Annotated in this window: 110 protein-coding genes, 2 tRNA genes and 1 pseudogene (1 of these 113 running past the window's edge); 74 read left to right on the top strand and 39 right to left on the bottom strand. The window is 64.8% G+C overall.

Features of this window, described 5'->3' with window-relative positions; translation table 11 throughout:
• Positions 1-143, top strand: the 3' portion of a protein-coding gene (locus AB4Z32_RS21595) for a LysR family transcriptional regulator (protein WP_442123922.1). Its footprint begins 838 nt before the window's first position; only the last 143 of its 981 coding nucleotides appear in the window; the start codon falls outside the window, past its left edge; the stop codon is at positions 141-143.
• A gap of 165 nt (positions 144-308) precedes the next feature.
• On the opposite strand, the gene AB4Z32_RS21590 is transcribed toward AB4Z32_RS21595, so the two are convergent.
• Positions 309-764, bottom strand: coding sequence for an Lrp/AsnC ligand binding domain-containing protein (locus AB4Z32_RS21590; RefSeq protein WP_435570377.1), 456 nt, complete (start codon positions 762-764; stop codon positions 309-311).
• A 217-nt stretch (positions 765-981) separates the two neighbouring features.
• Here AB4Z32_RS21590 and putA point away from each other — a divergent pair, with 217 nt between their 5' ends.
• Together putA and ald are read left to right on the top strand one after the other, a co-directional pair.
• Positions 982-4,629 (top strand): trifunctional transcriptional regulator/proline dehydrogenase/L-glutamate gamma-semialdehyde dehydrogenase, encoded by a 3,648-nt coding sequence (gene putA, locus AB4Z32_RS21585; RefSeq protein WP_442123921.1) that lies wholly within the window; start codon positions 982-984, stop codon positions 4,627-4,629.
• 79 nt (positions 4,630-4,708) lie between these two features.
• Positions 4,709-5,824 carry an alanine dehydrogenase gene (ald, locus tag AB4Z32_RS21580; protein WP_442123920.1) on the top strand — a complete coding sequence of 372 codons (1,116 nt, stop codon included), beginning with the start codon at positions 4,709-4,711 and terminating at the stop codon, positions 5,822-5,824.
• Here ald and AB4Z32_RS21575 read toward each other — a convergent pair.
• Positions 5,794-6,576 (bottom strand): 5'-methylthioadenosine/adenosylhomocysteine nucleosidase, encoded by a 783-nt coding sequence (locus AB4Z32_RS21575; RefSeq protein WP_442123919.1) that lies wholly within the window; start codon positions 6,574-6,576, stop codon positions 5,794-5,796. The two genes, ald and AB4Z32_RS21575, sit on opposite strands and share 31 nt — an antisense overlap.
• A gap of 145 nt (positions 6,577-6,721) precedes the next feature.
• Positions 6,722-7,153 carry a hypothetical protein gene (locus tag AB4Z32_RS21570; RefSeq protein ID WP_442123918.1) on the bottom strand — a complete coding sequence of 144 codons (432 nt, stop codon included), beginning with the start codon at positions 7,151-7,153 and terminating at the stop codon, positions 6,722-6,724.
• 761 nt (positions 7,154-7,914) lie between these two features.
• On the opposite strand from AB4Z32_RS21570, the gene AB4Z32_RS21565 reads away from it, so the two are divergent.
• From AB4Z32_RS21565 to AB4Z32_RS21535, 7 genes are all read left to right on the top strand, one after another.
• Complete coding sequence (locus AB4Z32_RS21565) at positions 7,915-9,576, top strand: GMC family oxidoreductase (protein WP_442123917.1); 1,662 nt, start codon at positions 7,915-7,917, stop codon at positions 9,574-9,576.
• Between the two features lie 75 nt (positions 9,577-9,651).
• On the top strand, positions 9,652-10,419 hold the full coding sequence (locus AB4Z32_RS21560) for an ABC transporter ATP-binding protein (protein WP_442123916.1): 768 nt from the start codon (positions 9,652-9,654) through the stop codon (positions 10,417-10,419).
• A complete protein-coding gene (locus AB4Z32_RS21555) occupies positions 10,419-11,135 on the top strand; it encodes an ABC transporter ATP-binding protein (RefSeq protein WP_442123915.1) in 717 nt (238 codons plus the stop codon). Before AB4Z32_RS21560 ends, AB4Z32_RS21555 begins: the two co-directional genes overlap by 1 nt.
• A 29-nt stretch (positions 11,136-11,164) precedes the next feature.
• Complete coding sequence (locus AB4Z32_RS21550) at positions 11,165-12,376, top strand: ABC transporter substrate-binding protein (protein ID WP_442123914.1); 1,212 nt, start codon at positions 11,165-11,167, stop codon at positions 12,374-12,376.
• A 157-nt stretch (positions 12,377-12,533) separates the two neighbouring features.
• Positions 12,534-13,418: a branched-chain amino acid ABC transporter permease gene (locus AB4Z32_RS21545; protein WP_442123913.1), complete on the top strand. Its 885-nt coding sequence runs from the start codon at positions 12,534-12,536 to the stop codon at positions 13,416-13,418.
• 1 nt (position 13,419) lies between these two features.
• The gene (locus AB4Z32_RS21540) at positions 13,420-14,403 is read left to right on the top strand and encodes a branched-chain amino acid ABC transporter permease (RefSeq protein ID WP_442123912.1); all 984 of its coding nucleotides are present in this window, start codon (positions 13,420-13,422) and stop codon (positions 14,401-14,403) included.
• 15 nt (positions 14,404-14,418) lie between these two features.
• Positions 14,419-15,252: an alpha/beta fold hydrolase gene (locus tag AB4Z32_RS21535; protein WP_442123911.1), complete on the top strand. Its 834-nt coding sequence runs from the start codon at positions 14,419-14,421 to the stop codon at positions 15,250-15,252.
• A gap of 32 nt (positions 15,253-15,284) precedes the next feature.
• Here AB4Z32_RS21535 and AB4Z32_RS21530 read toward each other — a convergent pair whose 3' ends face one another.
• Positions 15,285-16,442 (bottom strand): iron-containing alcohol dehydrogenase, encoded by a 1,158-nt coding sequence (locus AB4Z32_RS21530; protein WP_442123928.1) that lies wholly within the window; start codon positions 16,440-16,442, stop codon positions 15,285-15,287.
• 112 nt (positions 16,443-16,554) lie between these two features.
• On the opposite strand from AB4Z32_RS21530, the gene AB4Z32_RS21525 reads away from it, so the two are divergent.
• The 19 genes from AB4Z32_RS21525 (at position 16,555) to AB4Z32_RS21435 (ending at position 35,534) form a co-directional block, all read left to right on the top strand.
• Entirely contained in the window at positions 16,555-17,325 is a 771-nt protein-coding gene (locus tag AB4Z32_RS21525; RefSeq protein ID WP_442123910.1) for a sulfite exporter TauE/SafE family protein, read from the top strand.
• A gap of 555 nt (positions 17,326-17,880) precedes the next feature.
• Complete coding sequence (gene mnmG / locus AB4Z32_RS21520) at positions 17,881-19,839, top strand: tRNA uridine-5-carboxymethylaminomethyl(34) synthesis enzyme MnmG (protein WP_442123909.1); 1,959 nt, start codon at positions 17,881-17,883, stop codon at positions 19,837-19,839.
• The gene (rsmG, locus tag AB4Z32_RS21515; RefSeq protein WP_442123908.1) at positions 19,836-20,486 is read left to right on the top strand and encodes a 16S rRNA (guanine(527)-N(7))-methyltransferase RsmG; all 651 of its coding nucleotides are present in this window, start codon (positions 19,836-19,838) and stop codon (positions 20,484-20,486) included. Before mnmG ends, rsmG begins: the two co-directional genes overlap by 4 nt.
• 87 nt (positions 20,487-20,573) lie before the next feature.
• Entirely contained in the window at positions 20,574-21,344 is a 771-nt protein-coding gene (locus tag AB4Z32_RS21510; RefSeq protein WP_442123907.1) for a ParA family protein, read from the top strand.
• A gap of 29 nt (positions 21,345-21,373) precedes the next feature.
• Positions 21,374-22,255, top strand: coding sequence for a ParB/RepB/Spo0J family partition protein (locus AB4Z32_RS21505; RefSeq protein ID WP_442123906.1), 882 nt, complete (start codon positions 21,374-21,376; stop codon positions 22,253-22,255).
• A gap of 308 nt (positions 22,256-22,563) precedes the next feature.
• Complete coding sequence (locus tag AB4Z32_RS21500; protein ID WP_442123905.1) at positions 22,564-22,905, top strand: ATP synthase subunit I; 342 nt, start codon at positions 22,564-22,566, stop codon at positions 22,903-22,905.
• Positions 22,905-23,738 carry a F0F1 ATP synthase subunit A gene (atpB, locus tag AB4Z32_RS21495; protein WP_442123904.1) on the top strand — a complete coding sequence of 278 codons (834 nt, stop codon included), beginning with the start codon at positions 22,905-22,907 and terminating at the stop codon, positions 23,736-23,738. The genes AB4Z32_RS21500 and atpB overlap by 1 nt, the downstream gene beginning before the upstream one ends.
• Positions 23,739-23,826: 88 nt before the next feature.
• Positions 23,827-24,069, top strand: a complete 243-nt coding sequence (gene atpE / locus AB4Z32_RS21490; RefSeq protein ID WP_052234347.1) for a F0F1 ATP synthase subunit C — start codon at positions 23,827-23,829, stop codon at positions 24,067-24,069.
• A gap of 73 nt (positions 24,070-24,142) precedes the next feature.
• Positions 24,143-24,613 (top strand): F0F1 ATP synthase subunit B, encoded by a 471-nt coding sequence (locus AB4Z32_RS21485; RefSeq protein ID WP_442123903.1) that lies wholly within the window; start codon positions 24,143-24,145, stop codon positions 24,611-24,613.
• Between the two features lie 2 nt (positions 24,614-24,615).
• Positions 24,616-25,149: a F0F1 ATP synthase subunit delta gene (locus tag AB4Z32_RS21480; protein ID WP_442123902.1), complete on the top strand. Its 534-nt coding sequence runs from the start codon at positions 24,616-24,618 to the stop codon at positions 25,147-25,149.
• A gap of 71 nt (positions 25,150-25,220) precedes the next feature.
• Positions 25,221-26,756 (top strand): F0F1 ATP synthase subunit alpha, encoded by a 1,536-nt coding sequence (atpA, locus tag AB4Z32_RS21475; RefSeq protein WP_442123901.1) that lies wholly within the window; start codon positions 25,221-25,223, stop codon positions 26,754-26,756.
• A 62-nt stretch (positions 26,757-26,818) separates the two neighbouring features.
• The gene (atpG, locus tag AB4Z32_RS21470) at positions 26,819-27,700 is read left to right on the top strand and encodes a F0F1 ATP synthase subunit gamma (protein WP_442123900.1); all 882 of its coding nucleotides are present in this window, start codon (positions 26,819-26,821) and stop codon (positions 27,698-27,700) included.
• A gap of 67 nt (positions 27,701-27,767) precedes the next feature.
• Positions 27,768-29,171: a F0F1 ATP synthase subunit beta gene (gene atpD, locus AB4Z32_RS21465; RefSeq protein ID WP_442123899.1), complete on the top strand. Its 1,404-nt coding sequence runs from the start codon at positions 27,768-27,770 to the stop codon at positions 29,169-29,171.
• 23 nt (positions 29,172-29,194) lie between these two features.
• Positions 29,195-29,620, top strand: coding sequence for a F0F1 ATP synthase subunit epsilon (locus tag AB4Z32_RS21460; protein ID WP_442123898.1), 426 nt, complete (start codon positions 29,195-29,197; stop codon positions 29,618-29,620).
• A gap of 131 nt (positions 29,621-29,751) precedes the next feature.
• Entirely contained in the window at positions 29,752-30,264 is a 513-nt protein-coding gene (msrA, locus tag AB4Z32_RS21455; protein ID WP_442123897.1) for a peptide-methionine (S)-S-oxide reductase MsrA, read from the top strand.
• A 193-nt stretch (positions 30,265-30,457) separates the two neighbouring features.
• A complete protein-coding gene (locus AB4Z32_RS21450; protein WP_442123896.1) occupies positions 30,458-32,116 on the top strand; it encodes a serine hydrolase in 1,659 nt (552 codons plus the stop codon).
• Positions 32,117-32,216: 100 nt separating this feature from the next.
• A complete protein-coding gene (locus AB4Z32_RS21445) occupies positions 32,217-33,725 on the top strand; it encodes a sensor histidine kinase (RefSeq protein WP_442123895.1) in 1,509 nt (502 codons plus the stop codon).
• Between the two features lie 3 nt (positions 33,726-33,728).
• On the top strand, positions 33,729-34,469 hold the full coding sequence (locus AB4Z32_RS21440; RefSeq protein ID WP_442123894.1) for a LytR/AlgR family response regulator transcription factor: 741 nt from the start codon (positions 33,729-33,731) through the stop codon (positions 34,467-34,469).
• A 129-nt stretch (positions 34,470-34,598) separates the two neighbouring features.
• A complete protein-coding gene (locus AB4Z32_RS21435; RefSeq protein WP_442123893.1) occupies positions 34,599-35,534 on the top strand; it encodes a DUF4189 domain-containing protein in 936 nt (311 codons plus the stop codon).
• A 14-nt stretch (positions 35,535-35,548) separates the two neighbouring features.
• Here the strand turns inward: AB4Z32_RS21435 and AB4Z32_RS21430 are convergent, their stop codons facing one another.
• A complete protein-coding gene (locus tag AB4Z32_RS21430) occupies positions 35,549-36,163 on the bottom strand; it encodes a peptidoglycan recognition protein family protein (RefSeq protein ID WP_442123892.1) in 615 nt (204 codons plus the stop codon).
• Positions 36,164-36,233: 70 nt separating this feature from the next.
• Here AB4Z32_RS21430 and AB4Z32_RS21425 point away from each other — a divergent pair, with 70 nt between their 5' ends.
• From AB4Z32_RS21425 to AB4Z32_RS21415, 3 genes are read left to right on the top strand one after another with little or no spacing between them, the layout of a single operon-like run.
• Positions 36,234-36,662 (top strand): CoA-binding protein, encoded by a 429-nt coding sequence (locus AB4Z32_RS21425; RefSeq protein WP_442123891.1) that lies wholly within the window; start codon positions 36,234-36,236, stop codon positions 36,660-36,662.
• Positions 36,659-37,480, top strand: coding sequence for a PPK2 family polyphosphate kinase (locus AB4Z32_RS21420; RefSeq protein ID WP_442123890.1), 822 nt, complete (start codon positions 36,659-36,661; stop codon positions 37,478-37,480). The genes AB4Z32_RS21425 and AB4Z32_RS21420 overlap by 4 nt, the downstream gene beginning before the upstream one ends.
• A gap of 32 nt (positions 37,481-37,512) precedes the next feature.
• A complete protein-coding gene (locus AB4Z32_RS21415) occupies positions 37,513-38,103 on the top strand; it encodes a glutathione peroxidase (RefSeq protein ID WP_442123889.1) in 591 nt (196 codons plus the stop codon).
• Positions 38,104-38,110: 7 nt separating this feature from the next.
• Here the strand turns inward: AB4Z32_RS21415 and AB4Z32_RS21410 are convergent, their stop codons facing one another.
• The 4 genes from AB4Z32_RS21410 to AB4Z32_RS21395 are packed head-to-tail and all read right to left on the bottom strand — an operon-like array spanning position 38,111 to position 42,038.
• Positions 38,111-38,743, bottom strand: coding sequence for a DUF6058 family natural product biosynthesis protein (locus AB4Z32_RS21410; protein WP_442123888.1), 633 nt, complete (start codon positions 38,741-38,743; stop codon positions 38,111-38,113).
• A 40-nt stretch (positions 38,744-38,783) separates the two neighbouring features.
• Positions 38,784-40,634, bottom strand: coding sequence for a chorismate-binding protein (locus tag AB4Z32_RS21405; protein WP_442123887.1), 1,851 nt, complete (start codon positions 40,632-40,634; stop codon positions 38,784-38,786).
• Between the two features lie 13 nt (positions 40,635-40,647).
• A complete protein-coding gene (gene slmA / locus AB4Z32_RS21400; protein ID WP_442123886.1) occupies positions 40,648-41,226 on the bottom strand; it encodes a nucleoid occlusion factor SlmA in 579 nt (192 codons plus the stop codon).
• A 32-nt stretch (positions 41,227-41,258) separates the two neighbouring features.
• A complete protein-coding gene (locus AB4Z32_RS21395; protein WP_442123885.1) occupies positions 41,259-42,038 on the bottom strand; it encodes a pyrimidine 5'-nucleotidase in 780 nt (259 codons plus the stop codon).
• 82 nt (positions 42,039-42,120) lie between these two features.
• Between AB4Z32_RS21395 and AB4Z32_RS21390 the strand changes: the two genes are divergently transcribed.
• Positions 42,121-43,044, top strand: coding sequence for a TraB/GumN family protein (locus AB4Z32_RS21390; RefSeq protein WP_442123884.1), 924 nt, complete (start codon positions 42,121-42,123; stop codon positions 43,042-43,044).
• A 32-nt stretch (positions 43,045-43,076) separates the two neighbouring features.
• Here AB4Z32_RS21390 and AB4Z32_RS21385 read toward each other — a convergent pair.
• The 4 genes from AB4Z32_RS21385 to argB form a co-directional block, all read right to left on the bottom strand.
• A protein-coding gene (locus AB4Z32_RS21385) for an IS3 family transposase (RefSeq protein ID WP_442123883.1) occupies positions 43,077-44,338 on the bottom strand; the annotation gives its coding sequence in 2 pieces (ribosomal slippage) (positions 43,077-43,991 and positions 43,994-44,338; 1,260 coding nt in all).
• Between the two features lie 244 nt (positions 44,339-44,582).
• Positions 44,583-44,659: transfer RNA gene (locus AB4Z32_RS21380), tRNA-Asp, on the bottom strand.
• A gap of 3 nt (positions 44,660-44,662) precedes the next feature.
• Positions 44,663-44,737: transfer RNA gene (locus AB4Z32_RS21375), tRNA-Thr, on the bottom strand.
• Positions 44,738-44,779: 42 nt separating this feature from the next.
• On the bottom strand, positions 44,780-45,709 hold the full coding sequence (gene argB / locus AB4Z32_RS21370; RefSeq protein ID WP_197416498.1) for an acetylglutamate kinase: 930 nt from the start codon (positions 45,707-45,709) through the stop codon (positions 44,780-44,782).
• 108 nt (positions 45,710-45,817) lie between these two features.
• On the opposite strand from argB, the gene AB4Z32_RS21365 reads away from it, so the two are divergent.
• Positions 45,818-46,027, top strand: coding sequence for a cysteine-rich CWC family protein (locus AB4Z32_RS21365; protein ID WP_442123882.1), 210 nt, complete (start codon positions 45,818-45,820; stop codon positions 46,025-46,027).
• A gap of 11 nt (positions 46,028-46,038) precedes the next feature.
• Here AB4Z32_RS21365 and AB4Z32_RS21360 read toward each other — a convergent pair whose 3' ends face one another.
• Entirely contained in the window at positions 46,039-47,142 is a 1,104-nt protein-coding gene (locus AB4Z32_RS21360) for an extracellular catalytic domain type 1 short-chain-length polyhydroxyalkanoate depolymerase (protein ID WP_442123881.1), read from the bottom strand.
• Between the two features lie 149 nt (positions 47,143-47,291).
• Here AB4Z32_RS21360 and AB4Z32_RS21355 point away from each other — a divergent pair, with 149 nt between their 5' ends.
• The 4 genes from AB4Z32_RS21355 to AB4Z32_RS21340 all read left to right on the top strand — a co-directional run bounded on the left by AB4Z32_RS21355 (position 47,292) and on the right by AB4Z32_RS21340 (position 49,871).
• Positions 47,292-47,720 (top strand): thioesterase family protein, encoded by a 429-nt coding sequence (locus AB4Z32_RS21355; protein ID WP_442123880.1) that lies wholly within the window; start codon positions 47,292-47,294, stop codon positions 47,718-47,720.
• Between the two features lie 2 nt (positions 47,721-47,722).
• The gene (locus tag AB4Z32_RS21350; protein WP_442123927.1) at positions 47,723-47,914 is read left to right on the top strand and encodes a DUF1289 domain-containing protein; all 192 of its coding nucleotides are present in this window, start codon (positions 47,723-47,725) and stop codon (positions 47,912-47,914) included.
• Positions 47,914-48,819: an MBL fold metallo-hydrolase gene (locus AB4Z32_RS21345; RefSeq protein WP_442123926.1), complete on the top strand. Its 906-nt coding sequence runs from the start codon at positions 47,914-47,916 to the stop codon at positions 48,817-48,819. The genes AB4Z32_RS21350 and AB4Z32_RS21345 overlap by 1 nt, the downstream gene beginning before the upstream one ends.
• Positions 48,820-48,914: 95 nt before the next feature.
• Positions 48,915-49,871, top strand: coding sequence for an NAD(P)H-dependent flavin oxidoreductase (locus AB4Z32_RS21340; RefSeq protein WP_442123879.1), 957 nt, complete (start codon positions 48,915-48,917; stop codon positions 49,869-49,871).
• A 33-nt stretch (positions 49,872-49,904) separates the two neighbouring features.
• Here AB4Z32_RS21340 and AB4Z32_RS21335 read toward each other — a convergent pair whose 3' ends face one another.
• Positions 49,905-50,510: a hypoxanthine-guanine phosphoribosyltransferase gene (locus tag AB4Z32_RS21335; protein WP_442123878.1), complete on the bottom strand. Its 606-nt coding sequence runs from the start codon at positions 50,508-50,510 to the stop codon at positions 49,905-49,907.
• Between the two features lie 170 nt (positions 50,511-50,680).
• On the opposite strand from AB4Z32_RS21335, the gene AB4Z32_RS21330 reads away from it, so the two are divergent.
• From AB4Z32_RS21330 to AB4Z32_RS21300, 7 genes are all read left to right on the top strand, one after another.
• Entirely contained in the window at positions 50,681-52,510 is a 1,830-nt protein-coding gene (locus AB4Z32_RS21330) for an aminopeptidase P family protein (protein WP_442123877.1), read from the top strand.
• 1 nt (position 52,511) lies between these two features.
• Entirely contained in the window at positions 52,512-52,778 is a 267-nt protein-coding gene (locus AB4Z32_RS21325; protein WP_442123876.1) for a hypothetical protein, read from the top strand.
• A 26-nt stretch (positions 52,779-52,804) separates the two neighbouring features.
• Positions 52,805-53,548, top strand: a complete 744-nt coding sequence (locus tag AB4Z32_RS21320) for an MgtC/SapB family protein (protein WP_442123925.1) — start codon at positions 52,805-52,807, stop codon at positions 53,546-53,548.
• 13 nt (positions 53,549-53,561) lie between these two features.
• A complete protein-coding gene (locus tag AB4Z32_RS21315; RefSeq protein WP_442123875.1) occupies positions 53,562-54,140 on the top strand; it encodes a DUF924 family protein in 579 nt (192 codons plus the stop codon).
• Entirely contained in the window at positions 54,140-54,973 is an 834-nt protein-coding gene (locus AB4Z32_RS21310) for a Rossmann-like and DUF2520 domain-containing protein (protein ID WP_442123874.1), read from the top strand. Before AB4Z32_RS21315 ends, AB4Z32_RS21310 begins: the two co-directional genes overlap by 1 nt.
• A gap of 39 nt (positions 54,974-55,012) precedes the next feature.
• Positions 55,013-55,390 carry an MAPEG family protein gene (locus AB4Z32_RS21305; RefSeq protein WP_442123873.1) on the top strand — a complete coding sequence of 126 codons (378 nt, stop codon included), beginning with the start codon at positions 55,013-55,015 and terminating at the stop codon, positions 55,388-55,390.
• Positions 55,391-55,469: 79 nt separating this feature from the next.
• Positions 55,470-55,832, top strand: a complete 363-nt coding sequence (locus AB4Z32_RS21300; protein ID WP_442123872.1) for a hypothetical protein — start codon at positions 55,470-55,472, stop codon at positions 55,830-55,832.
• Positions 55,833-55,863: 31 nt separating this feature from the next.
• On the opposite strand, the gene AB4Z32_RS21295 is transcribed toward AB4Z32_RS21300, so the two are convergent.
• Positions 55,864-56,451, bottom strand: a complete 588-nt coding sequence (locus AB4Z32_RS21295) for a molybdopterin-dependent oxidoreductase (RefSeq protein WP_442123871.1) — start codon at positions 56,449-56,451, stop codon at positions 55,864-55,866.
• A 61-nt stretch (positions 56,452-56,512) separates the two neighbouring features.
• Here AB4Z32_RS21295 and AB4Z32_RS21290 point away from each other — a divergent pair, with 61 nt between their 5' ends.
• Positions 56,513-57,109: an alpha-ketoglutarate-dependent dioxygenase AlkB family protein gene (locus AB4Z32_RS21290; protein WP_442123870.1), complete on the top strand. Its 597-nt coding sequence runs from the start codon at positions 56,513-56,515 to the stop codon at positions 57,107-57,109.
• A 180-nt stretch (positions 57,110-57,289) separates the two neighbouring features.
• The gene (locus AB4Z32_RS21285) at positions 57,290-57,811 is read left to right on the top strand and encodes a porin family protein (protein WP_442123869.1); all 522 of its coding nucleotides are present in this window, start codon (positions 57,290-57,292) and stop codon (positions 57,809-57,811) included.
• 66 nt (positions 57,812-57,877) lie between these two features.
• Here AB4Z32_RS21285 and AB4Z32_RS21280 read toward each other — a convergent pair whose 3' ends face one another.
• From AB4Z32_RS21280 to rarD, 3 genes are all read right to left on the bottom strand, one after another.
• Entirely contained in the window at positions 57,878-58,417 is a 540-nt protein-coding gene (locus AB4Z32_RS21280) for an REP-associated tyrosine transposase (RefSeq protein WP_442123868.1), read from the bottom strand.
• A gap of 217 nt (positions 58,418-58,634) precedes the next feature.
• Positions 58,635-60,302 (bottom strand): energy-dependent translational throttle protein EttA, encoded by a 1,668-nt coding sequence (gene ettA, locus AB4Z32_RS21275; protein ID WP_442123867.1) that lies wholly within the window; start codon positions 60,300-60,302, stop codon positions 58,635-58,637.
• Between the two features lie 159 nt (positions 60,303-60,461).
• Positions 60,462-61,343, bottom strand: a complete 882-nt coding sequence (gene rarD / locus AB4Z32_RS21270; RefSeq protein ID WP_442123866.1) for an EamA family transporter RarD — start codon at positions 61,341-61,343, stop codon at positions 60,462-60,464.
• 177 nt (positions 61,344-61,520) lie between these two features.
• Here rarD and AB4Z32_RS21265 point away from each other — a divergent pair, with 177 nt between their 5' ends.
• Positions 61,521-63,398: a potassium transporter Kup gene (locus AB4Z32_RS21265; RefSeq protein ID WP_442123865.1), complete on the top strand. Its 1,878-nt coding sequence runs from the start codon at positions 61,521-61,523 to the stop codon at positions 63,396-63,398.
• Between the two features lie 110 nt (positions 63,399-63,508).
• Positions 63,509-63,967, top strand: a complete 459-nt coding sequence (locus AB4Z32_RS21260; RefSeq protein WP_442123864.1) for an FKBP-type peptidyl-prolyl cis-trans isomerase — start codon at positions 63,509-63,511, stop codon at positions 63,965-63,967.
• A 15-nt stretch (positions 63,968-63,982) separates the two neighbouring features.
• On the opposite strand, the gene AB4Z32_RS21255 is transcribed toward AB4Z32_RS21260, so the two are convergent.
• From AB4Z32_RS21255 to AB4Z32_RS21240, 4 genes are read right to left on the bottom strand one after another with little or no spacing between them, the layout of a single operon-like run.
• A complete protein-coding gene (locus tag AB4Z32_RS21255; RefSeq protein WP_442123863.1) occupies positions 63,983-66,397 on the bottom strand; it encodes an ABC transporter permease in 2,415 nt (804 codons plus the stop codon).
• A 7-nt stretch (positions 66,398-66,404) separates the two neighbouring features.
• Positions 66,405-68,816 (bottom strand): ABC transporter permease, encoded by a 2,412-nt coding sequence (locus AB4Z32_RS21250; RefSeq protein WP_442123862.1) that lies wholly within the window; start codon positions 68,814-68,816, stop codon positions 66,405-66,407.
• Between the two features lie 10 nt (positions 68,817-68,826).
• Positions 68,827-69,507 (bottom strand): ABC transporter ATP-binding protein, encoded by a 681-nt coding sequence (locus AB4Z32_RS21245; protein ID WP_442123861.1) that lies wholly within the window; start codon positions 69,505-69,507, stop codon positions 68,827-68,829.
• Positions 69,508-69,544: 37 nt separating this feature from the next.
• Positions 69,545-70,828: an efflux RND transporter periplasmic adaptor subunit gene (locus AB4Z32_RS21240; RefSeq protein ID WP_442123860.1), complete on the bottom strand. Its 1,284-nt coding sequence runs from the start codon at positions 70,826-70,828 to the stop codon at positions 69,545-69,547.
• Positions 70,829-71,134: 306 nt separating this feature from the next.
• Between AB4Z32_RS21240 and AB4Z32_RS21235 the strand changes: the two genes are divergently transcribed.
• The 3 genes from AB4Z32_RS21235 to AB4Z32_RS21225 all read left to right on the top strand — a co-directional run bounded on the left by AB4Z32_RS21235 (position 71,135) and on the right by AB4Z32_RS21225 (position 75,176).
• A complete protein-coding gene (locus tag AB4Z32_RS21235; protein ID WP_442123859.1) occupies positions 71,135-72,505 on the top strand; it encodes a sigma-54-dependent transcriptional regulator in 1,371 nt (456 codons plus the stop codon).
• The gene (locus AB4Z32_RS21230) at positions 72,495-73,730 is read left to right on the top strand and encodes a sensor histidine kinase (protein WP_442123858.1); all 1,236 of its coding nucleotides are present in this window, start codon (positions 72,495-72,497) and stop codon (positions 73,728-73,730) included. Before AB4Z32_RS21235 ends, AB4Z32_RS21230 begins: the two co-directional genes overlap by 11 nt.
• Positions 73,731-73,871: 141 nt before the next feature.
• Positions 73,872-75,176: an MFS family transporter gene (locus AB4Z32_RS21225; protein ID WP_442123857.1), complete on the top strand. Its 1,305-nt coding sequence runs from the start codon at positions 73,872-73,874 to the stop codon at positions 75,174-75,176.
• Positions 75,177-75,192: 16 nt separating this feature from the next.
• On the opposite strand, the gene AB4Z32_RS21220 is transcribed toward AB4Z32_RS21225, so the two are convergent.
• The 9 genes and pseudogenes from AB4Z32_RS21220 to AB4Z32_RS21180 form a co-directional block, all read right to left on the bottom strand.
• Positions 75,193-75,654, bottom strand: a complete 462-nt coding sequence (locus tag AB4Z32_RS21220; RefSeq protein ID WP_442123856.1) for a GNAT family N-acetyltransferase — start codon at positions 75,652-75,654, stop codon at positions 75,193-75,195.
• Between the two features lie 31 nt (positions 75,655-75,685).
• Positions 75,686-76,648: pseudogene (locus AB4Z32_RS21215) on the bottom strand (histone deacetylase family protein); the annotation flags it as partial.
• Between the two features lie 48 nt (positions 76,649-76,696).
• Positions 76,697-78,292: a glutamate--cysteine ligase gene (gene gshA / locus AB4Z32_RS21210; protein WP_442123855.1), complete on the bottom strand. Its 1,596-nt coding sequence runs from the start codon at positions 78,290-78,292 to the stop codon at positions 76,697-76,699.
• 99 nt (positions 78,293-78,391) lie between these two features.
• Positions 78,392-80,335 carry a DUF885 domain-containing protein gene (locus tag AB4Z32_RS21205; protein WP_442123854.1) on the bottom strand — a complete coding sequence of 648 codons (1,944 nt, stop codon included), beginning with the start codon at positions 80,333-80,335 and terminating at the stop codon, positions 78,392-78,394.
• A 74-nt stretch (positions 80,336-80,409) separates the two neighbouring features.
• On the bottom strand, positions 80,410-81,261 hold the full coding sequence (gene prmC, locus AB4Z32_RS21200) for a peptide chain release factor N(5)-glutamine methyltransferase (RefSeq protein ID WP_442123853.1): 852 nt from the start codon (positions 81,259-81,261) through the stop codon (positions 80,410-80,412).
• 13 nt (positions 81,262-81,274) lie between these two features.
• A complete protein-coding gene (locus tag AB4Z32_RS21195) occupies positions 81,275-81,745 on the bottom strand; it encodes a disulfide bond formation protein B (protein WP_442123852.1) in 471 nt (156 codons plus the stop codon).
• A gap of 145 nt (positions 81,746-81,890) precedes the next feature.
• Complete coding sequence (gene prfA, locus AB4Z32_RS21190; RefSeq protein WP_442123851.1) at positions 81,891-82,967, bottom strand: peptide chain release factor 1; 1,077 nt, start codon at positions 82,965-82,967, stop codon at positions 81,891-81,893.
• Between the two features lie 96 nt (positions 82,968-83,063).
• The gene (gene hemA / locus AB4Z32_RS21185) at positions 83,064-84,350 is read right to left on the bottom strand and encodes a glutamyl-tRNA reductase (protein WP_442123850.1); all 1,287 of its coding nucleotides are present in this window, start codon (positions 84,348-84,350) and stop codon (positions 83,064-83,066) included.
• Positions 84,351-84,416: 66 nt separating this feature from the next.
• A complete protein-coding gene (locus tag AB4Z32_RS21180; RefSeq protein WP_442123849.1) occupies positions 84,417-85,106 on the bottom strand; it encodes a response regulator transcription factor in 690 nt (229 codons plus the stop codon).
• A gap of 214 nt (positions 85,107-85,320) precedes the next feature.
• Between AB4Z32_RS21180 and AB4Z32_RS21175 the strand changes: the two genes are divergently transcribed.
• Complete coding sequence (locus AB4Z32_RS21175) at positions 85,321-85,866, top strand: hypothetical protein (RefSeq protein WP_442123848.1); 546 nt, start codon at positions 85,321-85,323, stop codon at positions 85,864-85,866.
• A gap of 28 nt (positions 85,867-85,894) precedes the next feature.
• Here the strand turns inward: AB4Z32_RS21175 and minE are convergent, their stop codons facing one another.
• Genes minE through minC form a run of 3 tightly spaced genes read right to left on the bottom strand, consistent with a single transcriptional unit; the run spans position 85,895 to position 87,780 of the window.
• Entirely contained in the window at positions 85,895-86,146 is a 252-nt protein-coding gene (minE, locus tag AB4Z32_RS21170) for a cell division topological specificity factor MinE (RefSeq protein ID WP_230025312.1), read from the bottom strand.
• Position 86,147: 1 nt separating this feature from the next.
• Complete coding sequence (gene minD / locus AB4Z32_RS21165; RefSeq protein WP_442123847.1) at positions 86,148-86,963, bottom strand: septum site-determining protein MinD; 816 nt, start codon at positions 86,961-86,963, stop codon at positions 86,148-86,150.
• Between the two features lie 43 nt (positions 86,964-87,006).
• Positions 87,007-87,780, bottom strand: a complete 774-nt coding sequence (gene minC / locus AB4Z32_RS21160; protein ID WP_442123846.1) for a septum site-determining protein MinC — start codon at positions 87,778-87,780, stop codon at positions 87,007-87,009.
• 270 nt (positions 87,781-88,050) lie between these two features.
• On the opposite strand from minC, the gene AB4Z32_RS21155 reads away from it, so the two are divergent.
• From AB4Z32_RS21155 to AB4Z32_RS21115, 9 genes are all read left to right on the top strand, one after another.
• On the top strand, positions 88,051-89,226 hold the full coding sequence (locus tag AB4Z32_RS21155; RefSeq protein ID WP_442123845.1) for an acetyl-CoA C-acetyltransferase: 1,176 nt from the start codon (positions 88,051-88,053) through the stop codon (positions 89,224-89,226).
• A gap of 63 nt (positions 89,227-89,289) precedes the next feature.
• A complete protein-coding gene (gene phbB / locus AB4Z32_RS21150; RefSeq protein ID WP_442123844.1) occupies positions 89,290-90,030 on the top strand; it encodes an acetoacetyl-CoA reductase in 741 nt (246 codons plus the stop codon).
• Between the two features lie 71 nt (positions 90,031-90,101).
• Positions 90,102-90,833: an AAA family ATPase gene (locus AB4Z32_RS21145; RefSeq protein WP_442123843.1), complete on the top strand. Its 732-nt coding sequence runs from the start codon at positions 90,102-90,104 to the stop codon at positions 90,831-90,833.
• 77 nt (positions 90,834-90,910) lie between these two features.
• The gene (locus AB4Z32_RS21140; protein ID WP_442123842.1) at positions 90,911-91,303 is read left to right on the top strand and encodes a DUF2750 domain-containing protein; all 393 of its coding nucleotides are present in this window, start codon (positions 90,911-90,913) and stop codon (positions 91,301-91,303) included.
• Positions 91,300-92,604 (top strand): amino acid deaminase, encoded by a 1,305-nt coding sequence (locus AB4Z32_RS21135; RefSeq protein ID WP_442123841.1) that lies wholly within the window; start codon positions 91,300-91,302, stop codon positions 92,602-92,604. Before AB4Z32_RS21140 ends, AB4Z32_RS21135 begins: the two co-directional genes overlap by 4 nt.
• A 60-nt stretch (positions 92,605-92,664) precedes the next feature.
• Complete coding sequence (pip, locus tag AB4Z32_RS21130) at positions 92,665-93,633, top strand: prolyl aminopeptidase (RefSeq protein WP_442123840.1); 969 nt, start codon at positions 92,665-92,667, stop codon at positions 93,631-93,633.
• Positions 93,634-93,645: 12 nt separating this feature from the next.
• Positions 93,646-94,095, top strand: coding sequence for a DUF2721 domain-containing protein (locus tag AB4Z32_RS21125; protein ID WP_442123839.1), 450 nt, complete (start codon positions 93,646-93,648; stop codon positions 94,093-94,095).
• Between the two features lie 12 nt (positions 94,096-94,107).
• Complete coding sequence (locus AB4Z32_RS21120; RefSeq protein ID WP_442123838.1) at positions 94,108-94,563, top strand: hypothetical protein; 456 nt, start codon at positions 94,108-94,110, stop codon at positions 94,561-94,563.
• Positions 94,564-94,673: 110 nt separating this feature from the next.
• Entirely contained in the window at positions 94,674-96,719 is a 2,046-nt protein-coding gene (locus AB4Z32_RS21115) for an oxidoreductase (RefSeq protein WP_442123837.1), read from the top strand.
• A 71-nt stretch (positions 96,720-96,790) separates the two neighbouring features.
• On the opposite strand, the gene AB4Z32_RS21110 is transcribed toward AB4Z32_RS21115, so the two are convergent.
• Positions 96,791-97,240, bottom strand: coding sequence for a hypothetical protein (locus AB4Z32_RS21110; protein ID WP_442123836.1), 450 nt, complete (start codon positions 97,238-97,240; stop codon positions 96,791-96,793).
• Here AB4Z32_RS21110 and AB4Z32_RS21105 point away from each other — a divergent pair.
• From AB4Z32_RS21105 to AB4Z32_RS21055, 11 genes are read left to right on the top strand one after another with little or no spacing between them, the layout of a single operon-like run.
• Positions 97,233-98,231: a GHMP family kinase ATP-binding protein gene (locus AB4Z32_RS21105; protein ID WP_442123835.1), complete on the top strand. Its 999-nt coding sequence runs from the start codon at positions 97,233-97,235 to the stop codon at positions 98,229-98,231. The genes AB4Z32_RS21110 and AB4Z32_RS21105 overlap by 8 nt on opposite strands.
• Positions 98,231-99,235, top strand: coding sequence for a GDP-L-fucose synthase family protein (locus AB4Z32_RS21100; RefSeq protein WP_442123834.1), 1,005 nt, complete (start codon positions 98,231-98,233; stop codon positions 99,233-99,235). The genes AB4Z32_RS21105 and AB4Z32_RS21100 overlap by 1 nt, the downstream gene beginning before the upstream one ends.
• A 33-nt stretch (positions 99,236-99,268) precedes the next feature.
• A complete protein-coding gene (locus AB4Z32_RS21095; protein WP_442123833.1) occupies positions 99,269-99,871 on the top strand; it encodes a thiamine pyrophosphate-dependent enzyme in 603 nt (200 codons plus the stop codon).
• A 9-nt stretch (positions 99,872-99,880) separates the two neighbouring features.
• Positions 99,881-100,417, top strand: a complete 537-nt coding sequence (locus AB4Z32_RS21090; RefSeq protein WP_442123832.1) for a hypothetical protein — start codon at positions 99,881-99,883, stop codon at positions 100,415-100,417.
• A gap of 34 nt (positions 100,418-100,451) precedes the next feature.
• The gene (locus AB4Z32_RS21085) at positions 100,452-101,621 is read left to right on the top strand and encodes a DegT/DnrJ/EryC1/StrS family aminotransferase (protein WP_442123831.1); all 1,170 of its coding nucleotides are present in this window, start codon (positions 100,452-100,454) and stop codon (positions 101,619-101,621) included.
• A 2-nt stretch (positions 101,622-101,623) separates the two neighbouring features.
• On the top strand, positions 101,624-102,364 hold the full coding sequence (locus AB4Z32_RS21080; protein WP_442123830.1) for a nucleotidyltransferase family protein: 741 nt from the start codon (positions 101,624-101,626) through the stop codon (positions 102,362-102,364).
• Entirely contained in the window at positions 102,361-102,948 is a 588-nt protein-coding gene (locus tag AB4Z32_RS21075) for a D-sedoheptulose-7-phosphate isomerase (protein ID WP_442123829.1), read from the top strand. Before AB4Z32_RS21080 ends, AB4Z32_RS21075 begins: the two co-directional genes overlap by 4 nt.
• Before the next feature lie 22 nt (positions 102,949-102,970).
• Positions 102,971-103,909 (top strand): NAD-dependent epimerase/dehydratase family protein, encoded by a 939-nt coding sequence (locus AB4Z32_RS21070; protein ID WP_442123828.1) that lies wholly within the window; start codon positions 102,971-102,973, stop codon positions 103,907-103,909.
• Complete coding sequence (gene gmhB, locus AB4Z32_RS21065; RefSeq protein ID WP_442123827.1) at positions 103,902-104,504, top strand: D-glycero-beta-D-manno-heptose 1,7-bisphosphate 7-phosphatase; 603 nt, start codon at positions 103,902-103,904, stop codon at positions 104,502-104,504. The genes AB4Z32_RS21070 and gmhB overlap by 8 nt, the downstream gene beginning before the upstream one ends.
• Positions 104,501-105,658, top strand: a complete 1,158-nt coding sequence (locus tag AB4Z32_RS21060; RefSeq protein ID WP_442123826.1) for a glycosyltransferase — start codon at positions 104,501-104,503, stop codon at positions 105,656-105,658. Before gmhB ends, AB4Z32_RS21060 begins: the two co-directional genes overlap by 4 nt.
• A 46-nt stretch (positions 105,659-105,704) precedes the next feature.
• A complete protein-coding gene (locus AB4Z32_RS21055) occupies positions 105,705-106,781 on the top strand; it encodes a methyltransferase domain-containing protein (RefSeq protein ID WP_442123825.1) in 1,077 nt (358 codons plus the stop codon).
• A gap of 73 nt (positions 106,782-106,854) precedes the next feature.
• Here the strand turns inward: AB4Z32_RS21055 and AB4Z32_RS21050 are convergent, their stop codons facing one another.
• From AB4Z32_RS21050 to AB4Z32_RS21040, 3 genes are all read right to left on the bottom strand, one after another.
• A complete protein-coding gene (locus tag AB4Z32_RS21050; protein WP_442123824.1) occupies positions 106,855-107,301 on the bottom strand; it encodes a hypothetical protein in 447 nt (148 codons plus the stop codon).
• A 164-nt stretch (positions 107,302-107,465) separates the two neighbouring features.
• Positions 107,466-108,587, bottom strand: coding sequence for a beta-ketoacyl-ACP synthase III (locus AB4Z32_RS21045; RefSeq protein WP_442123823.1), 1,122 nt, complete (start codon positions 108,585-108,587; stop codon positions 107,466-107,468).
• Positions 108,588-108,693: 106 nt separating this feature from the next.
• Positions 108,694-110,127 carry a S41 family peptidase gene (locus tag AB4Z32_RS21040; RefSeq protein WP_442123822.1) on the bottom strand — a complete coding sequence of 478 codons (1,434 nt, stop codon included), beginning with the start codon at positions 110,125-110,127 and terminating at the stop codon, positions 108,694-108,696.
• A gap of 144 nt (positions 110,128-110,271) precedes the next feature.
• Between AB4Z32_RS21040 and AB4Z32_RS21035 the strand changes: the two genes are divergently transcribed.
• The coding region (locus tag AB4Z32_RS21035; RefSeq protein ID WP_442123821.1) for an NAD-dependent epimerase/dehydratase family protein at positions 110,272-110,624 on the top strand (353 nt) is incomplete at its 3' end.

Raw genomic sequence — 110,624 nt, 5'->3', positions numbered from 1 at the left:
TGGACATGCTGTGGCACGAACGCGACGGCCGCAGCCCGGCCCACCGCTGGCTGCGCAAGAACCTCGAACAGATGTCGGCTGCGGCGCAGAAGACGCTGCCGCAGGCTTCGGAGGCGAATGTGAAGATGGAGAAGATTGCTTAAGCGGCGTTCCCGCTAAACCCCGTCATCCCCGCGTAGGCGGGGACCCAAGTTCTGCGTGAGTTATCGAAACACTGACAAACTTGGACCCCCGCCTTCGCGGGGGCGACGTTATTCAAGTAAGCGGGGATGACGTTTAGAAGCCGCAGGTACTAACAAGCGATTTGCTTATTTGATAGGCAGCTTGGTCGTATTCTTCACTTCCTCCATCACCGCATAGGTGTGCGTCTCGCGCACCCCCTTCTGCAGTAGGGTCTTGCCCAGGAACTCCCGGTACGCCGCCATGTCCTTCACGCGCGCCTTGACCAGGTAGTCGAAGCCGCCGGCGACCATATGGCATTCCAGCACCTCGGGAATCAGCTGGACGCTCTGTTTGAAGGCGTCGAAGACTTCCGGCGTGGTGCGGTCCAGCACCACTTCGATGAAAACCAGCAGCGATACGTCCAGCAGCACGGGATTCAGCTGGGCCGTGTAACCCATGATGTAGCCGGACTCGTGCAGCTTGCGCACGCGTTCCAGGCAGGCCGCGGGCGACAGGTTGACGCGGGCGGCCAGTTCGACGTTGCTGATACGCCCGTCGTTCTGCAGCTCGGCAAGGATTTTCTTGCTGATCTTGTCCAGCATGTTCTTCTCTCTCCACTATAAATATTATTTGGTGAAATTCTCTCACCAAAAACTATCTATTGCTAGTCTTCTGTAAAAACAGAATTAATCCAGAAGATTTCCCTCTACAATCGAATCATGTATTCACATTTGCGCTTGCGCCGGCCATCGCCCGATGGACCGGCGCTTTGCACATGTGAGCCCGGTCCCGATTTTTATTCTTTTTCCCAGAACTTCCATGAACATTGCCGCCACCCCGGCCATCACCTTCGTTCCCTTCGACGCCCTGCAGGCCGAGACCAAACGCGAACAGACCCCGCTGCGCGCCGCGATCACCGCCGCCTACCGCCGCGACGAGGCCCAGGCCGTCGAATGGCTGCTGTCCCAGGGCGCAGCCGCTTCCGCCGACGCCTATATGCTGGCGCACCGCCTGGTCTCGGCCGTGCGCGAAAAGCGCACCCGCTCCTCCGGCGTGGACGCGCTGATGCACGAATTCTCGCTGTCGTCGGAAGAGGGCGTGGCCCTGATGTGCCTGGCGGAAGCCCTGCTGCGCATTCCGGACAGCGACACCGCCGACCGTCTGATCGCCGACAAGATCAGCAAGGGCGACTGGAAGAAGCACTTAGGCGAATCACCGTCGCTGTTCGTGAACGCCGCCACCTGGGGCCTGCTCATCACCGGCAAGCTGGTCTCGAGCAGCAGCGAAAAGGGTCTCGGTTCGGCGCTGACCCGCCTGATCGCCAAGGGCGGCGAACCGCTGATCCGCAAGGGCGTCGACATGGCCATGCGCATGCTGGGCAACCAGTTCGTGACCGGCCAGACCATCGCCGAAGCGCTGAAGAACAGCCGGGAGAATGAAACCCGCGGCTACCGCTACTCCTACGACATGCTGGGCGAAGCGGCGCTGACGGAACTCGACGCCGAGAACTACTACGCTTCCTACGAAGCCGCGATCCACGCGATCGGCAAGGCCTCGAACGGCCGCGGCATCAAGGACGGTCCGGGCATCTCGATCAAGCTGTCGGCCCTGCACGCGAGATACAGCCGCGCACAATACGCCCGCGTGATGGGTGAGCTGCTGCCGCGCGTGAAAAAACTGGTGCTGCTGGCCAAGCAGTACAACATCGGCATCAATATCGACGCCGAGGAAGCCGACCGCCTCGAGATTTCGCTGGACATGCTGGAAGCGCTGGCCTTCGACGCCGAACTGGCTGGATTCGAAGGCATCGGCCTGGTGATCCAGGCTTACCAGAAACGCTGCCCCTTCGTGATCGACTACGTGGTCGACCTCGCGCGCCGCAGCGGCCGCAAGTTCATGGTGCGCCTGGTGAAAGGCGCCTACTGGGACGCCGAGATCAAGCGCGCCCAGGTCGACGGCCTGCCCGGCTATCCGGTCTACACGCGCAAGGTGTACACCGACGTTTCGTACCTGACCTGCGCGAAAAAGCTGCTGGCCGCGACCGACGTCATCTACGCCCAGTTCGCGACCCACAACGCGCACACCTTATCCGTGATCTACACCTGGGCCAAGGCCGACGGTGTGTCGAACTACGAGTTCCAGTGCCTGCACGGCATGGGCGAAACCCTGTACGACCAGGTCGTGGGCGCCGATAAGCTCGGTAAGGCCTGCCGCATCTACGCGCCGGTCGGTTCGCACGAAACCCTGCTGGCCTACCTGGTGCGCCGCCTGCTGGAAAACGGCGCCAACTCGTCCTTCGTGAACCAGATCGTCGACGAGAGCGTGCCGATCGACACCCTGCTGGCCGATCCCTTCGAGCAGGCGCGCGCCGCCAAATGCCTGCCGCATCCGCGCATTCCGCTGCCGCTCGACCTGTACGGCGCCGAGCGCAAGAACTCCGCCGGCCTGGACCTGGCCAACGAAGACGTGCTGCGCGCCCTGGCGGCCGAGCTTGCCACGCGGCGCCAGTACCTGGCAGCGCCGCTGGTCGACGGTCCGCTGAATGCCGTGGGCGCCGTCAACGTGATCAACCCGGCGCAATCGGCCGATATCGTCGGCCAGGTGACCGAAGCGACGGTCGCCGACGTCGACACCGCGCTGCAGGCGGCCGCGCAAGCCTTCCCTGCCTGGGAGGGCCTGGGCGCCGGCGCCCGCGCCGACATCATCGCCAGGGTCGGCAGCCTGTTCGAACGCGATATGGGCGAGCTGATGGCCCTGGCCGTGCGCGAAGCCGGCAAATCGCTGCCGAACGCGATCGCCGAGATCCGCGAGGCGGTCGACTTCCTTCGCTACTACGCGAACGAGATCCGCGAAAACGGCGACGCACCGGCACTGGGTTCGGTGACCTGCATCAGCCCGTGGAACTTCCCGCTGGCGATCTTCACGGGCCAGGTGGCGGCTGCGCTGGCCGCCGGCAACGTGGTGCTGGCCAAGCCGGCCGAGCAGACCCCGCTGATCGCCTGGCGCGCCGTGCAGCTGTTCCACGAAGCCGGCGTGCCGGCGGGCGCGCTGCAGCTGCTGCCGGGCCGCGGCGAAACCGTGGGTGCCGCCCTGACCTCCGATGCGCGTGTGAAGGCCGTGATCTTCACCGGTTCGACCGAAGTCGCCCAGCTGATCAACCGCACCCTGGCCGAACGCGCCCAGCGCGAAGGCTATGACATTCCCTTGATTGCCGAAACCGGCGGCCAGAACGCGCTGATCGTGGATTCCTCGGCGCTGCCGGAGCAGGTGGTGCAGGACGTGCTGAGCTCGGCGTTCGACAGCGCCGGCCAGCGCTGCTCGGCCCTGCGCGTGCTGTTCCTGCAGGAAGACATTGCGGATAAAACCATCAAGATGCTGAAGGGCGCGATGCAGGAACTGCGCGTCGGCGTACCGGACCGCCTGGCCACCGACATCGGCCCGGTGATCGACCGCGAAGCCCAGCAAAACCTGCTGGCCCACATCGAACGTACCAAGGCCAGCGCCAAGGCCCATTTTGCGCTGGAGCTGCCGGCGGCGCTCGAGGCCCAGGGCACCTTCGTGCCGCCGACCGTGCTGGAAATCGGCTCGATGGCGGAACTGCAGCGCGAAGTCTTCGGTCCGGTGCTGCACATCGTGCGCTACCGCCGCGCGGACCTGGGCAAGGTGGTCGACACCATCAACGGCACCGGCTACGGCCTGACCTTGGGCGTGCATTCGCGCATCGACGAGACCATCGATTTCATCGTCTCGCGCGCCCACGTCGGCAATATCTACGTGAACCGTAACATCGTCGGCGCCGTGGTCGGCGTGCAGCCTTTCGGCGGCGAGGGCAAATCGGGCACCGGTCCGAAGGCCGGCGGTCCGCTCTACCTGAAGCGCCTGCAGAAGGAAGCCGCATCGCTGCTGCAGCGTGCGCGCCACAGCAACCCGGCGCTGGACGCCCTGATGGGCTGGGCGCAGGCGAACGGCCATGGCGATATCGCCGTGCTGGCCGAGCAATACGCCACCACGACCCTGGACGGCATCAGCCTCACTTTGCCGGGCCCGACCGGCGAGCGCAATGTGCTCGGCTTCGTGCCGCGCGGCGCCATCCTGTGCGCGGCCAGCGAGACGAAAGGCCTGCTGAACCAGCTGGCGGCGGTGCTGGTCACCGGCAACCGCGCCATGGTGCTGGCGGATGCGCGCGACCCGGTGCTGGCGACCCTGCCGGCGGAAGTGAGGGAGCGCCTGCGCTTCATCGGTGAAGCCGAGCTGGACAGCGTCGAGATCCAGATGGCGATGGTCGAACGCGGTTTGAAAGGAAATCTGCAGGCGACACTGGCGGCCCGTCCCGGCGCCATCGTCGGCATCGTCGATACCCAGCCGGACCGGCCGGCCGCCCTGTGGCGGCTGGTGGCCGAACGGGCCCTGTGCGTCAACACGACGGCGGCTGGCGGTAACGCAAGCCTGATGACGCTGAGCTTGTAATCATAAGAAGAAATGACCGGGGCGCACGCCCCGGTTTTCACATGCGCAGTCGTTTGAGTTGTTCAACTTGGAGGTAGACATGCTAGTTGGCGTTCCAAAGGAAATCAAAAACCATGAATATCGCGTCGGCCTGACCCCGCCCAGCGTCCACGAACTGGTGGCGCGTGGACATCAGGTCCTGGTCCAGGCCGGCGCTGGGGCCGAGATCGGCCTGACAGACGAGCAATACGTGGCGGCGGGCGCAAGCATCGTCGCCGGCGCGCAGGAGATTTTTGCGCGCGCGGACATGATCGTGAAGGTCAAGGAGCCGCAGCCACAGGAATGCGCGATGCTGCGCGAAGGCCAGATCCTGTACACCTATCTGCACCTGGCGCCGGATCCGGAGCAGACCGCGGCCCTGGTGAAGTCGGGCGCCGTCTGCATCGCCTACGAAACCATCACCGGCCCCGGGGGCGGCCTGCCGCTGCTGGCGCCGATGAGCGAGGTGGCGGGACGGATGTCGATCCAGGCCGGCGCCAGCCACCTGGAAAAATCGAAGGGCGGCATGGGCCTGCTGCTGGGCGGCGTGCCGGGCGTGGCGCCGGGTCATGTGGTGATCATCGGCGCCGGCGTGGTCGGTACGAATGCGCTGCAGATGGCGGTCGGCACCGGCGCCCGGGTCACCGTTCTCGATAAAAACGTCGATCGCCTGCGCCAGCTCGACCTGGTCTACGGCAACCGCATCGCCACCCTGTACTCGAACGCCCACGCGATCGAAGAAGCAGTGCTGACGGCCGACCTGGTGATCGGCGGCGTGCTGGTGCCCGGTGCGGCGGCGCCGAAGCTGGTGACGCGCAGCATGGTTTCGCGCATGAAGAAGGGCGCAGTGGTGGTCGACGTCGCGATCGACCAGGGCGGCTGCTTCGAGACCTCGCATCCGACCACGCACGCGGATCCGACCTTCGTGGTCGACGGCGTGGTGCACTACTGCGTGGCGAACATGCCGGGCGCGGTGGCGCGCACCTCGACCTTCGCCTTGAACAACGCCACCATCGGCCATGCGGTCGCGCTGGCCACCAAGGGCTGGCGGCAGGCGCTGCGCGACGATCCGCACCTGAAAAACGGCCTGAACGTCTGCCAGGGCAAGGTGAGCTATGCGGCGGTGGCGAAAGACCTCGGCTACGACTACGTGCCGGCCGACACCCTGTTGGCCTGATTGCTCGCCTGACAGAACTGCCTGACGATGTAAAAGGCATACTGCGCGGCCACCGACTTCACGAAACGCATGAAGTCGGTGGCCGCGTTTTCATTGGCATTGTCGGAAATCGTGCGAATCACGCCGAAGGGGATGCCCAGCTCGAAACACACCTGCGCGACCGCGGCGCCTTCCATTTCCACCGCCAGCAGACCCGGTAGAGCCTCGCCAAGGGCCCGGATACGCTCCCTGTGGCTGACGAACTGGTCGCCGCTACCGATGAGACCACGGTGCACCCGCGGCGCCTGTAGCCCGAATACGGCCCTTTCCTGGGCATCGATTGCCTGAACGAGATCGCGCTCGAGGAAGTACTGGGCGGCATGACCGAGTTCCAGCGCCATCTGGCGGTCGCTGGAAAAATGGCTCAGGCCCGTCAACGGTACCTCGTGACGCGGAAACAGCGGACTCGCATCCATGTCGTGCTGGACCAGAGATTCGGCCACCACGATGTCGCCGACACGCACCGAAGCATCGCCGGAACCGGCCACACCGGTAAAGAGGATGTGCGTAACTCCGAACTTCTCCACAAGCGTGGTGGCTGTCATGGCAGCCGCAACCTTGCCTATACGCGATAGAACGGCCACAGCGTCGATTTCCCAGAGTTTTCCTACCCAGTACTCGCGCATACCGTGGATGAGCTTGTAGGGCCCTTCCATGGCTTCTACGAGCCCCTGCTGTTCTTCGTGCAAGGCACTGATGATCCCTAATCGCATGTTTTTTCTGTCCTGGATGGCCTGGATGGCGGGTTGACGGCGGTTTTGCTGCCCAGTGTTTTAATAAAACAAGATGTATATAAAAACTGGTAGTAGATAGTAAACGCCGCTTCTGCTGTGGATAAGAGGAGATTTGTCTACAGCGTCAACGGTTTACGTGCTGCCGGATGAGCTGGAAAAACATTGTATCCAGCTTGAACCGATCTTGGACAAAAACGCTTTGGCCAGCAAAAAACTGGCTTCTGCACATTTGCCGCTGTGGATATGCAGGCGTTTTTCCACAGACGATGTGGTTTTGCAGCTGATTGGGCAGCTGAACTTGCCGGTTTTGCATGTGGTTCAGCAAAAGCTTCAGCAGAAACGGCTGTGCAGCGGCCGCGTTTGCCTGGTCCGCTGGCGTTCGCGTCGTCTCGTCATCTTTCCTGCTCGCTCTTCCTTGTCTGCAGTCCAGATTCGCCATTCCCTGCGATGGACGTCGCATCTCGTTCTTCCTGTAGACCAATCGGGCGTTTGCCGAGTAGTGGCCTTGCCATCTGTCGCCAGCGACAGCGAAGCGCGATTTTTCCGTCTTGTCCACGCAGAGTCGCTTCTTTGTTTTAGTTAACTTGGATAGATATATAAATTGGTAGTGATAGTAAACGCTGCCGGATCTGTGGATAAGGCCGATTTTCTCCACATGCTCAAGGGTTTACCTGTGATCGAAGCTGCTGAACAAGGCTTGTTTCCGGCGGGGACCAAAACTGGACAAAAAACCGGTTGTGGCCAAGTCGGGTGGTTTCGCACATTCGCTCCTGTGGATATTCATGGGTTTGTCCACAGAGCGGATGGTTTCGGTGTTTGCGGGCATGGTCGAAGCCGGTTTTTTCGGACGCTGAGGCGGCGTTGCCGGAGTCGGAAATTTTTTTAGCCAGGAAATGGTCGGCAAGACTGGATCATTTACCAGTCGTTGCGGTCGAAGCCGGGTGAGTCGTCGGGCTGTGGCCTGGCCGAAGTCGAAAATTTTTTTTTCGGCCAGGGCCGGCTTTTGGAAAGGGTCCTCAGGTTTACCCCCAAAAGTATGTATACAGAATAGTGGTAATAGTTAACGGGGGGTCTCATCTGTGGATAAACCCGGTTTTGTCCACAAGATCAGGCGTTTACGCGCCGCATAAGGCGGTGGACCTGCCTTGTATGTGCCTGGTGGAAAATATGGATAAAAAATCCCGCTGTGCGGAAAGTGCGGTTTTCGCACATTCCGTACCTGTGGATATACAAAAGCTTATCCACAGTTGCCGCAGCTTGACGATCTGGTAAGCTTGATGAAGCGAAGCATCAACCGTGTGACATGGAGGGGGCAGCGTGGAATCGGCAGGGGAATACGACTACATCATCGTGGGCGCCGGCACCGCCGGTTGCGTGCTCGCCAACCGCCTGACCCGCAAGCCGGATGTCGAGGTCTTGCTGATCGAGGCCGGCGGCAAGGACGACTACCTGTGGATCCACATTCCGGTCGGCTATCTCTACTGCATCGACAATCCGCGCACCGACTGGCTGTTCCGCACCGAATCCGATCCCGGACTGGCCGGGCGCTCGCTGATCTACCCGCGCGGCAAGGTGCTGGGCGGGTCGTCTTCGATCAACGGCATGATCTATATGCGCGGCCAGGCCGGCGATTACGACCGCTGGGCCGAGGTCAGCGGCGATCCGTCCTGGCGCTGGGAAAACGTGCTTCCCCTGTTCCGGCAGAGCGAAGACCATCACGGCGGCGCCAGCGAGATCCACGGCAGCGGCGGCGAATGGCGGGTCGAGCGCCAGCGCCTGTCCTGGGAAATCCTGGATGCCTTCCGCGAGGCGGCCGCCCAGAACGGCATTCCGAAAGTTGCGGATTTCAACGGCGGCGATAACGCCGGCTGTGCCTATTTCGAAGTCAACCAGCGCCGCGGCATCCGCCTGAACACGGCCAAGGCCTTCCTGAAACCCGCTTCGCAGCGCCCGAACCTGACCATCATGACCGGCTGCCACGTGGAAAAGCTGCTCATCGAAGCGACCGAGCAGGGCAAGGTCTGCCGCGGCGTGCAATTTACCGGCGGCGGACGGGCCTTCAGCGCCAGCGCGCGCCGCGAAACCTTGCTTGCCGCCGGCGCGATCGGCTCGCCGCACATCCTGCAGCTGTCCGGCATCGGCCCGGCCGTCAGCCTGGCCAGGCAGGGCATCGAACCGCTGGTCGATTCCCCGGGCGTCGGCGAAAACCTGCAGGACCATCTGCAGCTGCGCATGGTCTACCGCATCACCGGCGCGCCCTCGCTGAACACGACGGCCTCGAGCTGGTTCGGCAAGGCGAAGATCGGCCTGGAATACATGCTGTTCCAGAGCGGGCCGATGTCGATGGCGCCGTCCCAGCTGGGCGCATTCGCCCGTTCCGACGCGAGCCAGATGTCGCCGAATCTGCAATACCACGTGCAGCCGCTGTCGCTGGACAAGTTCGGCGACCCGCTGCACGGCTTTCCCGCCTTCACCGCCAGCGTCTGCAACCTGCGCCCGACTTCGCGCGGCCACGTACGCGCCGCCTCGAACGACAGCTACGCGCCGCCGAAAATCACGCCGAACTACCTGAGTACGCCGGAAGACCGGCAAGTGGCGGCGCAGGCGCTGGCGCTGACCCGGCGCATCGTGGCCTCGCCGGCGCTGGCCAAGTACCGGCCGGAAGAATTCAAGCCGGGTCCGCACTACCGCACGGAAGAGGAACTCGCCGAGGCTGCCAGCCTGATCGGCACCACGATCTTCCACCCGGTCGGCACCTGCAAGATGGGCAGGCGCGAGGATCCGATGGCGGTGGTCGACAGCGAATTGCGGGTCAAGGGCGTGCACGGCCTGCGCGTGGTCGACGCTTCCGTCATGCCCTTCATCACTTCCGGCAACACGAATTCGCCCACCCTGATGATCGCCGAGAAGACGGCCCAGCTGATCGCCGCGCAGGGTGCGCAAAAATGCACAACGGGTTTGCGTTTGTACAGTACGTGACACGGACGCAGCGGCAAACGATGTGTTGTATCTTGGGGAATCCTGAAAATATGTAAGTTTGGCAATGGAGGAGTGATGGCGGACGTCATTCTGGAGACGCGCGAGCTGACCAAGGAATTCAAGGGTTTTACGGCGGTCAGCAGCGTCGACCTGCAGGTGCAGCGCGGCCATATTCATGCGCTGATCGGCCCCAACGGCGCCGGCAAGACCACCTGTTTCAACCTGCTGACCAAGTTCCTGGTGCCATCCTCGGGCCGGATCCTGTTCAACGGGCGCGACATAACGGGTGTGAAACCGGCCCAGATCGCCCGCATGGGCATCATCCGTTCCTTCCAGATCTCGGCCGTCTTTCCCCACCTGACGGTGCTGGAAAACGTCCGCATCGGCCTGCAGCGCGCGCTGGGCACGAGTTTCCATTTCTGGCGCAGCGAACGCTCCCTCGACCAGCTGAACCAGCGCGCGATGGCGCTGCTCGAGGAAGTCGACCTCGGCAGCTTTGCCGATACGCTGACCGCCGATCTGCCCTACGGCCGCAAGCGCGCGCTCGAGATCGCCACTACCCTGGGCATGGAGCCGGAACTGATGCTGCTCGACGAACCGACCCAGGGCATGGGCCACGAAGACGTGCACCGGGTGACGGAACTGATCAAAAAAGTGTCGGCCGGCCGCACGATCCTGATGGTCGAGCACAATATGAACGTGGTGTCCGGCATCTGCGACCGCATCTCGGTGCTGCAGCGCGGCGCCATTTTGGCCGAGGGAAACTATGCCGAAGTCTCGCGTAATCCACAGGTGATGGAAGCCTACATGGGCACCGAAGCGCCACTCGAAGGAGCGCACTGATGGCGGCGGCACTGGAAATCCAGGGCTTGCAGGCCTGGTACGGCGAATCGCACATCCTGCACGACGTCTCCCTGTCCGTCGACGAGGGCGAGGTCGTGACCCTGCTCGGCCGCAACGGCGCGGGACGCACGACGACCCTGCGCGCCATCATGGGCCTGACCGGCACGCGGCGCGGCTCGATCCGCATCCACGGCACCGAGGCAATCCACCTTCCCACCTACAAGATCGCCCACCTCGGCATCGGCTATTGTCCGGAAGAGCGCGGCATCTTTTCCTCGCTGTCGACCGAGGAAAACCTGCTGCTGCCGCCCGTGCTGGCGGCCTCGAAGGGCAGGGCGGCCGGCATGTCGCTGGACGAGATCTACGAGATGTTCCCCAACCTGTACGAGCGCCGAAACAGCCAGGGCACGCGGCTGTCCGGCGGCGAGCAGCAGATGCTGGCGGTGGCGCGCATCCTGCGCACCGGCGCGCGGCTGCTGCTGCTGGACGAGATCTCGGAAGGCCTGGCGCCCGTCATCGTGCAGGCCCTGGCCCGCATGATCACGACCCTGAAAGCCAAGGGCTACACGATCGTGATGGTGGAACAGAACTTCCGCTTCGCGGCGCCGCTGGCCGACCGCTTCTACGTGATGGAGCACGGCCAGATCGTCAAGACCATCCACGCGGCCGAGCTTCAGGCCAGCATGCCCGAACTCACCGAATTGCTAGGCGTTTGAATAACAACTTTCATTAACGGAGACGACCCATGAAACGCACCGCCATTGCCACCGCCATCGCCGCCACCGCCGCGGCCGCCTTTTTGTCCATTCCCGCCCAGGCCCAGGTCTCGGGCGACACCATCAAGATCGGCATGATCACCGACCTGTCCGGTGTCTACTCGGACATCGACGGCAACGGCGGCGCCGAAGCGGTGCGCATGGCGATCGCCGACATGGGCGGCGCCATCAACGGCAAGAAGATCCAGTTCATCGTCGCCGACCACCAGAACAAGGCGGACATCGCCGCCAGCAAGGCGAGGGAATGGTTCGACCAGCAGGGCGTCGACATGCTGATCGGCGGCACCAACTCGGGCGCCAGCCTGGCGATGGCCAAGGTTGCCGCGGAAAAGAAAAAAGTCTTCATCGCCATCGGCGCCGGCTCCGCCAGGCTCACCAACGAGGAATGCTCGCCCTACACCGTGCACTACGCCTACGACACCGTGGCGCTGGCGCGCGGCACCGGCGCCACCATGGTCAAGCAGGGCGGCAAGTCCTGGTATTTCCTGACCGCCGACTACGCCTTCGGCCAGTCGCTGGAGAAGGACACCACCGAGGTCATCAAGGCCAACGGCGGCACCGTGCTCGGCAGCGTGAAGCACCCGCTGGGCGCCTCCGACTTCTCGTCCTTCCTGCTGCAGGCCCAGTCCTCCAAAGCCCAGGTGCTGGGCCTGGCGAACGCTGGCGGCGATTTTATCAACTCCGTAAAAGCCGCCAACGAATTCGGCCTGACCAAGAAGATGAAGGTGGCCGGCCTGCTGGTGTTCATCAACGATATCCACACCCTCGGCCTGAACACGACCCAGGGCCTGTACCTGACCGACGGCTGGTACTGGGACCAGAACGACGCCACCCGCGCCTGGTCGAAGCGCTACTTCGCCAAGATGAAGAAGCAGCCCTCGATGCTGCAGGCGGCCGACTACTCGGCCACGACGAACTACCTGAACGCGGTGAAGGCGGTCGGCAGCGACGACGCCGACAAGGTCATGGCCCACCTGAAAAAGACCAAGATTAACGACATGTTCGCCAAGAACGGCGAAATCCGCCCGGACGGCCGCATGGTCTACGACATGTACCTGATGCAGGTCAAAACCCCGAAGGAATCGAAGGGGGCCTGGGATTACTACAAGGTTGTGGCGACCATTCCGGGTTCGCAGGCTTACACGACCAAGGCCGAATCGAAGTGCGCGGCGTGGAAGTAATTCGTTAACTCTGGCGCCGTCGTCCCCGCGCAGGCGGGGACCCAAGTTTGTTGCGACCCACAAAAACTTGGATCCCCGCCTGCGCGGGGATGACGGGCATATGTTCGCGGGAATGACGTGCTTGTGTACGTTGCCGCAATTTTTAGCCTGAACTCATATGGAAATCTTCGGCGTCCCCCTGCAAGCCATGCTGAGCCAGCTCCTGCTGGGCCTGGTCAACGGCTCTTTCTATGCGATGCTGTCGCTGGGCCTGGCCGTCATCTTCGGCCTGCTCAACGTCATCAATTTCTCGCATGGCGCGCTATACATGATGGGCGCCTTTGCCGCCTTCATCGGCGTCACTTCCTTCGGCCTGAACTACTGGGTGATGCTGGTGCTGGCGCCGCTGCTGGTCGGGGTGTTCGGCATCCTGGTCGAGAAGTCGATGCTGCGCTGGCTGTACAAGCTGGACCATCTGTACGGCCTGCTGCTGACCTTCGGCATCACCCTGCTGCTGGAAGGCGTGTTCCGCTCCTTCTACGGCGTTTCCGGCCAGACCCTCGACGTGCCGGAGGCCCTGTCCGGCGCCACCGACCTCGGCTTCATGATCCTGCCGAACTACCGCGCCTGGGTGGTCGCGGCCTCGCTGACGGTCTGCCTGGCGACCTGGTTCGTGATCGAAAAGACGAGATTGGGCGCCTACCTGCGCGCCGGTACCGAGAACCCGAAACTGGTCGAAGCCTTCGGCGTCAACGTGCCGCTGATGGTGACCCTCACCTATGGCTTCGGCGTCGCCCTGGCGGGCTTTGCCGGGGTGCTGGCGGCGCCCGTCATCAACGTCACGCCGCTGATGGGCTCCAACCTCATCATCGTCGTGTTCGCCGTGGTCGTGATCGGCGGCATGGGCTCGATCCTCGGTTCCATCGTCACCGGCCTGGGCCTGGGCGTGATCGAGGGCCTGACCCGCGTCTATTACCCGGAAGCGTCGGAAGTGGTGGTGTTCGTCGTGATGGTGATCGTGCTGCTGCTGCGTCCGGCAGGTTTGTTCGGCAAGGAAAAGTGATATGAATCGAAAACTCGGCTACACCCTTGCCCTGCTGGTCGCCCTGGCCGCGCCCTTCGTCGGCTATCCGGTGTTCCTGATGAAGCTGCTGTGCTTCGGCCTGTTCGCCTGCGCCTTCAACCTGCTGATCGGCTATACGGGCCTGCTGTCCTTCGGCCATGCCGCCTTCTTCGGCGCCGGCGGCTACGTGACCGGCTACGCGCTGACGGCGCTGGGCCTGCCCTTCGAGGCCGGTCTCGTGCTGGGCGTGCTGGCGGCCGGCGCCATCGGCCTCGTGATGGGTCTGCTGGCGATCCGGCGCCAGGGCATCTATTTTGCGATGATCACCCTGGCGCTGGCCCAGATGGTGTACTTCGGCGCCTTGCGCGCGCCCTTCACGCACGGCGAGGATGGCCTGCAGGGCGTGCCACGCGGCAAGCTGCTGGGCCTGCTCGACCTCGGCAACGATTTGACCATGTACTACGTGGTGCTGGCGCTGTTCGTGGCCGGCTTCGCGCTGATCGTGCGCATCATCCATTCGCCTTTCGGCCAGGTGCTGAAGGCGGTCAAGGAAAACGAGCCACGCGCCATTTCCCTGGGCTACGACGTGGACAAGGTCAAGCTGCTGGCCTTCGTGCTCTCGAGCGCCCTGGCGGGCCTCGCAGGGGCCACCAAGACCGTGGTGCTGGGCTTCGAGACCCTCACCGACGTGCACTGGACCATGTCCGGCCTCGTCATCCTGATGACCCTGGTAGGCGGCATGGGCACGCTGGCCGGGCCGGTGCTGGGCGCCTTCCTGGTGGTCGCCCTCGAAAACAAGCTCGGCGACGTAGGGAACTTCCTCGCCGAAGCGACCCATGTAGAATGGTTTGCGTCACTCGGCGAATCGGTCGGCATCGTTACCGGGCTGATCTTTGTTGCCTGCGTGCTGCTGTTCCGGCGCGGCATCGTCGGCGAGATCGCGGCGGCTTTCAATGCCGCCAAGCGCGGGAGCAGGGCGGCCTAACACACAGGAGGGGCTGTGATCGACGAATCCCTGATGCTGGATGCGAACGGCATCCACATGCACGCCACCACGACCGGGCAGGGGCCGGTGGTCCTCCTCCTGCACGGTTTTCCCGATACCCACATCGTCTGGCGCAAGCAGATACCGGTGCTGGCCCAAGCCGGTTTCCGCGTGCTGGCGCCCGACCTGCGCGGCTACGGCCGCACGGATGCGCCGCCCCACGTGCTCGACTACACCCTCGACAAGATCCGGGCCGACATACTGGGGCTGCTGGATGCGCTGAAGATCGACAAGGTGAGCATCGTCGGCCACGACTGGGGCGGCATCCTCGGCTGGCAGCTGGCGTCCATGGTGCCGCAGCGCGTCGAGCGCCTGGTGGTCCTGTCGACCGGCCATCCGAAGGCGATCGCCCACGCCGGCATCCTGCAGCAGTTGCGGATGGCCTATATCCCGCTGTTCTGCATGCCGGGCATTGCCGAAGCCACGCTGCGCGCGGCCGACTGGTTCGCGCTGCGCCAGTTCACCAGCGAGCCGGGCCAGGCCGATTTCTGGAAGCGCGATCTCGGTCCGCCGGGACGGCTGACTGCGGCGCTGAACTATTACCGCGCCAACCTCAAGCTGGCGCTGCCGCAGTCCTATCCACGCGTCAAAGTGCCGGTGATGGGCATCTGGAGCGACCGCGACCCGGCGCTGGGCGAAAAGCAGATGCGCGATTCGGCGCATTACGTGGATGGCGAATTCCGCTTCGAACGGATCCGCGATGCCGACCACTGGCTGCAGCTGACGGCGCATGAGCGGGTGAATGCCTTGCTGCTGGATTTTCTTGGGGCGAAAAGGAGTACCGTTTAGCTCGTCGTTCCCGGCAATGCCGGAAACGACAGTTAGAGCGCCGCCGCGTAAATCGCCCGCGCATCCTCGCGCGTCAGCTCCCGCGGATTGTTCCCCAGCAACCTGGTCTGCAGCATCGCATCGTCAGCCAAACGATCCAGGTCGCGTTCCGTAATGCCGACCTGCTGCAGCGTCGTCTCGACCCCCGTGATCTTGGCGATCTGCTGCATCGCAACAATCAAGGCCTGGGCGCGCGCCTCTTCGCTGCCGCTGGCGTGGGGCACGACGATGCCGGCCAGTTCCGCATAGTGCCCGCTGGCCGCCGACAGATTGAAACGCAGCACGTGCGGCAGCACGAGCGAGTTCGACAGTCCGTGGGCAACGTGGAAGATGCCGCCGATCGGGTAAGCCAGCGCATGGACGGCGGCCACTGGGGCGTTGGAAAAGGCCTGGCCGGCCAGGCAGGCGCCCAGCAGCATGGCCTGGCGGGCGTCGAGGTCGTGGCCGTTCTCGCAGGCTTTGACGATGTTTGCCGACAGCAGGGACAGCGCCTGGCGCGCCAGCATATCCGACAGCGGATTCTTCTTGTGGCGGCTGGTATAGGCTTCGATCGCGTGCACCATGGCGTCGATGCCGGTGGCGGCGGTGACCACCGGCGGCAGGCCGACCGTCAGGCTCGCATCCAGCAGCGCCAGGTCGGCGTAGAGCTGGGGAGCGACCACGCCCATCTTGGTGGTCTCGCCGGTGGTGACGATGGCGATGTTGGTGACTTCCGAACCGGTGCCGGCGGTGGTCGGCACCTGCACCAGCGGCAGGCGCTTCCCGGCGACCTTGCCGATGCCGTACATCTCGGCCAGCGGCTGTTCGCTGCCGGCCAGCACCGCGACCAGCTTGGCGACGTCCATCGAGCTGCCGCCGCCCAGGCCGATCACCAGTTCCGTTCCCTGCCTGCGCGCGAAGCGGGCCGCGGCCTCGACCACGGCTTCCGGCGGATCGGCGAGCACGTCCGAATAAACCATCACTTGCATGCCCTGGCGTTCCAGGCTGGCGCGCGGCGGCTCGACCAGGCCGGTGCGCAGGAAGCCGGGATCGGTGACGATCAGCACCCGACGCAGGCCCGGGAAACGTTCGGCGACGAGCTGTCCGAGCCTGAGCGAGGCGCCGGCTTCGGACACGATGCTGGACACGGTGCTGAAGCTGAATGCGGGGATGGCGGTACTCATCGACGGCGTCTCCTTGTTGGTTTTGCGTTTGCTCAAGCTTACACCAGCTGGCCTCTTTCATTACCGTACAATGGCGATTTCCCTCTATGCATTTGTTCCCATGTTTGATCTCGCCACCCTGGCCTGCGCGGCCTTTCTTGCCGGTCTAGTCGATGCTGTGGTGGGAGGGGGAGGATTGATCCAGATCCCGGCGATCTTCGCCGTGTTTCCGAAGGAAGTGCCGGCGACCCTGCTGGGAACGAACAAGCTGGCATCGATGTGCGGCACCACGGTCGCGGCGGTGAAGTATGCGCGCCGGGTGCAGGTGGCCTGGAGCACGGCGGCGCCGGCAGCCGTCGCCGCCTTCGCCCTGGCCTTCGTCGGCGCCTGGACCGTGACCCGCGTGCCGGGCGACTTCGTGCGCAGCCTGCTGCCGCTGATCCTGCTGGCGGTGGCCGTCTACACCTTCAAGAAAAAGGACTTCGGTTCGGTCCATGCGCCGGTCCACAGCGGCATGACGGAGCGCCTGCTGGCGGTCGGGGTCGGCGCCGCGATCGGCTTTTATGACGGCTTCTTCGGTCCAGGGACCGGCAGCTTCCTGATCTTCCTGTTCGTGCGGTTCTTCGGCTTCGATTTCCTCGGCGCCTCGGCGGCGGCGAAGATCGTCAACGTGGCCTGCAATGTTTCGGCCCTGATCTGGTTCGGCTACAGCGGCCACCTGATCTGGAAACTGGCGGCGGTGATGGCGGTGTGCCAGATCGGCGGCTCGCTGGTCGGTACCCGGCTGGCGCTGAAGCACGGCAGCGGTTTCGTGCGCAAGCTCTTCCTGGTCGTCGTGTCCTTGCTGATTGTAAAGACAGCCTTCGATACCTTCCGCCACCTCGGCTGGTAATGTTTCACGTGAAACAGTGCGGCCTCATCATATCGGTGTGACGGTTGTAAGGAGAGTGGGCAACAGCCCGGTGCCACCGGGCGCGATCAGCCGGCACCTGCCGGTATCCCAGGCGGCGCTCTAGGCGAAGGCCTTGCCATCCCAGGTCCACCCGGCCATGCTCCAGCAATCGCCGGGTCCATGGCCTTTTTGTTCGGACACCAGCTTGCCTTCTCGCAGGCGTTGGCATCGGTGGCGACGAGCAGCGGCGCATATGGCGGGTGGCTGTTGACGATCCAGTAGGTAGCGCCGCTAGTGCAGGCCGCGAGCCGGCAGCGTGTACCGACCAGCGTGCGCACCTGGACCGGCAGGGCCCTGGCCTGGGCACCTTACCGGCCGCGATGGCGGGGAGGGCGGCGAACATTCCGTGAGCGGCGAGCAACTGTGGCCTCATCCGCCTTCCTCCAAAAAGGTTTCACGTGAAACAAAATTCTGTGGTTTTCGGGACCGACTTGAAGCTGCACGGAAAAAAGAATCTATAATCCCAGCTTAACTCTCCTCGCAGCACATTCCATCATGTTATTTCCGACAGAATTCGACGTGATCGTCGTTGGCGGCGGCCATGCCGGCACCGAAGCGGCGCTCGCGTCTGCACGCATGGGGCAAAAGACCCTATTGCTTACTCACAACATCGAGACCCTCGGTGCGATGTCCTGCAACCCGTCGATCGGCGGTATCGGCAAGGGCCACCTGGTCAAGGAAGTGGACGCCATGGGCGGCGCGATGGCAATCGCCACCGACGAGGCCGGCATCCAGTTCCGCATCCTGAACTCGTCCAAGGGCCCGGCCGTGCGCGCCACCCGCGCCCAGGCCGACCGTGTGCTCTACAAGGCCGCGATCCGCTCGCGCCTGGAAAACCAGCCGAACCTGTGGCTGTTCCAGCAGTCCGTGGACGACCTGATGGTCGAATGCGACCGTGTGGTCGGCGCCGTCACCCAGATCGGCCTGCAGTTCCGCGCCCGCGCCGTGGTGCTCACGGCCGGTACTTTCCTCGACGGGAAGATCCACGTCGGCCTGCAGAATTACACGGCCGGCCGCGCCGGCGATCCGGCGGCGGTGTCCCTTTCGAGCAGGCTGAAAGAGCTGAAGCTGCCGCAGGGCCGCCTGAAGACCGGCACGCCGCCGCGCATCGACGGTCGCAGCATCGACTTTTCCGCCATGAGCGAGCAGCCGGGCGACCTCGATCCGGTGCCGGTGTTCTCGTACATGGGCAATGTCGCCATGCACCCGAAGCAGGTGCCGTGCTGGGTCACGCACACGAATGCACAAACCCACGAGATCATCCGTAACGGTCTGGACCGCAGCCCGATGTACACCGGGGTGATCGAAGGCGTCGGCCCGCGCTACTGCCCGTCGATCGAAGACAAGATCCACCGCTTCGCCTCGAAAGAATCGCACCAGATCTTCCTCGAACCGGAAGGGCTGACGACCAACGAGTTCTATCCGAACGGGATCTCGACCAGCCTGCCTTTCGACGTGCAGCTTGCCCTGGTGCGCTCGATGCGCGGCCTGGAAAACGCCTTCATCCTGCGTCCCGGCTATGCGATCGAGTACGATTACTTCGACCCGCGCGGCCTGAAGGCGTCGCTGGAAACCAAGGCGATCAACGGCCTGTTCTTCGCCGGCCAGATCAACGGCACCACCGGCTACGAAGAAGCGGCGGCGCAAGGCATGCTTGCCGGTATCAATGCGGCACGCCAGACCCAGGGCAAGGAAGCCTGGACCCCGGGCCGCTCGGAAGCCTATCTCGGCGTGCTGGTCGACGACCTCACCACCCAGGGCGTGGCCGAGCCTTACCGCATGTTCACCAGCCGTGCCGAGTACCGCCTGTCGCTGCGCGAAGACAATGCCGACATGCGCCTGACGGAAATCGGCCGCAAGCTGGGCGTGGTCGGCGATGCGCAATGGGAAGCTTTCGAGCGCAAGCGCGAAGCAGTGGCCCTGGAACTGGAACGCCTGCGCTCGACCTGGGTCAACCCGCGCATCCTGGCGGCCGCCGAATCCGAACGCGTGATCGGCCAAGCCATCGAACGCGAGTACAACCTGGCCGACCTGCTGCGCCGTCCCGGCGTCGAGTACGACAAGCTGATGAGCCTGCAGGGCAACGAGGGCCAGGCCCTGGCCGGCCCCGGCGTCGAGGATCCGGCGGTGAAGGAACAGATCGAGATCCAGCTGAAGTATTCGGGCTACATCAACCGCCAGGCGCGGGAAGTGGAGCGCCACGACTACTACGAGAACCTGAAACTGCCGGAAAACCTGAACTACCTGGAGATCACGGCACTGTCGATCGAGGTGCGCCAGAAGCTCGATAAACAGCGTCCGGAAACCCTGGGCCAGGCGTCGCGCATCTCCGGCGTGACCCCGGCGGCGATTTCCCTGCTGCTGGTGCACCTGAAAAAACGGGGCGCCAAGGGCTTTACCAATGCGCCAGCGGAAGGCAGCGGCGAGGCGCCGCAGCAGGAGCTTGCCGAATGAAGAATTTCGACCGCAATGCCCTTGCTCAGGTACTGCGCGACGGCATCGCCGAGATGCAGCTCGAGGTCAGCCCGTCCCAGCAGGAACAGCTGCTGGACTACCTGGCCCTGATGTTCAAGTGGAATTCCGTCTATAACCTGACTTCACTGCGCGATCCGATGCAGATGGTGACTCACCACCTGCTCGATTCCCTGGCCGCAGTACCTGCCTTCGCCGGTGCGAACAACGTGCTGGACGTCGGCGCGGGCGGCGGCTTGCCCGGGATCGTGCTGGCGGTGGTCCGTCCGGACATGAAAGTGTCGATGATCGACACCGTGCACAAGAAAACCGCCTTCCTCACCCAGGTGAAGGCGCAGCTGGGCCTGGCCAACGTCAGCGTGTACACCATGAAGGTGCAGGAGCTGGAGGTGAGCGACAAATTCGACGTCATCACCTCGCGTGCTTTTGCCGACCTCTCGGATTTCGTCGAGTGGTCTGCGCATCTGCTGGCGGAGCAGGGCAGATACATTGCCCTGAAAGGGGTGGCGCCGGAGGACGAGCGGCAGAGGCTGCCGGCCGAATGGAAGGTGACGAAAGTGGAACCCCTGCAGGTGCCCAGGCTGGGGGCGGAACGTCATCTGGTTTTCATCCAAAGGGTAACCAGCTAAACGATATAAACCGTTTATACCGTATTACCAAGTAAATCGTATAAATCGTTTTAATGGTATTAACGGTATGGCTTTTTGAAGGCATACATGGCGAAAATTTTTTGCGTAGCAAACCAGAAGGGCGGCGTCGGCAAGACCACCACCAGCGTCAACCTGTCCGCCGGACTGGCCAAGCTGGACCAGCGCGTGCTGCTGGTCGACCTCGACCCGCAGGGCAACGCCACCATGGGCGCGGGCATCAACAAGGCCGGCCTGAGCTCCTCGATCTATGAGGTGCTGCTCGGCGAGGCCGACGTCGAAAGCAGCAAGCTGCGCAGCGAAGCGGGGCGCTTCGACGTACTGCCGGCGAACCGCGAGCTGGCCGGCGCCGAAGTCGAGATGGTGGAACTGGAAAACCGCGAACGCCGACTGAAGGACGCTCTCGCCAAGGTCGACGCCGACTACGACTTCATCCTGATCGACTGCCCGCCGGCGCTGTCGATGCTGACCCTGAACGGCCTGGTGTGCGCGCACGGCGTGATCATCCCGATGCAGTGCGAGTACTACGCGCTGGAAGGCCTGTCGGACCTGGTCAACACGATCAAGAAGGTGCACGCCAACCTGAACCACGACCTGCGCATCATCGGCCTGCTGCGGGTGATGTTCGATCCGCGCATGACCTTGTCGCAGCAGGTGTCAAGCCAGCTCGAGCAGCACTTCGGCGACAAGGTCTTCAAGACCATCATCCCGCGCAACGTTCGACTGGCCGAGGCGCCCTCGTACGGCATCCCCGGCGTGGTGTTCGATCCTTCGTCGAAAGGGGCGCAGGCGTACATCGCCTTCGGCGCCGAGATGGTCGAGCGCATCAAGACCATGTAATCCACATATAAACAGAACAGTCCAACATCATGGCAACCAAAAAACTGAAGGGACTCGGCCGCGGCCTCGACGCCCTGCTCGGCGGCGACGCCCACGAGACCCCGGCCGCACCAAGCGGCAGCCCGTCCGCCCTGCCTGTCACCCGCATCCAGGCCGGCAAGTACCAGCCGCGCACCCGCATGGACGACGGCTCGCTGTCCGAGCTGGCCGCCTCCATCAAGAGCCAGGGCATCATGCAGCCGGTGCTGGTGCGTCCGATCACGGGGGCAGGGGAGATCGGCTACGAGATCATCGCCGGCGAACGGCGCTTCCGCGCGGCGCAACTGGCCGGCCTGGAAGAGATCCCGGTGCTGGTGCGCGAGGTCGACGACCAGAACGCGGCCGCGATGGCCCTGATCGAGAACATCCAGCGCGAAGACCTGAACCCCCTCGAAGAAGCGCAAGGCATCGCGCGCCTCATCTCGGAATTCGACTTCACCCATGAACAGGCCGCCAACGCGGTCGGCCGCTCGCGCAGTGCGGTGTCGAACCTGCTGCGCCTGGTGAACCTGGCCCAGCCGGTGCAGACCATGCTGATGGCAGGGGATATCGACATGGGCCATGCGCGCGCCTTGCTGGCGGTCGACGCCGCCAGCCAGATCGCGCTGGCCACCCAGGTGATCGCGAAACGCCTGTCGGTACGCGAAACCGAAAAACTGGTCGCCCGTACCCTGGAAGAGCAGAACGCGCCGGCGGCCACCGCGCGCCAGAAGGAAAAGTCGGGCGACATCGTCCGCCTCGAGGAAGAACTGTCCGACCGTCTCGCCACCCCGGTCGCCTTCAAGATGGGACCGAAGGGCAAGGGGCAGATGATCATCGATTTTGCCGACCTCGACGTGCTCGAAAGCGTGCTGACCCGCCTGCGCGACTGATCCCGCATCCGCATCGAAGCTGTGGGCAAGTGTCGAATTGCCCACAGTACACCCCCTCATCGATCGCCGGTATATGCATCTACAGGACTTTTGGTAGATCGCACTATGTTCCCTGTAATAGGCTGAATTTCGTAGGATTTTTCCGGGATTGACGTTAAATTTCTTTGTCGTTTTTACATCGTTGTAGACGCGATATAAGGACGGAAGAGTTTGACTCTGCACTTCATAAGCCCTTATAATCCCGCTGATYCATGTAATTACCATACCGTAACTCGGTTCCACACGGCTGGCGCGAAAGAACAAGAAAAATGCTGCGCTTGGTCTCCCTGCAAATGATGGCAACAATCGTGGCCGGCTTGATCGCCGGACTGATTGGGGGGTGGGCTGCGATGTTTTCGGCGGTACTAGGCGGCTTTTGTTGTGTCGTTCCCAACGGTGTCATGGCGATGCGCCTGTTTGCCGGTACGCAGAAGCCGGGCGGCGCGAATCCTGCCACGTTCTTCATCTGGGAATTTGTAAAGATTGCTTTAACGCTGGCGCTGCTGTACGTGACGGCGCGGCTTTACCACGATCTGAACTGGTTCGCCCTGTTGGGCGGCTTCATCGTGGCGCTGAAAAGTTACATCATCTTAATATTTAGGCAGAAATAATGACGAGTCCAACGGTAGAAACCGCCGCGGAGCATGCGCCCACCGCCGGCGAATACATTCAGCACCACCTGGGTCACCTGACCAATATCCATCAGGATTTCATCGTAAACTTCAAGGTCATCAACTACGATACCGTGTTCTGGTCGATCGTGATGGGCGTGATCGGCGTGTTCGTCATGTGGCTGGGCGCGCGCAAGGCGACTTCCGGCGTGCCGGGCCGCTTCCAGGGCCTGCTCGAAAGCGTCGTCGAGATGGTCGAAGACCAGTCGAAGTCGATCATCCACGGCGACCGCCGCTTCATCGCGCCGCTGGCCCTGACCGTCTTCATCTGGGTCTTCCTGATGAACTGCCTGGACTTCCTGCCGGTCGACCTGTTCGCCGCCATCCTGCGCACCATGGGCCTGGGTGAAATGCACTTCCGTATCGTGCCGACCGCCGACCTGAACGGTCCGATGGGTATGTCGCTGGGCGTGCTGGCCGTGGTCCTGTACTACAACGTCAAGGTCAAGGGCGTCGGCGGCTGGATCCACGAACTGTTCGCCGCACCGTTTGGCATTTACCTGGCTCCGTTCAACTTCCTGTTGAACATGATCGAATACGCAGCACGCACCGTGTCGCTCGGTATGCGACTGTTCGGCAACATGTACGCCGGCGAGCTGCTGTTCCTGTTGATTGCCCTGCTCGGCGCCTTGGCCGGCCCGTTCGGTATCGTCGGCCAAATCGTCGCAGGTTCGGCTTGGGCAATCTTCCACATCCTGATCGTGCTCCTCCAGGCTTTCATCTTCATGATGCTGACGCTGGTGTACATCGGTCAGGCCCACGAGAGCCACTGACCGACGCGATCGCAAGAACGAACAAGATAGTGGTAGTAAAGAAGTTGTAATTTTCTAGCTTTTTAAATTAACTTTTGGAGTAATTCTAATGACTGACTATTCTTACATTGCGCTGGCTTGCGGTCTGATCATCGGCCTGGGTGCAATTGGTGCCTGTATCGGTATCGCTCTGATGGGCGGCAAATACCTGGAAGCTTCGGCACGTCAGCCTGAACTGATGAACACCCTGCAGACCAAGATGTTCCTGCTGGCCGGCCTGATCGACGCGGCATTCCTGATCGGTGTTGGTATCGCCATGCTGTTCGCCTTCGCAAATCCGTTCCACGCCTAATCGACACGTCATTCGATTCTGAGCAGCCGAACCTACCCGGTTCGGCATCCGTTTTTGTGAGAAGGAATTTACCGTGAATCTGAACGCAACTCTGTTTGTTCAGTTCGTGGTCTTCTTCATCCTGGTGTTCGTCACGATGAAATTCGTGTGGCCGCCGGTGATGAAAGCGCTCGACGAGCGCGCCCAGAGGATCGCGAACGGCCTGGCCGCAGCTGACCGCGGCAAGGCAGAAATGGCTGCCGCCGAAAAACGCATCGCCGCCGAACTGGCGTCGACCCGCGAAGAAAGCGCCAAGCGCATCGCCGACGCCGAAAAGCGTGCCCACGCAATCATCGAAGAAGCCAAGCAGACCGCTGCCGTCGAAGCCGCCCGCATCGTCGAAGCTGCCAAGGCCGACGCCGAGCAGCAAGTGACCCGCGCGCGCGAAGAACTGCGCGGCCAGGTGGCAAGCCTGGCGGTGGCCGGCGCCGAGCAGATCCTCAAGCGCGAAGTGAACGCAGCGGCCCACGCCGACCTGCTGAACCGCCTGTCGACCGAGCTCTGATCATGGCTGAATTCGCAACCGTCGCCCGCCCCTACGCCGAAGCGCTGTTCCGTGTCGCCCAGAACGGCGACATGGCGGCCTGGTCCGGCATCGTCTCGGAACTGGCGCAAATCGGCGCCAATCCGGACGTGCAGGCTTTTGCCGGCAATCCGAACGTCACGGCGGCACAACTGGCCGAGACGATTGCGTCGCTGGTCAAGTCGCCGCTGAACGCCGAAGCGAAAAACTTCATCGTGATGCTGGCCGAAAACGGCCGTATCGCGTTGTTGCCGGAAATCGCCGCCCAGTTCACTGTGCTGAAGAATGCGCAAGAAGGTGCTGCCGACGCGACTGTCTACAGCGCCTTCGAGATGTCGGCCGACCAGGTGAATGCGCTGGCCGCCACGCTCGAAAAGAAATTTGGCCGCAAGCTGAACCCCACGGTCGAAGTCGACCCGTCGCTGATCGGTGGTGTGCGCGTGGTCGTCGGTGACGAAGTGCTGGATACCTCGGTCCGCGCGAAGCTGCAGCAGATGCACAACGCGCTGGTGGCCTGAGGATCTTTGCACCGTCTACCGCGTCCAAGCCCTTGCCCTACGCATCAAGAAACTATTAGGAGTTAGCACTCATGCAACTTAATTCGTCTGAAATCAGCGAACTGATCAAGAGCCGCATCCAGGGCCTCGAAGGTTCGGCTGATGTTCGTAACCAAGGCACGGTGATCTCCGTCGCCGACGGTATCTGCCGCATCCATGGTCTGTCGGACGTGATGCAGGGCGAGATGCTGGAATTCCCGGGTAACACCTTCGGTCTGGCGATGAACCTCGAGCGTGACTCGGTCGGCGCCGTGATTCTGGGTGCTTACGAGCACATCTCCGAAGGCGACACTGTCAAGACCACCGGCCGCATCCTGGAAGTCCCGGTCGGCCCGGAACTGCGTGGCCGCGTCGTCAACGCACTGGGCCAGCCGATCGACGGCAAAGGTCCGATCGACGCCAAGCTGACCGCTCCGATCGAAAAGATCGCCCCGGGCGTGATCGCGCGTGAATCCGTCTCGCAGCCGATGCAGACCGGTATCAAGTCGATCGACGCGATGGTGCCGATCGGCCGTGGCCAGCGCGAGCTGATCATCGGCGACCGCCAGACCGGCAAGTCGGCCGTGGCAGTTGATGCGATCATCAACCAGAAGGGTCAGAACATGACCTGCGTGTACGTGGCGATCGGCCAGAAGGCCTCGACCATCAAGAACATCGTGCGCTCGCTGGAAGAGCATGGCGCGATGGAGTACACCATCGTCGTCGCCGCTTCCGCTTCGGAATCGGCAGCCATGCAGTACATCTCGGCCTACTCGGGCTGCGCGATGGGCGAATACTTCCGCGACCGCGGCGAAGACGCGCTGATCGTGTACGACGACCTGTCGAAGCAGGCCGTCGCCTACCGCCAGATCTCGCTGCTGCTGCGCCGTCCGCCGGGCCGCGAAGCTTACCCGGGCGACGTGTTCTACCTGCACAGCCGTCTGCTGGAGCGTGCCGCTCGCGTGAACGCCGACTACGTGTCCGCCTTCACCAACGGCGCCGTGACCGGCAAGACCGGTTCGCTGACCGCACTGCCGATCATCGAAACCCAGGCTGGCGACGTCTCGGCCTTCGTGCCGACCAACGTGATCTCGATTACCGACGGCCAGATCTTCCTGGAAACCTCGCTGTTCAACGCCGGTATCCGTCCGGCGATCAACGCAGGTATCTCGGTGTCGCGCGTCGGTGGCGCTGCCCAGACCAAGGTCATCAAGGGCCTGTCCGGCGGTATCCGTACCGACCTGGCGCAGTACCGTGAGCTGGCTGCGTTCGCGCAGTTCGCATCGGACCTGGACGAGTCGACCCGCAAACAGCTGGACCGCGGTGCACGCGTGACCGAACTGCTGAAGCAGAAGCAGTACTCGCCGCTGCCGATCTCGCTGATGGCCGCATCGCTGTTCGCCGTCAACAAAGGTTATTTCGACGATATCGAAGTCAAGCGCGTGCTGGATTTCGAAGCCGGTCTGCACAACTTCCTGAAGTCCAGCCACGGTGCCCTGCTGTCGAAGATTGACGAGACCAAGGCCCTGGACAAGGACGGCGAAGCAGCGCTGGCCGCCGCCATCGCCGACTTCAAGAAGTCGTTCTAAGCGCGGCTATCTGATGGAATGCGGGACCGGGGCGACCCGGTCCCTATAAGGAGTAAGGGCTCATGGCAGCAGGCAAAGAGATACGTGGCAAGATCAAAAGCGTAGAAAATACGAAGAAGATCACCAAGGCGATGGAAATGGTCGCCGCGTCCAAGATGCGCAAGGCGCAGGACCGGATGCGCGCCGCCCGTCCCTACAGCGAGAAGGTCCGCAACATCACGGCCAACCTCGCCACTGCGAACCCGGAGTACACCCACGCGTTCATGGCGAATGCCAAGGACACGAAAGCGAAAGCCGTCGGCTTCATCGTCGTCACGACCGACAAGGGTCTGTGCGGCGGCATGAACACCAACGTGCTGCGCCAGGTGACGCAGAAGACCCGCGAGCTGGAAGCCGCGGGCAATCGCATTGAAGTCGTTGCAATCGGCAACAAAGGTCTGGGCTTCCTGAACCGCATCGGCGTGAAGGTCGTTTCGAGTGTCACGCAAATCGGCGACACCCCGCACCTGGAAAAGCTGATCGGCCCGATCAAGGTCATGCTCGACGCTTACCAGGATGGTCAGCTGGACGCGGTGTACCTGTGCTACACCAAGTTCATCAACACCATGCGCCAGGAACCGGTGGTCGAGCAGCTGCTCCCGCTGCCGGCCGGGCACCTGAAGGCGGACGAAGGCGGCCACTCGTGGGACTACATCTACGAGCCGGACGCGCAAGTCGTCATCGACGAGCTGCTGATGCGCTACGTCGAAGCGCTGATCTACCAGTCGGTGGCCGAGAACCTGGCGTCCGAGCAGTCGGCGCGCATGGTGGCGATGAAGGCCGCAACCGACAACGCGGGCAACGTCATCGGCGAGCTGAAGCTGGTCTACAACAAGACCCGCCAGGCAGCGATCACGAAAGAACTCTCCGAGATCGTGTCGGGCGCAGCTGCAATCAGCGCTTAAAAGCGGCAGCTAAGCTGAATCAACGACCTCTCGAAACGAAATTAAAACTATATCTGAAGGAACGAACATGGCTGATGGCAAAATCGTTCAGTGTATCGGCGCCGTGGTTGACGTGGAATTCCCGCGCAACGCAATGCCGAAAGTGTACGACGCACTGAAAATGGAAGGCTCCGAACTGACCCTGGAAGTCCAGCAGCAGCTGGGCGACGGCATCGTCCGTACCATTGCGCTGGGCAGCTCGGAAGGCCTGCGTCGCGGCATGATTATCCAGAACACCGGCAACCCGATCATGGTGCCGGTTGGCAACGCGACCCTGGGCCGCATCATGGACGTGCTGGGCAACCCGATCGACGAGCGCGGCCCGGTCAACGCCGAGCGCACCGCATCGATCCACCGCACCGCACCGGCCTACGACGAGCTGTCGCCGTCGCAGGACCTGCTGGAAACCGGCATCAAGGTGATCGACCTGGTCTGCCCGTTCGCCAAAGGCGGTAAGGTCGGCCTGTTCGGCGGCGCCGGCGTCGGCAAGACCGTCAACATGATGGAACTGATCAACAACATCGCTAAAGCGCACTCGGGTCTGTCCGTGTTCGCCGGCGTGGGTGAGCGTACCCGTGAAGGTAACGACTTCTACCACGAAATGGCCGATGCCAAGGTCGTCGATCTGGACAACCTGGGCAACTCGAAGGTCGCGATGGTCTACGGCCAGATGAACGAACCGCCGGGCAACCGTCTGCGCGTCGCGCTGACCGGCCTGACCATGGCCGAAGCCTTCCGTGACGAGGGTAAAGACGTTCTGTTCTTCGTCGACAACATCTACCGCTACACCCTGGCCGGTACCGAAGTCTCGGCACTGCTGGGCCGTATGCCGTCGGCAGTGGGCTACCAGCCGACCCTGGCCGAAGAGATGGGCCGCCTGCAAGAGCGCATCACCTCGACCAAGACCGGTTCGATCACCTCGATCCAGGCCGTGTACGTCCCTGCGGACGACTTGACCGACCCGTCGCCGGCAACCACCTTCGCCCACCTGGACTCGACCGTCGTTCTGTCGCGTGACATCGCTTCGCTGGGTATCTACCCGGCAGTGGACCCGCTGGACTCGACCTCGCGCCAGCTGGACCCGCTGGTCGTCGGTGAAGAGCACTACGCCACCGCGCGCGCCGTGCAGGGCACCCTGCAGCGCTACAAGGAACTGCGTGACATCATCGCGATTCTGGGCATGGACGAACTGGCACCGGAAGACAAGCTGGTCGTCGCACGCGCCCGCAAGATGCAGCGTTTCCTGTCGCAGCCGTTCCACGTCGCTGAAGTGTTCACCGGCGCACCGGGCAAGTACGTTTCGCTGAAAGACACGATCAAGGGCTTCAAGATGATCGCGTCGGGCGAACTGGACCACCTGCCGGAGCAGGCGTTCTACATGGTCGGCACCATCGAAGAAGCGATCGAGAAGGCCAAGAAGCTGGCTGCCTAAGCGGCCTCCTTTAAGGGACACACATGGCAAATACCATTCACGTTGACGTCGTCTCGGCCGAAGAGCAGATCTTTTCGGGCGAAGCCGAGTTCGTCGCGTTGCCGGGTGAATCGGGTGAGCTGGGTATCTACCCGATGCACACCCCCTTGATCACGCGCATCCGTCCGGGCGCCGTGCGCATCAAAGTGCCGGGCCGTACCGAAGAAGAATTCGTCTTCGTCGCCGGCGGCATCCTGGAAGTCCAGCCGAAAGGCGTGACCGTCCTGGCCGACACCGCCATCCGCGGCGCCGACCTGGACGAAGCGAAAGCCCAGGAAGCCAAGCGCCAGGCGGAAGAGCTGATGCTGAACAAGGAATCCGCGATCGACTACGCCAAGGCGCAAGCCGAACTGGCGGCCGCGATCGCCCAGCTGGCGGCCATCGCCAAGCTGCGTCACAAGGGCCGCTGATTTTTAGCGGTTTCGTGTGATGAACAAGAAGGCAGCCCGCGGGCTGCCTTTTTTATTGCTGGCGGTTCTGGAAATACGGCCCCTCGTCCTCATCTAGCGTGGATCACAACGATCGCTTGAAAGGACGGACCATGAAACAAGAAACTGCGATCCTCGCAGGGGGCTGCTTCTGGGGCATGCAAGACCTGATCCGCAAGATGCCGGGCGTGCTGTCGACCCGGGTCGGCTATTCCGGCGGCGACGTGCCGAACGCCACCTACCGCAATCACGGCACCCACGCCGAGGCGATCGAGATCGTGTTCGACCCGGAGAGAATCAGCTACCGGCGCCTGCTCGAATTCTTCTTCCAGATCCACGACCCCAGCACGGCCAATCGCCAGGGCAACGATATCGGCGCCAGCTACCGTTCCGCGATCTTTTATACCAACGACGCGCAGAAGGAGGTCGCGCTGGACACGATCCAGGACGTCGATGCCTCCGGCCTCTGGCCCGGCAAGGTCATGACCGAAGTGAAAGCTGCCGGCTCGTTCTGGGAAGCGGAACCGGAACACCAGGATTACCTGGTCAAGCATCCGAATGGCTATACCTGCCACTTCATCCGCAAGGACTGGCGCCTGCCTCACCGCGACGAGCGCGCCGCCTGAACCGTGGAGCGCCGGCCTGGCGACGCTGAAAAGGAAGGCAGCCTGCGGGTTGCCTTTTTATTTTCAGTCCCATTCGCCCCGCCGATCCGACCGCTCATCTCCGGCGATCACCGCTCGTCGGAAAATCATTGCTTGACGTAATGACATCCCCTATCTTGTCTCGACCACAACCATCGAGAGAGAAGGAGCCGCCATGTTCAAGCCGACCCCCGTCTGCGCCGCCATCGCCATCCTGCTGGCGGCGCCCCTCGTCCACGCTGCGCCGGATGGCGGCCAGGATGTGGCGGCGCGCATCGACCAGGTACTGGCCGCCACCTATAAAGCCGATGCGCCGGGGGCCACCGTCATCGTGGTCAAGGACGGCAAGACCATCCTGCGCAAGGCCTACGGGCTGGCCGACGTCGAGCACAAGCAGCCGCTGGCCCCGGATACGCCGATGCGCCTGGGCTCGATCACCAAACAGTTCACCTCGACCGCGATCCTGATGCTGGTCGACGAGGGCAAGATCAAGCTGGACGACGACATCACCGTCTACCTGCCCGACTATCCGAGCCAGGGCAAGAAGGTCACCATCGAGCACCTGCTGACCCATACCTCGGGCATCGTCAGCTATACCGGCAAGCCGGACTACATGGCGAACATGCAGAAGGACCTCACGGTGCGGCAGATGGTCGACTCTTTCAAGAACGATCCGCTGGAATTCGCGCCGGGTTCGCGCTACCGGTACAACAACTCCGGCTACTTCCTGCTGGGCGCCATCATCGAGAAGGTGTCCGGCCAGACCTACGACAAGTTCGTCGAGCAGCGCATCTTCGTGCCGCTGGGGATGAAGCGCACTGCCTACGAAGGCCACGAGCGCGACAAGGCGGCGCGCGCGCTCGGCTATTCGAAGGCGTCGGATGGTTTCAAGCCGGCGGCGCCGCTCAGCATGACGCAGCCCTATGCGGCCGGCTCCCTGGTCTCCACCGTCGACGACCTGGCGCGCTGGGACGCCGCCGTCAGCAGCGGCAAGCTGCTGAAGTCCGCCAGCTGGCAGCGCGCCTTCACGTCTTATACCCTGAGCGGCGGCGCCAGCACCGGCTACGGCTACGGCTGGGAGACCGGCAAGCTGCGCGGCGCCCCGATGATCGGCCATGGCGGCGGCATCAACGGCTTCAACACTTATGCGCTGCGCCTGCCGGCCGAGAAGCTGTATGTGGCGGTACTGAGCAATGTCGATTCCGGCCTGCCGCCGGCAGGGGAGGCGGCGTACAAGGCGGCCGCGATCGCGATCGGCAATCCCTTCCCGGAGTACAAGGAAGTCAAACTGGATGCGAAGACCCTGGATGCCTATGCCGGCGTCTATCGCGTCGAGGGGAACGACACCCGCACCGTGCGCCGCGACGGCGAGCGCCTGGTGCTGCAGCGCGCCGGCCGGCCGCCGGTGACCCTGCAAGCCTATTCCGAGACCGGCTTCTTCATCCCCGGCTCGCTGCAGTCAATCGAGTTCACTCGCGACGCCCAGGGCCGGGCGACCCAGCTGGTGGTGCACAACCCGACCTCCGACCAGGTCAGCCCGCGCACCGGCGACGCGCCGCCGCCGCGGGTGGCCGTCAAGATCGATCACACGAAATTCGATGCCTACGCCGGCCGCTACCAGCTGGCGCCGAACTTCGCGATCGAACTCAGCCGCGACGGCGACCGCTACTGGACCCAGGCCACCGGCCAGCCGAAGGTCGAGGTGTTCGCCTTGAACGAGCGGACTTTCTTTTCGAACCAGGTGGATGCCGAGCTGCGCTTCGACGATGCGACGCCCGGGCAGCTGGTGCTGGCCCAGGGCGGACGCGAGATCAAGGGGATGAAGCTGCCTTGACGCCGGCCGAATTCCCTGAAATCGGGCATCCGTCGGCATACGGGTGCCCTACGTCGCATCGAAGTGGAAGATAATGTTGCTGCATGCAAATATAGCTTCCATGTCCTCTTCCAAATCCCTTCCGCTCTTCCGGCTCCGCGGCAATACCGCAGTCACCCTTCGCAACGTCGGCCTTCTCACCGCATGGTCGCTGATCGTGGTGGTGGTATGGGGCATGATCATTCTCAGCCTGCGCAGCCTGTCTCCCATCGTCGCCGTACTCGGCTTCGTGCTGGTGCAGGCCGCGTATTTCGCATTCGCCGTGCGTCTGGGGCGGCCGGCGCCCGCACGGACGGTCTGCCGTTATGCGGCTGCCCTGCAGCTGCAGGCCTTCATCGAGCACACGGCCTTCTGGCTGGTGGCGATCCTGACGCTGCTTGCGATCATCTTCATGAACAGCGATGTCGAAACAGAGGCCCGGATACGCCAGGCCGTCACCGCGCCCGACGCCCTGCAAGGCATGCTGGGCTATCTCGTGACCCTGCCGGCGCTGGCGCTGCTGACCGGCGTATGGCGCCTGCATCATCTCGGCTACACCACCGGCGCGCTGGCCGGTGTCGCCGACGGCAGCCTGCTGCGCAAGTCGGTCCGCCTGTCCGGCGACGCCGGCGAAGTCCACGACGTGCTGGTACGCCGGCTGGAGCGCCTGATGGACAGCAGCACGCCCGGCCTCGACCGCCCGCTGACCGGAGGACTGCCGCGCCTGGTCGCGGTGCGCGAAGCGAACGCACTGCACTATGAGCTCATCTGGCCGAACTGCAGCCCGAACAAGCTGATGGTCTCGCTCCGCACCGGCAGCGACGCGGTGCCGGAAGTGGAGGTGGAGTGCCGGCTGCGCGACGGCATCTATCGCTGCTATCTGTTCGCGCCGCCGGCCGACGCCGTGGCCCAGATGCAGTACATCGAAGCCCACCTGCTGCAGCCCCTGCGCGCCGAGCTCTCGATGCTGTCCGCCGAACGCCAGCGCGACGCCCTGCGCGAGCAGGCGGTGGAGGCCCAGCTGCGCATCCTGCAGGCCCAGATCGAACCCCATTTCCTGTTCAATTCCCTGGCCAACGTGCGCCACCTGTACCGCGAGGATGTCGGCGCGGGCGAGCACATGCTCGATCACCTGATCGCCTACCTGCGCTGCGCGATGGACGACCTGCGGGCCGAGCATTCCAGCGTGCGCAAGGAGATGGACCTGGCGCGCCACTACCTGACGATCATGCAGATCCGGATGGGCGAGCGCCTCGGCTACACCTTCACCGCCACCGACGCGCTGCTCGAGCACCCATTCCCGCCGGCGATGCTGATCTCGCTGGTGGAGAACGCGATCAAGCACGGCCTGGCCGATGCCGAGCGCGGCACGATCTCGCTGGCGGCCGCCGCGGACGACGCCTGCCTGCGCCTGACGGTGGCCGACGACGGCCGCGGCTTCTCGAGCGTCGGCGGCACCGGCGTCGGCCTGTCGAACATCCGCCGCCGCCTGGAAGCCATGTATGGCAACCGCGCCTGGCTGGAAGTCGGCGCGCCGCCATCCGGCGGCTTTGCCGCCACCATCGTCATTCCCCTCGAACCACCTCCGTAATCCATGCCCACAGCCCTGATCGCCGAAGACGAACCTTTATTGCGCGCCGAACTGAAACAGGCGCTGGCCGAACTCTGGCCGGAACTGCAGATCGTCGCCGAGACCGCGGACGGCGCCGCGGCCCTGGCGGCGCTGCGCACCCACGCGCCCGACATCGCCTTCCTCGACATCAATATGCCCAAGGCCAGCGGCCTGGACGTGGCGCGCGTGCGGCCGCCCGGCACCGTCATCGTGTTCCTGACCGCCTACCACCAGCATGCCCTGGACGCCTTCGACGTCGGCGCGGTCGACTACCTGGTCAAGCCGCTCAACCGGGGCCGCCTGCTGGAGACGATCTCGCGGCTGCAGCTGCGCCGGCAGCCGGCCATCGCACCCGCGCCCGCCGCCGTGGCGCCCGCGGCGGCGGCGGCGCCGCGCTACCTGTCCTGGATCCAGGCCTCGGTCGGCAGCATCCTGCGTGTGATCACCACCGATGAAGTGATCTTCTTCCAGTCCGAAGCCAAGTACACCAAGGTCGTCACGCCGCAGACCGAGGCGCTGATCCGCATTCCCGTAAAAGACCTCGTGGAGCAGCTCGACCCGCAGGAATTCATCCAGGTCAGCCGCGGCGCCATCGTCAACCGGCGCCGGATCGATGCCGTCCACCGCCGCGAGGGCCAGATGCAGGTGCATTTGCGGGGCCGTGCCGAGGTGCTGAGCGTGAGCTCCGGCTACCAGGGCCAGGACGCCTTCCGCCAGATGTAGCGCCGCCGAATTCCCGGGAAAGCCGTATCCATTCCCGGGAATGCCGTGTTCGTCGCAAGCCTACTGGTGCCGGAAGTTGTCGGTTGGCAATATGCGGATGTCATCAAAACCAACCGACGAGAGCACACAATGAACTTCCCGCAGCTTATCCGTTCCTCCCTGTTTGCCGCCCTGCTGGGTGGCGCCGCCTCCACGGCCTTCGGCGCCGCCGCCGTGGCCGTCGGCGACGACAACTACACATATACCGTGACCAACGCCGCCAGCCTCGACGAAGCCAAGGCGGAAGCCCTCGAGGAATGCGGCAAACGCGTCAACAACTGCAAGATCCTGACCAGCCGGACCGTCCCCGGCGCGATCGCCCTGGCCAAGGGCGACGACGGCATGTTCTCGGCCACCGACGATACGCCCGAAAAAGCCCGCGCCCGGGCGATGGCGGATTGCCGCAAGAACTACAAGAACTGCAGGTTCACGGCCCTGTACTGGGAGTCGGGCGGCAGCTGGGGCGCCTGGGCTCATGCCATGGACGAGAAAGGACTGCTGGTCGCGACCCAGTTCAGCTACAACTTCGGCAACGAAGCCGACGCCAGGGCCGATGCCCTCGACGAGTGCGCCAAACAGCAGAAAGGCAAGCCGGTCAGGTGCGAAGTAAAGACCCACTTCGGTGAGTGGGGCTATGCGGTGGCCGAATCCGCAAGCTATGCGTCGGTGCGCATGGAAGCCAGCATGGAAGCCGCGGTTGCCGCTGCCATGGCGAATTGCAAGGAGGGTGCGAAACCCGGCGAATCCTGCAAGCTGACCGTCAAGGCCTTCAACAGGGGCACGAGCAATGCCCCCGCTTCCTTCGACAAGCTGGCCAGCCAGACCGAGGCCGCACGCAAGGCCAAGGCGCCCGCGCGCCAGGTCGCGACCCGCGCCGTCCAGGCCCTGAGCTGCACCAACCGCTGCGTGAACGGCAGCTGCGTACGCACCTTCGCCAATGGCCGCACCGAGAAATGGCAGGCGCCGCGCGTGTTCGACCCCTTCACCAACGACTGGAAGTGGGACACCAGCAGCTGCGGAGGCTGAGGCGCGGTGCGGTCCTAGCGCGTGCGGGACTGCTCCTGCGCCAGCCGCAGCGCCACCTTGTGCCTGAAGTAGCCGTCCTGCACATAGCGGTACAGGTTGGCGCCGGGGCACACGGTCTGTGTTGAAAAATCCCGGTGGCTGGCGATGTTGTCCAGCGGCACATCGTATTTATGCGCCAGCATCGCCATCAGCCGCACCACGGCATCGAGCTGCTGCCGGTTCGGCTCCACTTCCTCGAAGTTGCCGACCACCTCGATCAGCGCATGCCCTGTCGGATCGTATTCCGTGTTGGTGTCGCCGGCGTAGTCGATCTTGCGGCCCTCGTAGATATTGCCGTCGAGGTCGATGATGTAGTGGTAGGGGATGTCCAGCCAGTGCTTGGTGTTGCGCGACCAGGTCTGCAGCTTGCGCAGGTACTGGCGCGGATCGGTGCCCGGCCTGAACGGCTCGCCCTGGTGGTGCAGGGTGATGTGGGTGATGGTCTGGCGATGCGCCAGCGCCGGGTCGGCCGGGGTGCCGCCCCAGGCGGCGACGGGGACGATGCTGCGCTCGACCTCGGGCAAGGTCTGGGCGAAGGCGGCGGTGGCGGCGAGCAGCAGGGAGAGGGCGAGGGCAGGGCGGATCGTCATTGCGGGTCATGCGCCGGAGCGCGATATAAAGCTGATAAGCTAGGCGCGACAATAACATAGCGAGCCCAGCATGCGAACCATCGAACAGATCCTGAAATCCGCCAAGACCGTTGCCGTGATCGGCATGTCGAACAAACCCGAACGCGCCAGCCACGAAGTGGCCGACTACCTGCAATCCCGGGGCTACGAGATCCTGCCCGTGAATCCGGCCTACGCCGGCCAGCAAATCCTCGGCCGCCCGGTCTACGCCACGCTGCAGGAAGCCGCCGATGCACTGGCGAAGGAGGGCCGCCGCATCGACGTGGTCGACGTCTTCCGCAAGTCCGAGGACGTGCCGCCGGTCGCCAAGGACGCCATCGACGTGCGCGCCGGCGTGCTGTGGATGCAGCTTGGGATCGAGAACCAGGCCGCGGCCGACCTGGCGCGCGCCGCCGGCCTGGAGGTCGTCATGAACCACTGCATGCTGATCGAGCACCGCAAGCTCGACGCCCAGGCATGAACGCCCGCGAGCGCTTCCGCGCGCCGAAGAAGGTCGAGCTGCGCGACGAGGACGCCGGCCTGACGCCGCTGCGCGAGAAGAACGGCAACGGCGGCGCCAAGCAACGCGAGCGAGCGCTGACTGATGAGCTGATCGGCCAGGTGGCCCGCTTCCAGGAGATGCTGTACGCCAGCCGCAAGCAGAAACTGCTGCTGGTCCTGCAGGGCATGGACACCGCCGGCAAGGACGGCACCACGCGCGCGCTGTTTTCTCAGATCAGCCCCATGGGCATCCAGGCAACCGGTTTCAACGCACCGACCGAGCGCGAGCGGGCCCACGATTTCCTGTGGCGCATCCACGCCCATGTGCCCGGCAACGGTCTGATCGCGGTCTTCAACCGTAGCCACTACGAGGATGTGCTGGTGCCGCGCGTGCTGGGCGACATCGATGGCAAGGAGACCAAGCGCCGCTACGCCCACATACGCGACTTCGAGCGCATGCTGGCGGAATCCGGCACCACCGTGATCAAGATCTTCCTGCATCTGTCGAAGGAGGAGCAGAAGAAGCGGCTGCAGGAACGCCTGGATGACCCGGAAAAGCACTGGAAGTTCGACCCGACCGACTTGGCCGTGCGCTCGCAATGGGACGCTTACCAGCGCGCCTACGAGGATGCGATCGCCGCGACCGACCTCGGCCATGCGCCCTGGTACATCGTGCCGGCCGATTCCAAGACCCACCGCAACCTGATCGTCGCGCATTTGTTGTTGGAGACCATGCAGGCCATGAATCTGTCGTGGCCGGCGCCGAAGGCCGACCTCGCGAAGGTCAAGGTGGAATAGAATGGGATTTTATTAATCCTTTTCTCGCCGCCATGTCCAAGACCATCGCACTGCTGCTCTCCCTCGGCGCCGCCGCCGCCGCCACCGCACCTGTCCAGGCCCAGAACGCCGCCCCCGCGGCGGCGCCCGCGGCGGCCGCGGCATCCTGCCCGGCCGTGCTGAAGCACACCTTCAAGCGCCTGCAGGACGAGGCGCCGCAGGACCTGTGCCAGTACGCCGGCAAGGTGGTGCTGGTGGTGAACACGGCCAGCTACTGTGGTTTCACCCCGCAATACCAGGGCCTGGAAGCCCTGTACGCCAAGTACGCGGCGCGCGGCCTGGTGGTGCTGGGCTTCCCGTCGAACGACTTCAAGCAGGAATCGGAAGACGCCAAGAAGATCGCCGACCTCTGCTACAACACCTATGGCGTGAAATTCCCGATGTTCGCCAGCACCCAGGTGACCGGCGCGAACGCGAATCCGCTGTACGCCGAGCTCATCAAGGCAACCGGCAACCAGCCGAAATGGAACTTCAACAAGTACCTGATCGACCGTAACGGCAAGGTGCTCGAGTACTTCCCGAGCAAGGTKACGCCGCAGGATGCGGCGCTGGTGTCGAAGATCGAGCAGGCGCTGGGCGGCTGAGCCCGCGCTAGCGCAGCCAGGCGGCGCGTACCTCGTCGACGCAGCGCCGGCGCGAACTGCGCGCCACCTCGTGCGGGGCGAAGGGCGCGCTGACGCGGTCGAGCAGGTCGACCGCGGCCGCCAGCTGCCGGCGCTGTTCCTCATCCAGCCCCTGCTGCGCGCCCAACGCCGTCAGTTCGCGGATCAGGACGATGGCCGCCTCCTTGGCCGCGATCTCTTCCGGCAGCCCGGCGCGGGTGCACAGGCCATAAGTACCGTCCAGGAAGTGCCGCCACTCCGACGCGATGTGGGCATCGCCGTTCAATTGGTCAGCGGCCGCGGGCAGGCCGTCGTCGCCGAGCCGCGCCAGCCGGCGTCGGTAGCGCGAGGCGAAGATCGCGTAGGCCTCGCGCGGACCGTCCAGCGCTGCCAGCAGGCCGGCCCAGGCGGGCGCACCTTGCGGGTACCAGTCGATCACGTGCTGCTCGCCGTGCGGGCCGAAGAAGGAATCGCAGGAGAGCTCGACACGCAGGCGGTAGGCGGGCCGCGGCATCATGCCGCGTTCCTGCAGCTCGCCCAGGTGGACGTCGTCGATGCCGCAGCGCGCCAGCAGCTGCCCGCGGGTCAGGAAATGGGTGTTCAGGTAATCGATCAGTTTCATGCCCGCCATGCTAGGGCAGGCGGGCAGGACCATGCTTCGGTCAGCGCCGAATCGTTGCCCGCAACGGTCCGCGCAAGGCATTGCAGACCACGATCTCCTGGGCGCGCTCCAGGGTCTCGCGCGAGATCGGGCATTCGATCGCATTCCAGGCAGGATCGTCCAGCAGCACGGCCCGCATCACGCCAGGCAGCACGCCGGACGACAGCGGCGGCGTGTACCAGCGCTCGCCGACCCGCACGAACACGCTGCTGCGGCCGCCCTCGGCCAGTTCGCCGCGCTCGTTGAAGAACAGGGTGTCGAAGGCGCCTTCGTTTTCGGCCTGCTTCCAGGCGGCGTCGTAGCGGCTGCGGATGGTGGTCTTGTGGCGCGCGAACAGGGCATTGGAGTCTACCGGTTCGCTTGATAACAGCACCTCGACCGGGCCTTCCAGCGGCGTCAGCGGCGCCGTCTGCACGACGACCTCGCCGTCCGGCTGCAGCGCCAGGCGCAGGCGGTGCGGGGTGTGCTCGGGCAGCACGGCGCAGGCGGCGATTGCGCCGGCGCGCGCCAGTTCCTCGGCGAAGGGATAGCCGAAGTAGGCGCTGGAAGCCCGCAGCCGCGCCAGGTGGCGTTCCAGGTGGCGGCAGCCTTCCTCGCGGGTGGCGTACATGGTCTCGAAGATCTGGAAGCCGTTCGGCAGCCCGGTCAGGAAGCCCGCCTTCAGCCGGCACTCGGCATATTCGGCGGCGGGATCGCTGTCGTAGACGATGCCGGCGCCGACCCCGAGTTCGCCGTGGCGAACGCCGTTGTGCTCGGGCTGCAGCACCAGGGTGCGGATCGGCACGGACAGGCAGAAGTCGCCGAAGCGCGCGCCGGCCAGGGCAGCCGAGTGGGCGCCGAAGGCCGGCGGATCGATCCAGCCGAGCGCGCCCGTATAGATGCCGCGCGGGGCCGGCTCCAGCTCGTGGATGATCTCCATGGTGCGGCGCTTCGGTGCGCCGGTGATCGAGCCGCAGGGGTAGAGCGCGTCGAAGATGGCGTCCAGCCCGGTGCCGTCGGCCAGCTGGGCCTGGACGGTCGAGGTCATCTGCAGCACGCTGCTGTAGCGGCGCACCTCGAACAGGGCCGGCACGCCGACGCTGCCGGTACGCGCGATCCGTCCGAGGTCGTTGCGCAGCAGGTCGACGATCATCAGGTTCTCGGCGCGGTTCTTCGGATCGGCCGCCAGCGCCGAGGAACGCACGGCGTCGATGTCCTGGTCGCCGCTGGCCGGTGCGGTACCTTTCATCGGCCGCGCCAGCAGGCGGCCGGCGTCGTGGCGCACGAACAGTTCCGGCGACAGCGACAGCACCGCACGGCCGTCCGGCAGGGCGATCAGGGCGCCGTAGGGCACCGGCTGGCGCTCGCGCAGGCGCGCGTACAGGGCGAAGATCGAACCGAAGGCGTCGAAGCGGATCCGGTAGGTGTAGTTGACCTGGTAGGTGTCGCCGGCGGCGATGTAGTCGCGGATGCGTCCGATGGCGCGGGTGAAGGCCGCCTCGTCGACGTTGCTGCGCACGTCGGCGATCCCGGCCGGGCCGCCGGCGCCGGCGCGTTCGTCCAGCCAGTTCTTCACTTCGCCCGCCGACAGCAGCTCGACGCCGCGGAACAGCAGTACCTGGGCCAGCGGCGCATCCTGGACCGCGGCCGGCGGCACGATGCCGAGCAGCTGTTCGCCGAGCTCATAGCTCAGCACCGGCACCGCGTACAGGCCGGTCGCCAGCGCTTCCTGCAGGCGCGCCAGCAGCGCCGGCCATTCCTGCACCGTGTGGCAGGCCAGCATACCGGCGTAGTCGCGGTACAGGCGCGAGCGGGAAGGCGGATTACCGTCTGCGCTCGCGTCGTCGAGCAGGGCAAAGATGCCGTCGTCCATTCGGGCTCCCGGGTCAGGCGGCCAGCAGCAGCGACAGTTGCAGGGCGCTGTTTTCCGCCGGGTGCTGGCGGAAGCCGCTCTTGGCAAAGCGGTGCCAGCGTCCGGTCACATAGGACACCAGCAGGCTGGCGCGCGCACCCACGTCTTCCTCGCGGCCGTGGCCCTGGGTGACGGCCACCCGCAGCGCGCCCTTGAACGCCAGTTCGACTTTGTCGTAGAACTGGTTCATGCGCAGTTGCAGGCGTTCGTCCTCGCCCACCAGGGCGTCGCCGATCAGTACCCGGGTCATGCCGGGATTATTCGCCGAGAACAAGAGCAGCATCTGCAGCATCGCATGCGCCTGGGCCACGCCGTCGTCTTCGCGTTCCGTGATCTGGTTGCACACGCCGAAGACGCTGGACTCGATGAACTCGATCAGCCCTTCGAACATTTGCGCCTTGCTGGCGAAGTGACGGTACAGCGCCGCCTCCGATACCGCCAGTTTCGCGGCCAGTGCCGCGGTCGTGATCTTCTCCCCCTTCGGGTGCTCCAGCATGGCCGCCAAGGCCTGGAGGATCTGCAGTTTTCGTTGTCCCGGCTTGGTGCTTGCCATGTTCTCGTGGTGCTCCGTATTCAGGTCGAAATTCAGGTCGATGAGCGCAGCCGGCGCAGGTGCGCCGGCAACTGAACTACGGATTTTACTTTGACATCGACATAGGCGGGTCGTTTTAGCATTTTCGGCAGGGGGGCTTTACCGCTCGGATCGGCGTAGCGCAGGTATTGCGTGACCCAGGCGGTGCGCATGCCGACGCGTTTGGCGTGCTTCAGGTTGACCAGGGTGTCCTCGACCAGCACGCAGCGCTGCGGTGCCAGCCGGTGCTTGCGCAGCAGGCGCCGCAGCATCAAGGTCGACGGCTTCGGCCGCAGCTGGCGGTGCACGTGCATGTCCTCGATCGCGATATGGTGGGCAAAGTGGCGCTGCAGGCCGATATGGCGCAGCACCTCGGTCGAATACGCGGTGGGCGCATTCGTCAGCAGGATCTTGCGGCCGGGCAGGCGCTTCAGCACGCGCGACAGGCCGCGTTCCCAGCGCATCATGTCCTGCAGGGCTTTCAGGTCGTGGGTCTCGCGCAGGAAGTCGGCGGCGTCGACCTGGTGGTGGCGGATCATGCCGAGCAGGGTCGCGCCGTAGCGCTTCCAGTAGCCGAGCCGGGCCGCATTCACCGCTTCCTGGCTGGCCGGCGTGGTGCCGTCGCCGAGCACGCGCGCGATATAGGTGTTCATGTTGGCGCTGATTGCCGGAAAGATCGCGTGGGAAGCGTCGTGCAGGGTGTTGTCGAGGTCAAACAGCCAGACGAGGGAGGAGGGAGTAGGCACGGCAAGCTTTGTAAGAGGAGGCAGCCTTGCATTATATCGACACCGCATGTGCGCATGCGCAGAGGGTCACTGTCGGGCAGTTCGATAATCAAATGACAAGTCCGATTATCCATGCCGACGAGGAGAGCGTATGCCTCCGCTCATGTCCCGCGTTGTCCCCGCCATTGTTTCGCGATCCTTCGCCTTGCTGTTCGGCCTGCTCTGGCTGGCCAGTCCCACGGCGACGGCGGCCGAGCGCGGCGCCCTGTTCCGGATCACGCTGGACGGCCACGAAATGCACCTGTTCGGCACCCTGCACGTCGGCCTGCCCGAGTTCTATCCGCTCGAGCCGCGCATCGCCGAGGCCCTGGACCAGTCGTCCACCCTGGCGCTCGAGATCGATCCCGCGCAGCCGCAGCGCGAACTGCTGCGCGCCCTGCACGAGCACGGCATGCTGGAAGCCGGCAGCGCCGGCTACGAGGGCATGGATCCCGAGCGCCGCGCCCTGCTCGAACGCCTGGTCGCGGAAGGCGGACTCGATCCCGCCAACGCCAGGACTTTCAAGCCGGTGCTGCTGGCAACCCTGCTGGCGATGGCCGAGTACACCAGGCAGGGCTACCGCAGCCAGCTGTCGAGCGAGGCCTGGCTGGCGCGGCAGGCGCGCGCGAAGGGCACCCGCATCCTCGAACTCGAATCCCTGGACCGCCAGCTGTCGCTGCTCGACCGCCTGAGCGAGCCCGAGCGCTGGCGCTTCCTCGACGAGACGATGGGCACGATCGTCTCCGGCGCCCAGCGCCGCGAAGCGCGCGCCATGGTGCAGGCCTGGCGCAGCGCCGACCGCGCCGCCCTCGACGCGATCGCCGCGCGCGGCGATGCGGACGCCAGCGTGTCCGGGAAATTCGTGAACCAGGTGCTGCTCAAGGAACGCAATGCCGGCCTGGCCGGGGGCCTGCTGCACTTGCTGCGTCAGGAAAGGAAGACCTTTGCCGCGGTCGGCGTGCTGCACCTGCTGGGAAAAGGGAGCGTGACGGCGCTGTTGCAGGAGCAGGGCGCGCAGGTGGAGCGGGTTTATTGAAGTGAATGACTAGTCCTGAAATAGGTTGACAGTCAAATGTAGCAAGATTCGCTAGATTCTTGCGCTCTTAAAGACGCCCGATGTACTTCATCGGGCGTTTTGTATTTCAAGGCCAGGTGTGGTCGTTCCTTGTTGTAGATATCGACTGACTGTTCCACCATGCGCCTTGCCTGGTCCAGGTCTCGAGGACGGGCTAGCAGATACTCTGTCTTGAGGATGCCGTTGATCCTTTCAGCCAAGGCGTTCTGGTAGCAGTCGTATCCGTCGGTCATCGAGCACGTCAGGCCATGTTTTTGATGCAGGGCCTGATAGCTGCTTGCACAATGCTGGAGCCCGCGATCGGAGTGATGAATCAACGGTAGACGGCCGTGTCGTGAGCCCAGTGCCATCTTCAAGGCCTTGGCTACCTCCTCGGTTTGCAAGGTGGCGTGGACGTGGTGGCCGACGATCTTGCGGGAGAATGCATCCGTAATCAGGCTCAGGTACACGCATTGCTGCTGTGTGGGGATGTAAGTGATATCGGCGACCCAGAGTTGCTCGGAACGCTGTGCCACCTTGATGGCTGTTGCAGGCTTGAGCAGATTAGGATGCTTGTGAAACCGATGAAAACTGTCAGTCGTCTTGTGGTACGCCTTGGCCCGCGCTACCAGCAGGTGAACGCGCTTCAACGTCGCAAACAAAGCGTCGCGTCCCAGTTTGATGCCAGCAGCTGAAAAGCGATCGTGCAAGAGATAATGCAGCTTTCGCCCACCTATCCGCGGCTGGCGCCGACGCACTTCCCGCACCAACTTCTCGACCTTGCCATCACGCTCCTGCAAGGCCGCTTCGGCACGGATCTGCTGGTAGTACGCCTGTCGGCTTATACCAATGAATTTGCATGCCTTGGCGAGACTCAAGCTCGCTACCTGCCCTTGCTCGATGACTCGCCTGAAGGCTTTTTTGGCAGCTTGACCCCGTACTCTTTCCGGATCACCTCCAGCATCGCCTCAAACAACTGCGCCTTCTGATTGGCATCCTTGAGCTGCGTTTCCAGTTCCTTGATGCGCTGCTCTGGCGTCTGCGGTTTAGCTTGCTTGCTCACGGGATCGCTCCTGCGCTGGTTCGGTCCCTTGAGGCTACCCCAATCCTGGCGCCCATGCTTGCGCAGCCACTTCAGCACTGTCGAACAGCCCTGAATCCCATATCGCTGCTGCGCTTGCTTGTACGTCAGTTCGCCCCTTTCCACCTCATCAACTACAGCAAGTTTAAAGGCCAGGGTGTAGTCGCGTTGTGTACGTTTTACCCTCTCGTCCATGTCGACACTCCTTGAAAGTGTCAATCTATTCCAGGACGGGTCATAAAAAGAAAAAAGGCCCGACAAGTCGGACCTTTTCTCTTCGATTCTGGCGGAGCGGACGGGGCTCGCCCACGTCCCGCGGGCCGCGGAATCGCTTGCAAGCGATTCCCTTCGAGCCCGAAACCGGGTCTCCCGCAGGGGAGACCCTCCTGTAGCTAAAAAGAAAAAAGGCCCGACAAGTCGGACCTTTTCTCTTCGATTCTGGCGGAGCGGACGGGGCTCGAACCCGCGACCCCCGGCGTGACAGGCCGGTATTCTAACCAACTGAACTACCGCTCCAGATGGTGCCCTTGACGTGGATTGAACACGTGGCCTCTCCCTTACCAAGGGAGTGCTCTACCACTGAGCTACAAGGGCATCGTTCTTGCATTTTGCAGCGACTTGAACCGCTGCAAAATTTCAGTGAGACCGGATCATAGTGCCAAAGGCCTGTTCGGTCAAGACTTCCAGCAACAAACTGTGTTCGATGCGCCCGTCGATGATGTGCACGGTATTGACGCCGGACTTGGCGGCGTCCAGTGCCGACGAGATTTTCGGCAGCATGCCGCCGGAAATCGTACCGTCCGCGAACATCTCGTCGATCTCGCGCGCCGACAGGTCGGTGACCAGATTGCCCTGCTTGTCCTGCACACCGGCGATGTTGGTCATCATGATCAGCTTTTCGGCCTTCAGGATTTCCGCGATCTTGCCGGCGACGACGTCGGCATTGATGTTGTAGGCCTGGCCATCCTGGCCGAAGCCGATCGGCGAGATGATCGGAATGAAGGCGTCGTCCTGCAGGGCCTTGACCACGGCTGGATTGATCGCCTCGATTTCGCCGACGAAGCCGATGTCGAGGAATTCGCCCGGCTTTTCCTTGTCCGGCATCGCCATGCGGCGTGCGCGGATCAGGCCGCCGTCCTTGCCGGTCAGGCCGACCGCCTGGCCGCCGTAGTGGTTGATCAGCATGACGATGTCCTGCTGGACTTCGCCGCCCAGCACCCACTCGACCACTTCCATGGTCTCTTCGTCGGTGATGCGCATGCCTTGCACGAAGGTGCCCTGCTTGCCGATCTTTTTCAGGGCGTTGTCGATCTGCGGACCGCCGCCATGCACCACCACCGGGTTCATGCCGACCAGCTTCAGCAGGATGACGTCGCGCGCGAACCCGTGTTTCAGGCGTTCGTCGGTCATCGCGTTGCCACCGTATTTGATGACGATGGTTTTTCCGTGGAAGTTGCGGATATAGGGAAGTGCTTCGGCCAGGATCTGCGCCTTGATCTGCGGCGAGACCGCAGTCAGGTCGTTCTTCTGGTCGTCGCCCGTCATTGTGCTCAGCGTAGCGTTCATTGGGGGTCCAAAAAGAATTTGCGAGATTTTACAGGCAATGGCCCGTCGCAGTGCGCATTATAAAGGCAGCTTGTTGTATTTTCCGGCCCATGCGGCTAAGGTGGGCCCATGAGCATTTGTACACGTTGCGGCGCCGCCTTCGGCTGCGCCATGGTGGACGGCGGCGACGGCCCGTGCTGGTGCACCGCCTTGCCGCCGGTCGTACCGGTTCCCGTCGCGCAATCCGGCGCGGAACAGCCCGTGCCCGGCTGCTGGTGTCCGGCCTGCCTGGGCCAGCATATCGCGCAACAGCAACAGGCGTCGTCCGGGAAGGTTTAAGGCCTGCATCGTCAGCGCCGGGTGCGGAAGAAGCGCATCATTTCGCGGCTCGCGTCCGGGCCCTTGCCGTCGGTATAGCTGCCGCGCGCATCGCCGCCCGACCAGGCATGGCCGAAGCCGTGCACCAGCCAGTGTTCCGCATGAATCGTCCCGTCCGGATGACGGTGCACCGTGCGCGTGTAGGCGTGGCCGTCGGGCACCTGGCCCGGCTCGACCGCGACCTGTTCGGCCGCATGGCGCCGCCGGCGCCGGATCAATTCTTCGCCATTCGCCGGGTGCACGGTCGTGTCCTGGTCGCCGTGGAACACGATGATCGGCAGCTCGCGCACCTTGCCGCTTTTCGGACGGCGGAAATCGCCCTTCATGGCGGCCATCGCCGTCGGCAGGTCGTGCGCGGCCGCGAAAGGCAGGCCGGAATGCACGCCCACCGCCGCATACAGCTCCGGATACAGGGTGCCCATGATGGCCGACATCGCGCCGCCGGCCGACAGCCCCGCCACGTACACCTGCTGCGGATCGACGACGTAGCGCGCCATGATGTCGCGCGTCATTCCGGCGATGATGGACGGCTCGCCCTGGTCGCGCTTCTGGTCGATCGCATTGAACCAGTTCCAGCAGCGGTGGGCATTGGCCTGCTGCGACTGGGCCGGATACAGGACCAGGCAATTCCACTCCTCGGCCAGCACGTTCATGCCGGTACCGAGCGCGAAGTCGTCCGGATTCTGGGTGCAGCCGTGCAGCATCACCAGCAGCGGAGACGGCTGGCCGGCATAGGTGCTCGGCACGTAGAGCTTGTAGTCGCGCGTGCCGGCGTCGGCGGTGAACGATCCGTCGATGAAGTGGCCGGGCAGGCCGATCGCGGCCGCGCCGGTGGACAGCGGCGGCACATTGAAGGGATTGACCGACTGGCCGATCCGGCTCAGGTCGGCCAACATGTCGGAGACGGGATCAAAGCTCATCTGGTTCGAGGCCGCTTTCTGTTTTGCCGCCGGGTGCATGCTGGAGGCGGTCTTGATCGATTCGCGCATCACGGTGCGCGCCACGGACGGGCCGCGGCGCATCAGGGAACGGGTCGCGGCGCGCATTTGCGCCAGCAATTTATTACTTAGGGACATCAGCCCTCCTTTGTCGGCGCCATGGCCGGGTTCTCAGTCTTGGTCGGCAAACTTGCATCAACCTTACTGTGCGGGCCAAAGGGTCGAACTCTACGCCCATGAGCTTTCTGGTCAAGCGCGATTCGTCCGGATACGTTAATCTGCCCACCATGCGTCCCGAATTTCAGCCCGGCATCCGCTTCGAGTGGTACTACACGGTACCTGCACGCGCCACGGTGCCTCAGCTCTACCACGATACTCCATTCTGCCTCGACATGCCGGACGTGCTCGCTACCGGCTATATGGTCGGGATGATGGAACTTGCCTGTTTGCATGGCATGATGCCCTATATGGACTGGCCGAACGAACAGAGCCTGGGCACCATGGTCAGCTTCCAGCACGTGGCGCCGACCCCGCCCGGCATGACCCTGCACGTGAAGGGCGAGGTCCTCGAGGTCGACGGCCGCCGCGTGCGCTTCAGGGTCGAAGCCTGGGATGACGTCGAACGCATCTGCGAAGGCATCCACGAGCGCGTCGTGATCGATCCGGCGCGCTTCAATGCCAAACTGGCAGGCAAGATCGAGAAAGCTTCAGCATGACCATGAATCCGGAACAGCAAACCCCCGTCCCATCCCCCTGCATCAACATCTGCCGCATGGTCCCCTCGACCGGCCTGTGCGAAGGCTGCATGCGCACCATCGACGAGATCGTCGCCTGGGGCCGCGCCGACGACGATTACAAGCGCGCCGTATGGGCCGAAATCCGGCGCCGCGAAGCGCAGCTCTTCGAGTGATGCGGCTGCCGGCCTCGATGCGGGTGTTCGAGCGCGGCTGGCTGTCCGCCAACAACATCCTGTTCAGCGGTCGCTCCGGGACGACCCTGGTCGACAGCGGCTACGTCACGCATGCCGATCAAACCCTGGCGCTGGTGCGGCACGCATTGGACGGCCGCCCGCTGGACCGCGTCGTCAACACCCACCTGCATTCGGATCACTGCGGCGGCAACGCGGCCTTGAAGGACGCCTTCGCTTGCCGCATCGCGATTCCGGTCGCCGAAGCCGACAAGGTCCGGGCCTGGGACGAGGAGGCGCTGAGCTATCGCGCCACCGGCCAGCAATGCACGCGCTTCAGCGTCGACGAGACCATCGCGCCCGGCGATGCGCTGATCATGGGAGACTTGCAGTGGCAGGCACTGGCCGCGCCCGGCCACGATCCGCACGCGCTGCTGTTCTGGTGCGAAGAAGAGGGCATCCTGATCGCCGGCGACGCCCTGTGGCAGAACGGCTTCGGGGTGATCTTTCCTGAACTGGCGGGCGAGCCTGGCTTCGACGAGGTGAGGGCCACGCTCGACCTGATCGTCTCGTTGCGGCCAGGTCTCGTCATTCCCGGCCATGGTGCGCCGTTTGCCGATGTCGACGCCGCTTTGCAGCGGGCTTACGGCCGCCTTGCTTATTTGGCTGCCGATCCGGTGCGCAACGCCGAGAATGCCGTCAAGGTGCTGCTGAAATTCCTGCTGCTGGAGCGCCGCAGCATGCCGCTGGCCGAGGTGGAAGCCCTGTTCGGGACCGTGCCGCTGCTGGTGCTGGCGCGTGGCCGCTTCCTGCCGCGTCCGGCCGCCGAACTGGCGCGCTGGGCGGTGCAGGCGCTGGAAAAGGCCGGTGCGGCGCGGCTGCAGGGCGACCAGCTGCTGGACAGTTGAGTGCCGGAATTAGAGCCGAAGATCTAGCACGGTCGTGCTTTTTTGGCCCTATAATCGGAAAACTGGTCCGATCAACCCCATCCGCGAGAATATCCATGGCGCTGCCTACCGTCCTGCAAGACCTTTCCTTACCCGTCATCGCGTCGCCGATGTTCATCGCCAGCGGCCCCGCGCTGGTCGCCGCGCAATGCAAGGCCGGCATCGTCGGCTCCTTCCCGGCGCTGAACGCACGCCCGGCCGAGCAGCTGGACGTCTGGCTGACCGACCTGCAGCGCGAGCTGGGCGATTACCAGGAAGCGCATCCGGATAAGAAGGTCGGGCCGATCGCCGTCAACCAGATCGTCCACCAGTCGAACGACCGCCTGGCGCATGACGTCGAGGTCTGCGTGAAGCACCAGGTGCCGATCATCATCTCCTCGCTGCGCGCGCCGCCGCAGGAGATGATGGACGCGGTGCACGCCTACGGCGGCATCGTGATGCACGACGTGATCTCGATCCGCCACGCCGAGAAGGCGCTGGAGGCGGGCGTCGACGGCCTGATCCTGGTCGCGGCCGGTGCCGGCGGCCATGCGGGCGCATTGTCGCCGTTCGCGCTGGTGGGCGAGGTGCGCAAATTCTTCGATGGCCCGATCGCGCTGTCCGGCTCGATCGCCACCGGCGACGCCATCCTGGCGGCCCAGGCGATGGGCGCCGACTTCGCCTACATCGGTTCGCGCTGGCTGGCGACGAAGGAATCGAACGTCAGCGATGCCTACCGCGAGGCGATCGTGGGCTCCGCCGCGGCGGACGTCGTGTACACCAACCTGTTCACCGGCGTGCACGGCAACTACCTGAAAAAATCGATCGTGGCGGCCGGGCTGGATCCGGAGAACCTGCCGGTGTCGGACAAGAGCAAGATGAGTTTTGGTTCCGGCAGCGCCAAGGCCTGGCGCGACATCTGGGGCGCGGGCCAGGGTGTCGGGCTGATGGATGACGTGCCGACGGTGGCGGAGATGGTGGAGCGGCTGAAGGCGCAGTATCAGGCGGCTCGGGAGCGCTTGTGCATCAAATGAACGTCGTTCCCGCTTTCGCGGGAATGACCTTGATTACGCCGCAGGTGGTTCTTCCTCCACCTGCTTGTCCTCTTCCTTGATTACCCACAAGCCCGGCAGGTTACGCCAGTAACCATGCGCATCCATCCCGAAGCCCACCACGAACTTGTTCGGGATGGTCAGCCCGACGATATCGGCCTGCACCGGCTTGGCGCGGCCCAGTTCCTTGTCGGCGAATACGGCCAGGATCACTTCGGCCGCGCCCATGTCGAGCAGGCGCTGCTTCACATGGGCCAGGGTCTCGCCTTCGTCGAGGATGTCGTCGACCACGATGATGGTGCGGCCGGCCACGTTCTGGCGCGGGATCACCTTCCACACGACTTCGCCGCCGCGGTCCAGGTCGCCGTAGCGGGTCACGTGGATGTAGTCGAATTCGAGCGGGAAGCTCAGCTGGGGCAGCAGGTGGCCGGTGAAGACCACCGCGCCGCCCATCACGCCCAGCACCAGCGGGAATTCGCCGGTGGCGTCGGTGTCGAAGCGCTGGTTCAGCACCTCGGCGACGTTTCGCACGGCGGCTTGCACCGTATCGGCGCTGACGAGTTCCTCGGCGCGGGCGAGGAGTTCGCGGGCGCGGGTGTAATGAAAGTCCTGTTCTTGCATGGTTTATTGTGAGAAAAAGAATGCAGCTTCGATTATCCGTCAGAATGCCGCGGACGGTGTTCCTCTTGGCTTGGCGCAGTTGCCGACTGCGCCACATCCTGACAGAGGGGCGTATCATACGCAGCTTGGAGAATCCACAACACACCCGCATCCCCAACATGCCAGCAAATATGCCAGCCAATCAGCCAGCAATCGACACCACCGGCCAGCGCGCCGAACGCCTTGCCCAACTGCGCGCCGCAATGGCGCGCCACCAGGTCGACGCCTTCATCGTTCCTTCCGCCGATCCCCACCTGTCCGAGTATCTGCCAGGCCGCTGGAAGGGCCGTGAATGGCTGTCGGGCTTCACCGGCTCGGTCGGCACCTTCATCGCCACCGGCGATTTCGCCGGCGTCTGGACCGACGGCCGCTACTACACCCAGGCCGAGCAGGAACTGGCGGGCACCGAGGTCCGCCTGATGAAGATCCCTTCGGGCGCCAGCCTCCTGCACATCGACTGGCTGGCCGAGACCATGCAGCCGGGCCAGACCGTCGCCGTCGACGCCCGCGTGCTGGGCCTGGCCGTGGCGCGCCTGCTGGAAGACGCGCTGAAGGCGCGCGGCATCCATCTGCGCACGGACCTCGACCTGCTGGACGAGATCTGGAGCGTCCGTCCGGGCCTGCCGCCCGAACCGGTCTACGAACACGAGGCGCCGTACGCCACCATGGCGCGCGCCGACAAGCTGCACGCCGTCCGCAACGCGATGGCGAAACTCGGCGCCGAGCGCCATTTCATCTCGACCCTGGACGACATCGGCTACCTGTTCAACCTGCGCGGCGCCGATGTCAGCTACAACCCGGTATTCGTCGCGCATGCGCTGGTCGAACCGTCCGGCGCCACCATCTTCGTCGCCGAGGGCAAGGTCCCGGCCGCGCTGCGCGAGCGTCTCGAGCGGGACGGCGTGCGCGTCGCCCCCTACGAGCAGGCGGTCCAGGCCCTGCAGGCGCTGCCGGCCGGCTCCAGCCTGCTGCTCGATCCGCGCCGCGTCACCGCCGGCATGCGCGCCGCCGTGCCCGCGAACGTGCGCGTGGTGGAAGCGATCAATCCGACCACCTTCGCCAAATCGCGCAAGCTGCCGGCCGAAGCCGATCACGTGCGCGACACCATGGAGCAGGACGGTGCCGCCCTGTGCGATTTCTTCGCTCAGCTCGAAGCGCAACTTTCGGATCCGAAGCGCGCGCCGCTCACCGAAGTCATGATCGACGAGCAGATCACGGCCGCGCGTGCGCGCCGTCCGGGCTTCGTCAGCCCCAGCTTCGGCACCATCGCCGGCTTCAACGCCAACGGCGCCATCATGCACTACCGCGCCACCCCGGAGAATTGCGCGACCATCGAAGGCGACGGCCTGCTGCTGATCGACTCCGGCGGCCAGTACCTGGGCGGCACCACCGACATCACCCGCGTGGTCCCGGTCGGCACGCCCTCCGCCGCGCAGAAGCGCGACTTCACCCTGGTGCTGAAGGGGATGATCAACCTGTCGGTGGCGCGCTTCCCGCGCGGTACCAAGGGACCGATGCTGGACGCCCTGGCGCGCGCCCCGATCTGGGCCGCCGGCATCGACTACGGCCACGGCACCGGCCACGGCGTCGGCTACTTCATGAACGTGCACGAAGGCCCGCAGGTGATCTCGCCGACCGCCATGCCGGAGCCGCACACGGCGATGGAGCCGGGCATGATCACCTCGAACGAACCGGGCATCTACCGCCCGGGCCGCTGGGGCATCCGCATCGAGAACCTGGTGCTGGCCCAGGTGGTCGAGAACACCGAGTTCGGCGAATTCCTCGGCTTCGAGACGCTGACCCTGTGCCCGATCGACACCCGCTGCATCGACATGACCCTGATGCGCGGCGACGAGGTCGCGTGGCTGAACGACTACCACCGCAGCGTGCGTGCGCGCCTGCTGCCGCTGGTCGACGGCGCCGCGCGCGACTGGCTCGAACTGCGTACGAAGGAGATCTGAGATGGCGGCCGGCGTCCGTTCCACCCGCGCCAGCGCCGCCGTCGAGCGCCTGAAAAGGCGCACCGGCACCACCACCTATTCGATGGCGCGTACCGGTGACGGCCACTTCTTCCTGTCCGAGAAGGCCGGCGCGCCGCCGCTGTGCCCACCGATGGAGCTGGACGACTTCGTGAAATTCGTCGATGGCCTCGGACCGCAGCCCGAAAAGCGCATCACCAAGAACGATGCCGCTTTCGAAAAGCAGCTGGTGAGGAAGAAGCAGCCTTGAATCCAACCGTCGTGCACGACCCGGTGATGACCGTGTCCGAGGTGATCCGGGCCTACTGGTCGCATGCCGAGCTGCTGACCAACGCCCTGGTGCTGCTGCACCTGCTGGGCGCGCTGCTGCTGGGCCTGATGGTCGGCTACGAGCGCTCCTATCACGGGCGCGCGGCCGGCATGCGCACCTATGGCCTGGTGTGCATGGCCTCGTGCGCGCTGACCGTCATCGCCGGTTATCCGAACTCCTGGTATGGCGGACATGGCGCCGCGGTGGCGCTGGTCGATCCGACCCGCGTGATCCAGGGCGTGGTCACCGGCATCGGCTTCCTCGGCGCCGGCGTGATCATGCGCTCGGGCTTCAACATCAGCGGCCTTACGACGGCCGCTTCGATCTGGGCCTCGTCGGTGATCGGCATCATGGTCGGCGTCGGCTTCTACATGGCGGCGATGGGCCTGGCCTTTTTCTCGGCCATGATCATGATCTACCTGAACCGCGCGGTGAGTACGCTGCCGTCGCGCCAGGCGGTGGCCGTGACCTTGCGTTTCAAGCCCGGCGTGCGTCCGCAGGAAAACGAGCTGCGCAAACAGGCCCTGGACCGCGGCTACGAGATCGCCGGCGGCTCGCTCACCATCGGCAGCGACAAGGGCTGCCAGGAGTGGCGCTTCGTGGCGCTGGCGCTGGCCAACCACGCCGGCGCGCCGCTGTCGTCGCTGGCCACGGAACTGTCGAACTTCGAAGGCGTGGACGGCTTCCTGCTCTCGCACGCCCGCAACTGATATGGAAAACAAGATGAAAGCCCAGGAAGTACTCGATTTCTGGTTCGGTCCCCCCGGCAGCGAGATTGCTTGCGGACCGCGCCGCGAATGGTTCGTCAAGAGCGACGCTTTCGACGACCGGATCAGGCAGCGCTTCGGCACGGCCATCGACCAGGCCATCGCCGGCGGCCTGCGCGAGTGGGATGCAGAAGGACCGCAAGGCGTGCTCGCGCGCCTGCTGGTGCTCGACCAGTTCACGCGCAATGCCTGGCGCAATACGCCGCAATCCTTCGCCGGCGATACGCTGGCCCTGGCTTGCGCGCGCCAGCTGGTCGACAGCGGCGCGCACAAGGAGTTGCCGCCCCTGCAGCGCGCCTTCGTCTACATGCCCTTCGAGCATGCCGAGGATGCGTACATGCAGGAGCGCGCGGTCGAGCTGTTCACCAACCTGGCCGCCGAACACCCGGGCTTCGACGAGATGCTCGACTATGCGCACCGTCACCGTGGCGTGATCGCGCGCTTCGGCCGCTTCCCGCACCGTAACGAGATCCTCGGCCGCGCATCGACGCCGGAGGAGATCGAATTCCTGCGCCAGCCCGGCTCGCGCTTCTGATGACAGCCACCCTGAACATCGTCGGCGGCGGCCACGTCGGCCGCGCGCTGGGCCGCCTGTTTTATCAACGCGGCGTATTCGAGGTGCAGGATGTGCTGGCCCGCTCGCAGGCCAGCGCGCAGGCGGCGGTGGATTTCATCGGCGCCGGTCGCGCCGTCGCGTCGTCCGAGGCGCTGCGTCCGGCTTCCGCGTGGATGCTGGCCGTATCCGACGACAGCATCGGCGAGGTCGCGCGCCTGCTGGCTTCACGTGGCGGGTGGCAGGGCGCGGTGGTGTTCCACTGCAGCGGCGCCAAGGCCTCCACTGAACTGGAGCCGCTGCGCGCCGCCGGCGCCGTGGCCGCCAGCATGCACCCGGTGCGCAGCTTCGCCGATCCGCGCCAGGTGGCCGAGGCTTTCGACGGCACCTTCTGCGGCGTCGAAGGAGACGCCGATGCGCTGGCAGTACTGAACCCGGCCTTTGCGAGCATCGGCGCGCGCATGGTGGCGATCGATGCCAGCGCCAAGACCGTGTATCACGCGGCTTCGGTGTTCGCCTCGAACTACCTCACCACGGTGCTCGACGCCGCCCTGCGCGCCTGGCAGGCGGCCGGGATTCCGGAGGACGTGGCGCGCGAACTGGCGCGGCCGCTGGCCACCGAGACCCTGGCCAATGTGTTCCGGCTGGGAGCGGAGACCGCGCTGTCCGGACCGATCGCGCGCGGCGACGCCGCCACCGTGGCGCGCCAGCAGGCCGCCGTCGAGGACTGGGACCCGGCCACCGGCGTGCTCTACGAAGCTCTGGCCGGCGCTACCTGGGACCTCGCGCGGCGCAAGCACGCTGGCCGGGCCTGATATTAAGCATAAGTTTTTCTTATTCATGGAGAAGGTGACATGCATCTGACCGCGTGGGCCACGCTGGCCGTGCTCGGCGTCTATTTCTGGACCGGCGTGATGGCCGGTGTGGCAAGGGCAAAATACAAAGTGCCGGCGCCCGGCATGGACGGCCCCTTGCCCTTCCAGAGCGCGCAACGGGTACAGGCCAATACCCTCGAGCAGCTGCCGCTGGTGCTGGCGCCGCTGTGGCTGTGCGGGACGTATCTGGGCGATACCTGGGCGGCGGCCGGCGGCCTGCTGTGGTGCCTGGGACGCGTCCTGTACGCGCTGGGCTATTACCGCGATCCGAGCAAGCGCGAAGCCGGTTTCGTCATCGGCATGCTGGCCTGCGGCGCCCTGGTCGCGGGCAGCGCGGTCGGTCTGCTGTTGCACTAGAGCAAAAATTCAACATCGTTCCGTCGACAAAGTTCCCATAGTGCAATAAGCTGGGCAACCTACGACCATGGAGGATCGCATGCTGTTTTTGAAGAGTACCAGCGTCACCAAAGCGCCGGGCATTTACGAAGTCGATGTCGCCGCCAAACCGCCGGGCAAGACCTTCGGCGTCTTCCTGGCCACCGACCCCGACAATCCGCCGAATGCCGTGCTGGCTGCGCTGCAGGAACTTGGTTTCCAGAATACCTTCCAGCAGAGCTATATCCATAAAGACAAAGGCAAGGTGCTCGACCTGCACTTCCAGAAAGACGGCACCGATCTGTTCAAGGGCTGGAAGATGGAGGAATGCACCGGCAACCTGGCGGCGCTGGATACTTTGTTTGGTAACTTCGGCATTACCGTCACGCCGCGTGTGATGAGCCTGGCGGAAGCCTACGCCTGACCGACCTTCCCGCGAAAGCGGGAATGACGCGTCAGCGCACTTCAACGTGATACAAAGCCCAAGGGCAAGCCGCAAAGCGCTGCGGCAGCGGCAGCGCGGCCATCTCCGGCACCCGGTCGGCGTCATACACCGCCCATAGCGGTCCCAATCCCCCCAGCGGCATCGGTTTGCCATCCACGTGCGTGGCGAGGATGAAGCGCCGTGCGCGCGCCTGCGCCAGCGGCAGCTCGACGTTGTAGCCGTCCACCGCGCGCAGCACCAGCACCGTCTTGTCCTCCAGCCTGGCGCCGGCGCGCGCCAGCACGTCCGTCAGCAGCGGACCGCGCAGCGCATGCGTCTTGCCGTCGTATTCCAGGGTCGGGCGGATCGTGAGCGCGGGCAGGGCGCGCAGGGCGGCCTCGTCGAACACCCAGGCCTTGCGGAAGCCGACGCCGTGCTTGTGCATCATCTGGTCGAGCACCGGATCGAAGGGGCCGCGGTTGCTGTGGGCCAGCGCGCCGGTGACCGTCAGCAGGGCCGGTCCGTCCGGCAGGGCCGGCAGGGAAGCGGCGGCGGCCCGGCCGGCGAGCGGGAAGGCGCCGGCCGCTGCCGCCGCGCCGAGGAACTGGCGTTTGTTCATGCGAAAATGTCCTGTCGATGGGATCCCGCCATCATAGCTTTCACATTGTCGTATTGTCTCGATGGACCTGTTTTCTCCTGATACCGGCCTGCAGCCGATTCCGATCGAGGATGGCGAGCTGGCGCTGCTGTCCCGGCTGCCCCTGCCGATCCCGAATGCCGAGGTCTTCGCGCGCCTGTTGCGCGAGACCGCCTGGCGCCACGAAACCATCGTCGTGTACGGCAAGCGCCACCTGCAGCCGCGCCTGACGGCCTGGTATGGCGAGGCCAGCTATACCTATTCCGGCCTGCGCCTCGAGGCACTGCCGATGACGCCGCTGCTCGAGCAATTGCGCAGCGCAGTCGAAGCCGCCACCGGCCACCGCTACAACAGCGTGCTGCTGAACCATTACCGCGACGGCGACGACAGCATGGGCATGCACAGCGACGACGAACCGGAACTGGGCCCGCGACCCGTCATCGCCTCGCTCAGCTACGGTGCCACCCGGACCTTCATCCTGCGCCACAAGCGCAGCAAACGCACCGTCAAATTCGATCTCGCGGACGGCAACCTGCTGCTGATGGCCGGTGCTCTCCAGCAGCACTGGCTGCACGGCATCAACAAGACTGCAAAACCGATAGGACCCAGGCTCAACCTCACTTTTCGTTACATCGCCTAATTTATATACAACCGCTGTCAATATCGCCCATTTTATTACTGAATAACGGGTCATTTAGTAACATCTGATTACAGTTCTTACGAAATGGGCACTGACTTGAGGATTTGGCACTGTTATCTTGGCTACATCGCGATGCACTTTACATCGCGAATCAGACGAACCAGATAAAGGATGCCGAATATGAAAAAGCTCATCGTTGCACTGATCGCAGGCGCTGCCGCCATGTCCGCAGCACAAGCCCAGAACTTCACCGACAACCCGCACGCCTACGTCGGCGTCGGTGTCAGCTCCGCCAAGAACAAGCAGCTGGACGACTACAAGGCCAACGGCAAGATCTACGGCGGCTACGAATTCAACCGCACCTGGGCTGCTGAAGCCGGCTACACCGATTTCGGTACCAACACCTTCGCCAACGGCAACACCAAGGGCGACAGCTACTACGTGGCCGCCAAGGCAACGATGCCGATCAACGAGCAGTTCTCGGCATACGGCAAAGTCGGTGTCGAACACAGCGAGCGCAAGCTGAACACCGCCGGCCTGAACCTGTCGAGCAACGATACCGGCGCCTACGGTGCCCTGGGCGTGCAGTACAAGCTGAACCAGCAAGTTGCCCTGACCGCCGAATACGAGCGTTATGGCAAGGAGAAGGATATCGGCGCCAAGTCGAACGTGTGGACTGTTGGCGCGCACTACAACTTCTAAACTTGTAGTTGCAGTTCCTAGGGTAAGAACGGGGCCTTCGGGCTCCGTTTTTTTATTGTGCGCCGCTCAGAGCGGCACCCGTGCCGGCGCATGCAGCGGCGGCATCCAGGGCGGCGGCGCCAGCGGCGGCTGCGGCGCATCGAAGCCGGCGGCGACGAAGCGGTGCAGCGAAGACCATGGCCACTCGGCCGCCTGCTGGCAGAAGCCGTGCCGCATCGGGTTGCTGTGCACGTAGTCGACCAGGGCCGCGTACTCGTCGTCGTCGCCGACGCGGTAGTCGCGGTAGTGGCGTTCCCAGATCGTGGCGTCGGCCGCGCCGGCCAGTGCCAGTCCGGTCTTGTGCAGGGCCTTCGAAAAGGCGATCTTGACCGCGCGCCAGCGGGTGGCGCAATCGTGGTCGCCGGGAGGCAGGGTCCAGATCGCGTGGGCGTGATCGGGCAATACTACCCAGGCATCGACGTGGAAGGGCTTGCGGATCCGTGCCTGGCGCATGGCTTCGCCAAACGCCGAGAAATGGTCTGTCAGCAAAGTGCTATTCCGGTCCAGCAGCCGTACCGTAAAAAAGTAGGTCATGCCGGGAACGCGGTTATCGCGGTAACGTGTCATGAATGATCGTGGCGTGAGCCGATCTCAAGGACGCCCGATTCTACACATGAGATGTGCATAGGGCCGATCCATTTCCGCGCGAAAATTGCGGCGCGCGCACTGCGACAATCAAGCGCCAGCATGGCCCAAAACGTCGTCCGCACCTGTTTGCGGACGAAAAAAAGCTCCCCGTAGGGAGCTTTTGTGGCGCAAATACTACTGATTCGACGCAGTTAGCTTAAGCGCTGAGCGGCTTGTAGCGGATACGCTTCGGCTTCGCGCCTTCCTCGCCCAGACGCTTCTTCTTGTCGGCTTCGTATTCCTGATAGTTACCGTTGAAGAAGGTGACTTGCGAGTTGCCCTCGAAGGCCAGGATGTGGGTTGCGATACGGTCCAGGAACCAGCGGTCGTGCGAGATCACCATCACGCTGCCGGCGAATTCCAGCAGAGCATCTTCGAGCGCGCGCAGGGTTTCGACGTCGAGGTCGTTCGACGGTTCGTCCAGCAGCAGGACGTTGCCGCCTTGCAGCAGGGTCTTGGCCAGGTGCAGGCGGCCGCGTTCGCCGCCCGACAGGTTGCCGACCACCTTCTGCTGGTCCGCGCCCTTGAAGTTGAAGCGGCCGAGGTAGGCGCGCGACGGCATTTCGAAGCGGCCGACGCTCAGCATGTCGGCGCCGCCGGTGACGTCTTCGAACACGGTCTTGTTGTTCGCCAGCTCGTCGCGGTGCTGGTCGACCAGCGACACCTTCGCGGTCTGGCCGATCACGACTTCGCCGCTGTCCGGCTGCTCCTTACCAGCGATCATCTTGAACAGGGTCGACTTACCGGCGCCGTTCGGGCCGATGATGCCGACGATCGCGCCCGGCGGAACGGTGAAGGACAGGTTGTCGATCAGCAGGCGGTCGCCGAAGGCTTTGCTGACGTTCTTGAACTCGATGACTTCGTTGCCCAGGCGTTCCGCGACCGGGATGAAGATCTCCTGGGTCTCGTTGCGCTTCTGGTATTCGTATTCGCTCAGCTCGTTGAAGCGGGCCAGGCGAGCCTTCGACTTGGCCTGGCGGGCCTTCGGGTTCTGGCGCGACCATTCGAGTTCCTTCTGCAGCGCCTTCTGGCGCGCCGATTCGGTCGCTTCTTCCTGCTTCAGGCGCGCCTGCTTCTGGTCCAGCCAGGACGAGTAATTGCCCTTCCATGGGATGCCCGAACCGCGGTCCAGTTCCAGGATCCATTCGGCGGCATTGTCGAGGAAGTAGCGGTCGTGGGTGATGCCGACCACGGTGCCGGGGAAGCGCAGCAGGAACTGCTCCAGCCACTCGACCGATTCGGCGTCCAGGTGGTTGGTCGGCTCGTCCAGCAGCAGCATGTCCGGCTTCGAGAGCAGCAGCTTGCACAGCGCCACGCGGCGCTTTTCACCGCCCGACAGCACGCCGATCTTCTGGTCCCACGGCGGCAGGCGCAGCGCGTCGGCGGCCATTTCCATCTGCAGGTTCAGGTTGCCGCCGTCGGCCGCGGCGATGATCGACTCCAGGCGCTCCTGCTCCTTGGCGAGGGCGTCGAAATCGGCGTCTTCTTCCGCATAGGCGGCGTACACGGCTTCCAGCTTGGCCTGCGCTTCGAAGGCTTCGCCCAGGCCGCTTTCCACTTCCTGGCGCACGGTCTTTTCCGGATCCAGCTGCGGTTCCTGCGGCAGGTAGCCGATGTTCAGACCCGGCATCGGGCGCGCTTCGCCCTGGATATCGGTGTCGATGCCGGCCATGATCTTCAGCAGCGTCGATTTACCGGAGCCGTTCAGGCCCAGCACGCCGATCTTCGCGCCTGGGAAGAAGGACAGCGAGATGTCCTTCAGAATCTGGCGTTTCGGTGGGACGATCTTGCCCACGCGGTTCATGGTGTAGACGTAATTGGCCATGTAGTAATTGAGTAATGCGTTGAGAGGACGACAGGATACTGTAAAAAATCGGGGTCAGAGCACATTTTCGGCTGGGCGTCACTCGGAAGCCGGCCTGATAATGTGCTCTGACCCCGAATTCAGGAAATTGCTCGAAAAAGTGCTCTGACCCCGAATTATTCAGGCTTTTGCCGCGGTGGCCGGGCGGCGCAGCAGGCCTTCGGCTGCGAACAGGGCCAGCGCCAGCCAGATCAGCGCGAAGCCGACCAGGCGGTCGGCCGTGAAGGCTTCGTGGAAGATCCACACGCCGAGCAGGAATTGCAGCGTCGGCGACAGGTATTGCAGCAGGCCCAGCACGGACAAGGGGATCTGGCGAGCGCCCGAGGCGAACAGCAGCAGCGGGATCGCGGTGATCGGCCCGGCCGCCATCAGCAGCACACGGGTGGTGTTCGAGTCCGTGTTGATGAAGGCGTTCTGGCCGTGCAGGGTCAGCCAGGCGACGTAGGCGCCCGCCAGCGGGAACAGGACCATGGTCTCGAAGGACAGGCCTTCCAGTGCGCCCAGCGCCGCCGTCTTGCGCATCAGGCCGTAGCCGCCGAAGGACAGCGCCAGCGCCAGCGCGATCCAGGGTACGGTGCCGGCCTGCCAGGTCAGCCAGGCCACGCCCAGCGCGGCGACACCGATGGCCATCCACTGCGTGCGCCGCAGGCGTTCCTTCAGCAGCAGGTAGCCCAGCGAGATATTGACCAGCGGATTGATGAAATAGCCCAGGCTGGCTTCGATCACGTGGCCGTTGTTGACCGCCCAGATATAGATCAGCCAGTTCACGCTCAGCAGCAGGGCCGAGGCGACGAAGCTGCCGAACACGCGCGGCTTGCGCACCAGGTCGAGCCAGGCCCATTGCCGGCGCACGGCCAGCACGATGACCAGGAACAGCAGCGACCACAGCATGCGGTGCGCCAGGATCTGCACGGGCGGGACGTCGCCGATGGCGTGGAAATACAAGGGAAACAGACCCCAGCAAAGGAAGGCAAGGGCGGCGGACAGGATGCCGGTACTCATGGATCGTGCGGACAGGTTACGGGGAAGTCATTATCCTTGAACTCGTCCGAGCCTGCTGATGGCTTGCCATTTTCCTATTCGCTGAGACAATAGCGTCCTCGAAAGACGCAATTTCGCTTGTCTTTCCATGTTCATTATTCTATTGTGCAACGCACCAAAACAAGTCATGGTGAAATCTTGAGTGAGCAACACAAGAAAAGCAGCCTCGCGGCGCTGACCCTGTCCGCAGTCGGCATCGTCTACGGCGACATCGGCACCAGCCCGCTGTACACGCTGAAGACCATCTTCGACCCCACCCACGGCCTGGTCCTGACGACCCCGAACCTGCTGGGCATCGTGTCCCTGATCTTCTGGGGCCTGACGATGATCGTCTCGCTCAAGTACGTGACCCTGATCCTGCGCGCCGACAACCGCGGCGAGGGCGGCATCATGGCCCTGATGGCGCTGGCCCTGAACTCGGTGACACGCACGTCGCGATTGCATTACGCGCTGATGCTGCTCGGCGTGTTCGGCGCCACCATGTTCTACGGCGACAGCGTGATCACGCCGGCGATTTCCGTGCTGAGTGCGATCGAGGGCCTGGAAGTGGCCACGCCGGGCCTCGAGCAATGGGTGGTGCCGCTGACCATCGTGGTGCTGGTGATCCTGTACAGCGTGCAGCGCCACGGCACTGCCGGCATCGGCCGCTTCTTCGGTCCGGTGATGGTCGTCTGGTTCGCCGCGCTGGCGATCATGGGCATCATCAACATTGCGGCGGCACCAATGATCCTGCAGGCGCTGAACCCGCTGCACGCCTTCGAATTCATGCTGCGCGAGCGGATGATCGCCTTCATCGCGCTGGGCGCGGTGGTGCTGGCCTTTACCGGCGCCGAAGCCCTGTACGCCGACATGGGCCACTTCGGCAAGAAGCCGATCCGCTTCGCCTGGTTCATGATCGTGTTCCCGGCGCTGGCCCTGAACTACCTCGGCCAGGGCGGCCTCTTGATCACCCATCCGGAAGCGATCGAAAACCCGTTCTTCCGCCAGCTCGGCAGCTGGAGCGTGCTGCCGCTGGTACTGCTGTCGACCGTGGCGACCGTGATCGCCTCCCAGGCCACCATCTCCGGCACCTTCTCGATGACCAAGCAGGCCATCGCGCTTGGGCTGCTGCCGCGCATGCGCGTGATGCACACCTCGGAAAGCGAGATCGGCCAGATCTACATCCCGGCCGTCAACTGGCTGCAGCTGGCGGCGGTGCTGGCCGCGGTGGTCGGCTTCGGCTCGTCCGATAAACTGGCCGGCGCCTACGGCATCGCGGTGACGGCCACCATGTTCATCACCACCTTCCTGACCTTCTTCGTGGTCCGCTACCGCTGGCACCTGCCGCTGTGGGTCTGCCTGGGCTCCACCGGCTTGTTCATGGTCATGGACGTGATGCTGTTCTCGGCCAGCACCCTGAAGCTGCTGCACGGCGGCTGGTTCCCGCTGGTGATCGGCGTGGTCCTGCTGACCATCATGCTGACCTGGAAGCGCGGCCGCGAACTGGTGTTCGAGAACCTGGAAAAGCATGCGATCCCGCTCGACGACTTCCTGCAGTCGCTGTTCGTCGGCCCGCCCACGCGCGTGGCCGGCACCGCGATCTTCCTGCGCGGCGAAACCGACGGCGTGCCGCACGCACTGCTGCACAACCTGCTGCACAACAAGGTGCTGCACGAGCGCGTGGTGTTCCTGACGGTGCACATCCGCGAAGAGCCCTACGTGCCGGAAGCCGAACAGGTCGAGGTGATCGCGCTGGGCCACAACTGCTTCCAGCTGAACGTCAGCTACGGCTTCAAGGACGAAGCCGACATCCCGGACATCCTGCGCCTGTGCGCCGTCCAGCACCTCGAATTCGAGATGATGGAAACCTCCTTCTTCATCGCGCGCCAGACCGTGATCTCGGTGCCGGGATCGGGCATGATGCCGTGGCGCGAGCACCTGTTCGTGCTCATGCAGCGCAACGCGCGCACGGCGGCCGACTACTACCAGATCCCGGCCAACCGTGTGATCGAGCTGGGTACGCAAGTCGAAATCTGAGGACGGCGCGACGACAAAGCCGTACAAATTTCGCATAGACAGCCATGGCGACTCCTTGGTATGGTCGAAGTTTCCTTAGTTAAACTTCAACCGATTCTGCAAGGAGCACCATGAAACTGTCCTTCCCGCTGGCCGCCGCCTTCGCCGCCATGTTGAGCCTGACCGCCTGCGGCGGCGGCGGTGGCGATTCCGGCAGCGGCAACACGACCAACCCGGCCGCCACCATCAAGATCGTCGCCGAGACTGCCGGTACCGGCGCCGAAGCGGCCAAGGGCAGCCACGTGCTGGTCAATTACACGGGCTGGCTGTACAGCGCCACCGCCGCCGGCAACAAGGGCACCCAGTTCGACAGCAGCGTCGGCAAGGGGTCCTTCGAATTCATCGTCGGCGCCAACGTGATCGAAGGCTTCAGCCAGGGCGTGCAGGGCATGAAGGTGGGCGGCAAGCGCACCATCGTGATCCCGGCCGTCATCGGCTACGGTTCCTCCGGCTTCGGCGCGAGCATCCCGCCGAACGCCGACCTGGTATTCGATCTCGAGCTGGTCAAGGTCTGCGGCGTCACCTGCTGACGCCACGTTCCCGTCTCACTCGCGCAGCGCCCGCGCCGGCCGGATCCGTACCGCGGCCAGCGTGTGGCGCAGGGTCGAGCCCAGCGTCACCAGCAAGGCCAGCAGCAGCGCCGCGAGGATGGTCCAGGCGCCGACCGGGGCCCGCTCCGTGAAACCGGCCAGGTAGCGCTGCAGGGCGATCCAGGCCGGCGGCAAGCCCACCAGGGCACCGGCGCCGACCAGCAGCGCGAACTCGCGCAGCACCAGGCCGCCGACCTCCGCGCCGTTCGCCCCGTACAGCTTGCGCAGCACGATCTCGCGTTCGCGCCGCTGCACGCTGTAGGCCGCCAGCACATAGATGCCGAAGGCGGCGATCGCGGTCGCGATCACGCTCGATGCGGCCAAGAGCTTGGCCAGGCGCAGGTCGTCGGCATAGAACTGGTCGACGATGAAGCGGTCCATGTGCACGACGTCGACCGGCTCGTTCGGGAAGTGGCGCGGCCAGAGGTCCTGGACCGCGTGCCGCACCGCCACCGGATCGCCGCTGCAGCGGATGGTCAGGATCCGCACCCGGTCGCGCAGGTAGAACACGCTCGGCTGCTCGCCTTCGCGCGCCGAACGGTGCCGGATGTCCGGCGCCACGCCCACGATCTGCATCTGCTGGTCGTCCTTGTCGCTCCCTCCCAGCATCTTGCCGACCGCTTCCTGCGGGCTGGCGAAGCCGAACTTGCGCGCCGCCGAGGCGTTGATCACCACCCTGTCCGTTTCGTTGATCCGGTCCAGCGCAGGGCTGTACAGCCGGCCGGCCAGCGGCTTCAGTCCATACACATCGAAGAACTCCGGGCTGACCGCGTAGAGGTTGAGATCGATGGCCTGGCCGCCCTCGCGGCGCAGCGAAGTGATGTTGTTGCTGGAGGTGACCGGGATGTTCGCTTCCGCCACCCCTGCCACGCCGGGCAGGCGCAGGACTTCGTCGCGGAAGGCGCGCATGCGCGGGTCGCGCATGTCGTTCCCGGCGGGTAGCGTCAGCAGCGGGCGCGGATCGAAGCCGGGGCTGAGGGTGCTGGCGTAATGCGTCTGCCAGGCCACCGCCAGCGTGGTGCCGGTCAGGCCCATCGCAGCGGCGAACTGCAGCGCGGTGAGCGAGCGCCGCATCCACAGGCCGCCCACGGTTTCGCTGCCGCCGCGGCCGGCCAGCGCGGCGCTGGCGCGCACCCGCAGCGCCGACCAGGTCGGCCAGGCGCCGGCCGCGACGCCCAGCAGCACCCCGAACAGCAGCGCCGCCGCCAGTGCGCCGGGGCTGAACATCGTGTCGAAGCGGCGCTGTACCAGGTCGGAAAACAGCGGCAGCACCAGCCAGGCCAGCAGCAGCCCGAGCAGGGTGGCGATCAGGCATACCAGCACGGATTCGGCCAGGAACTGGCGCGCCACCGCCTGCGCCGACGCGCCCAGCACCTTGCGCATCGCGATTTCGCGCTGGCGCGCCAGGGTGCGGATGGTGGCCAGGTTGACGTAATTGACCGCCGCCAGCAGCAGGATCAGCAGCGCCACCGCGGCCAGCCCCAGCATCGCCCGGCGGTCGCCGTGGATCTGCGAGCTTTCCTTCAGGTCGGGATCGAGATAGGCGTCGGCGATCGGCCCGAGCTTGTACTCGATCAGGTCGCGCCCACCGAGCGCCGCCACCTGGTCGGCGTAGTCGCGCCTGACCAGCGGCGACTGGTTCAGGCCGCGCCGCACGGCGTCGAGCACGGCCTGCGGATCGGCGCCCGGCAGCAGCTTCAGGTAGGCGCGGCCAGCCACGCCGCCCCAGGCATTCCTGAAATTCTTCAGAGACGGCCAGATCGTGCCGGACGTCGAAGCCAGCCCATCGTAGGGCAGGGTGGTGGCGGCCGGCTGGTCGGCCAGCACCGCCGCCACAACATAGGTCCGGCGGTCGTTCTGCACGGTCTTGCCGACCACGTCGGCGCGTCCGAACAGTTTGATGGCGGCCTCCCTGGTCAGCGCCAGTGCGTCGGGCCGGGTGAGGGCGGCGTGCAGGTCGCCGGCGAGCACCCTGGGCGCGAAAATCTTCGGGAAGTCGGGGTCGACCAGGGCCACCATGACCGTGCCGACGACATCGCCGGCGCGCACATCGAGGTTGTAGTCGATGAAAGCGCTGGCCAGCAGCGGCTGGCCGCTCGCGAGCGCCGCGTCGCGCGCCGGCAGGCTGATGGAATCGGACCAGTCGTTGCCGACTGCGGCCACGTTCCAGCGCTGCATCAGCCGCATCACGCGCTCCCGTTCCGGCACGTTCTCGTCATAGGAGAACGAATGGGCTACGTACCCGAGCAGCAGGAAGCACACGGCGATGCCGACCGCGAGGCCGAGGACCACCACCGCCGAATATGCCGGCTCCTTGACCAGCTGCCGCCAGCCGATGCGGAAATCGCGCAGGTTCATTTTCATGTGCATGCCGCCCTTATCCTTCGCGCAGCGCCAGCGCCGGCCGGATCCGCACCGCCGCCAGCGTATGCCGCAGGGTCGAGCCGAGCGCCACCGCGCCGGCCACCAGCAGGGCGCCGACGATGGTCCAGGCGCCGATCGGCGCGCGCTCGGTGAAGGCGGCCAGGTAGTGCTGCATCGCCAGCCAGGCCGGCGGCAGGCCGAGCAGGGCGCCGGCGCCGATCAGCACCAGGAATTCGCGCATCACCAGGCCGCCCACCGCGGTATTGCCGGCGCCGTACAGCTTGCGCAGCACGATCTCGCGGGCGCGCCGCTGCACGCTGTAGGCCGCCAGCACGTAGATGCCGAAGGCGGCGATCGCGGTCGCGATCACGCTCGAAGCGGCCAGCAGCTTGGCCAGGCGCAGGTCGTCGGCATAGGTGCCGGCGTAGATGCTGTCCATGCGCTCCGCGTTCAGCACGTCGTTCGGGAACCAGCGCGGCCACATGTCCTCGATCGCGTGGCGTACCGTCTCCAGGTCGCGGTCGCTGCGGATGGTGAAGGTGCCGGTGCGCGGCGACACGTAATAGACGTAGGCCTGCATTGGTTCGTGCGCCGAGCGGTGGCGGATGTCGGGGGCCACGCCGATCACCTGTTTGGCGCGCTGGCCGTCGGGTTCCCGGATGATCTTGCCGATCGCATCCCGGGCGCTGGAAAAGCCCAGCTTGTGCGCAGCCTCTTCGTTGATCACCACCTTGTCGCGGTCGTTGACGGTGTCGCGCGCCGCGTCGTACAGGCGGCCGGCCACCGGCTTCAGTCCGTACACGCCGAAGAACTCGGGGCTGACGTTGAGCCAGTTGAGCTGGGTCGGGGCGCCGCCCTCGCGCTGCAGCGAGGTGCCATTCATGTTGACCGTGACCCGCGTGCCGCTTTCGGCCACGCCGCTCACGCCCGGCAGGCGCGCCAGCGCGTCGCGGAAGGCGTGCACGTTCGGGTTGCGCATGTCGTCGGGGGCTTCCACGATCAGCAGCGGCGCGGGATCGAAGCCCGGGTCGAGGCTGCTGGCGTAGCGGGTTTGCCAGGCGACCGCCAGGGTCATGCCGGTCAGGCCCATCGCGGTGGCGAACTGCAGCACGGTCAAGGTGCGGCGCAGCCACAGGCCGCCGGCGGTTTCGACGTTGCCGCGCCCGGACAGGGCCGAGGTCGGGCGTACCTTCAGCGCCGACCAGGTCGGGTAGGCGCCGGCCAGCACGCCCAGCAGCACGCCCAGCAGCAGCGACAGGCCCAGCGAGACGGGAGTGAACATGTGGTCCAGCTTGCGCTGCACCAGGTCGGCGAACACCGGCAGCAGCAGCCAGGCCATGAGCAGGCCGATGGCGGTGGCGATCAGGCATACCAGCACGGATTCGGCCAGGAACTGGCGGCTGACGGCGCCGGCGCTGGCGCCCAGCACCTTGCGCACCGCGATCTCGCGCTGGCGGCGCAGGGTGCGCACGGTGGCCAGATTGACGTAGTTGGTGGCGGCCAGCGCCAGGATCAGCAACGCCACCGCGGCCAGGCCGAAGATGGTCTTGCGGTCGCCGTGGATGTCGGAGCGCTCGCTGACGTCGGGGTCGAGGTAGGCGTCGGGCAGGGAACCCAGGCGGAACTCGATCAGGTCGTGGCCGTTCAGCGAGGCCACCTGTTCCGGCGTCATCTGCTTGAAGAAGTTCGAGGCCAGCATGGCGCGGCGCACCGCCTCCGTCACCGCCTGCGGGTCGGCGCCCGGCGCCAGCTTGACGTAGGTGGGACCGTGCGAGGACCCCCAGTTCTTCGTCACCAGCTGCCGGTATTCCTCGGTCCAGATCGTGGTACCGGTGCTGGCCAGGGCATCGTAGGGCAGGGTGCTTGCGGTCGGCTGGTCTTCCAGCACCGCCAGGATCAGGTAGGGGCGGCCGCCCACCTGCACGCTCTTGCCGAGCGCGTCGGGCGTGCCGAACAGCTTGATTGCGGTTTCGCGGCTCACGGCCAGCGCGTCCGGACGCGCCAGCGCGGAGGCAAGGTCGCCGGCCAGGATCCGCGGCTGGAAGATGGTGAGGAAGTCGGGGTCGACCGCGGCCATCGTGATGGTCTGTACGTGGTTGCCGATCCTGACGTTGATGTCGCGCTGCAGGAAGGCGCTGGCCTGCAGCGGCAGGCCGCTGGCAATGGCGGCGTCGCGTGCCGGCAGGCTGACGGCGTTGCTCCAGCCTTCCCCGACGGCGCTGATGTTCCAGCGCGACATCAAACGGTAGACGTTGTCGCGCTGCGGCACGTGGCGGTCGTAGGACAGCGAGTGATTCACATAGCCGAGCAGCAGGAAGCAGGCGCAGAAGCCCACCGCCAGGCCCAGGATCACGACCGCCGAGAAGGCCGGTTCCTTGACCAGCAGGCGCCAGCCGATGCGGAAGTCCCGCAGGTTGATCTTCATGTTCCGCTCCTTACGCCGCCTGCAGGGCGTCGACCACCACGCGGCCGTCCAGCAGGTGCAGGGTGCGCGAGGCCTGGGCCGCATGCGCCGGCGAGTGGGTCACCATCACCACCGTCGTGCCTTCGGCGTTAATCTGGCGCAGCAGGCGCATGACTTCGTCGCCGTGCGCGGTGTCGAGGTTACCGGTCGGTTCGTCGGCCAGCAGCATGGCGGGGCCGGCCACCAGCGCGCGCGCGATCGCCACGCGCTGCTGCTGGCCGCCCGACAGCTGCGAGGGACGGTGGCCGGCGCGGTGCGCCACGCCCAGGCGCTGCAGCATCTCCTGTACGCGGCGCTTGCGTTCGGCCGCCGGGGTGCCGGTGTATTCGAGCGCCAGCTCGACGTTCTCGTACACCGACAGTTCCTCGATCAGGTTGAAGCTCTGGAAGATGAAGCCGACCTTCCCGCGCCGCAGCGCATTCAGGCGCGCCTCGCTCCAGCCGGCCACGTTCTGGCCTTCGAACCAGTATTCGCCGGAGGACGGCACGTCCAGCAGGCCGAGCACGCTGAGCAGGGTCGACTTGCCGCAGCCGGACGGTCCGGTGATGGCCACGTATTCGCCGGCCGCGATGTCGAGGTCGATGCGGTCGAGGGCGGTGGTCTGGACTTCGCCCGCGTGGTGGATCTTGCTGACGCCTGAGAGTTTGAGCATCTTGGATTCCCTGTTCTGTTCAGTGTTGGGTTGGAGTTTACTTCGTCAATTGCAGCCGCTCGGCCTTGCCGAACGGCGTATAGCTGGAAATGATGACCTGCTCGCCCGGGGCCAGGCCGGACAGCACCTCGACCTGGGCATTGTTGCGGCGTCCCAGTTTCACGCTGCGCTTCGCGACGCTTTCGCCGTCGCGGCCCACCACGAACACCCAGCTGCCGCCGGTGTCGTTCGCGAACGCGCCGTTCGGCAGCAGCATGGCCTTGGCCGGCTCGCCCAGGGTCAGCTGGGTGTCCATGCTCTGGCCCGGGCTGATCACCTCGGGCTGGCCGTCGGTAAACACCATCTCGGCGGTGAAGCGGCCTTCCTTGATTTGCGGGTAGACGGTGGCGACGCGCAAACCATAGGTCTTGCCGTCCTGGGTCACGCTGCCGATCCGGCCGACCGTCAGGCGGCTGAGATAGAACTCGTCGACCTGGGCGCTCAGCTTGAAGTGCCGCGGGTCGTCGATGCGGCCGATGTGCTGGTCCGTGCGCACGGTCTGGCCGACCAGCATGCGGAAGTCGGTCAGCACGCCGTCGCTTGGTGCGCGCACGGCGAGCGCGTCGACGGTGGCGCTGACCAGCTGCAGGCCGGACTGCAGGCCGTGCAGGGCGGTGTCCATCTGGCTCAGCGCGCGGCCGCGCACCTGTTCCTCGGTGGCGACGGCGCGCTTCTCTTCGTCCAGCGCGCGCTTCTGCTGCGCCAGCTTGTCGGCCGACTCTTCCAGCGCCACCGCGGAAATGAAGCCCTGGGCCGCCAGCCGCCTGTTGCGCGCATGCTGCTTGTCGGCCTGGCTCAGCGCGTATTCGAGGTCGGACAGGCGGCGCTGGTGGTCGGTGCGCACCGCTTCCTGGGCCACCCGCAGGTTGGCCGCGTTGAAGATCTGCTGCGAGTACTCGGTCTGGCGCGCCAGCAGCTCCAGGTTGCGCTGCGGGTTCGACAGGCGGAACAGCAAATCTCCCTTCCTGACGGCCTGGCCGTCCTTGGCGAACACCTCTTCCACGCGGCCGCTTTCCACCGAGTCGAGGATGATCGAATTCAGCGGCTCGGCGGTGGCGCGCACCACGATGTCGTCGCGGAACACGCCCTGTTCGACCCGGGCCAGGCGCACGTCGCGCGTGGCCACCTGCAGCCCGTGCGGGACGAACTGCCAGCCGGCCCAGGCCAGCGCCGCCGTCACGGCGACGGCGATGCCGATGCGCGCCAGCAGGCGGCCGCGCCGTTTGGGGACGACGGTGTCCATGGCGGCGCCGGTGACGGCGGGAGGAGGAATGTGATCCATGACGATGCGCTTCTGTGAACGATGATGTGATCCCTTTTGCAAGCGCCGTGCCAGGCCTGTTTCGGCCTGTTTTCGGCCGTTTGTCCGCTTGTCCGGTGCCTGGCTGTCCGGATTCGGACAGCTATGCATGTGCGCTTGCGGACAGGTGGCCGCGGCTGGTCGCCTGTCGAGTGTGGCGCTGCTAGAATGGCAACTACCTCGTCGTCCCCGCGAAGGCGGGGATCCAAGTTCTGTCAGCGTTCCGTTAGCGCATGCAAACTTGGATCCCCGCCTGCGCGGGGACGACGGATCATCCTTTACAGATCAATGGCCGATACCGCCCACATCCTGATCCTCGACGACGACATCGACGTCGCCTGTGCCGCCCAGATGCTGCTGCGCCGCCGGCATGGCCGGGTGACGACGCTCGACGATCCCGCCCGCCTCAACGCCCTGCTCGAAGCCGGCGTGCCGGCGCAGTTGCCCGATGTGGTGCTGCTCGACCTGAACTTCACCCCCGGCCGCATCGACGGCGCCGAGGGCCTGGCGGTGCTCGACCGCCTGCGCGGGCTGGCGCATCCGCCCGCCGTGATCGCCATGACCGCCTATGCCGACGTGCCGCTGGCGGTCGAGGCGCTGAAACGCGGGGCCGGCGACTTCATCACCAAGCCCTGGGACAATGCGCGCCTGGCCGCCGCCGTCGACAGTGCGCTGGCGCGCCGCGCCGCGGCCGCCGGCGGTGGCGCTACCAGTGGCCTGATGGGCGATTCGGGCGCGATGCGCGACGTGAAGGCGATGATCGCCAGCGTGGCTCCCACCGAAGCCAATGTGATGGTGCTGGGCGAGAACGGCTCCGGCAAGGAACTGGTGGCGCGCGCGATCCATGCGGCATCCGGCCGCGCCGACGCCACTTTCCTGGCCGTCGACATGGGCGCGCTGCCGGAATCGACCTTCGAGAGCGAACTGTTCGGCCACCGCAAGGGCGCCTTCACCGATGCCCGCAGCGACCGCGCCGGACGCTTCCAGGCGGCGCGCGGCGGCACCCTGTTCCTCGACGAGATCGGCAACATGCCGCTGGCAAGCCAGGCCAAGCTGCTGACGGCGCTGGAGCGGCGCGAAGTCACGCCGATCGGCGCCGACCGTCCGGAGGCGATCGACGTGCGCATCGTCAGCGCGACGAACCTGGATGAACGCCGCCTGTTCGATCCGGGCAGCTTCCGTCCCGACCTGTTGTTCCGCCTGAACACCATCGTGATCCGGGTGCCGCCGCTGCGCGAACGGCGCGGCGACGTGCCCGGCCTGCTGCACCACTACCTGTCGCTGTACGAGAACCAGTACCGGCGCCCGGTGCGCGAGCTGGCGCCCACCGCCCTGGAGCGCCTGTGCGAATGGCACTGGCCGGGCAATGTGCGCGCCCTGCGCCATGCCTGCGAGCGCGCCGTGATCCTGGCGGCCGGGGACGAGTACCGCTACGAGGATTTCGGCCTGGCGATGCCGGCGCCGGCGGAGCCCCCGCGAGTCGCCACCGCCGCCGCGGCGGGCGATGACGACGAAGGCGCATTCCGCCTCGGCGCGCTGGAACGCGAGACCATCGCCGCCGCCCTCGACAAGGCCAAGGGCAATATCAGCCTGGCGGCGCGCATGCTGGGCCTGAGCCGCGCCGCGCTGTACCGCAAGCTGGGCAAGCATGGCATCTGAAGGCCGGCTGAAGGCCGGCGCATTGCTGTCCGCCGCCGGCATCGCCCTGCTGGCCTTCGGCGCCGGCGCCATCCACGAGTCGCCACGGCTGGCGGTGCTGTGCGCGCTGGCCGCGCTGCCGCTGCTGCTGCAGCTGTGGCGCTGCATGGAAGGCCTGGCCGCCCTGCGGCGCACTTCGCCGCAGCCCGCGCCCGGCCTGCCGATCGAGCAGCAGGCCCTGGTCGACAACGCGCTGGTGCTGGAAGCCCGCCTCGAACACACGCCGGTGGCGCTGTTCCGCATCGACGGCGCCGGCGGCGAAGGCCAGGTGGCGCCGCTGAACGGCAATGCGCGCAAGCTGGTGGCGCCGGGCCGCGCCAGCGATCCGGCCGACCTGTATCGCCAGCTGGCGGCGCAGCCGGGCGAGCGCCGCGCGCTGATCGACTTCGACAGCGAACGCGGTACCGAGCGTGCGCTGCTGGCGGTGTCCTCGATCACGTTGCAGGGCAGGGCCCAGCGCCTGGCGGCCCTGATGCCGGTCGAGAGCGAACTCGAAGCCGAAGCCCTGCACGCCTGGCGCCAGCTGGTGCACGTGCTGACCCACGAGATCATGAATTCGCTTACCCCGGTGGCCTCGCTGTCGCACACGGCCTATGGCCTGCTGGGCGAATTCCGCGGCGCGCTGCCGGAAGACGTGGGCCTGGACCTGAGCACCGCGCTGGACGCGATCCGGCGCCGCGCCGACAGCCTGGTCGACTTCGTGGCCAGTTACCGCAGCCTGTCCAACGTGCCGGCCGCGCGGCCCGAGCGGGTGCGGCTGGATGCGCTGTTCGAACGCGTCGCCGCGCTGGTGGGCCCGGGCTGGCGCGCGCGCGGCGGCGAGGTCCGCCTCTCGGTCGAACCAGCGTCGCTGGAACTGATGGCCGACCCCGGCCAGCTCGAGCAGGCCCTGATCAACCTGCTGAAGAATGCCTTCGAGGCCACCGGCGGCCAGGGCGAGCCCGGCAATGCCTGGGTCACGGCGCGCCTGGTGCGCGGCGCGCGCCTGCGCATCGAAGTCAGCGACGACGGTCCCGGCGTGCCGGACGGCCTGGCCGCGCACATCTTCACGCCCTTCTTTACGACCAAGAAACAGGGCGGCGGGATCGGCCTGGCGATGGTGCGCCACCTGGTGCACGAGAACGGCGGCACGGTGCGCCACGCCCGTTCGGTGGGGCGCGGGGCGCGCTTCGTGATCACCTTCTGATCGGGCCGCCTGTCTCCTGCGCGCCACGATTTGCGGATAGCTATTATGCTAAGTTTGCCTGGCCGCGCTGGCCTTGGCGGACCCGTCCGGGAAGTCGTCCAGCTGCTGCCGAGGTTTCGATGGACCATCCCGGAGGAAGCAATGACAACAATGGACACATCAGAAGCGCATGCAATCCACGACCTGACCTCACGCCAGCGGGTCTTCGCCATCGTCGGCGCCTCGTCGGGTAACCTGGTCGAGTGGTTCGACTTCTACATCTATTCCTTCTGCGCGCTGTATTTTTCGTCGGCGTTTTTTCCGAAAGATAATCCCACCACCCAGTTGCTGAACACCGCCGGCATCTTCGCCGCCGGCTTCCTCATGCGTCCGGTGGGCGGCTGGCTGTTCGGCCGCGTCGCCGACCGCTACGGCCGCCGTAACTCGATGATGATCTCGGTGCTGATGATGTGCGGCGGCTCGCTCATGATCGCGATGCTGCCGACCTACAAGACGATCGGCACGGCGGCGCCGGCGCTGCTGCTGGTGGCGCGCCTGTTCCAGGGCCTGTCGGTGGGCGGCGAATACGGCACCAGCGCCACCTACATGAGCGAGGTGGCCGAGCCGGGCCGGAAGGGCTTCTTCGCCTCCTTCCAGTACGTGACCCTGATCGGCGGCCAGCTGGCGGCCCTGCTGGTGCTGGGCATCCTGCAACTGTTCCTGTCGCACGACGAACTGGTTGCATGGGGCTGGCGGATTCCCTTCGTGGTCGGCGCCGCCGCGGCCCTGGTCTCGCTCTACCTGCGCCGCTCGCTGCACGAGACCACCACCGAATCGGAGCGCAAGAGCGAGCAGGCCGGCAGTGTCGGCTCGCTGCTGCGCCACCACGGGCGCGCCTTCGTCACCGTGCTGGGCTTCACGGCGGGCGGTTCGCTGATCTTCTACGCTTTCACCACCTACATGCAGAAGTACCTGGTCAACACGGTCGGCATGACTACCCTCACGGCCAGCCGCGTGATGACGGTCTGCCTGCTGGTCTACATGCTGATGCAGCCGGCCTTCGGCGCGCTGTCGGACCGCATCGGCCGGAAAACCTCGATGATCGCCTTCGGCGGCCTGGCCACGATCTTCACCGCGCCCATCATGTTCGGACTACGCGGCGTCGGCAGCCCGCTGATGGCCGGGGTCCTGATCCTCTGCGCGCTGGCGATCGTCAGCCTGTACACCTCGATCTCGGGACTGGTCAAGGCCGAGATGTTCCCGATGGAGGTGCGCGCGCTCGGGGTCGGCCTGTCGTATGCGATCGCCAACGCCATCTTCGGCGGCTCGGCCGAATTCGTGGCCCTGTGGTTCAAGCAAGCCGGCCACGAGCCGTATTTCTACTGGTACGTCAGCATCATGTGCGCGATTGCCTGCCTGGTCGCCTTCCTGATGCCGGACCCGGCCAAGTCGGGCCACCTCAAGTAGTCGGCAGTAGTCGGCCTCAGGTTGCGGCCAGCAGCATGTCGACGTGGAGGATGCCGTCTTCGTCATACGGTTCGGAGATGGTGACGAAGCCGAAGCCGGCATAAAAGCGCTCCAGGTGGGCCTGGGCGCCGATGCGGATCGCGTGGCCCGGGTGCAGCTGCCGCGCCAGCGCGATGCCCTGCGCCACCAGCTCGCGACCGAGGCCGCCGCCGCGCGCAGCCGGGCTGGTGACCACGCGGCCGATCGACATCTCCTCATACTTTGCGCCCGGCGCCAGGCAGCGCAGGTGGGCCACCAGTTCCGGCTTGCCGCCGGCGTCGCGCCAGCCGAGCAGGTGATGGGCGCCTGGGTCGAGGCCGTCGATGTCCGGGTAGAGGCAGGTCTGCTCGAGCACGAACACTTCCTGGCGCAGCGCCAGCATTGCATACAGCTGCGCGACCGTCAGGCCGTCGAAGCCGCTCCATTGCCAAGTAATCATTTGTTTGTTTCTTTAAACGATTGTTGCGGATTCAGGCCGCGGTCTCGAAGCCTTCGAGGACGTTGACCACGTTGATGCCGAGCTCGGGCACGACGGAACCGCCTTCGAACACGAACACGGTGGGCAGGCCGAGATAGCCGATGCGCTCGCCGATGCGCAGAAAATCGGCACTGCCGAGGGCGAAGTGCGAGCGCGGATCACCTCCGAAGCCGTCGACGCCCAGCGACACCACCAGCGCCTGCGGCGCGAACATCGACATTTTCAGGCAGGCCGACTCCAGCGCCGCGAACCATTGGGCGGCGCCGGCGCCGCGCGGCAGCGGCAGGTTCATGTTGTAGCCCAGGCCTTCCGCCTCTCCCAGCTCGTCGGCGTGGCCGAGGTAGTAGGGATAGTCCTGGCGCGGATCGGCGTGGATCGAGGCGAACAGCACGTCCTTGCGGCGGTAGAAGATGCTCTGGGTGCCGTTGCCGTGGTGGTAGTCGAGGTCGAGGATGGCGACGCGCTGCAGGCCGTCGTCCAGCAGGTGCTGGGCCGCCAGCGCGGCATTGTTCAGGAAGCAGTAGCCACCGAAAAAATCGGCGCCCGCATGGTGGCCGGGCGGACGGGTCAGCGCAAAGCTGCCGTGCTCGCCGAGGCGCAGCGCGTGGGCCGCGTTGACGGCGCAATCGGCGCCGGTCTTGGCCGCGACCCAGGTGCCGGCGGTGAGCGGGGTGTTTGCATCCATCGAGTAGAGGCCGAGGCGGGCCGCGAAACTGTCCGGCTCGACGTCGTGGCGCAGGGTGCGGATCGGCCATACCGAGGGCAGGGCGTCGCGCTCGGCATTGCGCGGATCGAGGTGCAGCCACTCGCTCCAGGCGCTGCGCAGGAAGTGCAGGTAGCGCGGCGTGTGCACCCGCTCCAGCGACACCAGCGGCACCCCGTGCGGCGTGACGATCTGGCCCAGGCCACGCCGGCTCAGCTCGGCAACGACGAGATCGGCCCGCTCGGGCTTTTCCGATTCATGACGTGGGTTCCGGGCATTGCCCGGAACGACGGCATTGCGTCAGCTATTACAGCACAGTGTACTGCTGTTATAAGCAGCAACAAAATCATCGAAGCTGCCGGTATCGACCTGCTCGATCTGGCGCTGCTCGTCCAGCGAAGCCTGCGCCATCTCGTCGAACACGGCCACCTCGGCCGGCATCAGCGGCTCAAGGCGGAAGGCCTGGGCGTGCAGTTCGCTCTGCTGCAGGCCGAATCTGGCGAAGGAGCCGAGGTCGCGCACCGCTTCCAGCACCTTGTGCGAGGGCGTCAGCGCCGGGTTCAGCACCTTGGCCTTCTGGGCTTCGAGCGAATCGAGGTGGGCGCCCTTGTAATTGTGCTCGTTGTCCAGCAGTTCGGCCAGCGGGCGGATGCGCTCGATCAGCTCCAGCGCCCAGTCCTGCAGCGGGATTTCCTGGTCGTCGCGGGTCAGGGTCAGGCCCGGGCGGCGGCCTTCCTTCACGGTGCGGGCGAAGTTGCGCGCGTGGACCTGTCCTTCCATCGCATTGATCTTCGGGCTTTCCTCGAGCGCGCAGAACAGCAGGAAGGCGTCCAGGAAGCGGCCGGTTTCCAGCGCGATGCCGACCGGCTCGAAGGGATCGACGTCCAGGCAGCGTACTTCGATGTACTGCACGCCGCGGTTGCACAGCGCCTGTACCGGGCGCTCGCCGGTGCGGATCACGCGCTTCGGACGGATCGTCGAATAGTATTCGTTCTCGATCTGCAGGATATTGGTCGACAACTGCACCCATTCGCCATCCTTCTTGGTGCCGATCTCGGCGTAGGGCGGGTAGGGGCGGTTGACCGCGTCCATCAGCGAAGTGACGTAGCTTTCCAGGCTGTTCTCGTGCGGGCGCAGGCCGGACTGGGCGTCGTTCTGGTAGCCCAGGTCGCTCATGCGCAGGCTGGTCGCGTACGGCAGGTACAGGGTGTCGTCGGACAGCGTTTCGAGCTGGTGCGGACGGCCGCGCAGGAAGCCCTTGGCCAGCGCCGGCGAGGCGCCGAACAGGTACATCAGCAGCCAGCTGTAGCGGCGGAAGTTGCGGATCGTCGCAATATAGCTCTCGGACTGGAAGTCGCGCAGTGCATGGCGGCGCTCTTCCATGATGCCCTCACTCTGGGCGATCAGGGTCCACAGCTGTTCCGGCAGCGAGTAGTTGTAGTGGATGCCGGCGATGCATTGCATGGCCTTACCGTAGCGCAGCGCCAGGCCGCGGCGGTAGACGTGCTTGAGCATGCCGATGTTCGAGGTGCCGTACCAGGCGATCTCGATCTCTTCCTCGGGCGGCAGGTCGCAGGGCATCGACTGACTCCACAGCATCTCGTCGCCCAGCTTGCTGTAGGCGTAGCGGTGGATGGCGTCCAGGCGGTTGATCGCCAGGCCGATGTCGTGCTCGGCCGGGGTGATGAATTCGAGCAGGGTTTCGGCGTAATCGGTGGTGATCTGCGGATTCGTCAGGGCCGAGCCGAGTTGCACCGGATGAGGCGTGCGTGCCAGATGGCCCCGGCTGTCGACGCGCAGGGTTTCGCGCTCGATGCCGCGCAGGCCCTGCAACAGCAGGCCGCGGTGGGCATCGTCGTCCAGCAGGGCCAGGCGGCGTGTTAGTTGATTCGACACGGTGTTTCCTTTCTTATACTGCAGATGAGGTGCAGAGATTAACCGAAAAATGCCAAGCGCGCCGGGCACCCCCCAATTCCGCAGTATGTGGTGTTTTTATTACTGAAATGTGTCGCTGGGCTTGGCCGGAGCGGCGGCTGGCGGGGGGGCCGGAGGCGCTGCCGGGGGTGTCGCCGCGGGTGCGGCCGAGGGTGCTCCCGGCGCGGCCGGCGCCGGCGCGGCTTGCTGCGGCGCCGCGCGCTGGGCGGCGATCCAGCGCCTGAGCTGGCGCTCCAGCACGCCCAGCGGCAGGGCGCCGTTTTCCAGCACCGCGTCGTGGAAGGCACGCAGGTCGAAGCGCTCGCCGAGCGCGGTCTGGGCCTCCAGCCGCAGCGAGGCGATGCGCAGCTGGCCGAGCTTGTAGCCCAGCGCTTCGCCCGGATGGGCGATGTAGCGGTCGACCTCGACTTCGTTGTCCGAGGGCGGATTGGCGGTGTTGGCGTTCAGGTAGTCGAGCGCCTGCTGGCGGCTCCAGCCCATCGCGTGGATGCCGGTATCGGCCACCAGGCGGGCGGCGCGCAGCAGCTCGTCGGCCAGGTAGCCGAAGCGCGAGAAAGGATCGCGCAGCAGGCCCAGTTCCGGTCCCAGGCTTTCCGCGTACTGGGCCCAGCCTTCGCCATAGCCCCCATACCAGCCGTAGCGCCTGAAGGCCGGCAGCTCGCTGTTGTTCTGGGCGCGCGCCACCTGCAGGTGGTGGCCGGGTACGGCTTCGTGCAGGGTGAGGGTCTCGATCTCCCACATCGGCCGCGTGTTCAGGCGCGAGGTGTTCACCACCAGCGCCGCCATCCGGTCCGGGCTGCCGGCTTCGTAATAGGCCGCGCCCTGGGTCTCGGCGCCCAGCGCCTGCACCGGCTTGACCGCCAGTTCGTCGGACGGGATCGCATTGAACAGCTGCGGCATGCGGCTGTAGGCGCGCGCGATGGTGCGCCGGTAGCGGTTCAGCAGCGCATCGGTGTCGCTGAAGAACAGGCGCGGATCGTTGTGCGCGAAAGCGATGAACTGGTTCAGGTTGCCGCGAAAGCCGGTGCGCGGCACCAGCGCCGCGATCTCGGTGCGGATGCGCGCCACTTCCTTCACGCCCAGCGCGTGGATCTCGGCCGGGGTCAGGTCGGTGGTGGTGGCGCTCTTGACCAGGAAGACGTACCAGGCCGGGCCGCCGGGCAGGCTGGAGGCGGAAATCGTCGCCCGCGCGGCCGGCAGGTAGACGTTGCGCACGAAGTCCTCGAGCTGCTGCAGGCTGGGCGCCAGGGCGGCGACGGCGGCCTGGCCGTCGAGCGCCAGTTTTTCGCGCGCTTCCTGGGGGATGGTGGCCGGCAGGCGGCGGAAGGGTTCGGACAGGGCGCCGTCGCCCAGGTGTTCGCGCAGCGCGCGCAGCTGGGCCGGCAGGCCGGCCATCACGACTTTCGGCGCGGTCCAGCCGGTGCGCATCCCTTCGCGCATCTGTTCGATGATGCCTTCGATGTGGCGCGGCACGGCGTTCAGGCGCGCGATATAGTTGCGGTAGTCGTCTTCGCTCACGAACGGCATCTGCGCGGCCAGTTGCGGCAGGCGGATGTGGATGCCGTCGCGCGTCGTGATCGGCTGCGGGTCGAAGGTGACGAAGCCGGCCCGGGCCAGCCGCCTTTCCTGGTCGGCGGCGAACAGGTCGAGCGACAGCAGGTCCTGGCCGTTCAGCTGGCCGCGGTCGAGCTGGCGCGCCAGCTCCAGCATGCGCAGCTCGTGCGCCAGCACCTTGGCGTTGCCGGCCAGCGAGGTATCGCTCAGCTGGGCGTCATAGCGGTGGTCGCCGACCGAGGTGGCGAATTCCGGCTGGTTCTTCAGCCGCCATTGCCAGTCGCGCTCGAACAGGGCGCGGGCCTGTTCCTTGGGCGTCTGCTCCTTGGGATTGTCGGCCGCCAGCGCGCGCGGCGGCGCCAGCAGGACCGTGGCGGCCAGCAGGGTTGCAGCGAACAGGGGAAAGGTCAGCCGGGCCGCGAACAGCCGGGGCGCGGGCAGTCGAGGCATCGCAAGCTCCGGGAAGTGGGCCGGCCATTGTAACAAACGGGGCCGGCGGGCCGCGCCGGGCTGGGTTCGGGGGCTCAGCCGGGCCGCCGGCCGCCGGTGACGCGCTCGATGCCGGCCAGGTCGCGCCAGCTCTGCACCTCGCGGTAGCCGCCGGCGTCCAGCAGGGCGCGCACGCTCGCCGCCTGGTCGTAGCCGTGTTCCATCAGCAGCCAGCCGCCCGCAACCAGGTGGGCCGGGCTGCCCTGGATGATGGTGCGCAGGGCCGACAGGCCGTCCGCGTGGTCGGTCAGGGCGCCGGCGGGTTCGAAGCGCAGGTCGCCCTGGGACAGGTGTTCGTCGCCGGCCGCGATATACGGCGGATTCGAGGCGATCAGCTCGAAGCTTTCGCCGGCATCGAGGGCGCCGAACCAGTCGCTGTGCAGGAAGCGCACGCCGGTCCGCTTATTTACCGCATTATTTGCCGCATTCTTGGCCGCATTGCGGCGCGCCACGGCCAGCGCCGCTTCGCTGACGTCCAGCGCGGTCACCGCGGCATCCGGACGGGCGTGGGCGACGGAGACGGCGATCGCGCCGCTGCCGGTGCCCATGTCGAGCAGGCGTCCCCGCTGCGGCAGGCGCTCGATGGCGAGTTCCACGATCAGTTCCGTGTCCGGCCGCGGGATCAGCACCGCCTCGCTGACCTCGAAGTCGAGGCCGAAGAATTCGCGCTTGCCGACGATGTAGGCGATCGGCTCGCCGGCCAGGCGGCGCCGCAGCAACTCCTGCAGGCGCGCGGCCTCGTCTTCGCCGAGGGGCTGGTCGCCGCGGGTGATCAGCTGCACGCGGCTCAAGCCGGTCGCGTGGCACAGCAGGATGCGGTTTTCCAGCGGATCGAGCGGCAGCGCGGCCTGCAGGGCGCCGATGGGGGTGCCGGGCTGGATAATCATGCTGCGATGAGCATCAGCGTGCGCGGCGCACCAGCACCCAGATCAGCGCCAGGGTCAGGATCGCGAACCAGACGGCCGACCACTGCGGCACGTTCAGGCCCAGCACCGTGTCCTGGGCCGCTTCGCACAGGCCGTCGGCGCGGAACAGCCAGGGCAGCAGGGTGGCGGTCGGAATCTTGTTCAGCACCGTCTCCATCGGGTCGATCCCGCAGGAGAAGCCGGGGTGCGCCAGCACGTACAGGTGCTTGCCCACCACGCCCAGGCCGCCCAGCGCGCACAGCAGGGCCAACGTACCCAGGGCCTTGATCTTGTTGGCGAAGGCGCCGATCAGGCTGAAGACCGCGATGCCCAGGAACAGGTAGCGCTGGATCACGCACAGCGGGCAGGGCAGCATGTCCTTCGCGTGCTGAAGATAAAGGGCGGCGCCGACCAGCGCGATACTGACGGCGGCGATCAGGAGCAGGGCGTTGCGGGACGTGGGCATAGGGTCTTCCTGTGATGACGAATCTTGCGATTTTCGCATGAACCGACTTAATCGGGCCTGAACCAAAATTCGGGGTCAAAATTCGGGGTCAGAGCACTTTTTTGAGAAATTGCCCAAAAAAGTGCTCTGACCCCGAATTAAGGCATCAATCGCCGAGGGCGGCCAGCAGTTCGGCCTGGTGTTCGGCTTGCAGGGCGCCGACGAGTTCCGTCAGGTCGCCGTCCATGATCATGTCCAGCTTGTACAGGGTCAGGTTGATGCGGTGGTCGGTCAGGCGGCCTTGCGGGAAGTTGTAGGTGCGGATGCGTTCGCTGCGGTCGCCCGAGCCGATCAGGCTTTTACGGGTTGCCGCTTCCTTGCTCTGCTGCTCGCGCAGCTGCACGTCCTTGATGCGCGCCGCCAGCACCTTCATCGCCTGTGCCTTGTTCTTGTGCTGGCTGCGGTCGTCCTGGCACTCGACCACGATCCCGGTCGGCAGGTGGGTGAGGCGCACCGCGGAGTCGGTCTTGTTGATGTGCTGGCCGCCGGCGCCCGAGGCGCGGTAGGTGTCGATGCGCAGGTCGGCCGGGTTGATCTGCACGTCCTCGACCTCGTCCGCCTCCGGCATCACGGCGACGGTGCAGGCCGAGGTGTGGATGCGGCCCTGGGTCTCGGTGGCCGGCACGCGCTGCACGCGGTGGCCGCCGGACTCGAATTTCAGCTTCGAATACACGCCGTTGCCGATGATGCGCACGATGACTTCACGGTAGCCGCCCAGGTCCGACGGCGATTCCGACACCACCTCGACCTGCCAGCGCTTGCGTTCGGCGTAGCGGGTGTACATGCGCAGCAGGTCGCCGGCGAACAGCGCCGACTCGTCGCCGCCGGTGCCGGCGCGGATCTCGAGGAAGATGTTGCGCTCGTCGTTCTCGTCCTTCGGCAGCAGCATCTTCTGCAGTTCCAGGTCCAGCTCGGCCAGGCGATTCCTGGCGGCCTCGATCTCGTCCTGGGCGAACTCTTTCATGTCCGGATCCGCCAGCATCTCCTGGGCCGCGACGATGTCGCCCTGGGCCGTCTGGTACTGGTGGTAGACGGCTACTAGCGGGCCGAGTTCGGCGTGCTCGCGGCTCATCTTGCGGAAGCTGTCCATGTTCGCGGTGGCGGCCTCAAGCGCCAGCAGTTCGTCCAGTTCGACAAGGCGGTTGGCCAGTTGGTCCAGCTTGAACAGCATGGATGGTTTCATAACGTTTTAACCAGATAGGGATGAGGGAGATGCCGGAGGGCGGCAGCATACACGAACACGGCCGGAAAAAAGCCGTGCCCGGAGGGAAGCGGGCCGCTAACGGCGGCCGCGGAACAGCTGGGGCAGCAGGGCGGCCAGGCGCGCGCGTTCGTCGCCCTGGGCACGGTGCAGGGCCTGTTGCGGGCCGTGCAGGAATTTGGCGGTGAGGCCCTTCGACAGCGCGTCCAGCACGGCGTCGATGTCCTCGCCCTTGGCCAGCAGCTTGCGGGCGCGTTCGAGTTCGGCCAGGCGCAGGCTTTCGCTGGATTCGTGCAGGTCGCGGATCACCGGCACCACGGCGCGGTCGCCGATCCAGTGCATGAAGGATTGCACGCGGGTCTCGATGATGGCTTCGGCCTGGGCCACCGCCGCCTGGCGGTGTTCGACGCCAGTGCGCACCACGTCGGCGAGGTCGTCGACGGTGTACAGGAACACGTCGTCGAGCTTGCCGACTTCGGGCTCGATGTCGCGCGGGACCGCCAGGTCGACCATGAACATCGGACGGTGGCGGCGCGCCTTGATCGCGCGTTCCACCAGGCCCTTGCCGATCAGCGGCAGGGTCGAGGCCGTCGAGGAGATCACGATGTCGAATTGCGGCAGCAGTTCGGGCAGGTCGGCCAGGCGGATCGCGCGGCCGGAAAAGCGGGATGCCAGGCTTTCGCCGCGCTCCAGGGTGCGGTTGGCGATCGTGATCGATTTCGGGTTGTGGGCCGCGAAGTGGGTGGCGCACAGCTCGATCATCTCGCCGGCGCCGATGAACAGCACGTTCTGGCTGCTGACCGAATCGAAAATGCGTTCCGACAGGCGCACCGCGGCGGCGGCCATCGACACGCTGTGGGCGCCGATCTCGGTGGTGCTGCGCACTTCCTTGGCCACCGCGAAGCTGCGCTGGAACAGCTGGTGCAGATAGGTGCCCAGGCCGCCGACTTCGTCGGCGACGCGCACCGCGTCCTTCATCTGGCCCAGGATCTGGGCCTCGCCCAGCACCATCGAATCCAGGCCGGAAGCGACGCGGAAGGCGTGGCGCACGGCGTCATGCTGGGGCAGCATGTACAGGTGCGGGCGCAGTTCGGAAAAATTCAGGCGGTGGTAGTCGGCCAGGAAATGGGCGGAGGCGTCGAGCGGCTCCGGCGCAGCGCTGGCGGCATACATCTCGGTGCGGTTGCAGGTCGAGAGCAGGGCCGCTTCGTGTTCGCCGTGGCTGCTCGGTTGCGGATCCAGACGGGCAAACCAGTTGCGCGCCGCCGACACCGCATCGCCCAGATGCTCGGGCGCCAACGCCAGTTGCTCGCGCAGCGAGACCGGTGCGGTGGTGTGATTCAGGCCGACGGCGAGCAGTTGCATGGGTGGTCAAAAAATGGGCAGCGCGCTCATTATACCCCGATGGCGTCAGGGTTTCACGGCAGTGCTTCAGGCGCCCAATTTCTCCAGCCGATAGCCGTAGCTGTACACCGGCACCAGGCGGAAACCGTTCTCCGGACGCAGGCGCAGCTTGTTGCGTACACGCGAAACGTGGGTGTCCATGGTGCGCGAAGGCACGGCGGTTTCGCGCACCCAGATCGACTCGTGGATGTAGGCGCGCGACAGCGGACGGCCGAGGTTGCGGAAGAACAGCAGCGCCAGGTTGAATTCCTTGTGCGTGACGTCGATCTGTTCGCCGCCCATGGTCAGGCGGCCCGGACGGGTTTCGAAGGTATAGGGGCCGAACTGCAGCTGTTCGGCGCCGTTCTGCGACGGATACGCACGGCGCAGCAGGGCCTGCACCCGCGCCACCAGCTCGCCGCGGCGCAGCGGCTTGACCAGGTAGTCGTCGGCGCCGGCGGTGACGCCGGACACGATGTCGTCTTCGGAAGCGCTGCCGGCCAGGAACATGGTCGGGGTGTTCGGCGCCATTTTTTCCTTGGCGCGGCGCAGCAGTTCCGCGCCCGGTACGTCGTTCACCTGCCAGTCGAGGATCAGCAGGTCGGTGCTGTCCTTGCGCAGCTGCCCCAGCAACTCCTTGCCGCTATCGAAGGGCTGGCATTGATGTCCAGCACCTGTGAGGACCTGGCAGATCAGTTCCGCCTGGGAAGTATCGTTATCCAGTACTGCAATTCTCATGATGAAGCGGTCTCGGCGGGGGTGGGACTATGTGCAATATTACTGTAGGAACACTCCTACAACTTATTTCCGAATATAACAGACTTTTTAAAACTAAATCTACACATGCTTCAGATAAATTTACATTTTCGTTGGGGAATAACGTCACGGCCGTAACAGTGGGCCAAGGCGCAGGCGGCTACACTGTGCTTACGAAAGCAAACCGGGGAATGCGATGTTCAAAAAGATCTTCACGAAAAATTCACAAAGCAGCAGCGCGGTAAGCTTGCTGCCGCTGAGCGGCGACGACCTCGGGCGCGTGCGCGAGCGCTGCCGGGCCCTGGTGCGCAAGCGCGCGGCGATCTCCGCCGGCATCTCGGCGGTGCCGATCCCGGGCGTGGACATGGTGTCGGACCTGGCCAGCTTCGCTTCCATGGTCGAGGACATCAACAAGGACTTCGGCCTGACGCCGCAGCAGATCGAGGCGCTGCAGCCGCACATGCGGGTCGCGGCCTACCAGGCGATGGCGGCGCTGGGCGGCACGCTGGTGGGCAAGATCGTCACCAGGGAGCTGGTGCTGAAGCTGTTACGGAAGTCGGGTGCCAAGCTGGCGGCCAAGTCGGCCGCCAGGATCGTGCCGCTGGCGGGGCAGCTGGCCTCCGCGGCGATCGGATTCGCGCTGTTCCGGCAGATGGGTTACCAGCACGTGGAAGCCTGCGCCAGGGTGGCGCAGGAGGTGGGGAAAGCCGTATTGGACCAGGAGCAGCCGGCCCAGGGCTGAACCCCGCGGCCGCCCCTTGCCGGGATGCTCAGGCGTCCGGCAGGACGACGTTGACGTCGAGGACTTCGAGGTTGCCCTGGCGGTCCAGCGAGATCTTGATGTCGTCCGCGTTGACCTTGGTGTACTTCGAGATCACTTCGATCAGTTCGCGGTGCAGGGCCGGCAGGAAGTCCGGGCCGCCGCGGCCGCCGCGTTCGCGGGCGATGATGATCTGCAGCCTTTCCTTGGCCGCGCCGGCACTTTTCTGCTTCTGGGGAAACAGGAATGAAAGCAGAGGCATATCACTTTGCTCCAAACAGACGCTGCAGGAAGCCCGGCTTGTCGTAGTTGGTGAAGCGCAGCGGGATTTCCTCGCCGAGGAAGCGTCCGACCACGTCCTGGTAGGCCTGGGCCACGTCGGTTTCCTTGAAATGGATGGCCGGGTTGCCCTGGTTCGAGGCATGCAGCACCGCTTCCGATTCCGGAATGATGCCGATCATCGGGATGCGCAGGATTTCCTGCACGTCCTCGTAGGACAGCATTTCATCGTTTTCCACGCGGCGCGGCGAATAACGGGTGATCAAGAGGTGTTCCTTGACCGGTTCGCCGCCGCTCTGGGCGCGGCGCGACTTGGCCTGCAGGATGCCGAGGATGCGGTCGGAGTCGCGCACCGACGACACTTCCGGATTGGTGACGATGACCGCTTCGTCGGCGAAGGTCAGGGCCATCAGCGCGCCGTGCTCGATGCCGGCCGGCGAGTCGCAGACGATGAATTCGAAGTCCATCTTGACCAGGTCGTTCAGCACGCGCTCGACGCCGTCTTCGGTCAGGGCGTCCTTGTCGCGGGTCTGGGACGCCGGCAGGATGAACAGGTTTTCGCAGTGCTTGTCCTTGATCAGCGCCTGGGTCAGCGTCGCTTCCTTGTTCACGACGTTGATCAGGTCGTACACCACGCGGCGTTCGCAGCCCATGATCAGGTCGAGGTTACGCAGGCCGACGTCGAAGTCGATGACGGCGGTCTTGTGGCCGCGCAGCGCCAGGCCGGTCGCAAAGCTCGCGCTCGAAGTGGTCTTGCCCACGCCGCCCTTACCGGACGTTACAACGATAATTCTTGCCATGAAAAATATCAGTCCTATTCAGTATCTGGTCAGTGCTGGAAGCTCAGGCGCGAGTCGCCGAGCCCAGCGATGATATATCGATCCGGTCGCCAACCAAACGGATTTGTGCCGGCTGGCGCGACAGTTCGCTTGGAAAACCTTCGTCGAAAGTGCGGTAAACGCCGGCGATCGACACCAGTTCCGGCTGCATCGACAGGCCGAAGATGCGCGCATCGGCATTGCCCGAGGCGCCGGCCAGGGCGCGGCCATGCAGCGGCGCATACACGTGGATGCTGCCGTCGGCGATGATTTCGGCGCCGTTGTTCACCACCGCGGTGACGATCAGGTCGGTACCGCGCGCATAGATGCGCTGGCCGGCGCGCACCGGGGTGTCGACGACCATGGCCTGGACCGGCGCCGCCGGGGCCGGCGCTGGGGCCGGCGCGGCGGGCGCCGGCGCGGCCGGGCTTTCCTCGGGTGCAACGGGGGCGCGCGCCTCGCTTGCCTTGAGGCCGCTGGAACCGTCGTCCAGGAACAGGCCGTGGCTGCGGATCGCTTCGTGCAGCGCGGCCGGCGCGCCGCGTACCGCGACCGCGTTCAGGCGGTAATGCTTCAGCAGCGCCACCAGCGCCGGCCAGTCGACCTGGGCGGCATCGTCGGCGATGCCGGCGACGTCGATGACGGCAAATTCATCTTCGAAAAAGTCCGACACCCCACCGGTCATCTGCTTGAGTGCGGCATCGATCGCGATCGGATCGGCCGAATGCAGAATGGTCGAAATGGCCACGACCGTGGAAATCTTTATTTCGATAGGTAGGGAACTCGGGCTCTTGGACATAAAACGTTCTGGTTGGCACTAGCCCGAGCATTCTACTGTGAAATTTCCTTGAAAGGTAAAGGGTTTAGGATGGATCGTTATTAACAGCAATAGGTATTTCCATAGATAAAAAACTGAACAATAAAAGATGCTCTGCAATACCACAATTCAGTGAGACGTCATCTCTTCGTCATAAATAAACTGATAAGATTGATTTTGCTTAAACTCGCTATTAGGTAGAAATCTAAAATTGTTGGCTTTCAGCTAAACGTCCACTCAAGGGAGCAAGTTATGGAAGACGTCGTCATCGTGGCCGCAGGCCGCACCGCCATCGGTAAATTCGGCGGTACTCTCTCGAAAATCCCTGCCACCGAACTGGGCGCGCAGGTGATCAAGCAGTTGATGGCCAGGACCGGGATCGATCCGGCCTCGGTCAGCGAAGTCATCATGGGTCAGGTGCTGACCGCCGGCGTCGGCCAGAACCCGGCGCGCCAGGCCACCATCAAGGCCGGCCTGCCGGACAGCGTCCCGGCCTCGACCCTGAACGTGGTCTGCGGCAGCGGCTTGCGCGCGGTCCACCTGGCGGCCCAGGCCATCAAGTGCGGCGATGCCGAGATCGTCATCGCCGGCGGCCAGGAAAACATGAGCGCCTCGCCGCACGTGCTGAACGGTTCGCGCGAAGGCTTCCGCATGGGCGACGTCAAGATGACCGACACCATGATCGTCGACGGCCTGTGGGACGCCTACAACCAGTACCACATGGGCGTGACCGCCGAGAACGTCGCCCGTAAATTCGAGATCTCGCGCGCCGAGCAGGACGAATTCGCGCTGCAGTCGCAGAACAAGGCCGAAGCCGCCATGAAGGCCGGCAAGTTCAAGGACGAGATCATCCCGGTCGAGATCGCTTCCAAGAAGGGCAGCACGGTCTTCGATACCGACGAGTATCCGAAGCATGGCGCCACCCTGGAAGGCCTGGCCAGCCTGCGCCCGGCCTTCAACAAGGAAGGTTCCGTCACCGCCGGCAATGCCTCCGGCCTGAACGACGGCGCCGCCGCCGTGATCCTGATGTCGGCCTCCAAGGCGAAAGAGCTGGGCCTGACCCCGATCGCCCGCATCAAGGCCTACTCGCTGTCGGGCCTGGACCCGACCATCATGGGCATGGGCCCGGTGCCTGCCGCGCGCGCCTGCCTGGAAAAGGCCGGCTGGACCCACGAAGACGTCGATCTGATGGAGATCAACGAAGCCTTCGCCGCCCAGGCCGTCGCCGTCAACAAGCAGATGGGCTGGGATACCTCGAAGATCAACGTCAACGGCGGCGCGATCGCGCTGGGCCACCCGATCGGCGCCTCGGGCGCCCGCGTGCTGGTGACCCTGTTGCACGAAATGGTACGCCGCGATGCCAAGAAAGGGCTGGCCAGCCTGTGCATCGGTGGCGGCATGGGCGTGGCGCTGGCGGTCGAGCGCTGAGCAGGGCGGCAAAGCAGGGAATAACAAGCGGTTCCGACAGGTTCGTAAAACTAGGAGAAAACAATGGCTAGAGTGGCATTAGTGACCGGCGGCATGGGTGGCTTGGGCGAAGCAATCTGCATCAAACTGGCCGCACTCGGTTATACGGTCGTGACCACGTACTCCCCCGGCAGCCAGAAAGCCGAAGGCTGGCTTGCAGCCATGCGCGAACAGGGCCACAACTTCAAGGCCTATGAATGCGACGTGGCCGACTACGATTCGGCCCAGGCCTGCGTGAACAAGGTGGGCCAGGAAATCGGTCCGGTCGATGTGCTGGTCAACAACGCCGGCATTACCCGCGACATGACCTTCAAGAAGATGGACAAGGTCAACTGGGATGCGGTGATCAAGACCAACCTGGATTCCGTGTTCAACATGACCAAGCCGGTGGCCGACGGCATGGTCGAGCGCGGCTGGGGCCGGATCATTAACATCTCGTCCGTCAATGGCTCGAAAGGCGCGTTCGGACAGACCAACTACTCGGCGGCCAAGGCCGGCATCCATGGCTTCACCAAGGCCCTGGCGCTGGAAGTGGCGAGAAAAGGCGTGACCGTGAACACCATCTCGCCGGGCTATATCGGCACCAAGATGGTGATGGACATCCCGTCCGAGGTGCTGGAATCGAAGATCCTGCCGCAGATCCCGATGGGCCGCCTGGGCAAGCCGGAAGAAGTGGCCGGCCTGGTCGCCTTCCTGGCCTCGGACGATGCCGCCTTCGTGACCGGCGCCAACATCGCCATCAACGGCGGCCAGCACATGCAGTAAGCTGCGCCTCGTCGCGTGTAAAACACCGCCTGCGGGCGGTGTTTTGTTATCCACGTTACCGGAAGGCCAACATGTCTATTGCCGCCAAGCCCTATCTGCGTTCGGTGAGCATCGATCCCGCCGTCGAGATCGATCCCGAGCGCTATCCCTTCTCGATTCCCGCCGTGCGCGAACTCGGCGTACTGGAGCCGCATCCCGACGTCACCTTCTTCGTCGGCGAGAACGGCGCCGGCAAGTCGACCGTGCTGGAAGCGATCGCGGTGGGACTGGGCTTGCCGGCCGAGGGCGGCACGCGCAACGTGCACCGCGAGCAGCAGGCGGTGTCGCCGCTGCACCGCCACCTGCGCATCGCCAAGGGCTTCCGGCAGCCGCGTTTTTCTTATTTCCTGCGCGCCGAAAGCCTGTTCAATGTGTTTACTTACCTGGACAAGGTAGCGGAAGAACCGTTTTCGCCGCCGCCGCCGCGCCTGCACCTGAATTCCCACGGCGAAGCCTTCATGCGCGTGCTGCAGGGTTTCAGCGGCGACGGCCTCTACCTGCTGGACGAACCGGAAGCCGCGCTGTCGCCGAACCGCCAGCTGGCCGCGCTGGCCGTCATCGACAAGCTGGTGAAGCAGGGCGCCCAGTTCCTCATCGCCACCCATTCACCCATCCTGCTGGCCTATCCGCGCGCCAGGATCCTGCTGTTCGACGAGTGCGGCATCAGCCACGTCGACTACGAAGACACCGAGCACTACGCGGTCACGCGCGATTTCCTGAACCACTATCCGCGCCGCCTGCAGCAGCTGCTGGAAGAGGACTGAGAAACTGCGGGACCGGGCGCCATGCCGGCGCCCGCTATCGTATCCTCGACCCATCGACCACACGAGAGGCGGCAAGCATGGCAATCGATACCAGGCAGGTGCAGGAAACGGTGATGCTGTCCGGTCCGCAGCGTTACGAATACTTCATCAGGCGCGTGGCGCAGACCGGCACCGTATGGAGCCTGTACCGCAACGGCTGGGCGCTGGCGAAGAAGGAAGACGGCAACCTGGTGTTTCCGCTGTGGCCGGACCGCGAATTTGCGACAATATGCGCCGATTACGAATGGACCGGCTACGAACCGCAGTCCTTCTCGCTGGACGAACTGGTCGACGAGCTGCTGCCCCAGCTCGAGCAGGACGGCATCGCCACCGGCGTCTTCTATACGCCGGGCGCGCGCGACGTCATGCCGAGCGCCGGCCTGCTGCTGCGCGACCTGGACGATGAATTGAAAGCTCAGAGGAATCCATGAATGCCTTGCCCCACGGCGGCCTTGCGCTGTCCAGTCTTGAAGAACAGATCCTGCAACCCGGCGTGAAAGGCTTGCCGATCACGGCGCCGCTGCGCCAGGGCGCGATTCGAACGCAGGGGTGGAATGTGCTGCACGGCGACACCAGCTTCCCGGTCGCGGTGCTGAAGACCTCGGCGCTCCGGCACAACCTGGACTGGATGCGCGCCTTCTGCGAGCGCTACAAGGTGCAGCTGGCGCCGCACGGCAAGACCACCATGAGCCCGCAGCTGTTCGGCGCCCAGCTGGCCAACGGCGCCTGGGGCATCACGCTCGCCAATGCCGTGCAGGTGCAGGTGGCTTACCGTTTCGGCGTGCGGCGCGTGCTGGTGGCGAACCAGCTGGTGGCGCGCAGCGACGTGCGCGCCGTACTCCAGCTCATGCATGGCGATCCGGACTTCGAATGCTTCGTGCTGGCCGATTCGCTGGCCGGGGTGGCGCGGCTGGCCGAAGAAGTCGATGCCCATCCGCTGGCGCGGCCGCTGCCGGTGCTGGTCGAACTCGGCCTGTCCGGCAAACGTGCCGGCTGCCGCACGCTGGACGAGGCGATGACGGTGGCGCGCGCCATCGAACATGCGCCGGGCCTGCTGCTGGCCGGCTTCGAAGGCTATGAAGGCTTGCTGGACGAGCCGGAAGCAGTTGAGGCCTTCGTCGGCAAGCTATGTGCGCTGGTGCTGGAAGCCGACGACGAAGGCCTGTTCGGCGCCCCGGAAATCCTGGTCACGGCCGGCGGATCCGGCTTCTTCGACCTGGTCGCGCGCGGCTTCCAGGGCTTGCACGGCCTGTCGCGGCCCCTGCGGCCGGTGCTGCGCAGCGGCTGTTACCTGACCAGCGACCACGGCATGTACCAGGTCCAGCTGCAAAAGCTCGACCGGCGCGAAGGCGTGGCGCCCGGCGAGGGGCTGCGGCCGGCGCTGGAGATCTGGAGCGTGGTGCAGTCGCGTCCCGAGCCCGGCCTGGCCATCCTCACCATGGGCAAGCGCGACGCCTCGCACGACGCCGGCCTGCCGGTGCCCTTGTGGACCCACCGGCCTGGACCGGGCGCGCCGCGCGGGCTGCCGGCCGGCTGCGAGATCGTCAAGATGAACGACCAGCACGCCTACCTGCGCCTGCCGGAGAACGACCCGATCAGGGAGGCGCTGACGGTGGGCGACCTGGTCGGCTGCGGGATCTCGCATCCGTGCACGACCTTCGACCGCTGGCCGCTGCTGCTGGCCGTGGACGACGATTACGCGGTGCGCGGGGCCCTGAACACCTTCTTCTGACCGTTGATACGGCCGGGCGGTGCGCTACAATCGGTTGTCGCTTCATAAATCCAGATGCCCATGCCCGCCATTCCGCCGTCGCTGTTCCCGCCCATCCTGCCCAACCGCCACGGCATGCTGGCCGTCGACGACCTCCATACGATCTACTGGGAGGAGGTGGGCAACCCGAACGGGATCCCGGTGATCTTCCTGCACGGCGGTCCCGGCGCCGGCCTGTCGCCCCAGCACCGGCGCTTCTTCGACCCGTCCGCCTACCGCGTGATCCTGTTCGACCAGCGCGGCGCCGGCAAGTCGACCCCGCTGGGCGAATGGCGCAACAACACGACCCAGCTGCTGATCGAGGACATCGAACGCCTGCGCGAACTGTTCGGCATCGAGCGCTGGCTGGTGTTCGGCGGCTCCTGGGGCTCGACCCTGGCGCTGGCCTACGGACAGGCGCACCCCGAGCGCTGCCTCGGCTTCGTGCTGCGCGGTATCTTCCTGTGCACGCCGGCCGAGATCGAGTTCTTCCTGTACGGCGTGCAGTGGTTCTATCCCGAGCTGTACGACGAATTCGTCGCCCCGATCCCGGTCGAGGAACGCGGCGACCTGCTGAAGGCCTATACCCGCCGCCTGCTGTGCGACGATCCCCAGCAGTACTGGCCGGCCGCGCGCGCCTGGAGCCGTTTCGAGGGCCGCCGCGTGTTCCTGCTGCCGCAGGAAGAAGAGACCTCGTCCGACACCCTCGACCTCGGCGTCGGCCGCCTCGAATCGCACTACATGGCGAACGGCGCCTTCCTGGAGGACGACCAGCTGATCCGCGACCTTGGCCGGATCGCCCACCTGCCGGCCGTGATCGTGCAGGGCCGCTACGACGTGATCTGCCCGCCGCTGTCGGCCTACCGCCTGCACCAGGCCTGGCCCGGCTCGCGCCTGCGCATGATCGCGGACGCCGGCCACGGCGCGCTGGAGCACGGCATCGCGCGCGCCCTGGTCGCCGCCACCGAGCAGTTCAAGCGCCACGGCCGCTTCGAACGCGATGGATCCTGAGGCCTGCGACGAATGAATATCCAGACCCAAGACATCGGCCACGTCATCCAGCTTGCCATCGCGCCCGTGTTCCTGCTCACCGGCGTGGCCACCAAGCTGACCGTGCTGATGAACCGCCTGGCGCGCATCATCGACCGCGCCCGCGTGCTCAAGGAGGAGCTGCGCAAGGCGCCCAGTGCCGAGTGCCATGAAGAGCTCGATGTGCTGTATGCGCGCTGGAAACTGATCAACTACGCGCTGACCGCCAGCACCGCCTGCGGATTGCTGATCTGCGTGATCATCTCTTTCCTGTTCCTGGACGATACGGCCAACCTGCCGCTCGACCGCTACATCGCCGGCATGTTCGTGCTGGCGATGGTGGCCCTGATCGCCAGTTTCATTTTCCTGCTGCGCGAGGTGTTCCTGTCCTTCCGCTACATGCGCATGCACCTGCACGACACCGCGCCGCAGCCTCCACGATAGAAAGCTTCATTCATGCACGACTACCAACGTCCCCCCACCCTGCATCGCTACGGCATGCGCACCGAACTGGAGCAGGCGCTCAGCGCCGGCCAGTTCCGCCTGCTGCCGGCGAACGGTTTCCTGACCCTGTCCTTTTCCCAGGTCTGGGACAAGCAGTTGTTCGATATACTCGGCCCGGCCGACGCCTGCCTGGTGATCCACAACACCGAGGAATTCGGCGAGCGCCTGCACCGCGCGGTCCAGCGCACGCTGCCGAACTGGGCCGGCATCGACGGCCCGGTCGAATACGGCGTGCGTTCGCGCCTGGGCCTGGCCTTCAGCAAGTCCCCGGCCGAGGCCATCGAGAAGGAATGGCAGTTCGCCTGGCGCTCGATGTCGCCGCAGGCCAGCCTGAATCCGGTGACGGTGCGGATCGGCAGCATCGAGCAGTTCGCGGAGTTGCGTTCGCCGGAGAGTTATCCCGTCTGAGCTGCTTGTTTAGAAGCACTTTAGAAACACGGGTCTAGGAAAAGCCGGTGTAATGAGCACCGTCATTCCCGCGAAGGCGGGGACGACGGTTAACTTAATCGACCGGCCGAATGAACTCACCCATCCCCATCACCACCTACCCCCATCTCCTCGCCCCCCTCGATCTCGGCTTCACCACGCTGAAGAACCGCGTCATCATGGGCTCGATGCACACCGGGCTCGAAGACCGCTTCTACCACTACGGCAAGCTGGCGGCCTTCTACCGCGAGCGGGCGCGCGGCGGGGTCGGGCTGATCGTCACCGGCGGCATCTCGCCGAACCGCCAGGGCTGGCTGCTGCCTTTCGGCGGCACCCTCAACTTCCTGGGCGACGTGCCGAACCACCGCCGCGTCACCCGCGCCGTGCACGAGGAGGGCGGCAAGATCTTGCTGCAGATCCTGCACGCGGGCCGCTACGGCTACCAGCCGCTGGTGGTGTCGGCCTCGCCGCAGAAGTCGCCGATCTCGCCGTTCCGCCCGCGCGCGCTGACGGAAAGCGGGATCGAATCGACGATCAAGGCCTATGTCCGCTGCGCCAAGCTGGCCAGGCAGGCCGGCTACGACGGCGTCGAAGTGATGGGCAGCGAGGGTTATCTGCTGAACCAGTTCCTGTGCGCGCGCACCAACCGCCGCCAGGACCGCTGGGGCGGGCCGATCGGGAACCGCATGCGATTACCGGTCGAGGTGGTGCGCCGCATCCGCGAAGCCGTCGGCCGCGATTTCATCATCATGTACCGGCACTCGGTGCTCGACCTGGTCGAGGGCGGCAATACCTGGGAGGAGATCGTGGCGGTGGCCAAGGCCCTCGAGCAGGCCGGCGCGACCATCCTGAATACCGGCTACGGCTGGCACGAGGCGCGCATTCCCACCATCGTCACCTCGGTGCCGCGCGCGGCCTTCGCCGAGGTGGCGGGGCGCCTGCGCAAGGAGGTCGGCATTCCGGTGGTGGCATCGAACCGCATCAACATGCCGCTCGATGCCGAGAACCTGCTGGCGCGCGGCGACGCCGACCTGGTGTCGATGGCGCGTCCCTTCCTGGCCGATCCGGATTGGGTCAACAAGGCGGAGTCCGGGCGCAGCGACGAGATCAATACCTGCATCGCCTGCAACCAGGCCTGCCTCGACCACACCTTCTCGAACAAGCGCGCCACCTGCCTGGTGAATCCGCGCGCCTGCCACGAGACCGAACTGGTGTACCGCCCGGCCGCCCGCAAGCGCCGCATCGCCGTGGTCGGCGCCGGACCGGCCGGGCTGTCGGCGGCCACCGTCGCCGCCGGGCGCGGCCACGACGTGACCCTGTTCGATGCGAGCGACAGCATCGGCGGCCAGTTCAAGGTCGCGATGCGGATTCCCGGCAAGGAGGAGTTTTCGGAGACCATCCGCTACTTCGGCCGCCAGCTGGAACTGACCGGCGTGCGGCTGCGCCTCGGCCAGCGTGTCACCCGCGACGAACTGGTCGCCGCCGGCTACGACGAGGTGATCGTGGCGACCGGCGTCAGCGTGCGCATGCCGCGCATCGAGGGCATCGATCATCCGAAGGTGCTGTCCTACCTGGACGTGCTGCGCGGCGGCGCGGCGGTCGGCAAGCGGGTGGCGATCATCGGCGCCGGCGGCATCGGCTTCGACACCGCGGAGTTCCTGCTGCACGACCCGCGCGAAGCGCTGCCGCTGCCGGTGGCGAAATGGATGGGCGAGTGGGGCATCGATCCCAAGGTCGGCGCACCGGGCGGCCTGGCCGAAGCCGGCAAGCCGACGCCGCTGCGCAGCATCTGGCTCCTGCAGCGCAAGACCACGCGGCCGGGCGCGGGCCTCGGCAAGACCTCGGGCTGGGTGCACCGCGCCACCCTGGTGCGCAACGGCGTGACGATGATGGCGGGCGTGCAGTACGAGCGCATCGACGACGCCGGCCTGCACATCACGGTGGGCGGCGAACGCAAGCTGCTGGAAGTGGACAACGTGGTCATCTGCGCCGGCCAGGAGAGCCTGGCGGAGCTCATGCCTTCGGATGAGCCGAAGGCTGGACCGCGCTTCCACAAGATCGGCGGCGCCGCGCTGGCGGCCGAGCTGGATGCGAAGCGGGCCATCCGCGAAGGGGCGGAACTGGCGGCGAGTTTGTGATCGCGGCGACAAGGGTTTTCTTGTCCGCCCTCCAATTATTGCAAAATAAACAGCTTTTACGACTTAAAAGGCTAGCAATATTTGTACCAGATTTTCGACACTCTAAGACGGTAGTTTATTTTGGGAAATTGTTTTGGTACAGAAAAACGAGGATTGCATGTAGACTGCCGTTTGTCATTGCCTGCAAGCATCTGCTGGCATAGCAAATCGTCTGCTTGCCTTGCCCGTTCGATGCACGCTCGAACCGTCTCGCTGATCGCATTGCAGGCGCCATTCAGGAGAGTGTCAACGTGCCAGAAGCCCAGAATATCGATGTAGTGCTCGTCAACCCCGGCAGCCGCGCCGCCCTCTACCAGAAGCTGGGCGATGAACTGTTGGCCGTCGAACCGCCTGGAATGCAAGTTCGGTAGAGATGTGGTCCAGCATCTCCAGGAAATGACCCGGATCAAGCTGCAGCGCAAGATCCTGGGCGATTGACGACGCCAACCAGGCTTATTCCAGCCGATAAACAAGATGATCATTACCCGTACTCCTTTCCGCATGTCCTTCTTCGGCGGCGGCACAGACTATCCGGCCTGGTATGCCGAGCATGGCGGCGCCGTCTTGGCGACCAGCATCAACAAGTACTGCTACATCACCTGCCGCCACCTGCCGCCCTTCTTCGAACACAAGCACCGCATCGTCCATTCGCTGATCGAGAACGTCCAGTCGATCGACCAGATCAAGCACCCGGCGGTGCGCGCCATCCTGGGTTGGGCCGGCTGCGAGCGCGGGCTGGAAATCCACCACGACGGCGACCTGCCGGCGCGTTCGGGCCTGGGATCGAGTTCTTCGTTCACGGTCGGGCTGCTGCACGCGCTGGCCGCGCTCGAAGGACGCTACGCTTCCAAGGAATACCTGGCCAGCACCGCGATCCACGTCGAACAGAACGTGATCGGCGAGAACGTCGGATCCCAGGACCAGGTGTCGGCGGCCTATGGTGGCTTCAACCTGGTTGAATTCCATCGCAACGGCAGTTTTACCGCCTCGCCCCTGATCCTGCGCCAGGAACGGCTGGCGGAGTTCGAAAGCCACCTGATGCTGTGCTTTACCGGCTTTTCGCGCATCGCCTCGGAAGTGGCGAAATCGCAGATCGCCAACCTGCGCGAACGCCAGGCGCAATTGCACAGCATGCGCGAGATGGTGAACGAAGCCATCGCCATCCTGCAGAGCGCCAACACGCCGATCGAGGAGCTTGGCAAGCTGCTGCACGAAAGCTGGCTGTGCAAGCGCTCGCTGTCCGACAAGGTGTCGACCAGCGACATCGATTACCTGTACGAGGAGGCGATCAAGGCCGGCGCCATCGGCGGCAAGATCATGGGCGCCGGCGGCGGCGGTTTCCTGATGCTGTTCGTCAAGCCGGAACTGCAGGACAATGTGCGCGAACGCCTGAAACACCTGATTCACGTGCCGTTCAAGTTCGAAGACGGCGGCAGCCGTGTCGTCATGTACCAACCCAACGGATTGTCCTGATGAGCCTTATCACACCGACCGCGCTGCCTGCCGACATGCCGCCACGGGATGCGCCGATTTTCGTCGCCGGCCACGCCGGCCTGATCGGCTCCGCCATCGTGCGCGCCCTGCAGGCTGCCGGTTATCGCAATCTCATCCTGCGCACGCGCGCCGAACTGGAGTTGCGCGACAAGCAGCAGGTGGACGCGTTTTTCGACGAACAGCGCCCGCACTACGTGCTGCTGGCGGCAGGGAAGGTGGGCGGGATCCTGGAAAACACCAATTTCCCGGCCGACTTCATCGATGCCAACCTGGCGATCTCGCTGAATGTGCTGGGCGCCGCGCATCGCACCGGCGTCAAGCGCCTGGTCATGTTCGGCTCGTCCTGCATGTATCCGAAAGAGACCGCGCAACCGATGCCGGAGACGGCGCTGCTGTCCGGCCATCCCGAGCCAACCAGCCTGCCCTACGCGATCGCCAAGCTGGCGGGCGTGCACTTGTGCCTGGCCTATAACCGGCAATATGGCCAGCAGCGCTTCATTCCGCTGATTCCGAATAGCGCCTACGGCCCCAACGACAATTTCGATCCGAAATCCGGACACGTGCTGTCGGCCTTGCTGGCGCGTTTTCATCAGGCGAAGGCCGACGGCGCGCCCGCGGTGACCTTGTGGGGCAGCGGCACTCCGCGCCGCGAGTTCATCCATTCGAGCGACATCGCGGCGGCCTGCCTGCTGATGCTGCGCGACGAACTGCCGCCCCTGGAATTGCCCTTGAACCTGGGCTCCGGCAGCGATATCTCGATCCGCGAGCTGGCCGAGAGCATCGCCCGCGTGGTCGGCTATGCGGGCGAACTCGCCTGGGACAGCAGCAAACCCGACGGCGCCATGCGCAAACTGCTCGACAGCAGCCGGATGCAGCATCTCGGCTGGCGCGCCGGCGTTTCTCTGGAAGATGGGCTGCGCGATACCTATGCCTGGTACGTGCGGCAACAGGGCGCGGACCGTAATGACTCCGCCCTTCAATAGGACCGGCGCCCCGCGCCATTTTGATTTGGTGAAATGATGACGAAAGACGAACTGATTGCCTTCGAAGAAGAGATCGCCGCGACCTTCAACAGCGGCAAGATCCGCGCGCCTGTGCATCTGTACTACGGCAACGAAGAACAGATCATCGAAGTATTCAAGAAGATCCGGCCGCAGGACTGGGTCTTCTGCTCGTGGCGCTCGCATTACCAGTGCCTGCTGAAGGGCGTGCCCCCGGAACAGGTGCGCGACGAGATCCTGGCCGGCCGTTCGATCTCGCTGTGCTTCCCGGAACAGCGCATCTACTCGTCGGCCATCGTCGGTGGCGTGCTGCCGATCGCGGTGGGCGCCGCGATGGCCATCCAGCGCAGCGGCGAAGACGCCAGGGTCTACTGCTTCATGGGGGAAATGACCTCGGAAACCGGCATCGCCCACGAATCGATCAAGTACAGCCGCAATCACGCGCTGCCGATCCACTTCGTGGTGGAAGACAACGAGAAATCGGTCTGCACCGATACCCGCGAAGCCTGGAACCAGCCGCGCCTGAGCTACGAAGGGGTGAATGACGACTACATCACCTACTACCGCTACCAAACCAAATATCCGCATGCCGGCGCCGGCGTGCGCGTCCAGTTCTGAGGGCAGACCATGAAATATTTTGACGAACTCAAACGCTCGATGGACTTCCTGGCCCAGGATCCGCGCACCGTTTTCATGGGACAAGCCGTGGCCGTGCCCGGCACCGCCATGAGCAATACGCTCAAGGATGTACCGCGCGAACGCCTGATCGAATTGCCGGTAGCGGAAGAAATGCAGATGGGCATGACCACCGGCATGGCGCTGACCGGCGCCGTCCCGGTCAGCATCTTCCCGCGCTGGAACTTCCTGCTGTGCGCCATGAGCCAGCTGGTCAGCCACCTGGACAAGGTCGATGTCATGTCGAACGGCAGCTACAAGGCCAAGGCGATCGTCCGCACCGGCATCGGTTCGCAGCGCCCCATGCATCCCCAGCACCAGCATATCGGCGACTTTACCGACGCCTTGCGCCTGATGTGCAGCACCATCGAAGTGATCCGCCTGGATGAGCCGGAAGACATCTTCCCGGCCTATGAACGCGCCTTGCTCCGCGACGACGGACGCAGCACGATCATTGTCGAATACGGCGATTACTACAACGAAAAATAACCGACGCAACGAACAATAAGCGAACGAGCTCCCGATGAAATATCCCTTAATGAGGAACAATATCCTGCGTGAAGACCTGGACGCAGTGATCGAACACCTGCGCCAGGACGACCCGATCCTGACCAACGGCCCGAATGTGCGCGCCTTCGAGAAGGAATGGTCGGAATGGCTGGGCGTGAAATACAGCGTCTTCGTGAACTCGGGAGCCTCGGCCAACCTGTTGAGCATGGCCGTGCTCAAGCTGCGCCATCCGGAGGGCGGCGAAGTCATCGTGCCGCCGCTGGCATGGGTATCGGACGTGGCCTCGGTGCTGCAAAACGGTTTTACCCCGGTATTCGCCGACATCGATCCAAGCACGCTGTCGATGGACCCGCAGGAAATCATCAACAAGCTCACCGACCGCACGCGCGCCGTCTTCCTGACGCATGTGCAAGGCTTCGACGGCTTGACCGACGAACTGCTGGCCGAGTTGGAACGCCGCAATATCCCGCTGATCGAAGACGTCTGCGAATCGCACGGCGCCACGCACAACGGCAAACGCCTGGGCAGCTTCGGCTGGATGTCCAACTTCTCGTTCTATTACGCCCACCACATGAGCACCATCGAGGGCGGCATGGTCTGCACCGACGACCCGGAGGTGTACCAGCAGGTGCGCATGCTGCGTTCGCACGGCATGGTGCGCGAGTCGACCGACGATGCGCTGAAGCAGGACTATCGGGAAACCTATCCCCAGCTCAACCCGGATTTCATCTTCGCCTATCCGGCCTACAACGTGCGCAATACCGAAATCGGCGCCATCATGGGCCGCAGCCAGCTGAAGCGCCTGGACGCCAACGTCGAGCGCCGTACCGCCAACCTGATGCGTTTCCTCGGCAAGATCGACAGCCGGCGCTACCGGGTCGACTTCAAGACCGAAGGCTCCAGCAACTACGCGTTCAACCTGATCCTCAAGGAGGCCGACGACGCCTTCACCGAACGCCTGATGCAGGCCATGCGCGGCGCCGGCATCGAGTTTCGCCGCGGCAGCGCGGGCGGCGGCAACCAGGTTCGCCAGCCCTATCTGAAGGGCATCGTTCCGGCCGACCATCACCTCGCGTTCCCGCATACCGAACACGTGCATTTCTACGGCTTCTATATCGGCAACTTCCCGGATCTCTCCGATGCCGAGGTCGATGACATCTGCGCCATCCTGAACGCCGTCTGACGATGGAAATCCAGTCTGCCGTCATTCTGGCCGGAGGCCTCGGCACCCGCCTGCGCAGCGCAGTTCCGGACCTGCCCAAGCCGATGGCGCCGGTCGATGGCCGCCCCTTCCTCGAGTACCTGCTCGATTTCTGGATCGCGCAGGGCATCGGGCATTTCATCCTGGCGGTCGGCTACCGGCATGAGCTCATCAGCTCGCACCTGGGCCGGAGCTACCGCGGGGCGCGGCTGGACTATGTCGTCGAGCAGACCCCGCTGGGCACCGGCGGCGGCGTGCTGCTGGCCTTGCAACAGCTGCCGGCCGACCAGCGCTTCCTGCTGCTCAACGGCGATACCTATTTTTCCGTGGACGGCGAACGCCTGGAGGCCTTCGCCCGCAGCCATGACAGCGACTGGTGCTTCTCGCTGTTCCGCACCGGCGAAACCAGCCGTTATCTCGGCATGGGCGTGGCGGCGGACGGCCGCATCACCGAACTGAAGTCGAGCCAGGACGGCGACGAATGCCTGGCCAACGGCGGGGTGTACTGCATCCATCCGCGCGCCTTTGCCGGCTTGACGCTGGCAGGCGGCCAGCCCCTTGCCGCCGGCGCCAGCGCGTCGCTGGAAAACGACATCTTCCCGGCCGCTTTCCATGCCGGCCAGCGGATGACCGGCGTCGAGTTCGACGGCAGCTTCATCGATATCGGCATTCCCGCCGACTATCGCCGGGCCGGCGCCGTCCTCAATGCAAAGGACAAGCCATGACATCCATCATCGATCGCCTGCAACGCAACCTGGACGCCTCGATCCGCGCGATGCAGGAACTGAAACAGCGGGACGGCGCGCTCGCCACCTTCGAGGCCGCGGCCGCGGCGACCGTCGCCGCCTATCGCAAGGGACGCCGCATCTATATCGCGGGCAACGGCGGGTCGGCCGCCGATGCCCAGCATCTTGCGGCCGAATTCGTCAGCAAGCTGGCGCGCGACAGGGCGCCGCTGGCGGCCGAGGCGCTGACCACCGACAGTTCGATCCTCACCGCCATCGGCAACGACTACGGCTATGAACAGGTGTTTGCCCGCCAGCTGGCCGGCAAGGCGATGGCGGGCGATATCTTCCTCGGCATCACCACGTCCGGCCAATCTCCCAACATCCTGCGCGCGCTGGAACAGTGCAAGCGCATGGACGTGCCCAGCATCGTATTCCTCGGACGCGATGGCGGTCCGGCCCTGCAGCTGGCCGACTACGCCATCGTCGTGCCCGGGCAGGCGACCAGCACCATCCAGGAATTGCATATCGTATTAGCCCACACTCTATGCGAGTGCGTGGAAGCGGCCATCTTCGGCGATTAACTCTTCTCAAGGACGACCCCTCATGTCTTACAACATCCTCGTTACCGGCGGCGCAGGCTATCTCGGTTCCATTCTCGTGCCGGCCCTGCTGGCCGATGGTCACAAGGTGACCGTGCTGGACAACCTGATGTACGGCCAGGCCAGCCTGTCGCATGTCTGCTATCACGACAATTTCACCATCGTGCGTGGCGACATCCGGCTGGAGAAGACGATCGTGCCGCTGCTGCAGAAGGCCGACATCGTCATCCCGCTGGCGGCCTACGTGGGCGCGCCGCTGTGCAACAAGGACCCGGTCGGTGCGACCACCGTGAACCACGATGCCATCCTGATGATGCTCAAGCACCTGAGCCCCAACCAGATGCTGCTCATGCCCACCACCAACAGCGCCTACGGCTCGGGCGACGAGAACAACTTCTGCACCGAAGATTCGCCCCTGCGTCCCATCTCGCAATACGCCATCGAGAAAGTCGAGATCGAAAAGGCGATCATGGAGCATCCGAACGCCGTCAGCTTCCGCCTGGCGACCGTATTCGGCATGTCGCCCCGCATGCGCATCGACCTGCTGGTCAACGATTTCACCTACCGCGCCGTGCATGACCGCTTCGTCGTGCTGTTCGAGCCCCATTTCAAGCGCAATTACGTGCACGTGCGCGATGTCACCCGCGCTTTCCAGCATGGCATCGCCAACTTCGACAGCATGAAGGGACAGATCTACAACGTCGGCCTGTCGGATGCCAATGTGTCGAAGATGGAGCTGTGCCAAGTGATTTCGCGCCATGTCCCGGATTTCATCTTCCCCGAGGCGGCGATCGGCAAGGACCCCGACCAGCGCAACTACATCGTCTCCAACGCCAAGATCGAGGCCACCGGTTTCAAGACCGCTTTCTCGCTGGACCGCGGCATCGCCGAGCTGGTCAAGGGCTTTACCATGTTGAAGAACACCAAATACGGCAATGTCTGAACGCGCCAGGCCCTGCGTATTCATCGACCGTGACGGCACCCTGAACGTCGAAAAGAACTACCTGCACCGTTACGAAGACTGGGAATGGATTCCCGGTTCGGTCGACATGCTCGGGGCGCTCCGCGAGGCCGGGTTCCTGGCCATCGTGGTCACCAACCAGGCGGGCGTGGGGCGCGGCTATTACGAAGAGGCCGCGATCGCGCGCCTGCACGCCCTGGTGGACCGGGACCTGCTCGCCGCCGGCAGCGGCATCGATGCCTACTATTACTGTCCGCACCATCCGGAACACGGGGAAGTGCGCGACTGCGATTGCCGCAAGCCCGCGCCGGGCATGCTGCTCGAGGCGCAGCGCGAGTGGAATATCGCGCTGGAAGACTCCTGGATGGTCGGCGACAAGCTCAGCGATATCAATGCGGGCCTGGCAGCCGGCACCCGTTGCATCCTGGTGCGTACGGGCTACGGGCACGAGGAAGAAGACCGCTGCCCGCCGGGTGTTTTCGTGGTCGACGATTTTGCGGAAGCCGCCGCCCTGATCCTGCGGGACGCCGGCGCCGCGCATCGGCAGTCTCAAAACGTTGGCAAAAATATACTATGAACGGCTTGAATATGGCTTCTCCACGCATCCTGTTTATTTTCATCGAGTTCGCGGACTGGCGTCTGGCCCGCAGCACGTCCTATCCGACGCTGGTGGGGCTCCAGCATACCTTGCGCCAGAGCGGCGCCGATGTATTCAGCGTGCCCTGTCTGTTCCGTATGGACAACAATTCTCGGGGAAACTGGCTTTCTCGCCTGCAGGAAATGGTGGGCGAGCGCAAGTACGATCAGGTATGGATCGAAGCGGTCCATTCCGATTACGACGAACAGTTTCTTTCATGGGTTGCAAGCCTGGCGCCGGTGCGCTTGGGCATGGTGATGGAATCCTTGCAGTACGAGCCGTATGTCTACGACCTGCAACCCAACCTGAGGGAGCGCAAGGAAAGAGTGCTTCGACGGCTGGCGTACATGACGCATACGCTGATGGTCGATGAAGTCGATGTCAGCGATGTCAACCAGGATGGCAATATCAAAGCCATGTGGTGGCCGCAGACAGCGCCACGTGCCAGCATCCAGGACGCCCCGTCGGTTCCCAACCCTTACGCTGTGTTCTATGGCGTACCGTACGGAAAACGTGGAGGCTGGCTCAGGCATCCCGCCCTTGCAGGCTTGCTGGTGCAGCCGGGTCCCTCGCTGGAATATCAAACCCCTTATCCGGCATTGTTCGATCGCCTGCAGCAAATGACCGCACAGGCCCTGGAAGACGGCCTGCCCGCCTCGCCTCACATGCTGCAGCGTTACATGGATGTGCTGCTCAGCCTGCGGCAAAACATTTTTGGCTTATGGCTCCGCAGCCTCCAGCAAGGTACGGCTGTCGTCAATCTGCCATCCATGTTTCAGGGATTTCCTAGCCGCATCTATGAGGGCATGGCTGCGGGAAGACCTATCATCTCCTGCAGCGTACCGGGCCGTCCAAGGACAAATACGCTGTTTGCCGACGAACAGGACATCCTGCTTTATGACCCCGACTCTCCCGAACATCTGGCACACCAGATCCGACGCGTTCAAACCGACAAGGCGCTCGCAGCTCGCCTGGTGAGGAATGCCGGAGAGAAGATGCGTGCCCTGCATACGACGGAGTTCAGGGTGGCTCAGATCCTGCGGTGGATGGAAGACGGCGTCGAACCTGATTTCAGCCGTTTGACGTCAGCATGAATATCGGAAGACCTTTCCTTTCCAAGTTTTTCCTATAGGGACAATCGTGACTGCAACAAACTTCTTCATCAAACCTGGCTACCGAACTCGCAGCCAACCCGCGTATTTCGCCGACATCCATGATGATGGCGTCATCTGGCAGCCGGAAGTCTATCCGCTGGCGGCTACCCTGGCTTACCAGTACGAATGCCGCTATATCATCGATATCGGTTGCGGCAGGGCGCGCAAGCTTGTCGCGCTCCATCCGCAATTCGAGATCATCGGACTGGACTTCGGTAGTAACCTCGAATATTGCCGCACCCAATATCCGTTCGGGAAATGGATTGAAGTCGACCTGGAAAACTACGCAGGCACGGACATTCCGCCCGAGATCCTGTCCAACGCGGTGGTCGTCAACTCCGACGTGATCGAATGCCTGGTCGATCCGACCAAACTGATGCAGCTGATTCGCACCTATCTGGTTCATGCCAAGGTCGCATTGATCTCGACCCCGGAGCGCGACCTGGAACGCGGTTATCAGGATATGGGCCCACCGGCCAATCCAACCCACGTCCGCGAATGGAATCGGATCGAACTGACCGCCTTGCTCAGCAGCGAGGGCTTGCGCCCGGCTTACTGCGGATTGACCATGAGCAACGATAAAGACAAACTGCGCAAGACATCGCTGGCAGTGATTCCCGGATCTTCTTTGAATCCATCTGAAGTGCGTGACCTGGGCGCCTTTTGCGAACAATGGTTGGCCGCTTCTCCCGAAATGCGTGAAGCCGCCAACCACAAGTATCTGCACGATCTGGCACAAATGGAGGCAGAGGTCGCGCTGGTAAATACGGCCGTGCAAAGTATCACCGCGGCCCCCAGCCTGCTGGAGATCGGCACACGCCATATCGACAATGGCCGGTATGATGAAGCATTTGAGATACTCACCGGCGCTTTACGGAACAAAACCGAAAGCACCCCCATCCCCGCCATTCTGTTCCAGCTTGGCCGGCTGGCGGACGCCCGCAAGCTGAACGACGACGCCAAGGAGTTGTTCTATCAGGCGGCCGTGCGGGATGTCGAGGTGGTCAAGAACGTCATCGATTTTTACATCGATCAGGTGGCGCGGGCACGCTCCGGACAGTGATAAAACAGCGCTTCTAAAAAAAATGCCGTTCAGTCGGCACTGAACGGTATTTTTTTCTGCTTACGGGATCGAACTATTGCCCGGAACCGGAACTGCCTTTCTTGCTCTTCTTGCTGGCGTAATCCGAAGGTTTCTTTTCGCTCTGCATCGAACCCGATGCGCTCGCCTGCTTCTGTTCCATGCCGCCGTAGCCCGACTGGCGCGAGGCGTTCAGGCGGTCTTCCTCGCCGCGCGCCTGCATGCGCTGGGCGCTCTGGCGTGCGCTCCAGCCCGCCTGCTGGGCACTACCGCCACCGCGCTGGCTGCCGACATTCTGGTCGCCGACGCCATTGCCTTGCAGCGAACCGCGCGAGCGCAGGGCCGCGCCTTGCTGTTCGATATTCGCCGACTGCACGTTGGCACTGCCCGGCGCGACCCAGCCCGGCGCCCGCGGCTGCTGGCTGCCATTCGCGACAGGGACGGTTTTTTCCTTGGCGATACCGCGGGCGCGGACGCTGTCCGGTCCTTTTTGCTTGGTCATATTGATCCTCCTCGGGTGCTGCGCATGCAGATGCGCTGAAAGGGAGATCATGCGCGCAGGGAAGCTTGTATTCCAGAGGAATCGGGAGGGTGGGCTTGTAGGACTGGAACTACCAAGATTCTTTTTGTTATCAAGAATCTTGGTTGCTGATGAGTTTTCCAGCTTTATTTCTTGCGCACCACCACGCAACCGATCGAATAACCGGCGCCGAAGGAGCAGATCACGCCATTGCTGCCGGACGGCAGGTCGTCCTGGTAGCTGTGGAAGGCGATGATGGAACCGGCCGACGAGGTGTTGGCGTAGCGGTCCAGGATCACCGGCGCTTCTTCCGGGCTGGCGTCGCGCTCGAGCAGCATGCGCACGATCAGCTGGTTCATGTTCAGGTTAGCCTGGTGCAGCCAGAAGCGGGAGATGTCTTCGATCTTCAGGCCGGCACCCTCCACCGTGTTGCGGATGGTCTCGGCGGCCATCGGGCAGACTTCCTTGAACACCTTGCGGCCCTGCTGGCGGAACAGCTTGTCCGGCTGGCCGATGCCGGCTTCGTCGAAGCGGTTCATGAAGCCGTAGTTGTTGCGGATATTGTTCGAGAACTTGGTCTTCAGCTTGGAATCGAGGATCTCGAACTGGTGCTCGCTGGTGGCGGTATCAAGCGCTTCGATGACCATCGCGGTGCAGGCGTCGCCGAAGATGAAGTGGCTGTCGCGGTCGCGGAAGTTCAGGTGGGCGCTGGTGATTTCCGGGTTCAGCACCAGCACGGCGCGCGCCTGGCCGGTCTGCACGGCGCCGGCCGCGGTCTGGATCGCGAAGGTGGCCGAGGAACAGGCCACGTTCATGTCGAAGCCGAAGCCGTCGATGCCGAGGGCGTCCTGGACCTCGACCGCCATTGCCGGATATGCACGCTGCATATTGCTGGCGGCGACCAGCACCATGTCGATGTCGGCCGGGGTACGGTTGGCGCGCGCCAGGGCCTGGCGGGCGGCGGCGACGCAGATTTCGGCCTGCAGCGACAATTCCTCGTCGGCGCGTTCCTTGATGCGCGGGGTCATGTGCTTCGGATCGAGGATGCCGGCCTTTTCCATCACGTAGCGCGACTTGATGCCGGAGGCTTTCTCGATGAAGGCGCTGCTGGACGCTTCGAGGGCGGTGACTTCGCCGGCCGCGATTTTTTCCGCGTTCTCGGTGTTGAACAATTCGACGTAGGCGTTGAAGGCCGTCACCAGCTCGTCGTTGGAGATCGAATTCGGTGGCGTGAACAGGCCGGTGCCGCTGATGACGACAGGTTTCATGATTGGCTTTCCAAGGTGGTAACGGGGAGAAACTTCCCGCGAATCTGCCGATTCTACACAATCGTACAGACCGTGGGAACGCCGCCGGCAATGCGTCAAAAGTGCGTCAGTGCGCCTGCTGCGCCAAGGGCCCTGGCGTGTCGCCGCTGCCCACGCGCTTCGACAGCTGTACCGGCAGGCCCTGCAGGTGGCGCAGGGCCTGGGCCAGCTGGAAGTCGGTGGCGCTGCCGAATTCGAGGGGCTTGCGGTGGCGTTCGGCGGCCAGGATCCGCATCTGTTCCTCGATGTCGTCCTTGCGCGTGGCTTCTTCGCGGTCGCGGTCGTTCGACAGATGGCGCTTGAGGTCGGCTTCGCGCATGCGCAGGGCGTTCAGGCCGTCGCCGTCGGCGTTTTCGTCGACCGGGAAGTCGGGCAGCACGCCGCGCGCCTGGATCGAGCGTCCGCTCGGCGTGTAGTAGCGCGCCGTGGTCAGCTTCACCGCGGTCTCGCCCGGCAGCGGGCGGATCGTCTGCACCGAGCCCTTGCCGAAGGTCGGGCTGCCGACGATCGCGGCGCGCTTGTGATCCTGCAGGGCGCCGGCCACGATTTCCGAGGCCGAGGCCGAGCCGGTATTCACCAGCACCACCATCGGGATGGTCTTGAACAGCTCCGGCACCTGCTTCAGCGGGTCCTCGCCGCGGGCCAGCATATAGTATTCGGGGCGGCCGTAGAAACGGGCCTTCGATTCCTCGAGCTGGCCGTTGGTCGAGACGATTTCGGCCCCGGCCGGCAGGAAGGCGGCGGCGGTGCCGATCGCGCCCTGCAGCAGGCCGCCCGGGTCGTTGCGCAGGTCCAGCACCAGGCCTTTCAGCTTCGGTTCTTCGCGCGCCAGCGCGGCCAGCCTGGCGGCCAGGTCGTTCACGGTCGGTTCCTGGAACTGCGACACCCGCACCCAGGCATAACCGGGCGCCACGATCCTGCCCTTGACGCTCTTCTGCACGATCTCGTCGCGCACGACCGCGATCTCCAGCGGCGCGGCTTCGCCTTCGCGCACGATGGTCAGCACGACCCGGGTGTGCGGCTCGCCGCGCATGCGCTTGATCGCATCGTCGAGTTCCATGTTCTTCACGAGCGCGCCGTCGATGCGCGAGATGACGTCGCCGGCCTTGATGCCGGCGCGCCAGGCCGGCGAATCCTCGATCGGGGACACGATCTTGATGTTGCCGTCGTCGGCCTGGCCGATCTCGATGCCCAGGCCGACGAAGCGGCCCTCGGTGCCTTCGCGCAGTTCGCGGTAGGCCTTGCGGTCGAGGTAGGCGGAATGCGGGTCGAGCGCGGCCACCATGCCGGCCGTGGCCTGGGTCAGCAGCTTGCGGTCCTCGACCGGTTCGACGTAAGCGGACTTGATCAGGTTGTAGGTATTGGCGAGCTGGCGCAGGCTGTCGATGGGCATGCCGTTCTCCACCGGCTTCTGGGCCAGGGCGGAAAATTGCATGGTGACGGCGACGCCGAGAATGACACCCAGGGTGAGGAGGGCGGAGTGCTTGATTTTCGAGCCCATGTGCTGTCGGTCCTTCGCAAACGTTATGCCTGAGCGTAGGGAAGTATAACCGTCCGGCGTCCCGAACAGGCGCCCGGCGCCGGTTTGTGTGAATACTCGCGATGGTATAATCGCCCGTTCACGTGCATATGTTGCTTATTTAAAATGAAGAAAGTTCTCATTCTCGGCGTCAACGGTTTCATCGGCCACCACCTGTCCAAGCGCATCCTCGAGACGACCGACTGGGAAGTCTACGGCATGGACATGAGCACGGATCGCATCACCGAGCTCCTGGATCATCCGCGCATGCACTTCTTCGAAGGCGACATCACGATCAACAAGGAGTGGGTCGAGTACCACGTCAAGAAATGCGACGTGATCCTGCCGCTGGTCGCAATTGCGACCCCGTCGACCTATGTCCAGGCGCCGCTGCGCGTGTTCGAACTCGACTTCGAAGCCAACCTGCCGATCGTGCGCTCGGCCGCCAAGTACGGCAAGCACCTGGTGTTCCCGTCGAC

Origin of the sequence: Massilia sp. 2TAF26 (genome assembly GCF_052115005.1) — a bacterium.
GTDB lineage: Bacteria > Pseudomonadota > Gammaproteobacteria > Burkholderiales > Burkholderiaceae_D > Telluria.
The sequence above is the reverse complement of the archived record's forward strand: the minus strand, read 5'-3'. Positions and strand labels throughout refer to the sequence as shown.

Excerpts from the sequence above, each read along its gene's own strand:
- AB4Z32_RS21590 (WP_435570377.1), bottom strand. The coding sequence starts at position 764 with ATGCTGGACAAGATCAGCAAGAAAATCCTTGCCGAGCTGCAGAACGAC.
- putA (WP_442123921.1), top strand. The coding sequence starts at position 982 with ATGAACATTGCCGCCACCCCGGCCATCACCTTCGTTCCCTTCGACGCC.
- ald (WP_442123920.1), top strand. The coding sequence starts at position 4,709 with ATGCTAGTTGGCGTTCCAAAGGAAATCAAAAACCATGAATATCGCGTC.
- AB4Z32_RS21575 (WP_442123919.1), bottom strand. The coding sequence starts at position 6,576 with ATGCGATTAGGGATCATCAGTGCCTTGCACGAAGAACAGCAGGGGCTC.
- AB4Z32_RS21560 (WP_442123916.1), top strand. The coding sequence starts at position 9,652 with ATGGCGGACGTCATTCTGGAGACGCGCGAGCTGACCAAGGAATTCAAG.
- AB4Z32_RS21555 (WP_442123915.1), top strand. The coding sequence starts at position 10,419 with ATGGCGGCGGCACTGGAAATCCAGGGCTTGCAGGCCTGGTACGGCGAA.
- AB4Z32_RS21550 (WP_442123914.1), top strand. The coding sequence starts at position 11,165 with ATGAAACGCACCGCCATTGCCACCGCCATCGCCGCCACCGCCGCGGCC.
- AB4Z32_RS21545 (WP_442123913.1), top strand. The coding sequence starts at position 12,534 with ATGGAAATCTTCGGCGTCCCCCTGCAAGCCATGCTGAGCCAGCTCCTG.
- AB4Z32_RS21540 (WP_442123912.1), top strand. The coding sequence starts at position 13,420 with ATGAATCGAAAACTCGGCTACACCCTTGCCCTGCTGGTCGCCCTGGCC.
- AB4Z32_RS21525 (WP_442123910.1), top strand. The coding sequence starts at position 16,555 with ATGTTTGATCTCGCCACCCTGGCCTGCGCGGCCTTTCTTGCCGGTCTA.
- mnmG (WP_442123909.1), top strand. The coding sequence starts at position 17,881 with ATGTTATTTCCGACAGAATTCGACGTGATCGTCGTTGGCGGCGGCCAT.
- rsmG (WP_442123908.1), top strand. The coding sequence starts at position 19,836 with ATGAAGAATTTCGACCGCAATGCCCTTGCTCAGGTACTGCGCGACGGC.
- AB4Z32_RS21510 (WP_442123907.1), top strand. The coding sequence starts at position 20,574 with ATGGCGAAAATTTTTTGCGTAGCAAACCAGAAGGGCGGCGTCGGCAAG.
- AB4Z32_RS21505 (WP_442123906.1), top strand. The coding sequence starts at position 21,374 with ATGGCAACCAAAAAACTGAAGGGACTCGGCCGCGGCCTCGACGCCCTG.
- AB4Z32_RS21500 (WP_442123905.1), top strand. The coding sequence starts at position 22,564 with ATGCTGCGCTTGGTCTCCCTGCAAATGATGGCAACAATCGTGGCCGGC.
- atpB (WP_442123904.1), top strand. The coding sequence starts at position 22,905 with ATGACGAGTCCAACGGTAGAAACCGCCGCGGAGCATGCGCCCACCGCC.
- atpE (WP_052234347.1), top strand. The coding sequence starts at position 23,827 with ATGACTGACTATTCTTACATTGCGCTGGCTTGCGGTCTGATCATCGGC.
- AB4Z32_RS21480 (WP_442123902.1), top strand. The coding sequence starts at position 24,616 with ATGGCTGAATTCGCAACCGTCGCCCGCCCCTACGCCGAAGCGCTGTTC.
- atpA (WP_442123901.1), top strand. The coding sequence starts at position 25,221 with ATGCAACTTAATTCGTCTGAAATCAGCGAACTGATCAAGAGCCGCATC.
- atpG (WP_442123900.1), top strand. The coding sequence starts at position 26,819 with ATGGCAGCAGGCAAAGAGATACGTGGCAAGATCAAAAGCGTAGAAAAT.
- atpD (WP_442123899.1), top strand. The coding sequence starts at position 27,768 with ATGGCTGATGGCAAAATCGTTCAGTGTATCGGCGCCGTGGTTGACGTG.
- AB4Z32_RS21460 (WP_442123898.1), top strand. The coding sequence starts at position 29,195 with ATGGCAAATACCATTCACGTTGACGTCGTCTCGGCCGAAGAGCAGATC.
- msrA (WP_442123897.1), top strand. The coding sequence starts at position 29,752 with ATGAAACAAGAAACTGCGATCCTCGCAGGGGGCTGCTTCTGGGGCATG.
- AB4Z32_RS21450 (WP_442123896.1), top strand. The coding sequence starts at position 30,458 with ATGTTCAAGCCGACCCCCGTCTGCGCCGCCATCGCCATCCTGCTGGCG.
- AB4Z32_RS21445 (WP_442123895.1), top strand. The coding sequence starts at position 32,217 with ATGTCCTCTTCCAAATCCCTTCCGCTCTTCCGGCTCCGCGGCAATACC.
- AB4Z32_RS21440 (WP_442123894.1), top strand. The coding sequence starts at position 33,729 with ATGCCCACAGCCCTGATCGCCGAAGACGAACCTTTATTGCGCGCCGAA.
- AB4Z32_RS21435 (WP_442123893.1), top strand. The coding sequence starts at position 34,599 with ATGAACTTCCCGCAGCTTATCCGTTCCTCCCTGTTTGCCGCCCTGCTG.
- AB4Z32_RS21430 (WP_442123892.1), bottom strand. The coding sequence starts at position 36,163 with ATGACGATCCGCCCTGCCCTCGCCCTCTCCCTGCTGCTCGCCGCCACC.
- AB4Z32_RS21425 (WP_442123891.1), top strand. The coding sequence starts at position 36,234 with ATGCGAACCATCGAACAGATCCTGAAATCCGCCAAGACCGTTGCCGTG.
- AB4Z32_RS21420 (WP_442123890.1), top strand. The coding sequence starts at position 36,659 with ATGAACGCCCGCGAGCGCTTCCGCGCGCCGAAGAAGGTCGAGCTGCGC.
- AB4Z32_RS21410 (WP_442123888.1), bottom strand. The coding sequence starts at position 38,743 with ATGAAACTGATCGATTACCTGAACACCCATTTCCTGACCCGCGGGCAG.
- AB4Z32_RS21405 (WP_442123887.1), bottom strand. The coding sequence starts at position 40,634 with ATGGACGACGGCATCTTTGCCCTGCTCGACGACGCGAGCGCAGACGGT.
- slmA (WP_442123886.1), bottom strand. The coding sequence starts at position 41,226 with ATGGCAAGCACCAAGCCGGGACAACGAAAACTGCAGATCCTCCAGGCC.
- AB4Z32_RS21395 (WP_442123885.1), bottom strand. The coding sequence starts at position 42,038 with ATGCGGTGTCGATATAATGCAAGGCTGCCTCCTCTTACAAAGCTTGCC.
- AB4Z32_RS21390 (WP_442123884.1), top strand. The coding sequence starts at position 42,121 with ATGCCTCCGCTCATGTCCCGCGTTGTCCCCGCCATTGTTTCGCGATCC.
- argB (WP_197416498.1), bottom strand. The coding sequence starts at position 45,709 with ATGAACGCTACGCTGAGCACAATGACGGGCGACGACCAGAAGAACGAC.
- AB4Z32_RS21365 (WP_442123882.1), top strand. The coding sequence starts at position 45,818 with ATGAGCATTTGTACACGTTGCGGCGCCGCCTTCGGCTGCGCCATGGTG.
- AB4Z32_RS21360 (WP_442123881.1), bottom strand. The coding sequence starts at position 47,142 with ATGTCCCTAAGTAATAAATTGCTGGCGCAAATGCGCGCCGCGACCCGT.
- AB4Z32_RS21355 (WP_442123880.1), top strand. The coding sequence starts at position 47,292 with ATGCGTCCCGAATTTCAGCCCGGCATCCGCTTCGAGTGGTACTACACG.
- AB4Z32_RS21350 (WP_442123927.1), top strand. The coding sequence starts at position 47,723 with ATGAATCCGGAACAGCAAACCCCCGTCCCATCCCCCTGCATCAACATC.
- AB4Z32_RS21345 (WP_442123926.1), top strand. The coding sequence starts at position 47,914 with ATGCGGCTGCCGGCCTCGATGCGGGTGTTCGAGCGCGGCTGGCTGTCC.
- AB4Z32_RS21340 (WP_442123879.1), top strand. The coding sequence starts at position 48,915 with ATGGCGCTGCCTACCGTCCTGCAAGACCTTTCCTTACCCGTCATCGCG.
- AB4Z32_RS21335 (WP_442123878.1), bottom strand. The coding sequence starts at position 50,510 with ATGCAAGAACAGGACTTTCATTACACCCGCGCCCGCGAACTCCTCGCC.
- AB4Z32_RS21330 (WP_442123877.1), top strand. The coding sequence starts at position 50,681 with ATGCCAGCCAATCAGCCAGCAATCGACACCACCGGCCAGCGCGCCGAA.
- AB4Z32_RS21325 (WP_442123876.1), top strand. The coding sequence starts at position 52,512 with ATGGCGGCCGGCGTCCGTTCCACCCGCGCCAGCGCCGCCGTCGAGCGC.
- AB4Z32_RS21320 (WP_442123925.1), top strand. The coding sequence starts at position 52,805 with ATGACCGTGTCCGAGGTGATCCGGGCCTACTGGTCGCATGCCGAGCTG.
- AB4Z32_RS21315 (WP_442123875.1), top strand. The coding sequence starts at position 53,562 with ATGAAAGCCCAGGAAGTACTCGATTTCTGGTTCGGTCCCCCCGGCAGC.
- AB4Z32_RS21310 (WP_442123874.1), top strand. The coding sequence starts at position 54,140 with ATGACAGCCACCCTGAACATCGTCGGCGGCGGCCACGTCGGCCGCGCG.
- AB4Z32_RS21305 (WP_442123873.1), top strand. The coding sequence starts at position 55,013 with ATGCATCTGACCGCGTGGGCCACGCTGGCCGTGCTCGGCGTCTATTTC.
- AB4Z32_RS21300 (WP_442123872.1), top strand. The coding sequence starts at position 55,470 with ATGCTGTTTTTGAAGAGTACCAGCGTCACCAAAGCGCCGGGCATTTAC.
- AB4Z32_RS21295 (WP_442123871.1), bottom strand. The coding sequence starts at position 56,451 with ATGAACAAACGCCAGTTCCTCGGCGCGGCGGCAGCGGCCGGCGCCTTC.
- AB4Z32_RS21290 (WP_442123870.1), top strand. The coding sequence starts at position 56,513 with ATGGACCTGTTTTCTCCTGATACCGGCCTGCAGCCGATTCCGATCGAG.
- AB4Z32_RS21285 (WP_442123869.1), top strand. The coding sequence starts at position 57,290 with ATGAAAAAGCTCATCGTTGCACTGATCGCAGGCGCTGCCGCCATGTCC.
- AB4Z32_RS21280 (WP_442123868.1), bottom strand. The coding sequence starts at position 58,417 with ATGACACGTTACCGCGATAACCGCGTTCCCGGCATGACCTACTTTTTT.
- ettA (WP_442123867.1), bottom strand. The coding sequence starts at position 60,302 with ATGGCCAATTACGTCTACACCATGAACCGCGTGGGCAAGATCGTCCCA.
- rarD (WP_442123866.1), bottom strand. The coding sequence starts at position 61,343 with ATGAGTACCGGCATCCTGTCCGCCGCCCTTGCCTTCCTTTGCTGGGGT.
- AB4Z32_RS21260 (WP_442123864.1), top strand. The coding sequence starts at position 63,509 with ATGAAACTGTCCTTCCCGCTGGCCGCCGCCTTCGCCGCCATGTTGAGC.
- AB4Z32_RS21255 (WP_442123863.1), bottom strand. The coding sequence starts at position 66,397 with ATGCACATGAAAATGAACCTGCGCGATTTCCGCATCGGCTGGCGGCAG.
- AB4Z32_RS21250 (WP_442123862.1), bottom strand. The coding sequence starts at position 68,816 with ATGAAGATCAACCTGCGGGACTTCCGCATCGGCTGGCGCCTGCTGGTC.
- AB4Z32_RS21245 (WP_442123861.1), bottom strand. The coding sequence starts at position 69,507 with ATGCTCAAACTCTCAGGCGTCAGCAAGATCCACCACGCGGGCGAAGTC.
- AB4Z32_RS21240 (WP_442123860.1), bottom strand. The coding sequence starts at position 70,828 with ATGGATCACATTCCTCCTCCCGCCGTCACCGGCGCCGCCATGGACACC.
- AB4Z32_RS21235 (WP_442123859.1), top strand. The coding sequence starts at position 71,135 with ATGGCCGATACCGCCCACATCCTGATCCTCGACGACGACATCGACGTC.
- AB4Z32_RS21230 (WP_442123858.1), top strand. The coding sequence starts at position 72,495 with ATGGCATCTGAAGGCCGGCTGAAGGCCGGCGCATTGCTGTCCGCCGCC.
- AB4Z32_RS21225 (WP_442123857.1), top strand. The coding sequence starts at position 73,872 with ATGACAACAATGGACACATCAGAAGCGCATGCAATCCACGACCTGACC.
- AB4Z32_RS21220 (WP_442123856.1), bottom strand. The coding sequence starts at position 75,654 with ATGATTACTTGGCAATGGAGCGGCTTCGACGGCCTGACGGTCGCGCAG.
- AB4Z32_RS21205 (WP_442123854.1), bottom strand. The coding sequence starts at position 80,335 with ATGCCTCGACTGCCCGCGCCCCGGCTGTTCGCGGCCCGGCTGACCTTT.
- prmC (WP_442123853.1), bottom strand. The coding sequence starts at position 81,261 with ATGATTATCCAGCCCGGCACCCCCATCGGCGCCCTGCAGGCCGCGCTG.
- AB4Z32_RS21195 (WP_442123852.1), bottom strand. The coding sequence starts at position 81,745 with ATGCCCACGTCCCGCAACGCCCTGCTCCTGATCGCCGCCGTCAGTATC.
- prfA (WP_442123851.1), bottom strand. The coding sequence starts at position 82,967 with ATGAAACCATCCATGCTGTTCAAGCTGGACCAACTGGCCAACCGCCTT.
- hemA (WP_442123850.1), bottom strand. The coding sequence starts at position 84,350 with ATGCAACTGCTCGCCGTCGGCCTGAATCACACCACCGCACCGGTCTCG.
- AB4Z32_RS21180 (WP_442123849.1), bottom strand. The coding sequence starts at position 85,106 with ATGAGAATTGCAGTACTGGATAACGATACTTCCCAGGCGGAACTGATC.
- AB4Z32_RS21175 (WP_442123848.1), top strand. The coding sequence starts at position 85,321 with ATGTTCAAAAAGATCTTCACGAAAAATTCACAAAGCAGCAGCGCGGTA.
- minE (WP_230025312.1), bottom strand. The coding sequence starts at position 86,146 with ATGCCTCTGCTTTCATTCCTGTTTCCCCAGAAGCAGAAAAGTGCCGGC.
- minD (WP_442123847.1), bottom strand. The coding sequence starts at position 86,963 with ATGGCAAGAATTATCGTTGTAACGTCCGGTAAGGGCGGCGTGGGCAAG.
- minC (WP_442123846.1), bottom strand. The coding sequence starts at position 87,780 with ATGTCCAAGAGCCCGAGTTCCCTACCTATCGAAATAAAGATTTCCACG.
- AB4Z32_RS21155 (WP_442123845.1), top strand. The coding sequence starts at position 88,051 with ATGGAAGACGTCGTCATCGTGGCCGCAGGCCGCACCGCCATCGGTAAA.
- phbB (WP_442123844.1), top strand. The coding sequence starts at position 89,290 with ATGGCTAGAGTGGCATTAGTGACCGGCGGCATGGGTGGCTTGGGCGAA.
- AB4Z32_RS21145 (WP_442123843.1), top strand. The coding sequence starts at position 90,102 with ATGTCTATTGCCGCCAAGCCCTATCTGCGTTCGGTGAGCATCGATCCC.
- AB4Z32_RS21140 (WP_442123842.1), top strand. The coding sequence starts at position 90,911 with ATGGCAATCGATACCAGGCAGGTGCAGGAAACGGTGATGCTGTCCGGT.
- AB4Z32_RS21135 (WP_442123841.1), top strand. The coding sequence starts at position 91,300 with ATGAATGCCTTGCCCCACGGCGGCCTTGCGCTGTCCAGTCTTGAAGAA.
- pip (WP_442123840.1), top strand. The coding sequence starts at position 92,665 with ATGCCCGCCATTCCGCCGTCGCTGTTCCCGCCCATCCTGCCCAACCGC.
- AB4Z32_RS21125 (WP_442123839.1), top strand. The coding sequence starts at position 93,646 with ATGAATATCCAGACCCAAGACATCGGCCACGTCATCCAGCTTGCCATC.
- AB4Z32_RS21120 (WP_442123838.1), top strand. The coding sequence starts at position 94,108 with ATGCACGACTACCAACGTCCCCCCACCCTGCATCGCTACGGCATGCGC.
- AB4Z32_RS21115 (WP_442123837.1), top strand. The coding sequence starts at position 94,674 with ATGAACTCACCCATCCCCATCACCACCTACCCCCATCTCCTCGCCCCC.
- AB4Z32_RS21105 (WP_442123835.1), top strand. The coding sequence starts at position 97,233 with ATGATCATTACCCGTACTCCTTTCCGCATGTCCTTCTTCGGCGGCGGC.
- AB4Z32_RS21110 (WP_442123836.1), bottom strand. The coding sequence starts at position 97,240 with ATGATCATCTTGTTTATCGGCTGGAATAAGCCTGGTTGGCGTCGTCAA.
- AB4Z32_RS21100 (WP_442123834.1), top strand. The coding sequence starts at position 98,231 with ATGAGCCTTATCACACCGACCGCGCTGCCTGCCGACATGCCGCCACGG.
- AB4Z32_RS21095 (WP_442123833.1), top strand. The coding sequence starts at position 99,269 with ATGATGACGAAAGACGAACTGATTGCCTTCGAAGAAGAGATCGCCGCG.
- AB4Z32_RS21090 (WP_442123832.1), top strand. The coding sequence starts at position 99,881 with ATGAAATATTTTGACGAACTCAAACGCTCGATGGACTTCCTGGCCCAG.
- AB4Z32_RS21085 (WP_442123831.1), top strand. The coding sequence starts at position 100,452 with ATGAAATATCCCTTAATGAGGAACAATATCCTGCGTGAAGACCTGGAC.
- AB4Z32_RS21080 (WP_442123830.1), top strand. The coding sequence starts at position 101,624 with ATGGAAATCCAGTCTGCCGTCATTCTGGCCGGAGGCCTCGGCACCCGC.
- AB4Z32_RS21075 (WP_442123829.1), top strand. The coding sequence starts at position 102,361 with ATGACATCCATCATCGATCGCCTGCAACGCAACCTGGACGCCTCGATC.
- AB4Z32_RS21070 (WP_442123828.1), top strand. The coding sequence starts at position 102,971 with ATGTCTTACAACATCCTCGTTACCGGCGGCGCAGGCTATCTCGGTTCC.
- gmhB (WP_442123827.1), top strand. The coding sequence starts at position 103,902 with ATGTCTGAACGCGCCAGGCCCTGCGTATTCATCGACCGTGACGGCACC.
- AB4Z32_RS21060 (WP_442123826.1), top strand. The coding sequence starts at position 104,501 with ATGAACGGCTTGAATATGGCTTCTCCACGCATCCTGTTTATTTTCATC.
- AB4Z32_RS21050 (WP_442123824.1), bottom strand. The coding sequence starts at position 107,301 with ATGACCAAGCAAAAAGGACCGGACAGCGTCCGCGCCCGCGGTATCGCC.
- AB4Z32_RS21045 (WP_442123823.1), bottom strand. The coding sequence starts at position 108,587 with ATGAAACCTGTCGTCATCAGCGGCACCGGCCTGTTCACGCCACCGAAT.
- AB4Z32_RS21040 (WP_442123822.1), bottom strand. The coding sequence starts at position 110,127 with ATGGGCTCGAAAATCAAGCACTCCGCCCTCCTCACCCTGGGTGTCATT.